This window comes from Streptomyces sp. NBC_00414 (assembly GCF_036038375.1).
GTDB lineage: Bacteria > Actinomycetota > Actinomycetes > Streptomycetales > Streptomycetaceae > Streptomyces.
The window spans coordinates 4,248,192-4,363,534 of record NZ_CP107935.1; the positions used below are offsets into that span (position 1 = coordinate 4,248,192).

Consider the following 115,343-nt stretch of genomic DNA (forward strand, 5'->3'; position numbering starts at 1 on the left):
CCTTCGCCTGTCCGGAGCCGTGCCCCGGTCCGCTTCGGCAGGTCAGCCGGCCGTCTTCGCCAGCTTGGCGAGCTGCGCCTCGACCAGCTCGGCCGGTACCTCGATCTTGTCCGCGTCCAGCATGTTCATCGAACTGAACGCCACCAGCGTCGTACCGTCCCGGACGACCGTGTACGCGGCGGGCACCTGCGCCCCCTCGATCGAGGCGACCAGCCTGAACGCGACGGATTCGTCGCCCAGATCGGGGTCGGCCGCCGCCTTGACGCCCTTGTAGTCGTAGTCGGCGTGCCGGTAGGCGGTGCAGTCCTTCGTCGCCGAACGCAGGCCCCTCATCACCTTGTCGGCCTCGCCGGACCCGTACGAGAGGAGGGCGAACGTGTTCACCGACGCGTCCGTCTCGTCCTTCGACACGACACCGCGGCTGACTCCCGCCCGCGAGCCCGGGTCGGTGGTGAACAGGAACATGTCGGCGATCGGCTGGCACTTCGACGGTGTCGCCGGGACGGTCTGGCCCAGGAGGTCAGCGCCTTCCGACGCCTTGACCTCGAAGCCCTTGACGTCACCCGTCGCGAGCGCGGCCTTCTTCAACTGCGCCTTGGTCAGGGCCCCGTCACCCTTCCCCGCCCCCGAGGTGCCCCCCGGATCCCGCGTGTTCTCCGGTTCCCGCGAGCCCTTCGGGTCCTGTGGGTCCTTCGTGCCCGCCTGGCTCTCCCCGGCCGGGGCCTTCGTCTTCTCCCCGCCGGCCGTCCGTTCGCCCGCCGCCTTCGACCGCGACGACTTCCCGGTCTCCTCGGTGCCGCCTCCGCCGCACGCCGCGACGCAGCCGAGCGCCGCGACGGCCGACACGGCCACCAGGGGCCGCGAGATCTTGGTCCTCATCCTTGTCATCATGTCCGCGACACCGTCCCACACGGCTCGTCACCGGAGTCGCCACCGATGTCCCGGCTGCGGTCGTACGGGTCGGTCGTGGGCCCGCTCGGGGGCGCGCCCGTCGGCTCGGCCGAGGACAGCCGCGGGTGCAGGAAGCCGTCGTAGACGTCGCAGGCGGAGTTGGAGATGTCGTTGTCGTAGTTGACGACCGCCAGCCTGCCGGGCGTGACGTCGTACTTCGCCGGATCGGGGACCTGCAGGTCGATGACGCGGCGGACGATGGTGCGGGCGACTTCGGTGGAGTCCGGGTCGGCCGGGGCCAGCGCGTAGACGAAGGTGTAGTCGGTGTGGATGTCCAGCGCCCCGTCCTCGCCCGCCTCGAACGTCGTACGGCCACGGGTCTTGACCACGTTACCGACGAGCCGCACCTCGTCCCGGTCGAAGCGGCTGAAGAAGCGCAGCGGATCGTCGTCCTCGCCGGGATCGCGCAGCCAGGACCTCAGATCGGCGACCAGGTCGGGCTGCTTGGGGTCGAGCACCGTGCCGAAGACGGTCTCGGGGGTGGCGCCGAGCAGCGTCCCGCGGTCGATGTTCGCCTCGACGAGCAGGGTTCTGCTCTGCTCCAGAGCCCGGCCGACCTGATCCTTGGAGAACGAACCGACCGCCTTCGCCCTCGGAAGCACGATCCCGGCGGCGCCGTCGGCGTACCGCGCGGCCGGGGAACCGGCGAAGGGCTCGTCCAGGGTGGGCGTTCCGGGCGCGGAACCCGGGGCCGCGGTCTCGGGCGCGGTCTCCGCGGGCAGCGGGGACGCGGCCTGCGGGCCCGGGTTCACGCCGGAGTCCGTACCGAAGGGGTCGCCCGGCAGCAGGGACGGCTTCATGGCCACGACCGCCACCGCGAGGGCGAGCGGGATACCGATGATCGTCCACACCTTGCGGCGCCGGGCTCCGCGCCCGTACGCCCCCTGCCCCGCGGAGTCCGTGCGCCATCCCTGGGGCAGTTCACCGCGGGCCTCCTGCCGGCGCAGCCGCTCGGTCACCATGCGGGCGCGCGCCGACGGCTCCTTGGGGGCCTCCGAGGTCCGGATGTCCCGCTCACTGTCCTGGACGAAGCGTTCCCACACGTCGTCCGGTATGGACTCCCCGGACCCTTCGTGCCCCTCGGGCTTCCCGGACGGCTTCTCACTCACGGCGCTCGCGCCTCTCCCCCATGGCTGACGTACTGACAGCCGACCGAGGGTCAGTTCTAAGGCGTGGGCACTGGAGTTCACAAGTCGGACCCGCGTGTGACCCAGCCCACATAAGAATTCTGTGAGTTTTAGGACAACCCTTCACAGGAGTCACAGGTCTCCCTCCTGGAATCAACGGCCATACCCGCGACCGCCACGCGGAGGCCTCCCGAATCTCGTGCCGCGACCTCGCGGCACACCGGACTTTCCGAGGTCTTCATGAAGCTTCGCCGTGTCATGGTCGCTGCGGCCACGACCGCAGTCATAGCCCCGCTCGCCCTGCTGTCGGCTCCGGCCGCCTTCGCGACCGACCCCGCGCCCACCGGGACCGAGACCGCGACCTCGACCGCGACGCCGGGCCCGAGCGAGACCACCGCGACGACGACGCCCGCCGCGACGCCCACGACGACGCCGCCGAGCGAGACGCCCCCGAGCACGCCGACCACGACCCCGCCGGTGACCACCCCGGCGCCGAGCACCACTCCGCCCGAATCGTCGGAGACCCCGGACCCCGAGCCGTCCGTGTGCGAGGACACCAAGGTCGACGTCAGCATCACCGGCCTGCCCGGCAAGATCGCCGTGGGCAGCGGCTGGCACAAGTTCTCGCTGAACGTCCTGAACTCCTCCGACTCGACGCTCCAGGACCTCGACTTCCTCGCGGGCGCCTCGTCCGACGTGGACGGCACGGACCTGTTCAAGAGCAAGCAGGTTCAGCTCCAGGCCTGGAACCCGGACGCCAAGGTCTGGGAGAACCTCGACGAGGAGGGTTACGCGGTCGGCTTCGTCGGTTACACCGACGAGCTCAAGCCCGACTACGAGGTCCACGTCCCGCTGCGCATCAACGTGAAGTCCACCGCTCCGGTCGGCGCGGGCTTCTCGCTCGGCGCGACCATCTACGGTGACGACGACGCGGAGTGCACCGGCTTCGGTGAGGTCGCGTACAAGTTCCAGATCGTCGCCGCGGGTACGGACACCAACGACACCAAGCCGCAGGAAGGCGGCAAGGCGCCGGTCAGTGACCAGAAGCCGGACAAGACCAACACGCCGCAGGTCACCGGCAACCTCGCCGAGACCGGGTCCAGTTCCGCGCTGCCGACCATCGGTCTCGTGGGCGGGGCCGCGCTGGTCGCCGGTGTGGGTGCGGTCGTCGTCGCTCGTCGCCGCAGGGCCGGCTCCGACGCGTAACCGCTCCGCTGGGGTTCGGATGTTGACTGCGGGCCCGGTGGGGGCTGGGCACGTAACCGCTCCGCTGGGGTTCGGAAGGTGACTGCGGCCCGGTGGGGGCTGGCTGCGCAGTTCCCCGCGCCCCTGAAGACAGAGGGCAGACGCGTGATGCGTGGCTGAACTTGCTGTACGCGCGGCAGACGTGAGGACCTGCGCTCGGAGGGGGGCGCAGGTCCTTCGTCTTTCCTGTGCCGTGAAGTGCGTGCGGCTACTTCTTCGGTGGCATCGTCGGCATGCCCAGGAACGGGAGTTTCAGGGCACCGAAGGCGTCCGCCGGGACCGCGGGCGAGAGCGGCTCGACCGGCTTCAGGCGCTCGTACGCGGCGCCGATCGCCGGACGCGGGTCCGCCTCGCCCTTGTTGGGCCAGTACGACATCGCGCGCTCGGCCTGTGCGGTGATGGTCAGCGACGGGTTCACGCCCAGGTTCGCCGAGACCGCGGCGCCGTCGACGACGGAGATGCCCGGGTGCCCGTACAGCCGGTGGTACGGGTCGATGACGCCCTCGTCCGCGGAGGCGCCGATCGGGCAGCCGCCCAGGAAGTGGGCGGTCAGCGGGGTGCCCATCAGTTCGCCGACGTTCGAGCCCGCGAAGCCGTTGATCTCGGCGGCTATCGCGGCGGCGCCCTCCGAAGCGGCCCTGATCTGCTTCGGGTTGGGGGCGCCGTGGCCCTGGCGTGCCGTCAGCAGGCCCTTGCCCGCGCCCTTCGGCTTCAGGTACGTCGTCAGGGAGTTGTCCAGGGACTGCATCACCAGGCCGATGATGGTCCGCTCCGACCAGCGGCGGTTGGAGATCGAGCGGGCCATGAGGGTGGGGTGCTTGACCGCGTTGACCAGCCAGCCGAGCGCCCTCGACGAGCCTTCCGTGTAGGGGACCTGGAGGATCGACAGGCTGCCCATCGAGTTCGAGCCCTTGCCGTAACGGACGGGCTCGATGTGCGTGTTGGCGTCCGGGTGGATCGAGGACGTGATGGCGACCCCGCGCGTGAAGTCGACCTTCGCCTCGCCGGTGGCCTTGCGGTAGCGGCGGTCGCTGGTCTGCGCACCCACCAGCGCCTCGGAGTTCGTACGGGTCAGCTCCCCCAGTCGCTTCGACAGGTGCGGGAGCTGGCCGCCCGCCTTCATCCGGTGCAGCAGGGTCTGCGTACCGTACGTGCCGGCCGCGAGGACGATCCGGCGGGCCTTGAAGACACGCCCCTCACGCTTGGCGCCCTTGCCCCTGCGGTCCGTGGGGAGCGTCGCGACGGCGTACCCGCCCTGCGAGTCGTCCGTGAGGGACACGACGGTCGTCAGGGGGTGGACGACCGCGCCCGCCTTCTCGGCGAGGTACAGGTAGTTCTCGTTGAGAGTGTTCTTCGCGCCGTGCCGGCAGCCCGTCATGCACTCGCCGCACTCGGCGCACGCGCTGCGGGCCGGGCCCGCGCCGCCGAAGTACGGGTCGTCGACCGTCTCGCCGGGCCGGGCCTTCACGGTCTTGTCGGCGTCCTCGCCGTCGCCGAAGAAGACCCCGACCGGCGCCATGTGGAAGGTGTCCCCCACGCCCATCCGCTGGGCCGCCGCCTTCAGATGGACGTCGGAGGGCGTCATGGTCGGGTTGAGCCGTACGCCGAGCATGCGCTGCGCCTGGTCGTAGTACGGCTTCAGCTCCTCCTGCCAGTCGGTGATGTCCTTCCACTGCGGATCCTCGAAGAACGGCTTCGGCGGTACGTAGAGGGTGTTGGCGTAGTTGAGGGAACCGCCGCCCACGCCCGCGCCGGCGAGCACCATCACGTTGCCGAGCAGGTGGATGCGCTGGAGGCCGTACATGCCGAGCTTCGGCGCCCACAGGTAGTTCTTCAGGTCCCAGGAGTTCTTCGGGAGCGTGGCCGGGGTGAAGCGGCGGCCCGCTTCCAGGACACCTACGCGGTAGCCCTTCTCCGTCAGGCGCAGGGCGGTGACGGATCCGCCGAAGCCGGAGCCCACGACGAGGACGTCGTAGTCATAAGCGTCCTGAGGCACGTGCTTCTCCCCTTTGAGCGTGCGGTGCGGGTGATTCGTGGTTGCTCGCGCAGTTCCCCGCGCCCCTGAGGGGCGGAGCCCCTCAAGAGACCACTAGCGGAAACGGAACGCCTTCATCAGCCGCAGGCTGCGGCTCATGAACTGGGCGTACTTCTCGTCGTCCATGCCCAGGGACGGGGCCATCGGCAGCAGTCGCTGCTGGGCGACCGTCTGGGCCTCCGTGTACTTGAGGATGCCCTCGGAGCCGTGGCGGCGGCCGAGGCCGGAGTCCTTCATGCCGCCCATCGGCGACTGGACGCTGCCGTACGCGGGCCCGTAGCCCTCGTTGATGTTGACCGTTCCGGTGCGCAGCCGGGCCGCGACCTCGGCGCCGCGGCGGCCGTCCTTCGTCCAGACCGAGGAGTTGAGGCCGTAGGCCGTGGCGTTGGCGGAGTCGATCACCGCGTCCTCGTCCTTGAACCGGTAGATGGAGACGACCGGGCCGAAGGTCTCCTCGCCGCAGACCGCCATGGGTGTCTCGACGCCGTCGAGGATGGTGGGCTCGAAGAAGTACGGGCCGATGTCCGGGCGCGCGACACCGCCCGCGACGACGGTCGCGCCCTTGGCGACGGCCTCCTCGACGTGCCGGGTCACGGTCTCCAGCTGGCGTTCGCCGACCAGCGAGCCCATCTCGGCGCCGTACGCGAGGGACGTACCGAGCCGCATCGCCCTGGTGCGGGCGGCGAACCGCTCCAGGAAGGTGTCCGCGATCGACTCGTGGACGTACAGCCGCTCGATGCTGATGCACAGCTGTCCGGCGGACGAGAAGCAGGCGCGGACCGCGCCGGCCGCCGCCCGGTCGATGTCGGCGTCCTCAAGGACCAGCATGGCGTTCTTGCCGCCGAGTTCGAGGGAGACGCCGACCAGGCGGGCCGCCGCGCCCTGCGCGACCTCGCGGCCCGTGCGGGTGGAGCCGGTGAAGGAGACGTAGTCGGCGTGCTTGACGACCTCCGGGCCGATGACCGGGCCCTCGCCGAGGACCACCTGGAAGACGTCGGCCGGCAGGCCCGCCTCGATCAGCAGGTCACGGGCCCACAGGGCGGTGAGGCAGGTCTCGGTGTCGGGCTTCATCACGACGGCGTTGCCCGCGACGAAGGCGGGGAGCGCGTCGCCGACGGAGAGTTCGAGGGGGTAGTTCCAGGGGGCGATCTGGCCGACGACGCCTCGCGGGTGGCGCAGCTCGGTGACCTTGGTGAGGGTCGGCATGGCGCCCGCGTGCCGCTTGGGGCGCAGGTAGAAGGGGGCCCGGCGGCCGTAGTGGCGGGCCGCGACGGCGACCGCCTGGACCTCCTCGTGGGCGTGCAGACGGGCCTTGCCGGTCTCCAGCTGGATCAGGTCCAGCACTTCGGCCTGGCGGGCGAGCACGAGGTCGTGGAAGCGGAGGAGGACGGCCGCGCGCTCCTTCACGGGGATCTGGACCCACAGGCGCTGGGCGGCGCGGGCCCGGTCGTAGGCCAGTTCCACGTCCTGCGGGGTGGACTCGGGCAGGTCGGCCAGCTTCTCGCCGGTGAACGGCGTGTGGTTGGCGGTGCGGCCCGAGCCGACCACGCCACGGGTGAGCTGGGCGATCAGCTCCGGCGTGACCACGTCAGCGGCCGTGCGGGCGCCTTCGGGTGCGGGCGCGAGAGGGTTCGTACCGGTCTTTTCCGGGGCCTGTGCCGGGGCCTGCGAGTCCGTCATGAGCCGCAGAGTATGCCCGCCCGCGCTCTTTGGGTACCCGTCGGTAACAGGGTTTCACCGAGTACACACACAGCGCCAGTGATCACTGGCAGCAAATGCCCTGATCAGGGTGTTGTCCGGGGACGATCAGAGATGACCGGAGTCCGGCCGTGCCCGGCGGAGAATCCGTACCCGGAACCTACGGCTCGATCTCAAGACGCTCCCGCGCCCCCTTGAACACCGCGGTGCCCCTCTTCTCGTCCGCCGTCCCCTTGGGCATGTCCACCCGCAGCTCGTACAGACGGCCGTCGTCGGTGAGGATCATCAGCTCCATGACCCGGGTCAGGTTGCCCTCGGTGTCGTAGGTGGTGTCGGCGAGCACGGCCTCGTCCCCGTGGAAGGACGTGGGCGTGTACTGCGTCCTCGACTCCCCGTATCCCGCCCAGGTGTCGCCCTGATGCCGTGCTCTGGCCATCGGTGAGCTCGGCGCCTCGTCCCACTGGGTGAGCCGGACCTGGACGACCTCGTCGTTGTCGAAGATCGCCATCCGCGGCTGGTCGTCGGCGCCGCCCTGCTCGTGGAAGCGCACGAACTGCCGGGGGAGGTGCAGGACCGCCTTCAGGTCCTTCTCCGGGCGGGCGGTCCACACCTCGCCGACCGTGGGGACGGGCGCGGTCTCGGGTGAGGTCGCGGACGAGTCCGCCGGGGTCCCGCCCACGCCGTCGGTGAGCGAGGTGCCGAGCCAGACGCCGCCCGCCACGAGCAGGACGCCGACGAGCGTGCCGCCCACGAGCCGGGAAGCCCGGCGCCTCCCCGGCTTCGGGAGCACGACATCGGCGTCGGTGGCGTGGGTGCTGTCCGATTCGGGGGCCGGGGCGGGAGCTGGGCCGGAGGCCGGGTCAGAGTCCTGCTTGAGGTCCGGATGCGAGTCCGGGCCCGGGGCCGGAGCGGGGACCGGGTCCCGGTTGTGGTCCGGATTGAAGTCCGGGCCCGCGCCCGGGGCCGGGTCGGAGTCTGGGGCCAAGTCCGGATCCGGGACCGAGCCCGAGACCGAGTCCGAGACCGGAGCCGAGTCCGAGTCCGAGACCGAGACCGGGACCGGAGCCGAGTCCGAGACCGGAACCGGAGCCGAGTCCGAGACCGGAACCGGAGCCGAGTCCGAGTCCGAGACCGAGACCGGGACCGGGACCGGGACCGGGACCGGGACCGGAGCCGAGACCGGGACCGGAGCCGAGTCCGAGTCCGAGACCGAGACCGAGACCGGGACCGGAGCCGAGACCTCCCCCGGTACCTCGGGATGCGAAGGTGCCCGTCCGAACCGCATCGTCCCGGAGTCGTCCGCGAACTCCCGTAAGAGAGCGGCGTCCTGCGGAGCCGTCAGGTCGCCCCTGGGTGCCGGCCATCCCTCCGCCACCGCCTCCAGCGAGGCGGCGACCTCGTCGGCGTCCGGCCGCTGGTCCGGGTCCTTCGCCAGGAGCCGTACGATCAGCGGCCCGAGCGGCCCCGCGTGCTTCGGTTCCGGCGGCTCGGCGGACAGGATCGCGGCGAGGGTGGACTCCAGCGTCGTACGCCGGAACGGGGACCAGCCCTCGACGGCCGCGTACAGGCAGACGCCCAGGGACCACATGTCCGCGGCCGGGCCCGCGCCCCGGCCGGACATCCGCTCCGGCGCGATGAATTCGAGGGAGCCCACGAACTCCCCGCTCATCGTGAGCGATTCCTCGCCCTGGATGTGCGCGATGCCGAAGTCGGTGAGCACGACGCGGCCGTGCTGTCCGAGCAGGACGTTCGCGGGCTTCACGTCGCGGTGCACGATGCCCTTGGCGTGCGCCGCCTTCAGTGCGCCCACGACGGACAGCCCGATCCGCGCCGACTCGGTGGGCGGGAGCGCGCCGCGCTGCAGCACCTCGTGCAGGGACTCGCCGCGGATCAACTCCATGACGATCCAAGGCAGTCCGTCCTCCACGACCACGTCATGGATGGCGACGGCGCCGGGATGGTCCACGCGCGCGGCGGCCCGCGCCTCGCGCTGCAGCCGGTGGTACGCGCGCTGGTGGGCCGCGTCCCGCGGATCACCGGGCAGGCGGGGCTCCTTGACGGCGACGTCCCGCCCCACGAGTTCGTCCGTGGCCCGCCACACGGTGCCCATGCCGCCCGAGCCGATGCGCTCCGTCAGCCGGTAACGGCCGCCGACCAGGCGCCCCCCGTCATCGCTCATGTCCCATCAGTACCGTGCGCGGGCGGAGCTTGTCGATGTTCGGGCGGTGCGCACCACGGGTCAGGCCGCAGGAGGTGTCCGGTTCGCGGGCAGGTGCTCTTCCCGGGGCAGCGCACGGTGTCCGGGCAGGGCAGTACGCCCGACCGCCGCCGCGAGTTTGCGCAGCCGGCGCCAGTCGATGGGCGGCTTGGCCTCCGGCACGCCCGGCCGGTTCCCTGGGACGCGCACGCGCAGGGCGCCGGGCTCGATCCGGCACCGTACCGGCGTGGGGAGCATGAGTGCCTCGCCGTCCACGCCGACCTCGATCTCGGGGCGGTCGGCGTCCACGACCACCTCGCGGGCCGTCAGCACCGTGAGCCCGGTGGAGTGCCTGCCCAGCAGCAGCCCGGCGGCCTCGGCGGCGTTCTCGACCCGGACACCGAGGACGCCCAGCACGCCGGACTCCAGCCGCTCGCGGTAGCCGAGCCCCGCCGGATCGTCCATGCGGTAGGGGTTGTTGCTCACGAGAAGGGCCTGGGGCGCGTCGATGACGGCCGCCCGGGTGGCGCCCCCCGCCTCCGGACGGGCGGCCCCGCCCGCCTCCTCCACCCTGGCGGTCAGCCGCGGCCCGCGCTGGTGCGTGAGCAGCTCGGGCAGCAGCTCCAGCGTCGTACGGACCTTGTCGTCCCGGTACTCGGGGCTCTGCACGACCACCGCGTACGCCCCGAACGAGGCGTTGTTGACGAAGGGGTGCGAGTCGGCGAAGCCGAGGTCGACGTGGAGTTCGACGCCTTCCTCGGTGAGCGCGTCGAGGCTCGCCGCCGGGTCGCCCCGGTCGAGTCCGAGGTCCATCGCGAAGTGGTTGCGGGTCCCGGCGCAGACGACGAGGAACGGAATGCCGTGCTCCGCGGCGACGGCGGCGACCAGCGCCTGCGTACCGTCCCCGCCCGCGACACCGAGCAGATCGGCGCCGTCCTCGACGGCCCGCCGGGCGAGGACGGTGACGTCCTCCTGCCGTTCGGGGTCGAGGAGATGGACCCGTGCCCCGAGCTTCTCGGCCTTCTCCTTCAGCCCGAACCGCTCGACCTTCCCGCCCCCGGAGCGCGGGTTCATGATGAGGAAGGGGCTGACGGGGGCGGGGGTCCGGTGCTCCCGCACGCTCACCGTGTGCGACCTGGTGCTGCTGAGCGCGAACTTCCCGGCCCAGACGGCCGCTCCCCACAGGACCAGGGACACGAAGACGACCCACAGCAGGTTCTCGGCGGCGAAGAACCAGATGACGGCGGCGGGCGTCGCGGCGGCCAGCGCCACGGCCGCCGCGCGGGCCGGTCCCCGCAGCGTCAGGACCCACCACAGGGCGGCCACGGTCACCGCCGTGCCGAACACTCCCACCGCGACGAGCAGCAGGCTCGCGACTCCCCCGAACAGGAGCGGCAGCAGCACCGCGATGCCGGCCGCGGCCAGGGCACCACGCGCCGCCCAGCGCTGCCGGGCATGCGCCCGCCCGTCAAGATCCAGGCCCACGCCTGCCGCCTCTCACCGTTCGCGCAGTTCCCCGCGCCCTCAACAGATTGCGCAGTTCCCCGCGCCCCTAGAGGCAGAAGATTGCGCCGTTCCCCAGGCCCCCGAACAGGCGGACCCGCGTTGCCTTCGTGCCTTCAGGGGCGCGGGGAACTGCGCGGGCAACCCCCACCGGACCGCACCCGAAGAACGACGGCCCGGGGCAGCAGTATGCCGCTACCGAGGTCCACTTGACGCCTCGGAAAAGCGCCGGAAAGGCGCCGCCGGGGGTTCACAACCTGTCGATGTCCAGGTTCGCGATGGCCGTCCTCGCTACCGCCCGCCCGCGCTCGGTGAAATCACCCTTGCCCGGGTAGCCGATCATGAGCTTGTACATGTCTCCCGACGTCGTCCTGTAGTACAGGACCTGGATCTCGCGCGGACGCGGATTCTCGGTGTCGGTGCTGGTGTAGACGACGGTGTTCTGCGCTGCCTTGCGGTCCTTGTACTTGACGTCCTTGGGGTCACTCGTGGGCGCGGGATCGGAGTCCATGCCGAGCCCGTAGGCACCGCTCTGCTTGTACGCGGTGTCGTCCTCGTACATCTCGGCCGACGCGGTCCCGGCGATCTCGCCCGAGGTGTCCTCGGCCTTCTTCTCCAGCGACAGGCTGAGCCAGAGGGTGCCGCTCTGATCGGTGAACTGGACCCAGTGCTCGTCCTTGGGCGCGTCGGGCTTGGGCACGGTCTTCCGGTAGCCCTCCGGTACGGCCACCGTGGCGCCCAGGGCCTTCAGTTCGGCCTTCTTCCAGCCGTCCGGCAGCGGGCCCGCGAACGGGTCCGCGACCACCAGGTACGCGGCCACCGCGGCAGCGACGACCACCGCCGCGAGGCCGATCCAGCCCTTGCGGCCGACGCGCGCCCGCAGGCCGCCGGGCCGGCTCCCGCCGGGCGCCGGCAACTGCACGATCCGGGTGGGCTCCGGCTGGGGCGGCCGTACGGTTCGCTCCAGGAGGGCCCGTACCCGCGCGGCGTCCGGGCGGCGGTTCGGGTCCTTGTCGAGGAGGCCGTTGATGGCCTCGGCGAGCGGTCCCGTGGCCGCGTTGGGCGGGGCCGGCGTGGCGTTGAGGACGGACTGGAGCGTCGCGGGCGTGTTGCTGCGGCGGAACGGCGACACGCCCTCCGTGGCCGCGTACAGGACCACGCCCAGCGACCAGAGGTCGGAGGCCGGACCCGGGCGCTGCCCCAGCACCCTCTCGGGCGCGATGAACTCGGGCGAGCCGACGAAGCCGCCCGTGTCGGTCAGGTTCGTCTCGCCCTCGATCTGGGCGATGCCGAAGTCGGTGAGGACGACCCGGTCGCCCGTGCCGAGCAGGACGTTGTCCGGTTTGACGTCGCGGTGCAGGATGCCCGCCGCGTGCGCGGCCTCCAGCGCGCCGAGCACCTCCAGGCCGATCCTCGCCGCCTCCAGCGCCCCGAGCGTGCCCTCCTGCAGCGCGGCGCCGAGCGACCGGCCCCGGACCAGTTCCATCACGATCCACGGCCGGCCGTCCACGACGGCGACGTCGTGGACGTTGACGACCGCCGGGTGGTCGAGCCGGGCCGCGGCGCGCGCCTCGCGGCGCATCCGCTCATGGACATTGGCTTGTTCACGTTCGGGAAGGTGGTCGGGGACGCGCGGTTCCTTGACCGCGACCTCGCGGTCCACCGTCTCGTCCTTGGCCCGCCATACAGTTCCCATGCCGCCGTGGCCGAGCTTGTCGAGCAGCCGGTACCGGTCCGCGATGAGCCGCCCGGAGCCGGGATCCTGCGGCGCCTGCCGCACCGGCGGCTGCGCCTGCTGCGCCACCGGTTGTGCCTGTTGCCCGGGCGCGATCCGGGCGGGTACGGCGTAGGGGTTCCCGGGGTGTGGCACGGCGACCGGTGGGCGCGGCGGTTGCAGACCGAAACTCGTCGGGTCGTCGGGTCCGTAAGGGGCTCCCCCGTTGCTGCTCATGGGGTCCATCCTTATCGCGGCAGGCGCCTCCGCTCCACCCTGGGCGCTTTCCAGTCACAGACCCGTGACGCGAGACACCCGTTATGTTCTGTTCGACGCTTATTCGCCTTGTGCGGCTTTACGGCGGAACGCGGCTCAGGAGCCCGTACGGGCGAAGGTGTCCACCGCCACGTCGAAGTACTCCCGCGCCTCCCGCGCCTGGCCGACCGGCGCCGACACCAGTACGTCGTACATCCGGCCGCCCTCCTCCCAGCACAGCTCGTAGATGTGCCGGGCGCCCTCCGCCTCGCTGAAGCCGTCCCAGGTGAACTCCCAGAGCGCGGCGGGGCGTCCGGAACGGGTGGTCTCGGTGACCCGGCCGTCGCGGTACCCGGGGTAGGTGTCGGGTCCATCAGCTGCCGCGCGCTCCATCACCGCGAGCGGTCCGCCCGGTTCCGGTTCGGACCCCTTGACTCCGATACGGAAGGTCTTCCCGGCCGACGTGTAGTGGACGCGCCCGCCCTGCGCCTCGCGCGTGAAGCCCACGGGGACGGCGAGCGAGAAGCCCGCCGGGTCGCGGGCGAGGCGGTATCCCGTGGGCACCGTACGGCCGGCCGAGGCCGTCGGCCGGGAGCCGGTGACGGTGGGGCTCGGCGTCGGGCCGGTGGCCGTACGGGACGAGGAGACCGAACCCGCGGGAGGCGAGGGCCCGTTGTCGCCGTCGCCCATCAGGAGGGCGGCTGCGGACACACCCGCGACGGCCATCGCCGCGACGAGGGCGGCCGCGATCAGCACATTGCGTATCGACGGGGAGACGGCGAAGGGGACCCGCAGCGGGTGCGGCACGGCAGACTCCGGCGCCGTCGGCCCCGGGGTGCCGGCGTCCCGCCCCGACGCGTCCAGCCGTCCCGGTGTGTATCCGGGCGGGACCTGCGGCATACGGCCCGTGTCCAGAAACGCCCGCAGCAGCCGCTCCGCCTCGATCGCGTCGAGCCGCCGTTCCGGATCACGTTCGAGGAGGCCCCGGACGAGAGGAAGCAGGGGCTCGGCGGCGGCGGGCGGATATATGTCGTCGACCACCACGGCGTGCAGCGTGCCGCCCAACGAGTCGCGGCGGAAGGGGGATTCACCGCTCAGGGCCGTACAGAGCAGCGCGCCGAGCGACCACAGGTCGGACTCGGGCCCGGTCCTGTCGCCCGCCATCCGCTCGGGTGCGGTGTACTCGGGCGAGCCCACGAACGCCTCGCCCTCGGTGAGCGTCGTCGCGCCCGCGACCTGCGCGACCCCGAAGTCGGTGAGGACGACGATGTCGTCCAGGGTGAGGAGCACGTTCGCGGGCTTCAGGTCGCGGTGCAGGACACCGGCGGCGTGCGCCTTGCTCAGCGCGCTGAGCAGGTCGATGCCGATCCGGGCCGCCTCGACGGCGTCGACGGGGCCGTACCGGGAGATCCGCTCGGCGAGTGAACCTCCTTCGAGCAGGTCCATGACGATGTAGGGGCGTTCGTCCTGCTCGACGACGTCGTGCACGACGATGATGTGCGGATGCCGCAACTGGGCGACCGCGCGGGCCTCGCGCAGGGTGCGTTCACGCTGCAGCCGGGACTCCGCCGCCGAGAGCGAGGTGTCGAGGTCGATCTCCTTGACCGCGACCTGCCGGGCGAGCAACTGGTCCGTGGCCCGCCACACGACACCCATACCGCCCCGGCCGATCCTGGCTTCCAGGCGGTAACGGCCCGCGATGACACGGGCGTTGTCCCGCGGTCTCTCCCCCTCGGTCCCCATGCGTCTCATCATGCCGCAACGGACGGAACCCTTCCGGGGTCGCACAACGGCGGTTGGCCGACAACCGACGTAAGCCCCCAGACCCGCAGGGCCCCACAAGGGTCCCGCAGGGGGCGCGGGGAACTGCGCGACCAGCCCCCACCGGCCCGCAGGCGACAACACGCCCCGCCGGGGCGGTCACTGCGAAGCAGGCGGCTGCCACCCCCGCAGAATCGTGTCGAACTGCTCCCGCGCGGTCTCCCAGTCCGCAGCGGGCGCAGACGTGTAGATCACGTACTCGACCCCGTCACGGCCGAGATACGCCTGTTCCATGGCCCGCCGCGGCCCAGGAAACTCCGTGTCCTTGGCCAGCGCCGTCCAGGTGAAGTCCCACAGCGCTCCCGGCCGGTCCCGGAAAGTGTTGGATTCCAGACCGACCCGCCGGTATTCGCTCAGCCGGCCAGAAATCTGCTGTTCCAGGTCACTGAGATGCCGGTACGGCGTGTCGAAGTCCGGCGAGTCGTCCACAGCGATGCGTACGAAGTGCTCGCCGCCGTCGGGCGTGTAGTCGACCTGCGTGCCCTCGACCTGCCGCTTCCATCCCTCGGGCAGTACGAGGCTGAAGCCCTGGGGGTCGTCGACCCGCTCCCAGCCCTCCGGCACGTCCCCGGTCTGGGCCGCCTCGGTCTGCTTCCCGTCGTCCTGCCCGCCCGAGGAGGACGGGTTCTTGGGAGACGACGAGGAGTGGTTCGGGGACTTCGACCCGTCGCCGTCCTGCCCCCGTCCGTCCGCGAGCAGCATCGCCGCGACCCCGCCGCCACCGACGAGCGCGGCGGCCAGCACGACCGCGGCGACGGTACGGAACCGGCGGCGCCCTGGCCTGCCGGCCACCGCGGGCTGGTTCGCGGTGGCGACGGCCGGGTCGGGAGCGGGCCGGCCGTGACTGCCGTACGTGTCGTGGCCGTCCGGGCCGCCGTAGGGACCCTGCGGATACTGGCCGCTCTGCGGGCCGTTGAAGCCGTGGGACCCATGGGCGACGGCATGCGTGGCGCCTTCGGACCCGGGAGCGACGGCCTGCGCCGGCCCGTACGTGCCCGGGGACCCCGGCAGTCCCTGGCCGTACGTTCCCTGGGGCGTCCCGGTGTTGTCCACATGCTGCGTGGGCACATAGGCCTGCGCCGAGTGCGGTGTCCTGCCCTCGGCGGCCTCGGCGAGCATCTGCTCCGCCTCGTCCGGCCCGGGCCGCTCGGCGGGGTCCTTGCGCAGCAGGGCGGTGATGACGGAGGTGAGCGGTCCCGCGTTCTCCGGGGCGTCGGGCTCCTCGCCGACCACGGCCTGCATGGTCGTCAGGGGTGTCGTCCGGCGGAACGGCGACCTGCCCTCGACAGCCGTGTAGAGCGTGGCACCCAGCGCCCACAGGTCGGCGGACGGGCCCGGGTCCTGGCCACGGATGCGTTCCGGCGCCAGATAGTCGACCGAGCCGACGATCTCACCGGTGCGGGTGATCGTCGTGTCTCCCTCGACCTGCGCGATCCCGAAGTCGGTGAGCAGCACGCGCCGGTCGTGCGAGAGCAGTACGTTGCCGGGCTTGACGTCACGGTGCAGCACACCGGCGGCGTGCGCGGCCCGCAGCGCGCGCAGGACCCACAGCCCGACCCGGGCCGCCTCCCTGGGCTCGATACGTCCCTGCTCCTTGACGGCGTCGGCGAGCGAGCCGCCCTCGACCAGCTCCATCACGATCCACGGCCGGCCGTCGTGTTCCAGTACGTCGTGCACGGTGACGACGGCCGAGTGGTTGATGCGCGCGGCGGCGCGGGCCTCGGCCCGGGTCCTGGCGAGGAGGACGGCCTGCTCGCTCTCGGACACGTAGAGCGCGGCCGTCAGCTCCTTGATCGCGACGGCGCGGTGCAGCACTTCGTCGCGCGCACGCCACACTCGGCCCATGCCGCCACTGCCGATGGAGTCGGCGAGCCGGTAGCGGCCTGCCAGGAGCAGGCCCTGCATCTGATTCACGTTTCCCCGCAATGCTCTTGACAGGGTCAGACTAAGGACCGACACCCAGCCAGGGAACCGGCGGGGTCCGACGGAGACAGCACTGTGACGGTTGCCTCGGACATGAACGAGCGGTTGCCGCCCGGTGATCGGGCGCTGAGCAGCGAACCGGCGCCATCACCACGGCGGATGCCGGCACGGCCGATGTCACGGCGGCACAACTCCCCCGGCTGCACAGTGTGATGACGCCACATCAACCGGTGATGCGATCGGGCGCCGACCGGTGACGCGACGCGGCATCACCCGGTGATGCCGTACGGCGTCAGCCGGTGATGCGTTACGGCGTCAGCCGGTGATCTGGTACGTCGACGACGCCTGCTCGTACAGCCGCGTCACCTCGTCCCGCTCGGCCTCCGGGCCGCGCACCTGCACCACGTGGTAGCGCCCACCGGCGATGATCACGAGGTTCCGCACGTAGACCTCGCTGCCCGTGGCGTCCTGCCAGGTGAACTGCCCCTCGGCCATGGCCCGTCCGCCCACGTCGATCCGCCGCATCCCGCTGGACGTGGCCCAGGTCGAGTCACGGAACGGCTGCAGCTCGCGCTCGTCCTCACGCTGGTAGGACATCGGATCGCCGCCGAACTCCTCGGTCGTGTCACGTCCGGGCACGACCAGCAGCTCGAACTTGCCCTGCGAGTAGACGACCTGGCCGCGTCCGTTCTTCCCGGTCCGCTCCCAGCCGTTGGCGACCGCCACCCGGAATCCCTCGGAGTCCTTGCGCAGGGTGAAGCCCTGCGGAAGCTCGGGGCCGGTGGTCTGGGTCGTCGAGCTGGACGAGCGCGTCGGGCTGCTCTCCTTGCTCGGTGTCTTCCCGCCCTGCGGATCGGAACTCGCCTTCCCGTCCGGCCCCGCGCCGGTGTCCCCGGAGTGCCCGGGAGTGGGCGTGACGACATCCCCCGCGGAACCGGTGCGCTCACCGCCGGAGCCGGTCCTGGGCATGAACGCCATGGCGTACGCGACAGCCGCGGCCATGACGAGCAGGATCAGCAGCAGCAGTGTCCGGCCGAGCCTGCGGGGCTTGACCTCCTTGCCCTGCTTGCCCCGCTTGTGACGGCCGTGGGGTGTGGTCGCGGGCAGCCCTGCCCGGCGCCTGCGGACGAGCTCGCCCCGACGGCGTACGACGGGCAGCCGGGTGGGGTCCACGGGCGGTGCCGCTATGACGTACGTACCCGCCTCGGGCTCGGGAGCCGACCGCACCAGTGAACGCAGCCAGCCCCGCAACTCCTCGAAGTCCAGTCGCTCGGTGGGGTCCTGGCGCAGCAGCGACTCCACGACCGGTCGGAGCGGACCGCACTCCTCCGCGAACGCGGGCGGCTCCGCGCACACCAGCTGCACCAACTCGGCGGTGCTCTCCTCGGGGTAGGGCGCGTGGCCCTGTACGGCGCGGAAGAGCAGCGCGCCCAGCGCCCACAGGTCGGTCGCGGGGCCGATCGGCGCCGCCAGCTGCCAGTTCTCGTGCACGGGGCCGGCCTGCTCGGGCGCCCAGCGCTCGGTGACGGGCCCCACGACGGCCATCCGGGCCTGCCGGGCCCGCTCCGCCGCCAACGCGGTGGCCGGGCCCCGCCGGGTGGCGGCGGAGGAGGAGGTGAGTTGACTCCACTGGGTGGGAGCCATGCCCGTACCCGCAGCCGTGCTCGCACCCGTGCCCGTCGCCATGCCCGCGCCCGTGCCGGGGTCCGCGGAGGCGTGGTCGGCGGGCGGCGCGTATCCGGCGCCGTACGCGGCGGCCTCCGTCGCCCGGCCGCCGGCCGTGTGGCCGATTCCGCCGTGCCCGCCGTTGCCGCCATTACCACCGTTACCGCTGTTGCGGCCGTCGGGCAGCGCGGGAGGGCGGCCCTGTCCGGAACCTCCCACCGCGGGGGCACCGCTGCGCGGCGCCGCACCGTGCCAGGCGCCCGGCAGCCCCACCCCGTACGGGTCGGCGATCTGTCCGGGCGGCGATGTGTGCTCCGTCCCCTGACCGGCTATCCGGCCCGAGATCGGCCCTGCGGCCCGACCGGCCTCGGTGTCGCCGTCGGCGGACCGGGGCCGCGGCGCGGGCAACGCCGCGTTCCCGCCGCCCCGCTGCTCCTCCTGCACCCGGGCCGCCGCGCGGGCACCCGCGCGGTAGGCCGCGATGGCCCCGGCCCGCGCGGCCCGTACGTCTCCGCCCGCGTCCAGCGCCCGCTGCGCCATGTCCGAGGCATGCGCCTGCGACTGGGCCTGTGAATGTGCCTGGGCTTGCGTGACGGGCAGCGTGCTTCCGCCGCCGCCGCGCACGGCCTCGACCGCGGCACGGCCGCCGTCCGGCCCACGCGCGCCGGGAACCGCCTGTCCCACGGCCCGGCCGGGGGCACCGGACCTGCCCAGCTGCCCGGCCGCGCCATCGGGCCGGCCCGCCTGCCCGGACGAACCCGCCTCGCCGGACGGACCTGTCTGACCTGCCCGACCCGCCTGGCCGCCTGCCGTTCCGCCTTCACCCTCGGCGGCCGGCACCGGGTCGTACCCGCACAGCGCCTCTTCCGCGGCTCCCGAGGCGAGCCCCGTGAGCATCACTCGGCCGTCGTCGCAGACGAGCACCGTGCGCGCGGTGATGTTCCGGTGCACCCATCCGTGCGCGTGCAGCACCCGCAGGGCGGTCAGCACGTCGGCGGCCACCTCGGCGGCCCGGTACGGGCTCAGCGGCCCCTCGGCGAGCAGCGCCGCGAGCTGCCGCGCGGGCACCAGCTCGCTCACGATCCACAGCGACCCGCCCTCGGCGAACACGTCGAAGACCTGGTCGAGCCGGGGATGGTCGGGTATCTGCGCCGCGGCCTGGGCGGCCTCGATCGCCCGTCGCACGGCCGGCTCGGTGGGCCGCCGGGTGGTGTGCGCGGACGGCCGCCGCACCCCGGCGTCCCGTGCCACGAACCCGTCGGGCAGCCCGTCCGCGTCGAGCACCTCCGCCTCGATGACCTCGGGCAACTGCACCTGCCGGACCAGGACTTCCTGTCCGCTGTAGGTGTCGAAGGCCCGGGTGGTGTCGGCGAGTTCGTACTCGTCCGTCGGCGGGAGCGGCAGGCGGTAACGGTCTGCGAGCACCCGTCCCGCATAGTCCTCCACAATGCCTCCCCCGGCCGCCCGGTTGGTCAATTCCGTTCGCCATACGTCCCGTTGTGGCTGCAGTTGTGCCTGCGTACGGTCCGCAACCACTCACGATACGTGCCGGAGGCAACCCGTCATGAGGAGATACGAGATCTCAATTGACCCGTGACCCTCAGGACTTCGGTTCGAACGACTTTGTCAGCGTGCGCCACGTGTCCTTGCGAAGCCCGGTGTCCCACTTCGAGTCCTTCGCGGTGTACATGAGCGCATATCCCTGGCTGCCATTGACGACGAAGCCGCGGTCTATGGACCGGTATTTGGTACCGCTCTCCACATAGGTGAATTCCCAGTCGGCCGTGTTCCAGCCGCGGTAGTCCACCTTCTCTATTCGGATCCGCTGATACTCCGCCCGCCGCATGCTCCTCTCCTGGTTCGTCCAGTCGGCCACCGGGTCGTCCTTGGGCGTCGTGGTCCAGCCGACCAGCAGCTTCTGCCCGTCGGGGCCGGCGAACCGGGAGCCGGCCGCACTCGTGGACTGGTATTTCCAACCCTTGGGCAGGCCGATCGAGAACCCTTGCCCGTCCTTGTGCGTCGACTCGACTCCGCTGCCCGAACCGCTGTTGGAGCCACCGCCCGACCCACCCGATCCGCTCGACTCGCCGGAAGCGCTCGCACTGGGAGAACTCTCCTTCGAGGCGCCGCCGCCGGAGGAGTCCGTCTTGTCGTCGTCCGAATCGGTGCCGCTGTTCTCGTCCTGCTTGGTATCGCTTCCCGCGTTCGCCCCACTGGACGTCGACTTGTCGTCGCCGCCCTTGTTCTCCTTGGCGCCCGAGCCGTCGTCGCCACCCAGCGTGACGGCGAGGATGGTACCGAGCACGGCCAGCGCCACGACGACGGCGATGATCACCAGCGCCCGCCGGGACACCACATCGGTGAGCGGCGCCCTGGAGGTGGTGCCCCGCGAGTACGCGGGCCGGGAATCGCCCGGACTTCCGCCCACCGCACTGGAGTTCAGCGCCGAAGCGGAAACGTCCCGGTTCTTCGCGGAAGCGGGCACACCGGCGCCCGCGGAACCGGACCCCGCACCACCGGCGGAGCCGGAACCAGAACCCGGAGGCGAACTCGAAGGCCACGGCGAAGGCGAAGGCGCCACGCCGGACGAAGCGGAAGCCGCGGGAGCCTCCGACGCCGAGGCCGAGGCAGGTGCCGACGCCGACGCCGAGGCGGCCTTCCCGCCCGACGTCTCCGCGGACCGGTCCGCGGCCACTCCGGTACCTGCCGCCGCGGCGGCAGCCCCCGCCGCTCCGGCCGCTCCGGCGCCCTTGCCCTTGCGCACGGAGCGCAGTGCCCCGCGCAGTCGGTCGCCCGGCTCCTCGCTCTTCCTGCCGGCGCCCGAAGTCCCCTTCTTGGAGGGGCTCTTCCTGTCAGGGCTCTCCGAGGGGAGGTCAGGCAACGGCACGACCTTGGTCGCGTCCACCGGCTCCGGCTCGTCCTTGGGCTCGGGCGTGTTGACGATCTCGGTGAGCATCGCCCGCGCCCCGGCGTCGTCGAGGCGCTGCTCGGGGTCCTTGACGAGGAGGCCGTAGATGACGTTCTCCAGCGGGCCCGCGTTCTTCGGCTGCTCCACCGGTTCCGTCATCACCGCGGTGAGCGTCGCGATGGCGGACCCCTTGTCGTACGGCGGCACGCCTTCCACCGCCGCGTACAGCAGGCCGCCGAGCGACCACAGGTCGGCCGCGGGGCCGGGCTTGTGCCCTCGCGCCCGCTCCGGCGAGATGTACGAGGGCGCGCCGACCAGCATGCCGGTCGAGGTGATGGACGGGTCGCCCTCGACCTGAGCGATGCCGAAGTCCGTGAGCACGACCCGGCCGTCCTTGCCGATGAGCACGTTCGACGGCTTCACGTCGCGGTGCAGGATGCCCTCGCGGTGCGCCGAGCGCAGCACGTCGAGAATGGCGAGGCCGACCTCGGCCGCGCGCCTCGAAGTGAGCAGCCCGTCCTCACGGATCACCTCGGCGAGGGACTTGCCCTCGACCAGTTCCATCACGATCCACGGCCGGTCGTCCTCGTCGACCACGTCGTAGACGGTCACCGCGCTGTTGTTCCGGATCCGTGCGATCGCCTTGGCCTCGCGGAAGGTCCGGGTGATCAGCCGACGCTTCTCGTCCTCGTCGATGCGCGGCGGCAACCGCAGTTCCTTCACGGCGACCGTGCGCCCCAGCGTCTCGTCCTCCGCCCGCCACACGGTGCCCATGCCGCCGCGGCCGAGGACTCCTCCCAGCCGGTACCGCCCGGCGAGGAGACGTCCACCATCGTCCTGACGGGATGCTCCCGCCTGCTCCGCCTCCGACATGCGTCCCCTCATGCAACCCGCCCTGACAGAGCCTCCATTGTCCCCCACCCGGCCACCGTCCGATGCCCCGGGTGCCTCTCCTGGAGGCGACGCTTCCCCGAACCGTCCCGCATCCGTCCCCCATCTGCCGCTCGGCCCCGGTCCTCCCCCGTCATGAGCTGCGACAAGGGGAGTTCTCGATGCCACCACCGAGGGTGTTACCGCCTCCGAAAGAGCGGGTACCCACTTCGCCCGCGCGGAAGCCACCACGAAATACGGGTCGCGCGCACGGCCGCCCCGGCGGCGGGCACCGAGCCCTGTCCGCCGCCGAGTTACGCCCCTTACCTGCTGGAACGACCGGGTTCCGAACAGAGATCCCGGTCCGGCACACTCGTTCGGGTGACGCTGATTCAGGTCGGGCCAGAGCGCCCTACAGCGGCACGATGTCCGGTGCTCCCAGCCGTGCCGCGTCGGCCGTCAGATCGTCCGGCTGGCGCTGCGACTCCCGCTCCGCCTCCACCCGCTTCTGGTAGTGCTCGACCTCGCGCTCGATCTGGTCCTTGTCCCAGCCGAGCACCGGCGCCATCAGCTCGGCGGCCTCCCGCGCGCTGCGCGTGCCCCGGTCGAAGGTCTCGATCGAGATGCGCGTGCGCCGCGTCAGCACGTCGTCCAGATGCCGTGCCCCCTCGTGCGAGGCGGCGTAGACGATCTCGGCGCGCAGGTAGTCGTCGGCCGCCGGCAGCGGATCGCCCAGCGTGGGGTCGGCGGTGATGAGGTCCAGTACTTCCTCGGCGAGTGACCCGTACCGGTTCAGCAGGTGCTCCACGCGCACCACGTGCAGGCCGGTCCGCGCCGCGATCCGTGCTCGCGCGTTCCACAGGGCCCGGTAGCCCTCGGCGCCGACCAGCGGGATGTCCTCGGTGACGCACTCGGCGACCCGCTGGTCGAGGCCGTGCACCGCCTCGTCCACCGCGTCCTTGGCCATCACCCGGTAGGTCGTGTACTTGCCGCCCGCCACGACCACGAGCCCCGGCGCCGGATGCGCCACGGTGTGCTCGCGCGACAGCTTGCTCGTGGCCTCCGACTCACCGGCGAGCAGGGGCCGCAGTCCCGCGTACACACCCTGTACGTCGTCGCGTGTCAGCGGCACCGCGAGCACCGAGTTCACATGCTCCAGCAGGTAGTCGATGTCGGCGCTGGACGCCGCGGGGTGCGCCTTGTCCAGGTCCCATTCGGTGTCCGTCGTCCCGATGATCCAGTGCCGGCCCCAGGGGATCACGAACAGCACGGACTTCTCGGTGCGCAGGATCAGTCCGCTCGTCGAGGTGATCCGGTCCTTCGGTACGACCAGATGGATGCCTTTGGAGGCCCGGACGTGGAACTGGCCCCGCTCCCCGACCATCGCCTGGGTGTCGTCCGTCCACACGCCGGTGGCGTTCACCACCTGCTTGGCGCGGATCTCGTACTCGCCGCCCCCTTCGACGTCCTGCACCGTGGCGCCGACGACGCGTTCACCCTCGCGCAGGAAGCCTGTCACGCGCGCCCGGTTGGCGACCTTCGCCCCGTACGCCGCGGAGGTGCGCACCAGGGTCGCCACATAGCGGGCGTCGTCCATCTGCGCGTCGTAGTACTGCAGCGCCCCGACGAGGGCGTCCTTCTTCAGGGCGGGGGCGACGCGCAGTGCGTGGCGCCGCGAGAGGTGGCGGTGCGTCGGCAGTCCGCGCCCGTGGCCGCGCGCCATCGACATCGCGTCGTACAGCGCGACGCCCGAACCGGCGTACAGCCGCTCCCAGCCCTTGTGCTGCAAGGGGTACAGGAACGCGACGGGTTTCACGAGGTGCGGTGCGAGCCGCTCCAGCAGGAGCCCGCGCTCCTTCAGCGCCTCCCGTACGAGCGCGAAGTCGAGCATCTCCAGATAGCGCAGGCCGCCGTGGATCAGCTTGCTCGACCGGCTCGACGTGCCCGACGCCCAGTCACGCGCCTCGACCAGTCCGGTGGACAGTCCGCGGGTCACGGCGTCCAACGCGGTGCCCGCGCCCACCACGCCCGCTCCTACGACGAGCACATCCAGCTCGCGCTCGGCCATCGCCGCGAGTGACTCGGCGCGCTCCGCCGGTCCCAGTGTCGCTGTCCGCACAGTTGCCTCCAGCTGTCTGTCGCGCCGGGCTCACCCGTACGGCGAAGCCCTGCTCACATCCCCCATGCCCAAATTCTGACCGTGATGCCCCGCATCGGCCACCACCGGCGGTCCGCCTGTGGATATCTCTCGGCGACTCCCGGAGAAACACAACCATGCAATCCCGCATATCGGTCATATTTACTCCTAGTCTGACATTGCGCTCGCCCGTTCTGTCCACAGGGCTTGCGCCCTCGTCCCAGTCCGGCTACAGGGAAGGACGGCCCACCGCCATGCCCGCAGATCTCGCCGTCATCGGCCTCGGCCAGCTCGGCCTGCCCCTGGCCCGGGCCGCCGCGACCACCGGCATCGCCACCCTCGGCTACGAGTGCGGCGACCCCGCACCCCTGGCCGCGGCCGACCTGCGCCGGATGCTCTCCACCGGATTCCGGCCGGCCACGGACCCGGCCGAGCTCGGCCGCGTACGCACCGCCGTCATCTGCGCTCCGACCCCGCGCGGCGCGGACGGGACGCTCGACCTGGGGCAGGTGGCCTCCGCCGCCCGTACCCTGGCCGCGCACCTGCGCCCGCACACCACGGTGATCCTTGAGTCCCCCGTGTACCCGGGCACGACGGAGGAATTCCTCCGTCCGCTCCTCGAAGAGGGCTCCGGGCTCCGGGCGGGCCGCGACTTCCACCTCGCGTACTCGCCCAGCCGGGTGGATCCGGGCAATCGCGACCACGGCCCCGCCAACACCCCGAAGGTCATCGGCGGGCTCACCCCCGCGTGCACCGAGTCGGCCGCCGCGTTCTACGGCCGGCTCACCGACAAGGTCGTACGCGCGCGTGGCACCCGCGAGGCGGAGACCGTGCAGCTCCTGGAGACCAACTACCGGCACGTCAACATCGCGCTGGTCAACGAGATGGCCGTCCTCTGCCACGACCTGGGCGTCGACCTGTGGGACGTCATCCGCTGCGCCGAGACCAAGCCGTTCGGCTTCCAGGCCTTCCGCCCCGGCCCCGGAGTGGGCGGCCACGCCGTCCCCCGCGACCTCGCGGGCCCGCGGACCCGCGCCCTGCGCATGGTCGAACTGGCCCAGCAGGTCAACGACCACATGCCCCGGTACGTCATCCAGCGCGCGGCCACGCTCCTCAACGAGCACGGCAAGTCGGCCCGCGGCGCGCGCGTGCTGCTCCTCGGCGTCACCTACAAGTCCGACCACGCCGACCAACAGGGCTCACCGGCCCAGGAGATCGCGACCCGGCTGATGGAACTGGGCGCCGCCGTCAGCTACCACGACCCGCATGTCCCGTCCTGGAGCATCCTGGACCGCCCGGTCCCCCGGGTGGACTCCCTCTACGAGGCGGCAGCCGACGCGGACCTGACGATCCTGCTCCAGCAGCACCGCACGTACGACCTGCAGGGCCTGTCGGTGAAGGCCCAGCTCCTCCTGGACACCCGGGGAGCCACCCCCACGGGGGCGGCGCACAGACTGTGAGGCACGCGAAGGGGCCCGGTCACCGAGTGACCGGGCCCCTTCGCGTTCGTCGGCTCAAGCCGAGCGCGGCGTCACCGCTTGTGCTGGGCGTCCGCCACCGTGACCTCGACCCGCTGGAACTCCTTGAGTTCGCTGTAGCCGGTCGTGGCCATCGCGCGGCGCAGGGCGCCGAAGAAGTTCATGGAGCCGTCGGGCGTGTGCGAGGGGCCGAGGAGGACCTCCTCGATCGTGCCGACGGTGCCGAGGTCGACCTTCTTGCCACGCGGCAGCTCGTCGTTGACGGCCTCCATGCCCCAGTGGTGGCCCCGGCCGGGCGCGTCCGTCGCGCGGGCGAGCGGGGAGCCCATCATCACCGAGTCGGCGCCGCAGGCGATCGCCTTGGGCAGGTCGCCGGACCAGCCGACACCGCCGTCCGCGATCACGTGCACGTACCGGCCGCCGGACTCGTCCATGTAGTCACGGCGGGCCGCGGCCACGTCGGCGACGGCGGTGGCCATCGGGACCTGGATGCCCAGGACGTTGCGCGTGGTGTGCGCGGCGCCGCCGCCGAAGCCCACCAGGACACCGGCCGCGCCGGTGCGCATCAGGTGCAGGGCCGCCGTGTACGTGGCGCAGCCGCCGACGATGACCGGGACGTCCAGCTCGTAGATGAACTGCTTCAGGTTCAGCGGCTCGGAGGCACCGGAGACGTGCTCCGCCGAGACCGTCGTACCGCGGATGACGAAGATGTCGACGCCCGCGTCCACGACGGCCTTGGAGAACTGGGCGGTGCGCTGCGGGGAGAGCGCCGCCGCGGTGACCACGCCCGAGTCGCGCACCTCCTTGATGCGCATCCCGATCAGCTCCTCCTTGATCGGAGCCGCGTAGATCTCCTGGAGCCGACGGGTGGCGGTCTCCGCGTCCAGCTCCACGATCTCGTCGAGGAGGGACTGCGGGTCCTCGTGCCGCGTCCACAGGCCTTCGAGGTTGAGGACGCCCAGACCGCCCAGCTCCCCGATGCGGATGGCGGTCGCCGGAGAGACCACCGAGTCCATGGGAGCCGCCAGGAACGGCAGCTCGAAGCGGTAGGCGTCGATCTGCCAGGCGATCGAGACCTCCTTCGGGTCGCGCGTACGGCGGCTCGGGACGACGGCGATGTCGTCGAAGGCATACGCCCGGCGGCCGCGCTTGCCGCGCCCGATCTCGATCTCAGTCACGTGTGTGGCCTTTCCCTCTTCGGTTCTGCGCGTTCCAGTATCCCCGACGCATACGACGAGGGCGGTCCCGGAGCCTCCGGGACCGCCCTCGGGTGAGTTCCACGCACGCGTGGACCCTCTTTACGACTGCTGGTACGACTACTGGCCGCGGCTGTAGTTCGGTGCCTCGACGGTCATCTGGATGTCGTGCGGGTGGCTCTCCTTGAGGCCCGCCGACGTGATCCGCACGAAACGGCCCTTGGTCTCCATCTCGTCGATGGAGGCGGCGCCGACATAGCCCATCGTCTGGCGCAGCCCGCCGACGAGCTGGTGCAGCACGTTGCCCAGCGGGCCGCGGTAGGGCACCTGGCCCTCGATGCCCTCGGGCACGAGCTTGTCGTCGGAGGCCACCTCGGCCTGGAAGTAGCGGTCCTTCGAGTACGACTTGCCCTGGCCGCGGGACTGCATGGCCCCGAGCGAGCCCATGCCGCGGTACGACTTGAACTGCTTGCCGTTGATGAAGAGCAGCTCGCCGGGCGACTCCTCGCAGCCGGCGAGGAGGCTGCCGAGCATCACCGTGTCGGCGCCGGCGGCCAGCGCCTTGCCGATGTCTCCGGAGTACTGCAGACCGCCGTCCCCGATCACCGGGACACCGGCGGCGCGGGCCGCGAGGGCCGCTTCGTAGATGGCGGTGACCTGCGGTACGCCGATACCGGCGACGACGCGGGTCGTACAGATCGAGCCGGGGCCCACGCCCACCTTGACGCCGTCGACACCGGCGTCGATCAGCGCCTGGGCGCCGTCGCGGGTGGCCACGTTGCCGCCGATGACGTCGACGCCGACGCTCGACTTGATCTTCGCCATCCAGTTGAGGGCGTTGCTGTTGTGCCCGTGCGAGGTGTCGACGATCAGGAAGTCCACCCCGGCCTCGGCGAGCGCCTGGGCCCGCTCAAGGGCTTCGGGGCTGGCGCCCACGGCGGCGCCGACGAGGAGGCGGCCCTCGGCGTCCTTCGCGGCGTTCGGGTACTTCTCGGCCTTGACGAAGTCCTTGACCGTGATGAGGCCCTTGAGGATGCCCGCGTCGTCGACCAGCGGAAGCTTCTCGATCTTGTGGCGGCGCAGCAGCTCCATGGCGTCGTTCCCGGAGATGCCGACCTTGCCGGTGACCAGCGGCATCGGGGTCATGACCTCGCGCACCTGACGGGAGCGGTCGGTCTCGAAGGCCATGTCGCGGTTGGTGACGATGCCGAGCAGCTTGCCGTTGCCGTCGGTGACGGGGACACCGCTGATGCGGAACTTGGCGCACAGCGCGTCGGCCTCGCCCAGCGTCGCGTCCGGGTGCACCGTGATCGGGTCGGTGACCATGCCGGACTCGGAGCGCTTCACGAGGTCGACCTGGTTGACCTGGTCCTCGATGGAGAGGTTCCGGTGCAGTACGCCGACGCCGCCCTGACGGGCCATGGCGATCGCCATCCGGGACTCGGTGACCTTGTCCATCGCCGCGGAGAGCAGCGGGATGTTCACGCGCACGTTGCGGGAGATGCGGGACGAGGTGTCGACCGCGTTGGGCAGCACTTCCGATGCGCCCGGCAGCAGCAGCACGTCGTCGTAGGTCAGCCCGAGCGTCGCGAATTTCTCGGGCACTCCGTCGACGTTTGCAGTCATGACACCTTCCCCAAATGGCCTTGATCGGTGCGGATGTCCATGCTAACGGGAAGCATGGCCGTCTCATTCCACGGTTGCGGATGCCCCTGGGCCTCGTGGATTCGTACGGGCCGGGCGGCTGCCCCGTTCATCGGGCGCCGCGCCCATCCAGGAGCCGGATCCAGGACGGGCGCCGTCCCGCACCGCGGCTCCGCGCCCCGCCCTGACGGCAGCAAGAATTTGCCGTACCGATGCGTACCGATGACGAAGGCGCGCACCGACGGCAGGGGAAAGGGATCTCCTACTGCTCGGCCAACGCCCTGAGGCGGCTGAGCGCCCGGTGCTGGGCGACCCGGACCGCGCCGGGTGACATTCCCAACATCTGTCCGGTCTCCTCGGCCGTGAGGCCCACCGCGATCCTCAGCAGGAGCAGTTCGCGCTGGTTCTCGGGGAGGTTGGCCATCAGCTTCTTCGCCCACTCGGCGTCGCTGCTGAGGAGCGCGCGCTCCTCGGGGCCGAGCGAGTCGTCCGGCCGCTCGGGCATCTCGTCCGACGGCACGGCCGTCGAACCGGGATGACGCATCGCGGCCCGCTGCAGGTCGGCCACCTTGTGACCGGCGATGGCGAAGACGAAGGCCTCGAAGGGGCGCCCGGTGTCCTTGTAGCGCGGCAACGCGAGCAGCACCGCTACGCAGACCTCCTGCGCCAGGTCCTCCACGAAGTGCCGCGCGTCACCCGGAAGCCGGGACAGACGCGTACGGCAGTAGCGGATGGCGAGCGGGTGGACATGGGCGAGGAGATCGTGTGTGGCCTGCTCGTCGCCCTCGACCGCGCGATGAACGAGCGCACCAATCACCCCATGGGCATTAGCCGCCTCGTCGTCACGCATCGGTCCATGGTGCCTTGGCGTCGTTCGATCCGTGGCACCGCGTCCGTAGTTGTGCACCGAAGCGTTATGAGCAGGTGCGCCGGAACTCATCTCCTGCGCCCTCCCCTCCCGCTCGACCGACCTGTTCCCGAGGAACTCCACACCTCAAGGATGCGGCATCCGCCGGGAAACGGGGATCGGGTACCCGAACGGCCCCGTTCGACCCCCTGTCGGGCCCGGCCCCGCCCGCCTTTCGGCAGGCGGGGACATCCGTACCCGCGCGGCGGCTCACCTAGCGGACCAGGCCCCATCGGAATCCGAGCGCCACCGCGTGCGCGCGGTCCGAGGCGCCGAGTTTCTTGAAGAGCCGACGCGCGTGCGTCTTGACCGTGTCCTCGGAGAGGAACAGCTCACGGCCGATCTCCGCGTTCGACCGGCCGTGGCTCATGCCCTCCAGGACCTGGATCTCACGCGCGGTGAGCGTCGGCGCCGCGCCCATCTCGGCCGACCGCAGTCTGCGCGGCGCGAGCCGCCAGGTCGGGTCGGCGAGGGCCTGGGTGACGGTCGCGCGCAGCTCCGCGCGGGAGGCGTCCTTGTGGAGATAGCCGCGGGCACCGGCGGCGACCGCGAGGGCGACACCGTCCAGGTCCTCGGCGACGGTGAGCATGATGATGCGCGCACCGGGGTCGGCGGACAGCAGCCGCCGGACCGTCTCCACGCCGCCCAGACCGGGCATGCGTACGTCCATCAGAATCAGGTCCGAACGGTCGGCACCCCAACGGCGGAGGACTTCCTCGCCGTTGGCCGCCGTGGTCACGCGCTCTACACCGGGCACGGTCGCCACCGCGCGGCGGAGCGCCTCTCGGGCAAGCGGGGAGTCGTCGCAGACGAGGACGGATGTCATGGCCGTCCTCCGCAGCTGATGCGCGTCACCTTGGGCCTCCAGGCTGGTACGAAATCGTCACCTGTGCGGTCGACCGTCTCGGACGCTTGCCCGAGCGTTTGTTCCTTCAACCGCCTCGCACACTCAACGACGGTCACTCGAAAGAGTTACGGGGCCGTGAACCACCTTCGGCACTCTACGTGAGGGCACGGACACGGTGCAGACACCCGCGACAGACCCTCAAGGTTTCATCACAAGCAATGCCCCATTTAGCCGCTTTTCTTCCCATTTCCTGGTGTCTGAGGCTAGATTCGCAATGAGTCATATTTTCATCTCCTTAGATCGTAGATGTACGGTGATGGCCACGTAACCGACCAAAACGGCTACAAGGGGACAAAGCAATGGCAGATTTCTCCCGCCTTCCCGGTCCCAACGCGGATCTGTGGGACTGGCAGCTCCTCGCGGCGTGCCGCGGGGTCGACAGCTCGCTCTTCTTCCACCCCGAGGGCGAGCGTGGTGCGGCACGGAGCGCTCGTGAGAACTCGGCCAAAGAGGTCTGCATGAGGTGCCCCGTGCGGGCGGAGTGCGCGGCGCACGCGCTGGCGGTGCGCGAGCCCTACGGCGTGTGGGGCGGCCTTACCGAGGACGAGCGCGAGGAACTCATGGGACGGGCGCGCAACCGCCTGGTCTCCGCGTCGAGCGGGGGCAACCCGTCACACCACTGAAGGAACGTTTCTCCGCGCGGACTCACGCGCAGGCACGCATGTCGACGCGCGGACCGACGCGCATACCGGCACGCACGCGCGTGCACCCGCTTTCCGTCCCCCACCGCATACCTCCCGCCCCGTAGGCACGGCCGACACCGTCCTCAGCGGGCCGCGGCCCTGGCCAGCTGGTCCAGCGTGGCCGCCACGGCGGGCACCTGGGCCAGATCCGGCAGCGTGAGCGCGACGATCTCCCGCCGCAACGCGGGCTCCACCGTCACCGTGCGTGCACCCTTGGGGCGTACGGACTCGATGGCCAGCTCCGGCAGGACCGCGACCCCGAGGCCGGCTCCGACCAGACCGACCACCGCCGGATAGTCGTCGGTCGCGAAGTCGATGCGCGGTGTGAAGCCCGCCCTCTCGCAGACCTCGATCAACTGCGCCCGGCAGCGGGGGCAGCCGGCGATCCACGGCTCGTCGGCCAGATCGCCGATGGCGACCGCACCCGCCCGGGCCAGCCGGTGTCCTTCGGGGACCAGACCGACGAGCCGGTCCGTGAGCAGCGGCCGGATCACCAGGTCGTCCCACTCGTCCGGGCCCGCCGCGCCCCCCACTTTGGCCGCCCCCTCGTAACGGAAGGCGAGGGTCACGTCGCAGTCGCCCTCGCGGAGCATCTCCACGGAACGCGGCGGCTCGGCCTCCTCAAGGGAGACCCGGGTGCCGGGGTGCGCGGCGCGCAGGGCGGCCAGCGCGGTGGGTACGAGCGTGGAGCTTCCGCTGGGGAACGAGACCAGCCGCACCCGGCCCGCGCGCAGGCCCGCGATGGCGGCGACCTCCTCCTCCGCGGCGGTCAGGCCGGCGATGATGCCCGCGGCGTGCCGGACGAGGGCCTCGCCGGCCTGGGTCAGACGCATCTCGCGGCCCGTGCGGATGAGGAGCGGCGTACCGACGGACGCTTCCAGGGCCTTCATCTGCTGACTGACGGCGGGCTGGGTGCAGCCCAGTTCGCGCCCCGCCGCCGAAAAGGAGCCGGTGGCGGAGACGGCGCGCAGAACGCGCAGATGGCGGGCCTCGATCACCCTTCGAGCATAAGCGAATCTTGGATACGGCGACGAATATCGCGTCGACGCTTTGGATCGCATCGCCTAGCGTGCCGTCATGAAGCTTCTTTCTCTGAATCTGGGCCGGCCCAAGGCCGTCGACTACACGGATCAGGCCGAGGGGGTGACCGGGATCGACAAGCGGCCGGTGGACGGGCCGGTGCGGGTGTCCGCGCCCGGCCCCAAGGGCGTCGGCGGGAGCGGTCTCGCCGGGGACGCCGTGTGCGAGCTGCGGCACCACGGCGGCGACGACCAGGCCGTGTACGCCTTCGCCCGTGAGGACCTCGACGACTGGGCGCGCGAGCTGGGCCGCCCCCTGGCCGACGGGACCTTCGGGGAGAACCTCACGACGGAGGGGATCGACGTGTCCGGGGCGCGGATCGGGGAGCGCTGGCGCGTCGGCTCCGAGGTCGTACTCGAAATCACGTCCGGGCGGATCCCCTGCCTCACCTTCCAGGGCCACCTGGGCGAGAAGGGCTGGGTCAGGCGGTTCACACAGAAGGGGGTCTCCGGCGCGTATCTGCGGGTGATCGAACCCGGTGAGATACGGGCGGGCGATCCGATCGAGATCGTGCACCGGCCGGACCACGAGGTGACGGTCGCCCTCCAGTTCCGCGCGGTCACGGTCGAACGGACGCTGCTGCCACAGGTGTTGGCGGCGGGCGACGCCCTGCACCCGGAGACACGGGACAAGGCGCGGGCGTACGTGGAGAAGTACGGCGGCGGCAAGGCGTGAACGGGGCCCCGGCGGAGCGGTTCGCGGTGGTGCGGGAAGCGCGGTGCGCGCGGGCTGTTTCGGGCCGCACGCGGCTCGGACAGCATGCGACGGGTCACTAACCTTGGGCCATGACAACGGCTCTGATTACGGGATCGACAGCGGGCATCGGCGCCGCCTTCGCACGGCGGCTGGCCGCCGACGGGCACAACCTCGTGCTGGTGGCGCGCGACACCGAACGGCTCGGCGAGCAGGCGACGGAACTGCACGACCGGCACGGCATCGAGGCGGAGGTGCTGACGGCGGATCTGGCGACGGACGAGGGCATCGAGTCGGTGGCCGCCCGCGTCTCGGACGGCAAGAACTCCGTCGATCTGCTCGTCAACAACGCGGGCTTCGGCAACAAGGGCCTCTATCTGGACGTCCCCATGGCGGACGAGCTGAAGATGCTCAAGGTGCACTGCGAGGCGGTCCTCCGGCTGACGTCCGCGGCGGCCGAGTCCATGCGGGAGCGCGGGCGCGGCGGTGTCGTCAACGTGGCGTCGACGGCCGCGTTCCTGCCGCGCGGCACGTACGGGGCGTCGAAGGCGTGGGTCGTGCAGTTCACGCAGGGCGTGGCGAAGGACCTGGCGGGCAGCGGGGTGCGGCTGATGGCGCTGTGCCCCGGGTTCGTACGGACCGAGTTCCACGAGCGGGCCGGGATGGGCACGGACAACATCCCCAACTGGATGTGGCTGGACGCCGACAAGGTGGTCGCGGCCGCGCTGGCCGACCTGGCGCGAGGCAGGTCGTTGTCCATTCCGGACCCGCGCTACAAGGCCCTGATGGGCGTGGCGAAGGTGACCCCGCGGAGCCTGCTCAGCGGAATCAGCTCGAAGACGGGCCGTAAGTACGGCCCCAAGTGACCCCGTTGCTGCCGTTAGGCACCGACAACGCGAAGGCCCGGTCCCCCGCCGAAACGGGAGACCGGGCCTTCGTCTGCGCCTGCCGTGCCCCTTCAGGGGCGCGGGGCTGCGTCCTTGTGCGGCTGCGCCGCGTGGGCGCGACCAGCCCTCACCGGACCCGCGGCCGAGAACCGACCGCGCTTCCAGTGAAGCGACTAGTGGGAGTGCCCGTGGCCGCCGTGGCCCGCGTCGGCCTCTTCCTCGGCCGGCTTCTCGACGACCAGGGTCTCGGTCGTGAGGAGCAGCGAGGCGATGGAGGCGGCGTTCTCCAGGGCGGAACGGGTGACCTTGACCGGGTCGATGACGCCGGCCTTGACCAGGTCGCCGTACTCGCCGGTCGCGGCGTTGAAGCCCTGGCCCTTGTCGAGCTCGGCGACCTTGGAGGTGATGACGTAACCCTCCAGGCCGGCGTTCTCGGCGATCCAGCGCAGCGGCTCGACGGCGGCCTTGCGGACGACGGCGACACCGGTCGCCTCGTCGCCGGTCTTGCCGAGGTTGCCGTCGAGGACCTTCACGGCGTGGACGAGCGCGGAGCCACCACCGGAGACGATGCCCTCCTCGACCGCGGCGCGGGTCGCGGAGATGGCGTCCTCCAGACGGTGCTTCTTCTCCTTCAGCTCCACCTCCGTGGCGGCGCCGACCTTGATCACGCACACGCCGCCGGCCAGCTTCGCGAGGCGCTCCTGGAGCTTCTCGCGGTCCCAGTCGGAGTCCGTGGACTCGATCTCGGCCTTGATCTGGTTGACACGGCCGGCCACGTCGGCGCTGTTGCCGCCGCCGTCGACGATGGTCGTGTCGTCCTTGGTGACGGTCACGCGGCGGGCGGTGCCCAGCACGTCCAGGCCGACCTGGTCGAGCTTGAGGCCGACCTCCTCGGCGATGACCGTGGCGCCGGTGAGCGTGGCGATGTCACCGAGCATGGCCTTGCGGCGGTCACCGAAGCCGGGCGCCTTGACGGCCACCGCGTTGAACGTGCCGCGGATCTTGTTCACGACCAGGGTCGACAGGGCTTCGCCCTCGACGTCCTCGGCGATGATCAGCAGCGGCTTCGACGCGTTGGTCTGGATGACCTTCTCAAGGAGGGGCAGCAGGTCCTGGATCGAGGAGACCTTGCCCTGGTGGATCAGGATGTAAGGCTCGTCGAGGACGGCCTCCATACGCTCCTGGTCGGACACCATGTAGGGCGAGAGGTAACCCTTGTCGAAGGCCATGCCCTCGGTGAAGTCCAGCTCCAGACCGAAGGTGTTGGACTCCTCGACGGTGATGACACCGTCCTTGCCGACCTTGTCCATCGCCTCGGCGATGAGCTCGCCGACCTGGCTGTCCTGCGCGGACAGACCGGCGACGGCCGCGATGTCGGACTTCTCGTCGATGGGGCGCGCGGTCGCGAGGAGCTCCTCGGAGACCGCGGCGACGGCCGCGTCGATGCCCTTCTTGAGGAGGGCGGGGGACGCGCCGGCGGCGACGTTCTTCAGGCCCTCGCGCACCAGAGCCTGGGCCAGCACGGTGGCGGTGGTCGTACCGTCACCCGCGATGTCGTTGGTCTTGGTCGCCACCTCCTTCACCAGCTGGGCGCCGAGGTTCTCGTACGGGTCGTCGAGCTCGACCTCGCGGGCGATCGTGACACCGTCGTTGGTGATGGTGGGGGCGCCGAACTTCTTGTCGATGACGACGTTGCGGCCCTTGGGGCCGATCGTCACCTTGACCGTGTCGGCAAGCTTGTTGACGCCGCGCTCAAGGGCACGACGGGCGTCCTCGTCGAACTTCAGGATCTTCGCCATGGAGCTGATTCAGTCCTCTCGAAAAAACGAACAACGCCCCCAGCACCCGGCTTTTCAGTACTCGTGTGCAGTACTCGCGGGGGCCAGGGGCGCAGTTCAAAGCAAACCTGGGTGAATTACTTCTCGATGATCGCGAGCACGTCGCGGGCCGAGAGGACGAGGTACTCCTCGTTGTTGTACTTCACTTCGGTGCCGCCGTACTTGCTGTAAAGCACGATGTCGCCGGTCTTCACGTCGAGCGGAAGACGCTCGCCGTTCTCGAAGCGGCCCGGACCGACGGCCAGGACGACGCCCTCCTGGGGCTTCTCCTTCGCGGTGTCCGGAATGACCAGGCCAGAGGCGGTGGTCTGCTCGGCTTCGAGCGGCTGGACCACAATGCGGTCCTCAAGCGGCTTGATGGCAACCTTGGAGCTGGTGGTCGTCACGATCCGACCTCCCCCTTCGGAGATCTCACGGGGTTAACTGTCTGAGGTGGCGACCAGGTGGATCCGTCGTCGCGGGTGCCGGACCTGCCCGTCGCTATTGGCACTCTCCTGTGGTGAGTGCCAGAGCCGAGACTATGACTGCGATTAGCACTCGGTCAAGCGGAGTGCCAGTTGCCTCCGGCGGTCGGGCGTATGTGGGCGGGTCAAACGGGGGTGAACGCGCCCCTGGGGCTGCGCCCCGGACCCCCCTGTCCTCAAGCGCCGGACGGGCTGGAGCGTTTTCGCGTGGGCGTTCGATGGGGCGGGCCCGAACGATTGCGCAGTTCCCCGCGCCCCCAGGTGCCTGGGGGCGCGGGGAACTGCGCAACGGGGGCGAGGGGGCGCAGCCCCCATGCGTGGACGGGAACGGGTAGGGGCGGGCGGGGGCGAGGAAACCCCTAGGGATCCCCTACAGGTAGTCCTCAAGCCGAGCCACAGTGAAGCCCTGCTTCTGGATCCGGTTCAGGATTTTGGTGGTCGCCGCCGTCAACGTGACGCCACTCACGCCCTCCGGGCAGTACAGGATGTCCCCCGCCCGCAACCGCTCCGCCTCCCGCGAAAGAACAACCGCGGCGATCCCACAGTCCGCCGCCGCCCGCAGCGTGTCGTCGTTGTAGTCGCCGTAGGGCGGCCGGAACAGCCGCGGCCGGATCCCGAAGCGCTCCTTGAGCTTCTCCTGCTGACCGCAGATCTCGGCCCGCTGCCCCGCGTACGGCAGACCGGGCAGGTACGGATGGTCGAGCGTGTGGTTCTGCACACTCGCGCCGACCGCGCGCAGCCGCCCGAAGTGGGCGTACCCCGGCCCGACGACGCTGTCCGTGAGGAACACGCTGACCGGCAGCCGAAGCTCCCGCACCATGTCGACGAACCGAGGGTCCTTCTCGGCACCGTCGTCGAAGGTCAGGAAGACGACCTTGTCGCGGGTCGGGACACGGTCCACGACGGGCGGCAGACCGGGCCCCGCGGCCCGTACGGCGGGCCGGGGGACGGACGGGGCAGGCGGGACCGGCGCCGCGGCGAGCGGGGCACGCAGCCCCCAGCGGCGGTACGCGTCCACAGGGGGCGCGTGTGTGCGTACCTTCTGCGCGGCCTTCTTGCCCAGTCTCTCGATCGGGTCGACGGACTGGGCGCAGCCTGCGAGACAGCCGGAGAGGCAGAGCGCGGCGGTCACCACCGCGGCGGTGGTCCCCCGCCGCCTCGCGGCCCCCCACCGCCTCACAGGTAGTCCTCCAGGCGTGCCACCGCGTACCCCTTGTCGGTGATCAGCTTCAGGAAGCGGCGGATCATGTCGGGCATCGTGCCCTCCCAGTCCTCCTTGCCGCGGAAATGGCTGAGAACGATGTCTCCGGGGCGCAGGTCGCGGTCCCACTCCCGGTAGTCCCAGCGGTCGACGAAGACCTCCTCGTTCCAGAGGGGGGCCGCCTTGATGCCGCAGGCCCCGGCCGCGCGCAGGGTGTCCTCGTTGTAGTTGCCGAAGGGCGGGCGGAAGAGCGTCGGACGCTTTCCGTACCGCTTCTCGATCACGTCCTGCATGCCGCAGATCTCGCGCTTCTGCGCGGCGTACGACAGGCCCGGCATGTAGCGGTGGTGGAGGGTGTGGTTGTTCAGCGACACCCCCGCGGCCTGCATCTTCTTGAAGTATCCGTAGTCCTCCTTGACCAGGTAGTCACTGAGGAACGCGGTGTAAGGGATCTTCAGCTCGCTCATCATCCGCAGGAACGCCGGGTCCTTCTCGGCGCCGTCGTCGATGGTGAGGAAGACGACCTTGTCCTTGGTGGGGATCGTCGTGAAGACGGGCGGGAGTCCTTCGTGGTCCTCCACCTCGAAGCCCTCGCGGGTGTCGATGTGCGGCTTCTTCGCGGGGGCGGGGGGTGCGGGCAGGGGGGTCTTGGCCAGGCCCCATCTCTTCACCGCGGCGGCGTGGGCGCGCTGCTCCTGGCGGAGTTCGGCTTTGGCCTGTTGGCCTGCGGCCGGCTTGATGACTTCGGGCGTGGGTTTCCCGTCCCCACAGCCCGCGGCCAGTGCGCCGGCCGTCAGCAGGACGAGCGCAGCGCGTGCCGGGCGGGACGGGCGGGCGACGACCTGCGGGCCGGTGGGGGCTGGTCGCGCAGTTCCCCGCGCCCCTGAAGGGGCACCCGTCCGATCCCTGTTCGCACCGCCACTGTCGGATTGTCGTACAAGTCGCATGGGGCCGGATACTCCCAGGTCACAACCCCTTTCCCGGCCCGACACCGCCGTCGCGCGCGTGCCGTCCACCGACTGGCCCACAATGGGGCGGTGAACGACCTCGATCCACTGGCCTCCTTCGCCGCTCTGCTCACGTCCGAGGGACGTGCCCTTCTCCACGAGGTGCGCGGTACCGAACCGGCCCAGGAGCTGGCCGTGGCGACGCGGCTGCGGCGCGATCACCCCGTCGGGCTCGTGTCCGCCGTGCTCGGCCAGGCGCGGCTGCGGCAGCGGGCCGTCGCGAAGTTCGGCGCGGCGGACGCGGCGCGGATGTTCTTCACGCCGAACGGGGTCGAGCAGTCGACCCGGGCGAGCGTCGCCGCGTACCGTGCCGCGCGCTTCCAGGCGCTCGGGGTGCGGTCCGTGGCCGACCTGTGCTGCGGCATCGGCGGTGACGCGATCGCGCTCGCCCGCGCCGGGATCCGGGTCCTCGCCGTCGACCGGGACCCGCTGACTGCGGCCGTGGCCCGGGCGAACGCCGAGGCGCTCGGACTGGAGGGGCTGATCGAGGTCCGCGAGGCGGATGTCACCGAGGTCGACACCGCCGGGTACGACGCCGTGTTCGTGGATCCGGGACGCCGGGGCGGGCGGGGGCGGATCTTCGACCCCGAGGGCTACTCACCACCCCTGTCGTGGGCCGTCCAGGCCGCCCGCAAGGCGCCTCTCGCCGCGCTGAAGATCGCCCCGGGCATCCCCCACGAGGCCGTCCCCGCCGAGGCCGGGGCCGAGTGGATCTCGGACTCCGGGGACGTGAAGGAGGCCGTGCTGTGGTTCGGCACCGGGGAGGCGAGCTCCGTCCGCGCGACCCTGCTGCCCGGAGCGCGCACCCTCCTGGGCCGCGGACTGCCCGACCCCCAGGTGCGGCCCGTGGGCCGTTTCCTGTACGAGCCCGACGGCGCCGTCATCCGCGCGCATCTGGTCGCCGAGGCCGCCGAGGAGCTGGACGGCGGAGGGCTGGTCGACGAGACGATCGCCTACATCACCGCGGACTCCGCCACGGCCACCCCGTACGCCACCGCCTACGAGATCACCGATCAGCTCCCCTTCGGCGTCAAGAAGCTGAAGACGCTGCTGCGGGAGCGCGAGGTGGGCATCCTGACCGTGAAGAAGCGCGGATCGGCGGTCGAGCCGGAGGAGTTGCGGCGCAAGGTGAAGCCGCGGGGGCCGCACTCCGCGACCGTGTTCCTGACGCGGGTGCAGGGCGCCCCCACCATGCTCCTGGGGCACCCCGTCACCGCATCCGGCGCCTGACACCCGGCAGCTAGCCGTCCAACTGCTCCAGGGTCGCGTTCGACGGGCCCCTGCGGGACTGCTCGTCGCGCGCCACGTCCTCCGCCGCGGCCAGCACCCGTACCGAGTTCTGCCAGGTCAGCTTGGCGAGGTCCGGCTTCGACCAGCCGCGGTCCAGGAGCTCCGCGATCAGGTTCGGGTAGCCGGAGACGTCGTTCAGACCCTCGGGGGTGAACGGCGTGCCGTCGTAGTCGCCGCCGATGCCGAGGTGGTCGACGCCCGCCACCTCACGCATGTGGTCGAGGTGGTCGGCGACCGTCGAGACGGTCGCGACGGGCCGGGGGTGGGTCTCCTCGAACGCGCGGTGGACCTTCATCCCGTCGGCCGTCGTGTCGAGGTGGTGGAAGCCGTGCTCCCGCATGTTCTCGTCCGCGGCGACCGTCCAGTCGACGGCGGCCTGGAGGACGAACTTCGGCACGAACGTCACCATCGCCACACCGCCGTTGGCCGGCAGGCGCTCCAGCACGTCGTCCGGGATGTTGCGCGGGTGGTCGCAGACCGCGCGCGCGGACGAGTGGGAGAAGATCACCGGCGCGGTGGACGTGTCCAGCGCGTCCCGCATGGTCGTGGCGGCCACGTGGGAGAGGTCCACCAGCATGCCCAGGCGGTTCATCTCACGTACGACCTCGTGGCCGAAGGGCGACAGCCCGTCGACCGCCGGCTCGTCCGTCGCCGAGTCCGCCCACGCGATGTTGTCGTTGTGGGTGAGGGTCATGTAGCGGACCCCCAGCTCGTACAGGCCGCGCAGGGTGGCGAGGGAGTTGTCGATCGAGTGGCCGCCCTCGGCGCCCATCAGCGAGGCGATACGGCCCTCGGCGCGCGCCGCCTCCATGTCCGCGGCGGTCAGGGCGCCGCGCAGGTCCGCCGGGTAGCGCTCGATCAGCTGCCGTACGCAGTCGATCTGTTCGAGGGTCGCCGTGACCGCGCCGGGCAGGTCCGAGCGCACGTACACCGACCAGTACTGCGCGCCGACACCGCCCGCGCGCAGCCGCGCCAGGTCGGTGTGCAGATGGGCGCTCTGGTCCCCGGCGATGTCGCGGGCCCCGATGTCGTAGCGGACCTGCTCGCGCAGCGCCCAGGGGAGGTCGTTGTGCCCGTCGACCACGGGGAACTCGGCGAGAAATGCGCGGGCGTCGGCGAGGAGTGCCTGGGCGTCGTCCGAAGAAGTCATGTCCGTCACTTCCCGAAGCCGAAGCCGTTGCCCGTGCCCGTGCTGCTCTCGACCTTGGAGCGCAGCCGCCTGCCCTTCTCGGTGGCCTGGTCGTTCAGCTCCTGCTGGAAGTCACGCATCCTGCCGAGGAGTTCCTCGTCGTGCGTGGCCAGGATGCGGGCGGCCAGCAGGCCCGCGTTGCGCGCGCCGCCCACCGAGACCGTGGCGACCGGGACACCGGCCGGCATCTGGACGATCGACAGCAGCGAGTCCATGCCGTCCAGGTACTTCAGCGGGACCGGCACACCGATCACGGGCAGCGGGCTGACCGAGGCGAGCATGCCGGGCAGATGGGCGGCGCCACCCGCACCCGCGATGATCGCTTTCAGGCCACGCCCGGCCGCCTCCTCGCCGTACGTGATCATCTCGCGCGGCATCCGGTGGGCGGAGACCACGTCCACCTCGTACGGGATGTCGAACTCGTCGAGGGCCTGCGCGGCCGCCTCCATGACGGGCCAGTCGGAGTCCGACCCCATGACAATGCCTACGACAGGGCTCATTCGGTGATCGTTCCTCTGAGGTAGCCGGCTGCGTGACGGGCGCGCTCCAGCACGTCGTCGAGGTCGTCGCCGTAGGTGTTGACGTGGCCCACCTTGCGGCCGGGCTTCACGTCCTTTCCGTACATGTGGATCTTGAGCTGGGGGTCGCGTGCCATGCAGTGCAGGTACGCGGAGTACATGTCGGGGTAGTCGCCCCCCAGGACGTTCACCATGACCGTCCACTTCGCGCGCGGGCGCGGGTCGCCCAGGGGCAGGTCCAGGACCGCGCGGACGTGGTTGGCGAACTGGGAGGTGATCGCGCCGTCCTGGGTCCAGTGGCCGGAGTTGTGCGGGCGCATGGCCAGCTCGTTCACGAGGATGCGGCCGTCACGGGTCTCGAAGAGCTCGACGGCGAGGTGGCCGACGACGCCGAGTTCCTTCGCGATGCGCAGGGCCAGTTCCTCCGCCCGGAGCGCGAGCTCGTCCGAGATGCCGGGCGCGGGCGCGATCACCGTGTCGCACACCCCGTCGACCTGCTGGGACTCGACGACCGGGTACGCCACGGCCTGGCCGTGCGGCGACCGTACGACGTTGGCGGCCAGCTCGCGTACGAAGTCGACCTTCTCCTCCGCGAGGACCGGGACGCCGGCCCGGAAGGGGTCCTCGGCGTCGGCCGCGGACCGTACGACCCACACGCCCTTGCCGTCGTAGCCGCCGCGGACGGTCTTGAGGACGACGGGGAAGCCGTCCCCCTCGGACCCGTCGGCGCCCTCGGGGAGCCCTTCCGCCGCGAAGGCCACCACGTCGGCCGGATCGCTCACGATCCGGTGCCGTGGGCACGGCACCCCGATCTCGACGAGCTTCGCGCGCATCACACCCTTGTCCTGGGCGTGCACGAGCGCGTCGGGGCCGGGGCGCACGGGGATGCCGTCCGCCTCCAGTGCCCGCAGATGCTCGGTGGGTACATGTTCGTGATCGAAAGTGATCACGTCGCAGCCCCGCGCGAAGGCCCGCAGCGTGCCGAGGTCGCGATAGTCGCCGACGACGACTTCGCTGACCACCTGCGCCGCAGAGTCCTGGGGGGTGTCACTGAGGAGCTTGAACCTGATGCCGAGCGGGATGCCCGCCTCGTGTGTCATACGAGCGAGCTGCCCCCCGCCGACCATGCCGACTACCGGGAACGTCACACCACCAGGGTATCGGCCATATCGGGCCACTCCTGTCGCGCGCCCGATCATCGGAAATTGTGCGGGTTCATCACATCCGGGCCACATCTTCGAGTCCGAGCCGGGCACCGGAGGGAACCGCTGGTTAGCATGGCGGAGTCGACGAAGGTTGACGAAAATGGCGTATCCGACGAGACGGGGGCTGGGCGACACCATGGGCACAGGTGGTAAACGTGGGGCTCATGCCAGGCCGGTCAGCGCCGTTCGTGTCCGGATCGAGCGCCTGACCAGGGAAGTCGCCAAGTTCGGCGCGGTCGGCGGAGCGGGTCTCCTCGTCAACCTGATCGTCTTCAACCTGGTGCGCAGTACCACCGATCTCCAGGTCGTCCGGGCCAGTGTGATCGCGACGGTTGTGGCGATCGTCTCGAACTACATCGGTTTCCGCTACTTCACCTATCGCGAGCGTGACAAGAGTGGCCGTACCAAGGAACTGACGCTTTTCGTGCTGTTCAGCGCGATCGGCCTCGTCATCGAGAACGGTTTCCTCTTCGCCGCCACGTACGGCCTGGGCTTCGACAGCCCGCTCGCGAGCAACGTCTTCAAGTTCGTCGGTATCGGCATCGCGACGCTCTTCCGCTTCTGGTCCTACCGCACATGGGTCTTCCGGGTCGCCCCGGAGGTCGTCCCCGACCCCGAGCCCGTGGCCGACGCCGAATCGTTCCTGGAGCCCCCGGCGCCCTACCTCGACGAGGACATCCCGACCCACGGCTTCCGCCAGGTCCAACGCGTCCGCTGAGCCCGAGGCTCACAGGGAGCGCCTCTTCGGGGGCGCGGGGAACGGCGCAGTCTTTCGTCTTTCGCCCTTCGGGGGCGCGGGGCCTTCGCCCTTCAGGGGCGCGGGGAACTGCGCGACCCGCCCCAGCGGCGCCGCGCACATCCAGGGCGCGAAGCCAACGGGCGGCGGAGCCCTACCGAACCGTGGGTTCCTCCCCCTCCCGCCGCTTCAAGGGCGTACGGGACAAGAACAGCCCGAACACAGGCGGCTGCGCCTGAAGCATCTCCAACCGCCCCCCGTCCGCCTCCGCGAGGTCACGGGCGACAGCGAGCCCGATCCCCGTCGAGTTCCGCCCGCTGATCGCCCGCTCGAAGATCCGCGCGCCCAGATCCGCCGGCACCCCCGCCCCCTCGTCGGTGACCTCGATCACGGCCTGATTGCCGGTCACCCGCGTGCGCAGCGCGACCGTGCCACCCCCGTGCATCAGCGAGTTCTCGATCAGCGCGGCAAGAACCTGGGCCACGGCCCCCGGCGTCCCCACGGCCTGCAGATGATGCTTGCCGGAGCTGACGATCGCGCGGCCCGCGTTGCGGTAGGCCGGGCGCCACTCGGCGAGCTGCTGCTTGATGACCTCGTCGAGGTCGAAGGTGACGGCGGAGCCGGTGCGCGGGTCGCGGGCGTTGGTCAGCAGCCGTTCCACCACGTCGGTGAGGCGCTCGACCTGCCCCAGCGCGATGGTCGCCTCCTCCTTGACCGTGCTCGGATCGTCGGTGAGCGTGATCTCCTCCAGCCGCATGGACAGCGCGGTCAGCGGTGTACGCAGCTGGTGCGAGGCGTCGGCGGCCAGGCGCCGTTCGGCCGTCAGCATGCGGGCGATGCGCTCGGCCGAGCTGTCCAGCACGTCGGCGACCCGGTCCAGCTCCGGAACCCCGTACCGCTTGTGCCGCGGGCGCGGGTCGCCCGATCCGAGGCGCTCCGCGGTCTCCGCGAGGTCGGTGAGCGGGGAGGTGAGCCGGTTGGCCTGGCGTACCGCGAGGAGGACGGCGGCGATCACCGCGAGCAGGGCCACCGCCGCGATGATCAGAAGCGTCCGGCCGACCTCACGGGTGACCGCCGAGCGCGCCTCCTCCACCGTGACGGTCTCGCCCTCCTCGCCCTCGCGGGTGGACGTGATGACGTCACCGGTGGGCGGAGTGCCGATGTGGATGGAGTCGCGGCCGGGGATCTCGATGCGCGCGTACCGGTCGCCCGTGACCTGGTCCTTGAGGACGCGGGCGTTGACCTGCTCGTCGCCGAGGATGCGGCTGTCGACGATGCTCACCAGCCGCACCGCCTCGGAGTCCACCCGCTCCTGGGCGCTGTTGCTGATCGTGCGGGTCTCGACGATGACGAGCGAGACCCCGAACACGGCGATCACGACCAGCACGACGGCCAGCGTGGAATTGATCAGACGGCGACGCACAGGTCCCTCCGGGCAGATGACTAGGCGAACCAGTGTGGCCCGGGGCGCCCGGTGGCGCCCCTTCGGGGGCGCGGGGAACCGCGCGCCAGGCCCCCACCGGCCCGCAACCGCCCGCCGCCGCCGGAGCGCCCCGGCGACAAGGCGCCCCGGTCAAACCCGGCGGAGCGAACCGCTCAGCTCTTCTCGAAGCGGAAACCCACTCCTCGTACCGTCGCGATGTACCGCGGATTCGCCGCGTCGTCGCCCAGCTTCTTGCGCAACCAGGAGATGTGCATGTCGAGCGTCTTGGTGGACGACCACCACGTGGTGTCCCAGACCTCGCGCATCAGCTGATCGCGCGTGACGACCCGGCCCGCGTCCCGGACGAGCACCCGGAGCAGGTCGAACTCCTTGGCGGTCAGCTGGAGCTCCTCGTCGCCCATCCACGCCCGGTGCGACTCGACGTCGATGCGCACCCCGTGGGTGGCGGGCGGCTGCTGGGGCTCGGCCGCGCCGCGCCGGAGCAGGGCCCGGACCCGGGCCAGCAGTTCGGCCAGGCGGAAGGGCTTGGTGACGTAGTCGTCGGCGCCCGCGTCCAGACCGACGACGGTGTCCACCTCGTCGGCGCGCGCGGTCAGGATGAGGATCGGCACGGTCATCCCCTCGGCGCGCAGCCGCCGGGCGACCTCCAGTCCGTCCATGCCTGGCAGCCCGAGGTCGAGCACGACCAGATCGATACCGCCCTGGATGCCGGCGTCGAGCGCCGTGGGTCCGTCCTCGCGTACCTCAACCTCGTACCCCTCTCGGCGCAGGGCGCGAGCCAGGGGCTCCGAGATGGACGCGTCGTCCTCGGCGAGCAGTACTCGGGTCATGAAGTGATGGTAGTCCGCTGTGGACCAGCACAGTGAGGGTGATCGACATCTGTGATTGTCCTGGGCCGTACGGGACATGCGGCGGACGCGCCGTGGACGCGCGACGAGCGCGTGATGGGTGCGTGACGGACATGCGACCCTTTGGTTGAGGCTGTAAATCTGTGAACGTCCTTCGATTCGCACGCATGGTTCCATCCACACCTGTGATCCATATCTCAAGTCATGCCATATGCGGCATTGATGCGACGTGGAGCCTTATGGTGACCGGACGCCTGTAGCACCACACAGGGACCTTTGGCGGTGGCTTCGCGCTGAAGGTCTCTTTTGTGTGCGGGCTGGCGCCTGCCAGCCTCGAAAGGAATGACCTGTGGCCGGGCCCCGAGCGCGAGAACGCGCGACGGGCGTGGATCCCGGTGGTCGTCGTCCACCGCTCCGAGCCCGGAGCGGACTCCCCGTGGGCGTGGGGCGGGACGGCCCTCCCGCCGGTGCCGGCCGCCACCCCCACCGGGCGCGCAATCCCACTCCGCTCCAGCGGCGCGTCCCGACCAGCAAGGAACGACCATGGCGTCCAGCCTGACGAAGGACTCGGTCTCTCCGGGCACCCCCGGTTCCGGTTCCGAGATGACCTTCTTCGGCCACCCCCGCGGACTGGCCACACTCTTCATGACCGAGATGTGGGAGAGGTTCTCCTACTACGGCATGAGGGCACTGCTCCCGCTCTACCTGGTCGCCCCCGGCGGCCTGCACATGAACGCGACCACCGCGACCGCGATCTACTCGGTGTACCTGTCGCTCGTGTACCTGCTCGCCCTCCCCGGCGGCTGGTTCGCGGACCGTGTGCTCGGCCCCCGCAAGACCGTCGCCGTCGCGGGGCTGGTCATCATGCTCGGCCACCTGACGCTGGCGCTGCCCTCGTCCGGCACCTTCTTCGCGGGGCTCGGTCTCGTCGCGATCGGCTCGGGTCTGCTGAAGGCCAACATCTCGACGATGGTCGGCCACCTCTACAAGGGCCCGGACGACCCGCGCCGCGACGGCGGTTTCACCGTCTTCTACATCGGCATCAACCTGGGCGCCTTCGCCGCTCCGCTGGTGATCGGCACCATCGGCGAGAAGGTCGACTGGCACCTGGGCTTCGCGCTCGCCGCGCTCGGCATGGCGCTGGGTCTCGCCCAGTTCCTGATGGGCCGCCGCCACCTCGACGCGCGCTCCGACGTCGTCCCGACGCCGCTGTCCGCCGAGGAGAGGGCCTCGACCCTGCGCAAGGGTCTGCTGTGGCTGGCCGTCGCCGCGGTCTTCTACGGCGTCGTCGGCTTCTCCGGCCACTACACGCTGAACTGGATCATGGCCCCGCTCGCGATCATCGGCCTGGTGGTCCCGGTCTGGGTCATCGCCCGGATCAAGCGGGACAAGTCGCTGGCCCGGGTCGAGCAGTCGAGGATGTCCGCGTACATCTGGTTCTTCGTCGCCGCGGCCGTCTTCTGGATGATCTACGACCAGGGCGGCTCGACGCTGTCGATCTTCGCCGAGCACTCGGCCGAGAACAGCGTCTTCGGCTGGGAGTTCCCGGTCTCCTGGTACCAGTCGGTCAACCCCGTCATGATCATGGCGTTGGCCCCGGTCTTCGCCTGGGCGTGGCTGGCGCTGAACCGGGCCGGCAAGGAGCCGAGCACGATCGTGAAGTTCGCGTCGGGTCTGGTCCTGGTCGGCGCCTCGTTCTTCCTCTTCCTGGCCCCGCTGTCGATCGCCGAGGGCGGTCACAAGGCCGCCGCGATGTGGCTGGTCGCCATCTACTTCGTACAGACCGTCGGCGAGCTGGCCGTGTCCCCGGTCGGCCTCTCCGTCACCACGAAGATGGCTCCCGCGAAGTACGCCTCGCAGATGATGGGTGTCTGGTTCCTCGCGGTCACCGCCGGCGACGCCACGACGGCGCTGCTCTCCATCGCGGGCGTCGACCTCAACGGCATGGGCATCGTCGCCCTGCAGGCCGCTCTCGCGGTGGTCGCGGGCGTGGCGATCTACATGTACCGCAACAAGGTCAAGTCCTTGATGGGCAACGTGAACTAGGCGCTCCGCTGTGGTGGGCGGTACATCGACTGCCGGTACGTCGTCTGCGTGCGCGCCATGGCCGGCCGCGCCGTTCCCCGCGCCCCTGGATACCCAGGGGCGCGGGGGCACCCACCCCTAGGGGCGCGGGGAACGGCGCAATCTTTTGTCTCTGGGCTTTCAGGGGCGCGGGGAACGGCGCAGTCCTTTCGCTTTCAGGGGCGCGGGGAACTGCGCGGCCAGCCGCAGCGGCCCCGCAGCCTCCCCCCACGCTCACCCCTACGGCGCCCTCCGAGAAGCGGCCCGCCGCCAAGCACCCGGCATAAAGGTGAACACGGCCCCGCCGAGCAGAACCGCGGTCCCGGCGACAAACCCGAGCGCCCGCAACCCCCCACCGTCATCGGCCCCGGTATCCGCAAGCCCGCCCCCGGCGGAGCCACTCCCGGCCGAGCCGCTCCCACCGGAGTCACCCCCACCGGCGGAGCCACTTCCACCCGCCGCACCCCCGGGCTGGGCAGCCGTGTCCAACGTCAGCGAAACCGCCGACTTCGTAGGCGTACACGTGGTCGTCGTCCCGAGCGCCTTCACCGTCAGCACGCCCGGCGACAACGTCGACTCCCCGTCCGCGCCCGGCTTGTACGTGCCCGTCATGTCGGAGATCACCATGGGATCCCCCGACTTGATCGCCTCGGAGTTCGTCGGCCCCTCGACCGCGACCGTGCCCTTGTCGGCGCCGCCCAGCACGACCTGCATCGACGGCTTGACCGAGTCCGCCGGGATGTCGGCGGGGCTGTCCATCACGGACCCCTTGAACTGGACGGTGAGGCCGTAACTCCCGCCGTTCTTCTTGGCGTTGATCTGCACCGGCGAGGTCGCGTTCTTGTCCCCGATGGGCGTCTTGCACGCGTAGGGGATGTCGACGGCCTTGCCGGTGAAGTCGGTCTGCTCCCCACCACCGGTGGAGCCGCCCGTGTCACCGCCCCCGCCGTCGCTCCCGGTCGTACCGCCGGTGGTGTCACCGGTCGTGCCCCCGGTGGGCGCCGGGCCGGTCGGGTCGGGTGACTCGGGAGGCGGATCCCCCTCCCCCGCCGTCACGTTGATGGTCGCGGCGGGCTTCACCGTCTCGGTCGGCGCGCACTTGGTGTCCGTGGACATGACGTTGATGGCGTACGCGTCCGGCGTCAGCGTCACCTCGCCGGCCTTGGTCAGTTTCAGCTTGCCCTTCATGTCGGACAGGACCATCGCCCCGCCCTTGGGTATCGCCGGGTTCTCGCGCGTCCCCTGCATCGCGACGGACGCGGCCTGCGCACCGGCCGCCTTGAGGGTGCCGGACGGCTGGACGGAGTTCGCGGGCAGGTCGATGAGGTCGGGATTCTTGGACGCGGCCTGCGCGAACTTCCACACCACCTCGACCTCGTCGCCGACCTTCGCCGTGGCGGGCGCGCTGATCTCCACCTTCGTGGTGCCCTTGACCGTCGGCAGCCCGGAGACGGGAGGCGGTACGCAGTCGGTCGCGTAGGACACCTCGGCGGCCTGGGCGGGCGCCGCCGCCACACCCAGCAGGACTCCCGCACCGCCGAGCATCATCGCGACTCCGGCCGCGCTCGCTCTCCGGCCGCCTCCGGGTCTCTTCCATCCGGGCCGGACTCTCCGTTGCGTGCTCACGTGTTTCCCTTCCTGGTGGGGGTCGTCGAAGTGTTCTCGTGCGGTGCGGAGAGCTGATCGGCCTCGGCGGCCCCGGGATCGGTGTCCGGGGTGAACCAGGGCAGTGCGGAATTCGTACGGGACCGTGTACGCGTACCTGAGCCGGCGTCGACGGAGTCCTCGCCACCGGACCTGTCGGACGGGTCGGGCTCGTGGCCGTCGGCTTCCTGCGCCGCCGAGGCCGACGAAAGACGCAACTTCGGCATCCGCAGGGTGACTTCGGGCAGGCGCAGCCCCCCGCGCCGCACCCCGTGCGCGCCACGGCCGGGCCGCGCATTCCGTCCTGACCGTCCCCCGCGTCCAGCGCCACCGGCGCCGTAACGCCCGGTGCGGGCGGAGGAACCGTGCGGCCGCACCCGGTCCACCACCGCCATCCCGGTCCGGAACAGCGCGGCCGGTACGACGACACAGACCAGGATCCAGAAGAGCGTCACGCCCCAGGGGCGGCCCACTCCCCACGGCTGCTCGGCGAGCACCTTGCCGTTGAACTTCAGGGAGACCGTGTAGTCGCCGTGCGCACCGGCCGTCAGCTCCACGGGCAGGGTGATCCGTGCCTTCTTGCCGGGGCCGATGGTGCCGCGCCACTGCAGTTCGTCCCACTGCGGGGCGAACACGCCGTGCGAGGTGCCGATCTGGAAGACCGGGTTCTTCACGGCGGCGGTGCCGACGTTGCCGACGGTGAAGACGAGCTTGCGGGACGGCGGCGCGCCGAACCAGGTGAGCAGGCCGCTCGACCCGTCGAGCCGGGTGTCGGTGAGCACCGAGAGCCGCCCGCCGGTGTCCTGCTTGGGCAGTGGCTCGACCTCGTGTCCCGCGACCAGGAACGGGGCGTCCGCCTCCGCCTTCGCCCCGGTGACCGTCGCGACATGCACCACGCACGGGCACGGTTCGGGCGGTTCGGCGACCGGCAGTTTCTTGCTGAACCGGCCCTTCGCGTCGGTGGTGACGGCCCGTCCGTCCGCGTTGGCGCAGGAGTTGGTGCCGCCGATCACGCCCCGGTCGGTCGAGGACTGTCCGCAGACGAGCATCATCAGCAGGGCCTTCGCCCGCCATCCACTGCCGCTCACGGTGATCGAACCACCGGTTCCCGCCTGGGACTTGGACAGCTTCACCGCAGGCTTCGGGGCCGCCTTCTGGGCCGCGGAAGCCGTCACCCCTCCCAGCGGGAACAGGACGAGCGCGAGCACCGCCACCACGGCGGGGATCCGCACCCTCACGGCCTCCCGGCAGCGACGTACTCCTCCGGCCGTGCCGCACACGCCACCGCTCACGTCGCCGCTCCCGTCGTCTCGGCCTCCGACGTCTCGACCTCCGTACGCGGCCGTTCGGTGACCCCTGTCGGCCAGGGCCGCCTCCGACGTCGTACGCGTCGTACGAACCAGTGGGCGCCGCCCGCGCACACCGCGAGCCCGGACAGCGCGCCCGCCACCACCGCCGTCCACGGCACGAACCACGCTCTCGAGTGCGCCCCGGCCCGGGCCCCGCCCTCCGCGGTGACCGTCAGCTCGACGTCGACCCCGTCCAGGGCGGGCGGGTCGGGCCAGGGTTCGTCGAGCTCGACACGGCGGCCGGGGAGCAGTTCGACGGGCAGGGTGCGCGGGGCCCGGTCGAGCACCTCGCCGAACAGGCCCTCGGCGCGTACGGCGAGCTCCGGGGTCAGCACGGTGGTGCCGCGGTTGACCAGCTCGTAGGAGATCCGGCCGTCGTGGATCTTCACGTGCTCGACCGTGAGCGCCGAGAGGGTCGGTCCGCCGACGCGCAGATGGACCCGTACCGCCGCGGTCCGGCCTCCGGCGCTCGCGAGGATCGCGCCGGGGTGGTCGCCGGGCGCGGTGCCCGCCGGGACGCTCACGGTGAAGGGCACGTCCGCGCGGGTTCGCGCGGGGATCCGTACCGTCCGCTCGGCGAAGGTGATCCAGGCCCCGGTGTCCTTCGCCCGCGCCCGTACGGAGAGCGCGCCGTCGCCGTCGTTGTCGGCGTCGGCGCCCCGGAGCCGTACCGTCAGCGGCTTCCCGCCGGGGTTGCGCACCGACACCGTGTCCTGGAGGACCGTGCCGGGCGCGCCCTCCGCGTAGAAGTACGGCCGGCCGTCCGGTCCGCCCGCCGAGGGCACGACGGACCAGTCGGCGTCGGCCGCGGAGACCGGGGCGACGCCGAGCACGGTCACGGAGGCGAGGCAGAGGGCACGGACGGCGAACGGCATCGGCGGCTCCGAAGCAGAAGGGGTGTGGCCTGGTGGTTCAGCCGCGGGCCTGATGCCTCCGGGTCAGCCACAGCACGCCCGCCGCGCCTGCCAGCAGGACGGTTCCGCCGAGCGTGCCGAGTGCGATCGCGCTGTCCTCGGGCCCGGTCTGCGGCAGTTCCTCGCCGCCCGCCGGGGCGTCCTGCGAGGAGCCGGTGGTGCCCGAGCCACCCGTGGTGCCGCCGCCGGCCGCCGTGACGTCCAGGCTCAGCGAGGGCTTCGGGTTGTTGCCGGGCGTGCAGGTGGTCGTCGTACCCAGGGCCTTGATGGTCAGCACACCCGCGGTGAAGGTGACCTTGCCGGTTCCCTTCGGGGTGTACGTCCCGGTCAGATCGGTGATCTTGATGGGGGTGTTGGCGGGGATCGCGTCCGGGTTGGCGGGACCCTTGACCGACACGGTGCCGCTGTCGGCGCCGCCGAGTTTGATGACCGCGCTCGGGTTCATCGCGCCCTTGCCCAGTTCGACGGGGCTGGACGAGACGCCCTTCTCGAAGGTCATCGTGAGTCGGTAGCCGCTGCCGCTCTTGACGCCCTTGATGTCGATGGGCGAGACGGCGGACTTGTCACCGATCGGGGTTTTGCACTGGTAGTTGACGTCCACCACATCGGCCCGGGCTGCGGGGGCGGCCATCAGCACCGCCGAGCCGGCCAGGGCCGCGGCGGACGCGAGCGCGGCGGTTCGTTTCTGGTACGTCCGGTATGACACGGTCCCCTCATTCCCGAAGGCGTTCCTGACACCGTTCCTGAATCAGTTCCTGACGGAACATCAGATCGGCCGTCAAGGTACGCCCGGGCCCTTGCCGAGGGAAGACAAAGTGCGCACCGGATCCGTGAGGATCCGATACGCACGAGGTAGGGGTCCCCTACGAAAAGAAGAGCCGCACCCCTTCAGGGGCGCGGGGAACGGCGCGGCCAGCCACAACGGGCCCGCAGCCGACCATGGGCCGGGCCCCCTTCGAGGGGCGCGGGGAACGGCGCGAGCAACCCTCACGGGGCCCGCACGGACGAGCTCGCCGCACGGCCACCCCCTCAGGGGCGCGGGGAACTGCGCGATCTTTCAGGGGCGCGAGGAGCTGCGCGGGCAACCCTCACCGGGTCCGCGGCCGAACACCCGCCAGGCGGACGCACCCTCACAGGGGGCGACGCCACACCACAGCGGAGCGCTACGCGGGGGCGCCCAGCTCCGCCCAGACCGTCTTCCCGGGCACATCCGCCGTACGGATCACACCCCAGTCCAGGCACAGCCGCTGCACGATGAACATCCCGTGCCCGCCGGGCCGCCCCGCCCGGTGCGGCGTCCGCGGAGCCGGCTGACCCGCGCCGCGGTCGGACACCTCGATCCGCAGCACCTTGTTCTCGCAGGAGATCCAGAGCTCGTCCGGACCCTCCGCGTGCAGACAGGCGTTGGTGACGAGTTCGGAGACGACCAGCAGGACGTCCTCCGCCGCGGCCCGCTGGTCGGCGGTGGCCGCGGGCAGCCATCCCCACTCGTACAGCGCCTGCCGGGCGAAGTCACGGGCGAGCGGGACGACGCCGCTCTCGCCGTCGAAGTTCAGCCGGAGGGCACGACGCCCGGGCGTACCGCCCGGAGACGTCCCGGAAGCGCCGCCGTCGCCCGGTTCAGGGCCGCGGTCGCCCGGCGAGTAAGGCCGGGTGGTGCTCATCAGCGCTTCACCTCACCGATTCACCAGTTCACGATCAAGACTTAGTTCTCAGCACATACAGCACACTCGGGAAGCTCGGGACACTCGGGCTCAGGGAGTGATCCGGGACTGCCGCGCACTTGCCGTTCGGTCTGTCGACCTGTTCAGGATGTCTCCTGCCCGACCGAACCGTCAGGACACCCACTTGTTCGGTACGGATGATGTGACTCCGATATCGCGTTGATCACATGGAGGCATCCTGGCCGCGACTGTGCCGCGGGACAGCACCTCGGGGTGACTAGTCACCCCGGCCGGCCCCGGCATCGCCCGCCTGGGAGTCGCCTGCCCCGCTCTTGTCGTCCAATGCCGCTTCCAGCGTGTCGTGCACGGTGAACACGGCTTCCGCCCCGGTGATCTCGAAGACCCGGGCCACCACGGGCAGCATTCCTGCCAGGTGGACCCCGCCACCGGCGGCTTCGGCCCTCAGCCGAGCACCGAGGAGGACGTTCAGTCCGGTGGAGTCACAGAACTCCAGCCGTGAACAGTCCACGACGAGACGCACGAACCCGCGGTCGAGGCAGTCCTCGACCGGTTCGCGCAAAAGGTCCGCCGTATGGTGATCCAGCTCACCCGCCGGGGTGACGACGGCACTAGTGCCCTCTTCTCGCACCTCGACCAGAAGCCGGCCCGACTGTGCGCTGCCGACCGTCCCGCGGTCCATGCCGTCTCTCTCTTCCGACCGATGTGGTTGTTCGTTGACGCACTCGAACCCTACGCCTTCCCTGCACACTCTGACACCCGAACAACCGCCAAGAATCGGACATTTCACCGCATAACTCACTTGCGAGAGGGTCACGAAAGCGGGTAGGGCTAGTAGAGACAGTTTTCGACACGGCCGGCTTTGGAGGCGCCGCACACCGCAGTGCACGTATTGGCATCGGCAGCCATATGCCGAAAACGATGGAGGACATCATGTCACCCCGGCTCGACGCATCGCAGGCCCAGAGGGCGACGTCGACACGCCCTCTGGAACAGCTGGAAGAAGAGTCCGCCGACGAGAACGCCGGCCTCGCCGGGCTTCCCGAGATCCCCCCCTTCGCCGAGGTGGGCCCGGTCGACGCGCGGGCGCTGTCCAAGACCCTCTTCGGGCGACTGGAGTCGCTGGAGGAAGGGACCCCCGAGTACTCGTACGTCCGCAACACCCTTGTCGAGCTCAACCTCGCCCTGGTCAAGTTCGCCGCTTCCCGGTTCCGCTCCCGCAGCGAGCCGATGGAAGACATCATCCAGGTCGGCACCATCGGCCTGATCAAGGCCATCGACCGCTTCGAGCTGAGCCGTGGCGTCGAGTTCCCGACTTTCGCGATGCCAACCATCGTCGGTGAGATCAAGCGTTTCTTCCGTGACACGTCATGGTCGGTGCGCGTGCCGCGAAGGCTTCAGGAACTCCGTCTCGACCTGGCCAAGGCGGGCGACGAACTCGCGCAGCAACTGGACCGCGCTCCGACGGTGGGAGAGCTGGCGGAGCGTCTGGGGCTGTCGAACGACGAGGTCGTCGAGGGCATGGCCGCGTCCAACGCCTACACGGCCAGCTCACTGGACGCCCAGCCCGAGGAGGACGACTCCGAGGGCGCGCTGGCGGACCGTATCGGCTACGAGGACCACGGACTCGAAGGCATCGAGTACGTCGAGTCGTTGAAGCCGCTGATCGCCGAACTTCCGCAGCGCGACCGGCAGATCCTGTCCCTGCGCTTCGTCGCCAATCTGACCCAGTCGGAGATCGGCGAAGAGCTGGGCATCTCGCAGATGCACGTGTCGCGACTGCTGTCGCGGACGCTGGTGCGGCTGCGCAGGGGCCTGACCGTCGAGGAGTGACCGTCCAGTAGCGGCACCTGCGCCGCAGGACGTGCGCGGGTGAACACGCGGGACATGCGCGGGTGAACACGAAGGACATGCGCGGGGCCGAGCCGGTGCGACCGGCTCGGCCCCGCGCGTTCCGTCCTCGGGCGGTTCCTCATCCCCGCGCCCGTCCCTCATTTGACGCATCCGAGTTACCCACGGCAACCCCTATCCCCTCTGGTCGACTTCCCTCACTATGGTCACCCGGCAAACTGGCTGGTACGTCAGCAGTCGAGCGAGCGAGCGACGGTACGGGCGCGGAGGAGGCAGCGGCATGGCTCGGGGCGAGAGCGAAGACGATCGGCCCGGCGGGGGCGTGCACACGGGAGCGTCCGACGCGCGGCTCACGGAACTGCTGCGTGCCGACGCCTCGACCGGACAGGCTGCGCTGGATGAACTGCGCGCCCGCCACCGGCCCACGGTTCTCGTGTACGCCCGGCTGTGCACCACCGGCGAGTACGCGGCCCGGGAGCTGACGGCCCACGCGTTCACGCTGGCCGCCCAGGAGACCGTACGCGGGGTCGACCCGCGCGGTCCGTGGCGGCACCAGCTCCTCCTCCTGGCCTGGCGGGTGGCCGTCGCGTGGGCCGGGGACCAGCGCTCCCGCCGGCTCGACCCCGGACTGCTCGCGCGGCTGCACGAGTCCGGACCCGGCGGCCCGACCCCGCCGATGCTCGACGCGTTCCGCTCGCTCCCCACCCGGGTCCAGGGCCTCATCTGGTACGGGCTGGTCGAGCCCGTACCCGAGGACGAGACGGCCGAACTGCTCGGCGTCACCCGCGAGGACGTGACGTACGGGACGGAGTCGGCGCTCCAGGCGTTGCGCGCGACTTTCCTGAAGTCCCACCTCGCCGCTTCCGGTGACCCGCGCTGCCAGGACTTCCGCCGGCTGATCGAGGAGTCGGTACGCCCCGACATCCCCCGTCACAGCCCGGATCTGCGCGCCCACATGGCCGAGTGCGGGCACTGCGCCACGGCGTACGAGGTGCTCTCCGCGCTGCGGGACGACCCGCGTACGGCGCTGGCCGAGGGCCTGCTTCCGTGGGGCGGCACGGCGTACGCGTCGGCCGTCGAGACCCGGCCGCGCGCCCACGAGCGGGCCGAGTCGGGGCCCTGGGTGGCGCTGGGGACCTGGCCGCCGTCCCGTCGATTCGTCCTGACCTCCGCGGCGCTGGGGATGGCGCTGGCCCCGCTGCTCCTCTTCCTCGTCCCCTCGGACGGCACGCGGTCCCAGGAGGCGGGCGGCACGGCTCCCGTACGTCCACCGGTGACGGTGACGGCCACGGTCCCCACGACACCGCTGCCCTCGGCGACGAGCACGACGAAGCCGCCGAAGCCGCCGAAGCCGACGCGCAGTCCGAGCCCCACGAAGTCGGCGGCCCCGAGTCCGTCGCGCACGAAGCAGACGCCGCCCCCGTCCCCTCCCGGCGGCAGCTACACCCAGGTGGTCAACCTCGCCTCGGGCCGCTGTCTGGACATCCGCGACGGCGACCTGGAGAAGGGCACGGACGTGATCACGGCGACCTGCTCCTCGTCCCGCACGCAGCGCTGGCGCGTCGACGCGGACCAGGGCGCTCTGCGGTCGTACGCCGACCCCGACTTCTGCCTGGACAGCCGCGGCGCGACCGACGACGGCGTGGGCATCTGGGAATGCGACTCGCTCGACGGCCGCAACGGCCCGAACCTGCGCTTCGCGGTGACCTCGACGGGCGCCCTCCGCCCGGCCATAGCCCCGGATCACGCGCTGACGCCATCCGGCGACAACGCCTTGGACCTGACCCCGGACACCGGCGGAACGGGCCAGCGATGGCGAGCGGGCGCGGCCTGAACCACCCGCGCTGTGCAGTCGTACGGCGCCTCAGGATCCCTCGGTGAACAACTCCCACGAGTCGCTGACCTGGTAGGAACGCTCCAGCCAGGCACCGAGTTCGTCCATGTCGGTGGAAGCGAGGACGCGCTCGCGAACGGCGTCCGGCACGTCGATCCGGCGCCAGCGAAGATTGCGCAGAACGCTCTCCGCCCTCTCCTGCGCCCGCCCCTCTTCGCGACCTTCCTCACGCACCTGCTCGGCAAGCGGGTGTCGCCAGAAGTACTGGATCGCCGTCATCAGGTCCTCTCTGTCCGATTTGATCAACGAGCTACACGGCGGCCAGGTCACACCAGACGTACTTGCCTCGGTTGCCGTATCTGAACAGTGGTTGCCAGCCCCAGGCGTCGGAGCACGCGCGGACCAGGGCGAGGCCTCTGCCGCCCTCGGCGTCCGTCAGGCTCGCCAACTCCCCTGGAGGCTCGGGCGGTTCGGGGTCCGCGTCCCACGCCCCGATCTGCAGGACCCCGACCGACCAGCAGACGCGGAGAGTCGCAGGCCCCTTCGTGTGGAGTACGGCGTTGGCGACCAGCTCGGCCGCGAGGAGTTCGGCGACATCGACGAGGCGGATCAGGCCGTGCATGGTGAGGATCAGGCGGAGGGTACGGCGACAGACGGTGACGCCGCGGGGGTCGTTGGGGATGGAGACGGAGTACTCCCAGGGAGCGGTCTCGGTTTCGGGCATGCGGCAGCTCCAGGCGTGGGTACGGGATGAGTCGCACGGGCGGTGGCAGAGCCGCAGCCGTCATGGCAGGACGGAGCGGTGCGCTTCCGCAGCGTGTGCAGTGCGTCACCGAAGGTAGGGCATTAATTAATGCCGCTGCAAGCGACTGCGTAACCTGCCACCCGTACGTGGCACAACCGCAGATCTGTCGAGAATCGGAGGGCGTATGCCGCCAAGGAGTCATCCCACGGCGCGTCAGGCTCGCCTGGGAACCGAACTGCGCAGGCTGCGCGAGGCTTCCGGCATGAAGGCACGTGACGTTGCCGCGTTCCTCAACTCCACCTCGACGCAGATGAGTCAGATGGAGGCGGGCATCGCGGGCGTCAGCGCGGAGCGCATCCGGCGCCTCGCGGCGCATTACGCCTGCACGGATGAAGCGCTGATCGACTCGCTCGCGGCCATGGCCGGCGATCGCACACGCGGGTGGTGGGACGAATACCGGGGAGTCCTGCCCCAGGTCAACCTTGATGTTGCCGAGGCGGAGCACCACGCGACGTTTCTGCGAGAGGTCGTCATCACCCACGTTCCCGGGTTGCTGCAGACACCTGACTACGCGCGGGCGATCTTTGGGTACATGCGTCCGGAGCTGCCGGAGAGTGAGCTGGGACCTCGGGTGGAGCACCGGATGAAACGGCATGCCGTCATCGAGGGCGACAACCCGCCTCCGTACGAGACGATCATTCACGAGTTCGCACTACGAATCCGTGTGGCCGACCGCCAGTCATCCGTCGCTCAACTCCGCCGCATCCTGGCCGAGATCGAGCAAGGGCATGCGACCGTACGTGTCATCCCGGCCGACCAGGATCACTTCGCCGGAGCCGGAGCCTCGATGTTGTACTTGGGCGGCCCGCTGGCCCAACTGGACACCGGGCTCAAGGACACCCCCGGCGGCACCATGTTCATCGACGCCGAAGCGCAGTTGGAACGGCTCCGAACACTCTTCCGTAAGGTGGGGAAGGCATCTATGGAACCCACGACGTCACGTGACTTCATTCACCGCCTGACGAAGGAACTGTGAGGCACCCCATGAGCCACACCCTGCACTGGCAGAAGTCCTCGTTCTCCGACGGCGGCGAAGGCAACACCTGCGTCGAGGTCGCCGCCTCCCCCGGAAACCTCCACCTCCGCGAGAGCGACACCCCCGGCATCGAACTCGCCACCGCACCAGGCCCGTTGGCCCACCTCATACGCGGGGTGAAAGCGGCCGCGGTCCCTGCCGCACCCTGATCACACCCGCGCGCCCCGTCGCCACACCTCGCTCACCAGCGGCACCCCCGGCCGGTAGGCCAAGTGCACGTGGCTCGGGGCGTCCAGAAACGCCAGGTCGGCGTACGCGCCCGGGGCCACGCGGCCGATGTCCGTGCGGCGGAGGGCCGCGGCCCCGCCCGCCGTGGCCGACCAGAGCGCCTCGTCCGGCGTCATCCCCATGTCCCGTACCGCCAGCGCGATGCAGAACGGCACGGACGACGTGAAGGACGAGCCCGGGTTGCAGTCGGTGGAAAGGGCTACCGTGGCGCCCGCGTCGAGGAGCCGGCGCGCGTCCGGCCACGCGGCACGGGTGGAGAACTCCGCGCCGGGCAACAGCGTCGCCACCGTGTCACCGCTCGCGAGGGCGTCCACGTCCGCGTCGGTCAGGTGCGTGCAGTGGTCGGCGCTCGCCGCGTCCAGTTCGACGGCCAGTTGCACCCCGGGGCCGTACGAGAGCTGGTTGGCATGGATGCGGGGGTGCAGCCCCTTCGCCTTGCCCGCCGTGAGGATCGCGCGGGCCTGATCGCCGTCGAAGGCCCCCTTCTCGCAGAAGACGTCGATCCAACGGGCGTACGGGGCACAGGCGTCGAGCATCTCGCCGGTGACGAGCGCGACGTACGCGGCGGGGTCGTCCGCGTAGTCCGGCGGGACGATGTGCGCGCCGAGGTAGGTGACCTCGTCGGTGTGCGCGGCGGCGATCCGCAGGGCCCGCGCCTCGTCCTCGACCGTCAACCCGTAGCCGGACTTCGTCTCGAACGTGGTCGTGCCCTGGCGCAGGGCCTCGGCGAGGTAGCGGGTGAGGTTGCGCTCAAGCTCCGAGTCGCTCGCCGCGCGGGTCGCGGCGACGGTCGTCCGGATGCCGCCGGCGCTGTAGGCCCGGCCGGACATACGGGCGTTGAACTCCTGCGTGCGGTCGCCCGCGAAGACGAGGTGCGAGTGGGAGTCGACGAAGCCGGGGACGACCGCGCGGCCACCGGCGTCGACCCGATTGTCAGTGGCGGGTGCTTCTCTTGAGTCACCGGTCCAAGCGATGCGGTCGCCGTCGATGACGACGGCCGCGTTCTGGATCAGACCGAGCGGAGACCCTCCCCCATTCTCGAATTTACTCGAACGGGGGGACCCCCACCCGAGAGAGGAGTCGTTGGTGACCAGACTGGCGATGTTGGTGATGAGGGTCGTGCTGCCGGTATTGCTACCGCTGGTGGCGCCGGTCGTGCTGCTCATGACGTCCTCGGGGGCTGTCGGGGCGAAGGGGGCCTGGTCAGGGTCGGCGCTCAGGCGCGCAGCGCTTCGATCGCGTCCGCGAGGGCCTGCGGCACGTCCGGAACAAGGGCATGCGCCCCGTCGCGTACGACATGACGGCCGCCGACAACCGTGTGCCGCACATCCGCCGCTGTCGCGGCGAATACGGCCGTCTCGGCGCCGAGCCGTGGCAGCGTCCCCGCTGTTCTGACCGAGTCGAGCGCGACCGTCGTGAAGTCGGCGAGCGCGCCCGCTTCGAGGACGCCCGCGTCGGTCCAGCCCAGGGCCGCGTGACCGTCCGCGGAGGCGGCGCGCAGAAGCGCCGCCGCCGTCCAGTGGCCCCGGGTGCGGCTGCGCAGGCGTTCGTTCAGCTCCATCGCGCGCGCCTCTTCGAGCAGGTCGATGACGGCGTGGCTGTCGGAGCCGAGGGACAGCGGGGAGCCCGCCTGCTGGAGCGCGACGGCCGGTCCGATGCCGTCGGCGAGGTCGCGCTCGGTGGTCGGGCACATGCAGGTGCCGGTGCCCGAGCGGCCGAGCAGCGCGATGTCCGCGTCGGTGAGGTGGGTGTTGTGCACGCCGGTGGTGCGCGGCCCGAGCACCCCGTGGTCGGCGAGCAACTGTGTAGGGGTACACCCGTGGGCCGCCTGGCAGGCGTCGTTCTCGGCCGTCTGCTCGGACAGGTGCACATGGAGCGGGGCCCGCCGCTCCTCGACCCACCGCGCCACCGTCGCCAACTGCCCGGCGGGCACGGCCCGTACGGAGTGGATGGCGGCCCCGATCCGCGCGTGATCCCGGTCCTTGAGAACTGAACAGCGTGCTGCCCAGGCCTCCGCGGTGCCGTCGGAGAAGCGCAGCTGGTGCCGGTTCGGGGGCTGCCCCCTGCGGGCGTCGACCAGACCCCCGGCGAGGTAGACGGTGTCGAGGAGGGTGATGCGGATGCCCGCCTCGGCGGCGGCCTCGACGAGCGCCTCACCCATGGCGTTCGGGTCGGCGTAGGGCGTGCCGCCCGGCGCGTGGTGCACGTAGTGGAACTCGCCGACCGCCGTGACACCGGCAAGGGCCATCTCGGCGTACACCGCGCGGGCGAGCGCGTGGTACGTGTCCGGGGTCAGCCGGTCCGCGATGGAGTACATGATCTCGCGCCAGGTCCAGAAGGTCCCGGAGCCGACCTGGACGGTGCCGCGCAGGGCCCGGTGGAAGGCGTGGCTGTGGGTGTTGGCGAGGCCGGGGAGGGTCAGGCCGCGCAGGATCTCCGCTCCGGGCGGTGGGCTGTCGACGCCCGTACGGACGGCGGCGATCCGTCCGTCCGCGCCCACGTCGAGGGCCACGCCCGGCTCCACGTAGGAGTCGAGCCAGGCGTGCTCCAGCCAGTACGTCGTGCCTCGCACGCTCGCTTTCAGCTCGCTCACTTGCAGGCCAGCCCTTCCAGTACGTCGGCCAGTGCGGTCACCCCGGCAACGCAGTCGTCCTCGGCGGCGTACTCGGCCGGCGAGTGCGAGACGCCCGTGGGGTTGCGTACGAACAGCATGGCGGTGGGGATCGAGCCGGAGAGGATCCCGGCGTCGTGTCCCGCACCTGTTCCGAGGACGGGAACATTCAGGTGCGCCCCCGTGCCCCCGTCCCCGCCGCCCAGGACGCGGGCGATCTCGTCCCGCAGTGCGTGCTCGAACTCGACGACCGGGGTGAACGACTCCCGGACCACGTCGAGGTGGATCCCGTGCGCGTCGGCGTACTCGCGGGCCGCCTTCTCGATGCCGTGGACGACCGTGTCGAGGGTCGCCTGGTCCGCGGCGCGGGAGTCGAGCCAGCCGCGTACGAGGGAGGGGATGGCGTTGACGCCGTTCGGCTCGACCGAGATCTTGCCGAAAGTGGCCACGGCGCCCGCGAGCTCGGCCTCCCGGCGGGCCGCGAGCACGGTCTCCGCGTACGACAGCATGGGGTCGCGGCGGTCCACGAGGCGAGTGGTGCCCGCGTGGTTGGCCTCGCCCCGGAAGTCGAACCGCCACCGCCCGTGCGGCCAGATGGCGCTGGCGACGCCGACCCGGTCGCCGGTCAGGTCCAGGGCGCGCCCCTGCTCGACGTGCAGCTCGACGAACGCGCCGATACGGGCCAGGCGTTCGGGGTCAGCCCCGATGGCGTCCGGGTCGTGGCCCGCGGCCTCCATGGCCTGCGGGAGGGTGATCCCGTCGGCGTCGGTGAGCCGGTGTGCCTGCTCGACGGTGAGTTCCCCGGCGGTGAGCCGCGAGCCCACACAGGCCAGCCCGAAGCGGGCACCTTCCTCGTCGCCGAAGTTCACGATGGCGAGGGGCTTGGTGAACCGCGCGTTCCGGCCGCGCAGTTCGTCGAGCGCGGCGAAGGAGGACACGACGCCGAGGGGCCCGTCGAAGGCGCCCCCGTCGGGCACCGAGTCGAGGTGGGACCCGGTGACGACGGCGTCCCCGGCCGAGGGGTCGCCGAGCCACGCCCACTGGTTGCCGTTCCGGTCCAGTTCGAGGGTGAGCCCACGCGCCTCGGCCTGTGCCCTGAACCAGTCACGGCAGTCGGTATCGGCCCCGGTCCAGGCGAACCGCCGATACCCACCGGACCCGGCATGCCGCCCGATGCCCGCCAACTCCCCCCACATCTCAAGAAAGGAGGAACCCCCCGCCCCAGCCGGCCCGTCCGGCGTTTGAGGACGAGGCCGCTCAGGCACCACCAGCCCGTCCGGCGTTTGAGGACGAGGCCGTTCAGGCCGATCGGGGGCCTGGGGGCGGAGCCCCCAGCGGGGCCCGGGGGCGGAGCCCCCGCCGGACGACGACCCGCTCACTCGCCCTCCCGCATGGGAACCCGCACACCACGCTCGTCAGCGACGGCCTCGGCGATGTCGTACCCGGCATCGACATGCCGAATGACACCCATCCCGGGGTCGTTCGTCAGCACGCGGCGAATCTTCTCGCCCGCGAGCTTCGTGCCGTCGGCCACCGTCACCTGCCCCGCGTGGATGGAGCGCCCCATGCCCACACCGCCGCCGTGGTGGATGGACACCCAGGACGCGCCGGAGGCCACGTTCACCATCGCGTTCAGCAGCGGCCAGTCGGCGATCGCGTCGGAGCCGTCGAGCATGGCCTCGGTCTCGCGGTACGGGGAGGCGACGGAACCGCAGTCGAGGTGGTCGCGGCCGATGGCCAGGGGGGCCGTTAGTTCGCCGGAGGCGACCATGTCGTTGAAGCGCTCGCCCGCCTTGTCGCGCTCGCCGTAGCCGAGCCAGCAGATCCGCGCGGGCAGTCCCTGGAAGTGGACGCGCTCGCCGGCCAGCTTGATCCAGCGGTGGAGGGACTCGTTCTCCGGGAAGAGGTCGAGGATCGCCTTGTCGGTCTTGTGGATGTCGGAGGCCTCGCCGGACAGGGCGGCCCAGCGGAAGGGGCCCTTGCCCTCGGAGAACAGCGGCCGGATGTAGGCGGGCACGAAGCCGGGGAAGGCGAACGCCCGCTCGTATCCGGCCAGTTGCGCCTCGCCCCGGATGGAGTTGCCGTAGTCGAAGACCTCGGCGCCGGCGTCCATGAAGCCGACCATCGCCTCCACGTGCCGGGCCATGGACTCACGGGCCCGGGTGGTGAAGCCGGCCGGGTCCTTGGCGGCGTACGTGGCCATGTCGTCGAGGTCGACGCCGGTGGGCAGGTAGGCCAGCGGGTCGTGGGCCGAGGTCTGGTCGGTCACGATGTCGATCGGGGCGCCCTCGGCGAGCATGCGCGGCAGCAGGTCGGCGGCGTTGCCGAGCAGGCCGATGGAGAGCGGGCGGCGGGCGTCCCGGGCCTCGACAGCGAGCTGGAGGGCGTGCTCCAGGGAGTCGGCGCGTACGTCCAGGTACCGGTGCTCGATGCGGCGCTCGATGGCGCGCGGGTCGACGTCGATACAGATCGCGACGCCGTCGTTCATCGTCACGGCGAGCGGCTGGGCACCGCCCATGCCGCCGAGACCGGCGGTCAGGGTGATGGTCCCGGCGAGCGTCCCGCCGAACTTCTTCGCGGCGACGGCGGAGAAGGTCTCGTAGGTGCCCTGGAGGATGCCCTGCGTGCCGATGTAGATCCACGATCCGGCGGTCATCTGCCCGTACATGGTGAGGCCGAGGGCTTCGAGGCGCCGGAACTCCTCCCAGTTCGCCCAGTCGCCCACCAGGTTGGAGTTGGCGATGAGGACGCGCGGGGCCCACTCGTGGGTCTGCATGACGCCGACGGGGCGGCCGGACTGGACGAGCATCGTCTCGTCCTGCTTCAGCGTCCGCAGCGTACGGACCATGGCGTCGTAGGAGCGCCAGTCGCGGGCGGCCTTGCCGGTGCCGCCGTAGACGACGAGCTTGTCGGGGTGCTCGGCGACCTCGGGGTCGAGGTTGTTCTGCAGCATCCGCAGAGCGGCTTCCTGCTGCCATCCCAGGGCGCTCAGTTCCGTGCCGCGTGATGCTCGGACGGGGCGGGGTCCTGACATGGTCTGCCTCCTGGCGACTGGTGAGTACTCCGGGTGCTGCCGTTCGTACAGCGGTCCAGCGGTAAGCGGTACAGCGATACAGCGATACAGCGATACAGCGGATATTCACATCCTGGGCTTCTGAATAGAACTAGTCAATACCCCCGTGGGCCAGCGGGGGCGCCGTACGGGTGTTTGGCTGGATGTATGGCTGCATACGGCACGGACACAGGGGACACGGACACGACGGGCGATCGGCCCGACGGGAGCGCGGGCGGGGGCAGGGGTGGGGGAACGGACGGCGGAACGGCCGAGACGGTGAAACTGGAGGCGACTCAGGGCGCGGCCGGGGCCGTGCGGCGCGACGAGGCCGTTCGCGCGGCCGTGGAGCAGGGACTCGTGAGCCCCTCCACTCCCCTCGTCGCACTCCTCGACACCACCGGCATCCGGGCTTCCGTGGCGGCCCTGCGGGCAGCCTTCGACGCGGTGAGCGCACCGGGTACGCCCGTGCTGCACGCGTTCGCGGTGAAGGCGACCCCGCTGGTGCCGGTGCTGCGGCTGCTGCACCGGGAGGGCGTCGGCATGGAGGTCGCGAGTCCGGGGGAGCTGGCCCTCGCCCGCGCGGCCGGGGTGCCGCCGTCCCGTACGGTCCTCGACTCGCCCGCGAAGACCCCCTCCGAGCTGCGGGAGGCGCTCGCGCTGGGCATCGCGGTCAACGCGGACAACCCCCAGGAGCTGGCGCGGATCGACGCCCTGGTCCGGTCGGCGTCGACCCGCTCGCCCGTGGGGCTGCGGGTGAACCCGCAGGTCGGCGGGGGTTCGATCGGGGCGCTGTCGACGGCGACGGCGACCTCGAAGTTCGGGGTGGCGCTGCGGGACGAGGGTGCGCGCGAGTGGGTCGTGCGGGCGTATCTGGACCGGCCGTGGCTGACCCGGCTGCACACGCACTCCGGTTCGCAGGGGATGCCGCTGGAGCTGATGGCGCGCGGGGTGGCCGCGGCGTACGGGCTCGCGGAGGAGGTCAACGAGCGGGCCGGGCGGCGGCAGATCGACACGCTCGACATCGGCGGCGGGCTGCCGGTGAACTTCGGCTCGGACGCCCACGCGCCGACCTACGAGGAGTACGCGCGGCTCCTCGCGTCGACCGTGCCGGGGCTCTTCGACGGGCGGTACGGGCTGGTGACGGAGTTCGGGCGGTCGCTGCTCGCCAAGCACGGCATCGTGCTGGCCCGCGTCGAGTACGCGAAGTCGGCGGGCGGCCGGGCGATCGCGGTGACGCACGCGGGAGTTCAGGTGGCGGCCCGCACGGTGTACGCGCCGGAGTCCTGGCCGCTGCGGGTGGCCGCGTACGACGACAAGGGGCGGCCGAAGGCGGGGCCCGACGTGGTGCAGGACGTGGCGGGACCCGCCTGCTTCGCGGGTGACCTGCTGGCGGAGGGCCGGTCGATGCCGCTGCTCGAACAGGGCGACTACGCGGCGGCGCTCGACACGGGGGCGTACTACTTCGCGCACCACTACGGGTACAACTCGCTGGCGCGGCCCGCCGTCCACGGTTTCGGTCCGGACGGGGCGGGCGGGGTGCGGTTCGCGGTGGTCCGCACGGCGCAGACGCTCGACGAGATCGTGGCGGAGTCGGGAGGGGCACACACCGAGGCGTTGACCGGCACGATCTGAGGCACCCGCGCCGGGCCGAGCCTGTCCGGGCCGACCCTGCTCGGCCCGGACAGGAGCACAAAGCAGCGCGGATCGTGCCTGAATCCGCGGACCAGGAAAATCCCGAAGGTCTGATTATCGGCAGGGCAATCGACCCACACTAGTCAGCAACCGGCATGTTCCAAGGGAAATTGCCATATCTCTCACTCGTCGCGCACACGTTGCGTAGCTTCTGCGTCACTCAGCTGAACCGACGGGCGGGAGGGGGAGCACCGTGCCCGGAATCGACGAGTGCCTGCTGGAGGCCATGAGGCTGCCCGGAGCCCGGGGAGCCTCGGTGGTCGACTGGACCAGCGGACTGGCTCTGGGCACGGTCGGCGACTCACCCAACGGGGACCACGAGGCCACCGCGGCCGAGTCGGCGGAACTCGCCCGGCTCGCCGCGGAACACAAGGCCTTCGCCCCGGAGGAGGGAGCCGACTGGTCCGGCGGGCAGCCGCCGGTGGAAGACCTCATCATCAGCAACCGGGACAGCTATCACGTCCTGCGCTTCGTCCGGACGACCTTCGACAGCAGTGTGTTCCTGCATCTGTGGCTGGGGCGCTCGGACGGCAATCTCGCACTGGCCCGAATACGCCTGGGCGAGATGGCGGAACGGCTGGTGGTGGGGTGACCACGATGGAAGCACGCCCCCTGCCGGAACTGGGGAGATACGACCGCGGTCCGTCGGAGCGCACGGACTCGCAGACCGGGGCGGCGCCCATGCTCAGCCCCATGCTCAGCCGCCTCGCGGAGGAGCGCGCCACCGGCGTCCTGACCCGGGACCGCGGGGTGCTGTATCTGGTCGAGGGCCAGGTGGTGCACGCCGAGAGCCCCGCGACCCCCGGGCTCGACGTACTGCTCACCAGCCGCGGGGCACTGGGTTCCGACGGCTGGTGGGAGGCCGTCTCAAAGGCGGGGGCCGAACGGCGCGTCGGACGGTTCCTGGTGGACAGCGGGCGGCTGGCCGCGGGCGCCCTGGAGCTGTGCCACCTGGGGGCGCTGTACGACGCCGCGTTCTTCACGCTCGGCGCGAGCAGCGGGCCGGCGCGTTTCAGGTACGGGGTCGCGCACTGGATCGGCCCCGTACGGCCGGTGACCGTGGACGCGGTGGAGCGCGAGACGCTGCGGCGCCGCGCGCTGCTGCACCGCATCTGGCCCGACCCGGACACGGACACCGCGGAACTCGTCCGGACCGGCCGGGCCGTCGACGCGGTCCTCCCCCCGCGTCAGCGCACGGTGCTCGACCAGGTCGACGGGCAGCGCACGGTCTCGGACATCTCACGGGTCCTCGGCCGGCCGGGATTCCACACCCTGGTCGACGTCCGCCGACTGGCGGCCGCCGGGATCGTGACGACCCGTACGCGCACGGTCGAGTCCCGGGCCCCGGAGTCCGACGTACCCGTGTCCCCCCTCTCCAGTGCGACCGCCCGGGCGGCGCAGGCCGCGCAGGCGTCGGCGGATCCCGACGTGGCCCTGCTGCGCAGGCTCAGAGACGCATTGGAGGCCTTGTGATCCGCGCGCTCCGACAGCGTGCCGAGAGGAGACAACTGATGGCGGCGGAGGCCGAAGTCCTCGACGAACTGCACCGGTTACGGGCCCGGGTGCCCCAGCTCACGGGCGCGCTCGCGGCCAGCGTCGACGGCCTGGTACTGGCCCAGGACACTCCGGGCGTGGAGCCGGAGGGGCTGGCCGCCCTCACCGCCGCCGCACTGGGGGTCGCCCTCCGTGTGACGGACGCGACCGGACGGGGCGACTTCCGCGAGCTGCTGGTGCGCGGCGAGCACGGCTATGTGGCGACCTACGCGGCGGGACCCACCGCCGTACTGACGCTGCTGGCCGGCGACCGGGCGAACGTCGGCCGGCTGCATCTCGAAGGGCGCCGCTCCGGCACCCGGATCGGCGAACTCGTCGAGGCCGCCGCCGAGGCCCAGCCGACCCCGGCGGCACGGCCCGCCCCGAAGGCCCTCACACCCCGCACCAGAACCGCGCGCACCGCGCGGACGGTCCCCGGGCCGACCGGCGAAAGCCCTTGAATCCGGTGGCACCGAACCGAACCTGACCACCCTGAAACACCCTGAACAACCACGAACCAACATGAACTGAACCGAACCGAAAGGACCGGCACAACCATGACCAACACCGAAACCGCCTTGAAAGAGACTCTGGCCTCCATCGAGGGCGCGACCGGAGCCGCTCTCGTCGACTACACGACCGGTATGGCGCTGGGCACGATCGGCGGCAGCAAGAGCTTCGACCTCACGGTCGCCGCGGCCGGCAACACCGACGTCGTCCGCGCCAAGATCCGCACCATGGAACACCTGGGCCTGAAGGGCGAGATCGAGGACATCCTGATCACGCTCTCCGACCAGTACCACCTGATCCGGCTGATCAAGGGCCGGGGCGGCAACGGCCTCTTCCTCTACCTGGTGCTCGACGCCAAACGCGCCAACCTGGCCATGGCCCGCCACCAGTTGAAGAAGATCGAGGGCGACCTGGAGGTCTGACCGACCCAGCGGTGAACCGGCGGGGGCGAGGTCCGGGGGATCAGACCAGCACCCCGCCCCGACGCCGCGCCCCACCGGGCGCGGCGTCGCCCGCGGCGATTCCGGTGGCTCGGTAGCCCTTGACGCGCTTGCCCGCCGGAACGCCCGCGCCACGGCCCAGCCAGTCGACCCGGACCCACAGGAGCGACTCGGCCGACCGTTCGAGCCGGCCGATCCAGGCCGCCTTGAGGCGAAGGCCCACTCCGGCGCCGGCGAGCAGCAGCCCGCCGGCGGCCGGCACGGCGAACGCGGACCCCAGCGCTGCGGCGAAGGCGAGCAGCAGCCACCAGCGGTGCCCCCGGCGCCAGTTCCGTACGGACACCGCCCGGTCCTGCAGCACATCGTGCTTGCTCGCGCGGTCGGCGCCGCGGGCGAGTGCCACGTACCGCTTCCTTCGCATCAGCAGGACGACGACCGCTGTGATCAGGAAGAGCGCGGCTCCCGCCGGCACCCCGATCCGCCGTCCCGTGATCCCGGGCACCAGTGCGCCCACTCCCGCCGCGACGACCCCGAGCCATCCCAGCGGTGCCGCTCCGGCCCGGACGACGACGGCCACCCGAGCAAGTCCCTGCCCTCCGCGCGCCACGCTCCGCCTCCTCACCAGACGCCTGTGTGTGGCGGGCAGATTAGCGGCCGAAGGTGAGACAAATATGAGAGAGCCCGCAAAAGGACAGGCGGACTCCGCTACTCCACGAACAGGTTGCGCGCGGCGGCTCCCGCGTCGAACTCCTCAAGGCGCGCCTGGGCGTCCGGCAGCCCGTCGCACATCGCTTCGAGCAGCACCCGCCCCAGCAGCATCGGCGCGCAGGCCGTGTCGAAGGCGAGCCCCGTCCCGACGGCGGCGGGCAGCAGCAGGTCGGACACCTTGGCGACCGGCGCGAACGCGGAGTCCGCGACGGTGACGACGGTGAGGCCGGCCTCCTTCGCGTACGCGAGGGTGTCGACGACCTCGCGCGGGTGGCGGGGCAGCGCGAAGCACAGCAGGGTGCTGGCCCCGGCCCGTACCGCCGCGTCGATCCGGTCGTGGACCATCGTGCCGCCCTCGTGCAGCAGCCGGACGTCCGGATGGACCTTGGCCGCGAAGTACGCGAAGCCGTACGCCTGGGACGCGGCGGCCCGCAGCCCGAGCACCGGCAGGGGGCGCGAGGCGGCGAGGAGCCGGCCGGCCCGTTCGACGGGACGCGGGTCCGCGAGCACGGAGGCGAGGTGGCGGAGGTTCTCGATCTCGGCCTCGACGGCCTGCTGGTACTCGTTGTACGAGCCGGTGTCGGCGGCGGGTTCGGCGGGGGCGACCTCGCGCAGGTGTCTGCGCAGCGCCGGGTAGCCGTCGAAGCCGAGGGCGACGGCGAAGCGGGTGACGGAGGGCTGACTGACGCCGGCGAGTTCGGCGAGCTCCACGCTCGACAGGAACGGCACGTCGGCGGCCCGGCGCACCATGCTGTGCGCGATGCGCCGCTGGGTGGGGGTCAGCCGGTGCCCCTCGAAGAGCGCCTGCAGCCGTCCGGCGGGAGCGTCCGTCACGCCCGAGCCGCCGCCGGTGCTCCCGTCGTGCCCGCCCGTGTTCGGGTGGTCCGTGCTCGCGTTGCCGTCCGGGCCCATGTCCATGTCCCTGTCCATGCCCATATTCACGCTCGTGTTCCCGTCCACGCTCATGCCGCCGTGCTCCCACTCCAGATGTCCGTGAACCGGTCGAGCAGCGCGGCCGCCGCCGTCACGTCGTCCGTGAGCGGCCGGTCGGTCGCATCCGCGTCGAGCACCGATTCGGCGATCTCCAGCGCCCTGCCCACCGGCAGCTCCGGGTCGGGACGCAGGCCGCGCTGGCGCAACGCCCGTACGGCGGCCACGAGTTCGCAACCGACGACGAGACGGTACGCGCTGCACGCGCGCAGGGTCTGGCGAGCCGCGAGCGAGGCGAAACTCGCCTGCTCCTCGACGCCCCGGGAGAGTACAGCGTGGCCGAGCGAGGCGGGCGCGGAGAAGGCCCGCAGGTCACCGAGGGCGGCCCCGGCGGCGTACTCCAGGATCATCACGCCGGAGGAGGCCGCCTCGTGGTCGGCGAGGAAGGGGCGCAGCCGGGTGTAGGAGGGCTCGTTGAGGGTCGACAGGCGTGAGGTCGACAGCCGGGCGACCTGGGTGAGGGAGAGCCTGAAGTGGTCCAGGGCGAGGGCGAGTTGGGCCTGGTAGAAGCCGCCGTGGTGGTAGGCGGCCATGTCCTCGGCGCAGATCAGCGGGTTCTCGGCGGCCGCGTTGATCTCGACGGCCAGGACCTCCTCCAGCGCGTCGGCCGCGTCGTGCGCGGGGCCGTGGATCTGGGGCACGCACCGGAAGCCGTACGGGTCCTGGATCCGGCCGAGCGGCGGTGTCGGGCGGTCGGGCGCGCCGATCATCTCCCGCATCCGCCGGGCCACTTCGGTCGATCCGCGATGCGGCCGGGCGGCGTGCACGGGCGCCGCGTACGCCTCGTACGAGCCGTCCACCGCAACCAGCGACAGTGCGGCGACGACCTGTGTGGCACCGATGAGCCCGCGCAGTTCGTGGAGGGCGAGCGCCGACTGGCCGAGGGTGAGGGCGTTGCTGCTGATGAGCGCGAGGGCGTCGTTGTTGTCGAGCGGCTGCGGTTCGGGCGCGACCACCGTCGCCGTCGCCGTAACTGTCGCTGTGGCTGTGGCTGTGGCAGTCGCCGGCAAGCCCGAGGCGCCTCCCGGTGTCGCGTCCGCGCCGCGCCAGGGATGCTCCCCCGCCAGTGCCAGCCCCAGCTGCGCCAGGGCCGCGATGTCGCCGGTCCCCACCGAGCCGAACTCGTTCACGACGGGGTACGCGCCGGTCTCCAGCGCCTCGCACAGCGCGGTGACGACGGTGGGGCGCAGGCCCGCGCCGCCCGCTAGGAGCTGGTTCGCCCGTACTGCGAGCATCGCGCGGACCTCCCGGGCGGGCAGCTCCGCCCCGATGGCCCCCGCATGGCTGCGCAGCAGGCGCAGACCGTGCTCGGCGGCCGCCTCGGTGGGCACGTCCTCGTTCCGGTTCGCGCCGACGCCGGTGGACCGGCCGTACACGCGGCCGGTCGCGGCGATGCGCCGGGCCGCGTCCCAGGATTCCTCGACGCGCTTCATCGCGTCGGTGCCGGGGACGGGTCGCGCGGACCCGTCGGCGAGGCGTACGACGTCGGCGACGCCCGTGCTGTAACCGTCCAGCACCACGAGGCCGGTCGTCACCCCACTCGGCGTGTCCACATCCCGAGACGACATAGAGCGCAAACTCCCCTCAATCCGGGCATTCGGTCTTACCTGTCGATCACAGGAAACCGGCGATCGACACCACACCGTTGACAAGCTATTCAAGTACAGAGAACTCTGCATGACTATATGCAGCCGGGCAAGGGACACCTCATGATCCAGTTCGACGCGGTCCACAAGCGTTTCCCGAATGGCACCACCGCGGTCCACGACCTCTCCCTGGAGATGCCTGAAGGGGGCGTGACCGTCCTCGTGGGATCTTCCGGTTGCGGCAAGACGACGACCCTTCGGATGATCAACCGGATGGTCGACCCCACCTCGGGCACCATCCGGGTCGGCGGCCGTGACGTGCTGGAACAGGACGCCGCCGACCTCCGCCGCTCCATCGGTTACGTCATCCAGCAGTCGGGGCTCTTCCCGCACCGCACGGTTCTCGACAACATCGCGACCGTGCCGCTGCTCCTCGGCTGGGGGCGCCGCAAGGCACGGTCCCGGGCCGCGGAACTCCTGGAGACGGTCAGCCTGACCGCCGAGGCCGGGAAGCGCTACCCTCACCAGCTCTCCGGCGGCCAGCAGCAGCGCGTCGGCGTGGCCCGCGCGCTCGCGGCCGACCCGCCGGTGCTCCTGATGGACGAGCCGTTCGGCGCCGTCGACCCGGTCGTCCGCACCCAGCTCCAGGACGAACTGCTCCGGCTCCAGAAGGAGCTGAACAAGACGATCGTCTTCGTCACGCACGACATCGACGAGGCGGTACGGCTCGGCGACCGGATCGCCGTGTTCCGCACCGGCGGTCACCTCGTCCAGTGCGCCACCCCGGCCGAGCTGCTGGCCCGCCCGGCGGACGACTTCGTCGCGGACTTCCTGGGCGCCGAACGCGGCCTGAAGCTGCTGTCCCTGACCTCGCTCAAGGGCATCCCACAGGCCCCGGCCCCCGAGAGCGGTACCTGGGAACTGGTCCTGGACAGCGCCCGCAAACCCCTGCACTGGCGCCCCAAGAACACCGGGGACACCGCAGGAACCGGAGAAACCACAGCAACCGCAGCAACCGAACTCCCCGTACGCCCCCTGCGCGACACGGACTCCCTGCTCGCCGCCCTCAACGAGTCCATCGCCTCTCCGGCCGGACTCGTGGCCCGGGTCGGCGCCGACGGCGCCCTCACCGGAGTGACCTCGCGCGACGAGATCCACCGGCACGCGGGACAGGCCCACGCGGAAGCCCGGGTGGCCTGATGACCATCGACTGGTCGTGGATCGGCGACCACACCGACGACCTCACCACCCTCACCCTCTCCCACCTGCAGGCAGCGCTGTCCGCGGTCTTCTTCGGGCTGCTGATCTCGCTGCCGCTGGCCGTGGTCGCCCACCGGATCCGCCCCCTGCGCGGCGTCCTCCTGGGCCTGTCGAACGTCCTCTTCACGATCCCGTCGATCGCGGTCTTCGTGCTGCTCCTCCCGGTCTCCGGACTGACCCGCACCACCACGGTCGTCGGCCTGACGATCTACACCCTCGTCGTCCTCCTGCGGAACACGGTCGAGGGCCTCGACTCGGTCCCCGCGAAGACGAAGGAGGCCGCGAAGGCCATGGGCACGCGCCCCCTGCGCGCCCTCCTCACCGTCGAACTCCCCCTCGCGCTCCCGGTGATCATGGCGGGCGTCCGGATCGCGACGGTCATGTCGATCTCGCTGGTCTCCGTGGCCACGTACATCGGCGACGGCGGCCTCGGCCAGCTCTTCACGGACGGCTTCCAGCGCAACTTCCCGACCCCGGTCATCGTCGGCGTCGTCCTGACGCTTCTGCTGGCCCTGGTCGCGGACGCCCTGCTGGTCGCCGTCCAGTACGTACTCACCCCGTGGAAGAGGCGGCGAGCCTGACATGTACGAACTCTTCAAGAACCTCGGCGGCTGGCTCGTCGACAGCGAGCAGTGGACCGGCCCCGACAGCATCGGCCACCGCCTCGCCGAACACCTCCAGTACTCGCTGCTCGCCACCCTCGTGGCGACCGTGATCGCCCTCCCGCTGGGCCTGCTGATCGGCCACACCGGCCGCGGCGCGTTCCTCGCCATCAACCTCGCGTCCTTCGGCCGTGCCCTGCCGACCGTCGGCCTGGTCGTGCTGGTCTTCCTGGCCAGCGGCCTGTCGATGTGGCCGGTGTACGTGGCGCTGGTCGCCCTCGCGGTCCCCTCGATCGTGACCAACACGTACGCGGGGATGACGGCCGTCGATCCGGACGTGAAGGACGCGGCGCGCGGGCAGGGCATGCGCTGGCACCAGGTCCTCCTCCAGGTGGAACTCCCTCTCGCGCTGCCGCTGATCATGACGGGGCTGCGGCTGGCGCTGATCCAGGTGGTGGCCACGGCGACCATCGCCGCGTACGTGTCCTTCGGCGGGCTCGGCCGGTACGTGTTCGACGGGCTCGCCCAGCGGGATCTTGTGCAGGTGCTCGGCGGGGCGGTGCTGGTCGCTCTGGTCGCCGTCGTGCTCGACCTCGCGCTGAGCGGGGTGCAGCGGGTGCTGTTCCGGCATCGGCCGGCGTAGGCGTTGCCCTGTGCCGCCGCCGGCCGGACTTCATCTGCGGGTCCGCCGTGGCTGGTCGCGCAGTTCCCCGCGCCCCTGAAAGCACCGACCGCGGCCCTCTCGAAGAACCGGGCGCGGCCCCCTCGATCCTCGTCACTCCCCCTCAGGAGCATCCCCATGAACCGACGTACCCTTCTCGGCGGGATCTTCGCCGCCGCCTCCGTTCCCGTCCTTGCCTCGTGCAGCAGTGGGATCACCTCGCTCGACGGAGACGGGGGTGGTGGCGGTGGTGGCGGGTCGAGCAAGGACGGCATCACCATCGGGACCGCCAACTTCACCGAGAACCAGGTCCTCGGCTTCCTCTACGCGGCCGTGCTGGAGGCCGCCGGTGTGAAGACGAAGGTCCGCCCGAACCTCGGCACCCGCGAGATCCTCATCCCCGCGCTCAAGGGCGGCGACATCGACCTGCTCCCCGAGTACCAGGGCGCCCTCCTTCACTACCTCTCCCCCAAGTCGAGGGAGACCGAGGAGGGCGAGATGCAGAACGCCCTCGCGATGGCGCTGCCCGCCGGACTCCAGGTGCTCCCCTACGGCAAGGCCGAGGACTCGGACGCGTTCGTCGTCACGCGGGAGACCGCGGAGAGGTACGGCCTGTCCTCGCTCGCCGACCTGAAGAAGCAGAACGGCAAGCTCGTCATCGGCGCCGCGCCCGAGGTGAAGAAGCGCGAGGTCGGCGTGGTGGGCCTGAAGGACCGCTACGGGGTCGAGTTCAAGGAGTTCAAGTCCCTCGACTCCTCGGGGCCGCTGGTGAAGGGCGCCCTGAAGAAGGGCGACGTGGACGTGGCGAACCTCTTCACCACGGACACCGACATCGTGGCCAACAAGTGGGTCGTCCTCACCGACCCGGAGAACCTGATCCCGGGCCAGCACATCGTCCCCCTCGTCGCGGACCGCAGGGCCGACTCGACGGTCCGCAAGGCCCTCGCCGAACTCGGCAACGTCCTCACCACGGCGGACCTGACCGAGCTGAACCGCAAGGTCGACAAGGACAAGAAGGACCCGGAGGACGTGGCGGACGACTACGCGAAGGAGAAGGGCCTGACCGCCTGACAGCCCGACCGGGCGGGGCGAACGGTGCCTGCCGGCCGGGGCCGGGACCGGTGGGGAGGAGCCCAAGCGGACAGGGGGGCTAACCCCCGTGCCAAGCCGGCGCCGGCTCCCTACCGTGGACCTCATGACCGGAATGGAAGCCCGCGACGCCGAACTCAAGAAGGAACTCGACGCCACCTTGCACGCACGCAAGGAACTGGGCGCCGAATACGAGTCCGCGCTGGTCGACTCGTTCCTGGAAAAGGTCGAACAGCGCCTGGACGGCGCGGTCGACCGCCGGGTGCGCCGCCAGCTCGCGGAACAGCAGATGGTGGTGGCCCGGGACGCGCGCTCCCCACAGGGGTCCTCGGACTCCTGGGGCGAGCGCTTCGGATTCGGGATCGTCTCCCTCGTCCTCGCGATCCCCCTGTCCGCCATCGGCGGCGGGGTCGCCCAGCTGCCCGGCCTGCTGGTCGCCTGGGCGGGCATCGTGGGGGTCAACGTGGTCCAGGCCGCGCGCCTGTCACCGAGCTTCTTCGGACGGCGCAGGAACAAGCCCGACTCGGACTGGGACGGGTGACGCGGCGGACCGCTGTTCCGTCTCGCGGGCTGTCTACCTGATCGCCGGGTCCCGGCTCTCCCGGAGCGTCCAGCCGATCGCGCCCGGTACTTCCCGGGCGCGGCCCGTGACACTCCGGCCGGAGGCGGCCACGGCGACCGCCGCGCCGAGGCAGAGCAACAGGCCGGGAAGGCCCGCCACCGCGCCGAGCAGTACTGGTGCGATCAGTACGACCGCGCCGAGCAGCCGGCCGAGCTGGTGTCCGTGCAGATCCGGGCGGAACTTCGCGCGTCCGCCGAGGGTGCGGCTCGGGCGGTCGGGCGAGGTGGCACGCAGGTTGACGGAAGCGCCGTTGCCGGGGTCGGCGAGGTACGGCCGGGCGACGTCTCGGGAGAGTTCCCCCCACACCACGTGACCGGTGTCGGCGACGAGCGCCACGGGGAGTCCTTTCTCGATCAGTTTCCAGCGCGTCGGCAGGCACATCCATGCTTCATGGCCGCCGAGTCGAAGCCCGGCCTGCAGCAGATCCGTGGTGGCGCGCGTCAGACCGGTGCCGCCGCCCGCCGGGTCCATCGGGTGGATCCGAACCGGGGCTCCGCCTTCGGCCGCTGACACTTCGAGCCAGTGCGTGTGCTCGGTCCGGATCGTGCCGGGCTTGTCGCCGCGCTTCTCGTACCGCTTCCAGACGGGCGCCCCGATCCGTACGCGCACGGCGTGCACCTGCCCCGCGGCGGCGTCCGCGTGCAGAACGCGCTGGCGGGAGCCCAGCCGGTGCCCCAGCAGGTCGCCCGCGACGTAGCCGAGCGGCACGAGGGCGAGGCCTGTGACGAGGGTGCCGACGAACGCCGTCAGCGGCCCCTCGTACCGGACGGATCCGAGGCGCAGCAAGGCGAGCGGAGTGACGATCGTCAGTAGCGCGCCCGCTGCCAGGCCCCAGTCGTGGGGCGGTTTGCGCAGCGAGCGCGGGACGGACGTCTGCGGCGGTACCGGCGGGTCGGCCCGCACTCCGGGAGCCACCCGGCACGCGAGCATCCATGCGCCGGTGGCCGTCGCGGCGATCCCGAGAGCGCCGATGATGTCCCACCTGGGGGTGGGCGCGCCGGGCCGCACGAGAGCGAGACCGACCGCGACGGCGACCGCGACGAGCGCGGTACCACCGAACAAGCGAGTGAGGACCGTGGCACGTCGCAAGGCGCACCTTTCTCCATGGCTCCGGTGACTGGACGGTCAGGGGAGTGGGGGGAGGGGTGCGCTGTTCCGTCTGGTGCAGGTGGGGGCGGACATTGTCCGCCGGACGGCGCCGAGAAGTAAAGGGTCGGCCGGGCCGAGGGCCCGGAACCGGCCCGAACACGACCGCCGCCACGGCGGCGGCACAGCGGGAGAACACCGAAGGGCCCGGTACCTGCCGGGTACCGGGCCCTTCGTGAGCTTGCGCGGGGACCGCCGCACCCCCGTTGCCGGGGGGCGGGACGACGGCGGTCCCCGCGAGGGACGCGAGCCGGGTCAGGGCCGAGCTGCGCGTCCGTTGGCGTCCATGGAGGTCCGGGAGCCGCTCCGGAGGTCCTTGGCGCCGTTCTGGTGCCGGCGGGGCGGGAAGCTTTCCCCGTGCTGAACGCCTGGGAGGTGACCCCTGTTCGCCCTTGCCGACATCCACCAATGTGCCGTAGCCGTGTTAAGCGTGTGCTGCGTGGACGTGACGCGCTCGTACCACTTCCACGAAGTTCCGCCGTGACCGCTCACACCGCAAGTCCCCCTCCGGCGCGCGCGGTTCACCGGAGGTCCTACTGCCGTCCACCCTTGGCCAGGAAGGACAGCAGGTCCTGCCGGCTGACGACTCCGGTCGGCTTGCCCTCGACGAGGACGATCGCGGCGTCGGCGGCGCCGAGCACGGTCATCAGGTCGCCCACCGGCTCACCGGAGCCGACCTGGGGCAGCGGCGCCGACATGTGCTTCTCCAGCGGGTCGGTCAGGGAGGCCCGCTGGGTGAACAGCGCGTCGAGCAGTTCCCGTTCGACGACGGAGCCCACGACCTCGGCGGCCATCACGTCCGGGTGTCCGGCGCCCGGCTTCACGATGGGCATCTGCGAGACGCCGTACTCGCGCAGCACCTCGATCGCCTCGCCGACCGTCTCGTCGGGGTGCATGTGGACGAGCTGCGGCATGGCGCCGTGCACCTTGTCGCTGAGGACGTCGGCGACGCGGGCGCTGGGGCCCTCGTCCTCCAGGAAGCCGTAGTCGGCCATCCACTCGTCGTTGAAGATCTTGCTGAGGTACCCGCGACCGCTGTCCGGCAGCAGGACGACCACGACGTCGTCGGGGCCGAGCCTTTCGGCCACCCGCAGCGCGGCCACGACGGCCATGCCGCAGGAGCCGCCGACGAGCAGGCCCTCCTCCTTGGCGAGGCGCCGGGTCATCTGGAAGGAGTCCTTGTCGGACACGGCGACGATCTCGTCGGCGACGGTCCGGTCGTACGCGGTCGGCCAGAAGTCCTCACCGACGCCCTCGACGAGATACGGGCGCCCGGAGCCGCCGGAGTAGACGGACCCCTCGGGGTCGGCGCCGACGACCTGGACCTTGCCGTCGCTGGCGTCCTTCAGGTACCGGCCGGTCCCGGAGATGGTGCCGCCGGTCCCCACGCCCGTGACGAAGTGCGTGATCCGCCCCTCCGTCTGCGTCCACAGCTCAGGGCCGGTGGAGTGATAGTGCGAGGCGGGATTGTCGGGGTTGGAGTACTGGTCGGGCTTCCAGGCCCCGGGCGTCTCACGGACCAGCCGGTCGGAGACGTTGTAGTACGAGTCGGGGTGCTCGGGGTCCACCGCCGTCGGGCAGACGACGACCTCGGCCCCGTACGCGCGCAGCACGTTGATCTTGTCGGTGCTCACCTTGTCGGGGCACACGAAGATGCACTTGTAGCCCTTCGTCTGGGCCACGATGGCAAGGCCCACACCCGTGTTGCCGCTGGTCGGCTCGACGATCGTGCCGCCCGGCTGGAGCTCGCCGCTCTTCTCCGCGGCCTCGATCATGCGCAGGGCGATGCGGTCCTTCACGGACCCGCCGGGGTTGAAGTACTCGACCTTCGCGAGGACGGTCGCCTGGATGCCGGCGGTCACGCTGTTGAGTCTCACCAGCGGGGTGTTGCCGACGAGACTGATCATCGAGTCGTGGAATTGCACCGTTGTCTCCGGAGCTGAAAAGAAATGGTCGGGATGGTTCCGTCAGCCTAAGCCCCTCCTGGGCGTTCACACCGCGTTGAGATTGACCGACGGTCTGTACGGGGCAAGGAGTGGGTGTACGGCTAAGAGGAGGTGGCGGCTTCGCATGTCGAGCTTGTCGAGGGCGAGGGTGGCACGGCGGATCGCGGCGGGCGCGGCGTACGGCGGCGGCGGGATCGGGCTGCTGGGCGCGGCGACGGTCGGAGTGGTGCTGGCCGAGGTGCATCTGGCGAAGCGGCAGGTGGGCCACGGACGAAGTCCCCATCCACCGAGCGCGGACGGACTGTACGGGTATGCGTACGCCGGTTCTGAGGAACCGTTGCGCCTGACGATGCTCGGTGACTCGACGGCGGCGGGGCAGGGGGTGCACCGGGCCCGGCAGACACCGGGTGCGCTGCTGGCGTCCGGGCTCGCGGCGGTGGCGGAGCGGCCGGTGCGACTCCGGAACGTGGCGTTGCCCGGCGCCCAGTCGGACGACCTGGACCGCCAGGTCAGGCTGGTCCTCGGGGATCCGGACGGGTTGCCCGAGGTGTGCGTGATCATGGTCGGCGCGAACGACGTGACGCACCGGATGCCGGCGACGCGGTCGGTCCGTCATCTCTCGGCCGCGGTACGCCGACTGCGTACCGCCGGTGCCGAGGTGATCGTCGGCACCTGTCCGGATCTGGGCACGATCGAGCCGGTCCACCGGCCGCTGCGGTGGTTCGCGCGGCGGGCCTCGCGTCAGCTGGCGGCGGCGCAGACGATCGGCACGGTCGAGCAGGGCGGGCGGACGGTGTCGCTGGGCGACCTGCTGGGGCCCGAGTTCGCGGAGAACCCGCGGGAGCTGTTCGGGCCCGACAACTACCACCCGTCGGCGGAGGGGTACGCGACGGCGGCGATGGCCGTGCTGCCGACGGTGTGCGCCGCGCTGGGGCTGTGGCCGGCGGAGGAGGAGCGGCCGGACGTCTCCCGCCGGGAGGGGTTCCTTCCGGTGGCCCGAGCGGCCGTGGAGGCGGCTTCGGAGCCGGGTACGGAGGTGGCGGCGGCGATGCCCACGGGTCCGCGCGGCCCCTGGGCGCTCCTGAAGCGCCGCCGCCGCCGGAGGGTTCCCGCTTCGGACCCGGCCCCGACAACCGCCTGAGGGGCGCTTCTCGCCCCCGCCACCCCCTACTTGTTCCCGTCCACGCATGGGGGCTGCGCCCCCTCGCCCCCCTTGTCCTCAAACGCCGGACGGGCTGAGATGTCAGCCCGTTGGGCGTTTGAGGACGAGCGCGAAGCGCGACAGGGGGTCTGGGGGCGCAGCCCCCAGGGCAGGGACGGGCAGCGAGGAAAAAGCAAGCGCTTGGAAAGTGCGGTCGGAGTCACACCGTCGCACCCGTGACCTCACCCATACGGACGGGTAGCTTCCCAACCAGGTCCGCCCACATCCCCCGCGACGTCAATGGAGCCGTAGATGCCCGAAGCCGTGATCGTCTCGACCGCCCGCTCCCCCATCGGCCGCGCATTCAAGGGCTCCCTCAAGGACCTGCGCCCCGACGACCTGACCGCCACCATCATCCAGGCGGCCCTCGCCAAGGTCCCGGAGCTCGATCCGAAGGACATCGAGGACCTGATGCTCGGCTGCGGCCTCCCCGGCGGCGAGCAGGGCAACAACCTCGGCCGCATCGTGGCCGTGCAGATGGGCATGGACCACCTCCCCGGCTGCACGATCACCCGTTACTGTTCCTCCTCGCTCCAGACGACCCGCATGGCCCTGCACGCCATCAAGGCCGGCGAGGGCGACGTCTTCATCTCGGCGGGCGTCGAGCTGGTGTCCCGCTTCACGAAGGGCAACTCCGACAGCCTCCCGGACACCCACAACCCGCTCTTCGCGGACGCGGAGGCCCGCACCGCCGAGGTCGCCGCGAGCGAGGGCGCGTCCTGGCACGACCCGCGCGAGGACGGCCTCGTCCCGGACGCGTACATCGCGATGGGCCAGACCGCGGAGAACCTCGCCCGGATCAAGGGCGTCACCCGCCAGGACATGGACGAGTTCGGTGTCCGCTCGCAGAACCTCGCCGAGGAAGCCATCAAGAACGGCTTCTGGGAGCGCGAGATCACCCCGGTGACCACCCCGGACGGCACGGTCGTCAGCAAGGACGACGGCCCCCGCGCCGGCGTCACGCTGGACGGCGTCCAGGGCCTCAAGCCCGTCTTCCGCCCCGACGGCATGGTCACGGCGGCCAACTGCTGCCCGCTCAACGACGGCGCCGCCGCCCTCGTGATCATGTCGGACACGAAGGCCCGCGAGCTGGGCCTGACCCCGCTGGCCCGGATCGTCTCGACCGGTGTCACCGGCCTCTCCCCCGAGATCATGGGCCTGGGCCCGGTGGAGGCGTCGAAGCAGGCCCTCTCGCGCGCGGGTCTGACCGTCGGCGACATCGACCTGTTCGAGATCAACGAGGCGTTCGCCGCCCAGGTGATCCCGTCCTACCGCGACCTGGAGATCCCGCTGGAGAAGCTGAACGTGAACGGCGGCGCGATCGCCGTCGGCCACCCCTTCGGCATGACCGGCGCCCGCATCACCGGCACGCTCATCAATTCCCTCCAGTTCCACGACAAGCAGTTCGGCCTGGAGACGATGTGCGTGGGCGGCGGCCAGGGCATGGCGATGGTCATCGAGCGCCTGGGCTGATCCCGAAGCACAGTTCCTGTAACCGGAGTTGAACGCAGTGTGAACGAAACGGCCCGGAGCCCCGCACCCACCGGGACTCTGGGTCGTTTTGTGATCGAATCTCCCCCAGGATGTGACCTAACTCCCTTCGGCGAGGGATTTATGCAGGTCAGAGCCACTACGCAACTAAACGTCAGGGCTAAAGTCCTGTCCCTTTCGTGACGTTACGCACTGACAGCTGGTTAGTCCGCCCTTCAAGCTGATGTAGGAAGTCGGGGGTCGACTTTGAACCGGGAGTACGTCAGTGAGCACCACGTTTCTCGCTCTGCTGCTCGCCACAGCCACCACCACGGCCGTGGGCGTCGCCGTTCTGCGCACCCTGCTGGCCCTGCGCCGGCAGGTGGCCGCCCTGCACACCGAGCTCGCCAGAAGCCGCTCCACGGCCCTCAACGGCCTCGTACCGGCCGCCCGTGGATCCGCGGACGCCGACGAGATACGCGCCGCCGTGGCCGAGGCCCTCGCCGAGGAGCGCGAGCGTGAGCTCGCCGAGGCGCGCGCGTTCTGGGCCGCCCAGGAGGCACGTGACGCCGGCGACGCGCCCACCCTGCTCGGTCTGCCCGACAGCGAGCTGTTCCTGCCGCGCCAGTCGGACTTCATCGGCCTCGAACACCTGGAGCCGGTGACCGAACCGGCCGCCGACACCGACGAGTTCTCCGGGGACTCCCCCGAGCTGGCCGCGGCCCGCCGACGCCACCCCTCGCACCCGGACTTCGTCCCGGTCCAGTCACCGATGGTGAACGACCACGAACGTACGGTGTCCTGCCTTGAGGAACTGGCCGACTCCCGCACCGAGTTGGCGGACGTGCGCCCCGGACCGCTGGGCACTCTCGACGTGTACGTCTTCGCCGACGGCACCACCCTCTGCATGACCCCGGGCCACCGCGAGACCGCCGAACGCCTCGCCGAGTCCCTGCGCACCGGCCACCCGCCGGTCCTGCTGGGCGGCTCGGGAGTCTCGGGCGCCTACGCCCTCACCTTCGAGTGCGGCCAGGACAACGTCTACGTCCTCGCGGACCGGGTCATAGCCTCGCTGTAGGCACCGGAGCGCGACCGTACGCGCCCGGCTCAGACGCCCGCCCTCTTCTGCGCCTCCTCCACGAGCACCAGTGCCTCCGCGAGTTCCGCCTCGGTCCTCAGTACGAGTGCCAGGTCGTGCACGGCCACCGTGATCTGGTCCGCCGACGCGAACATGCCCGCGTCCGGCATCTCCCGAGGGGCCTGCCCGGGGTCCTCCAGCCGCTGGGCGCGCAGGGACAACTCCCTGGCCAGGCCCAGTGCCTCGGCGGCGGCCCCCCGTTGCAGCCGGCTCTGCGGCGCGGCCCGCAACCGGTCGGCGAAATGATCCACGGCACGGGTCAGCGGCGTCGTATCAAGCACGTCGCGAGACTACGCGTCGCAACCGGACTGTTGCCAACGACCGAACCCTCAGGCACGGTGGCGTGAAGGACCGGCTTACATCCCCTTTGCGTCCGGAGGCGCCGATGTCCCAAGTCTTCTCCGCGGAGACCCATCGCAACCTGCTCGCCCGCATCCCCCACTGCACCGGTCGTGAGATCTCCGACTGGCTGCGCACCGTCGACGAAGGCCCCGCTCTCTTCCGCTTCGAGGAGAAGGTCAGCTGGCTCCGTGCCGAGCACGACCTCGCGTACGGCCACGCCAAGGCGATCATCCACGAGTACGACCTGAGGAGGGCAGCGCGCAACCTGCGCTGAGCGCACCCTCGCTGCTCCGGCACCGAAGAAGAATGGAGGGCCCCGCGAACCGAAGTTCGCGGGGCCCTTCATCTTCAAGCGGTGGCCGGGCCCCGTAAGGGGCGCGGGGAACTGCGCGGCCGGCCACAGCCGACCCTCAGGTCGGTCACCGTGCCCAGCCCCCCGCTTACCGCGAAGAGCTAATCGTTGCCGCTGAAGATGGCCACCAGACGCAGCATCTCCAGGTAGATCCAGACGAGGCTCATGGTCAGACCGAACGCGGCCAGCCACGCTTCGTCACGCGGCGCGCCATAGGCGATGCCGTCCTCGATCTGCTTGAAGTCGAGCGTCAGGAAGAACGCGCCCAGGACGATCGCCAGGATGCCGACGATCGCGCCCAGCGGGCCCATGCTGCGCAGCCCGCCGTCGTCGGCGACACCGAAGACGACCAGCAGCAGGTTGACCGCCATGACGAGCACGAAGGCGATGGCGATGGCCATACCGATGCGCGCGTACCGGGCGGTGACGCGGATCCAGCCCGCCTTGTAGATCAGCAGGGTGGCGCCGGAGACCGCCATGGTGCCGAGCACTGCCTGGAAGGGCGCGCCGGACCACCTGCTGTTGTACATCTCGCTGATCACGCCGAGGAAAACGCCCTCGAAGGCGGCGTACGCCAGGATCAGCGCGGGTGAGGCCTTGCGCTTGAAGGCCTGGATCAGCGCGAAGACCATCGCGATGAGCGCCGAGCCGATGGCCAGGCCGAAGCTGGTCGACGTGACCGGCAGCAGGACCCAGGCGAGAACGGCACCGACGGTGACGGTACCGAGGGTCATGGCCGTCCGCGCGACGACGTCGTCCATCGTCATGCGGCCGGCGGCGGGCGGGGCCTGCGGCGGTGCGCCGTGCTGAAGGCCCTGCTGAGCGTAAGGATTCTGCGCGTACGGGTTGCCGCTCTGCGGGGCACCGGGGGCACCCTGTGCGTACGGGTTCCCCTGCGTTCCGACAGCGGGGCCCCCGGCCTGCGGCGCCGCGTTGAAGCCCGCGTAGCCGTTGTCGCGGCTGAACCCCCGTCGCGAGAAGACCGGGTTGCTGCTCCTCATTTCACTCCTCCATGGCCACCTTGCGCGGCCTTGGCTCAAGAGTAATGGGTAGGCAAAAGAATGCATCTAGTGCCTGGGGAGGATCTTTCCCCTCTTGTGACCGGGAACACCGGGTCTCACCCCGGCATTCCCCCGCACCTGTAGAACGCCGGTACGTACCGGTCCGGTTCCCCCGCCAGGGGTGTTTCACTCCAGGCATCACTCCAGGGGGAAGCCTGTGTACCCCTCGGCGAGGTCCTGCTCGGCGGCGCGCGCGGAGGCGAGCCGCTCCAGCCCGGCCAGCTGGATCCGGTCCTCGAAGGGCGTCGCGCCGGGCGAGCGGTGCAGCAGCGTCGTCATCTCGTACGAGAACCGCTCCGCCTGCCACACCCGCCGCAGGCAGGTCTCGGAGTAGGCGTCGAGCAGCTCGCCGGACCCGGTCTCCTCGTGGTGCGCCAGCGCCCGCGCGAAGGTCACGACGTCACCCACCGCGAGGTTCAGGCCCTTGGCGCCGGTCGGCGGCACGATGTGGGCGGCGTCCCCGGCCAGGAAGAGCCGCCCGTGACGCATCGGCTCGTGCACGTGGCTGCGCATGGGCGTGACGGACTTGGAGGTGATGGGCCCTCTCGCCAGCCGCCAGTCGTCGTCCGTCTCGAAGCGGCGCTCCAGCTCGTCCCAGATCTCCTCGTCGCTCCACGACTCGGCGTCCGTCCCCTCGGGCACCTGGAGGTAGAGCCGCGAGACGACGGGCGAGCGCATGGACAGCAGGGCGAAACCGCGGTCGTGACGGGCGTAGACGAGCTCGTCGTGCGACGGGGGCACGTCGGCGAGGATCCCCAGCCACCCGAAGGGGTACGTCCGCTCGAAGACCTGTGTGAGCTCCTCGGGGATCGCCTTGCGGGCCACGCCCCAGAAGCCGTCGCACCCGACGACGTACGCGCACTCCAGGACGTCCTCGCGGCCCTCGTGCCGGAAGCGCACCCGGGGGCTGCCGGTGTCGGCCCCCTCCACGGCCAGCGCCTCCGCCTCGAAGAGCAGCGGTCCGCCCTCCTTGAGCTGCAGCGCGATGAGGTCCTTGCACACCTCGGTCTGGGCGTAGACCATCACGGACCGCCCGCCGGTGAGGCCGGGGAAGTCCACGCGGTGGCGTCTGCGCGCGAACCGCAGCTCGATGCCGTCGTGGCGCAGCCCCTCGCGGTCCATACGGGCACCGGCGCCCGCGGCGCGCAGCACGTCCACGGTCCCCTGCTCCAGGATTCCGGCACGCTGGCGCTGTTCCACGTACGCCCGGTCCCGGCTCTCCAGTACGACGGAGTCGATCCCCGCGTTGTGCAGCAGCCTCGCCAGCAACAGGCCGGCGGGTCCGGCCCCGATGATCCCGACGGTGGTACGCATCGACACGCCCCTTCGCGTTCCGACGACTCCCGTGAGTGCCGCCGGCGCGGTTCGCCGGGGCTCGCCACTGTTCGCCCTTTGTTCGCTGAGTGAAGTTTTATTCACCGCTTTCCCGACGTGAGTCTCCGACGAGCGGGACCCGCTGTCAACGGTCGAGTGGTGAAGTCTTCAATGAAGGATGCACCCTTCATCGCGATACGCCGGGAAGGGCTGAAGTGTCGGAGGTGCCCGGAACCGGACTTGAACCGGTACGCCCGTTAAGGGCAGCGAGGTTTAAGCTCGCCGTGTCTGCATTCCACCATCCGGGCAGGCCATGTACTCCGCTTCGAGTCCCCCGAGCCTATCGGGACAGATCCCCCGAACAGCGGTGGGGCGACCCGATGTTGTCTTATTTTATTGGCGTCTGAGGGTGCATCAGCCCACGGTATGCGCCATCCGCACATGCCACGTGCGTTTCGACGGGCGCGGGACGGCCCCCGGGGAATGACGTGATTTCACCGCCCGAACGAGCGGAACCTGACGAACCGTCGCCATTTCCCCTCTCTCGGGGGTGCGGGTCATCCCCAGGTATGACACGGAGCCGCGCGGTCCGACCCGAGTCCCCCCTCGGAACCGGAACAGGGGGTGACTACACGGCGTGGATCAGCGCCGACGATGGAACGGTCGTCCACTCGTCGTCGTACCGACAAGGAGCACCCTTCCGTGACCACCACTCCCCTCGCCGAACGGACCACCACGGTGGCCGCCCGCGCCACGGAACTGTCGAAGGTCTACGGACAGGGGGAGACCCAGGTGGTCGCTCTGGACCGGGTCTCCGTCGACTTCCGGCAGGCCGAGTTCACCGCGATCATGGGCCCCTCCGGCTCCGGCAAGTCCACGCTGATGCACTGCGTCGCGGGGCTGGACAGCTTCTCCTCCGGCTCGGTCCGCATCGGTGAGACCGAGCTCGGCTCCCTCAAGGACAAGCAGCTGACGAAGTTGCGCCGGGACAAGATCGGCTTCATCTTCCAGGCGTTCAACCTGCTGCCGACGCTCACCGGCCTGGAGAACATCACGCTCCCCATGGACATCGCCGGCCGCAAGCCGGACAAGGAATGGCTGAACCGCGTCATCGAGATGGTGGGACTGTCCGACCGGCTCTCCCACCGGCCCTCCGAACTCTCCGGCGGCCAGCAGCAGCGGGTGGCCGTGGCGCGTGCGCTGGCGTCCCGCCCGGACATCATCTTCGGCGACGAGCCGACCGGGAACCTGGACTCGCGGTCGGGTGCGGAGGTTCTCGGCTTCCTCCGCAACTCCGTACGGGAGATGGGGCAGACCGTGGTCATGGTCACCCATGACCCGGTGGCCGCGGCGTACGCGGACCGGGTGATCTTCCTGGCCGACGGGCGTGTGGTGGACGAGGTGCACGCGCCGACGGCGGACTCGGTGCTGGACCGCATGAAGCGTTTCGACGCGAAGGGCCGCACCAGTTAGGGGCGCGCTCTTCTTCACCGCCCCGGCCTGACCCCGAACATCGCCTGCGGGCGGTGAAAGCTGGGCGCGCCGTTCCCCGCGCCCCTGAAGGGCCACGACCCACCGCTTCAGGGGCGCGGGGAACGGCGCGGCCAGCCCCCACCGACCCGCACCGAACCATCCGCCCGTCGCCTTTTTGGGGGCGCGGGGAACGGCGCGCTCAACCTCCACCGACCCGCACTCGACACGCCGACCCGCCCCCACTCGTCAGGGGCGCGGGGAACTGCGCGACAAGCCCTCATCGGCGGGCAGCCGACCTCGCCCCGCCCACCAACCTCACCTGGACTGAGAAGACATGCTCCGTACCGCCCTGCGCAACGTGCTGGCGCACAAGGCCAGGCTATTGATGACCGTGCTCGCCGTGATGCTGGGCGTGGCCTTCGTCTCCGGCACCCTCGTCTTCACCAACACCATCTCGGACGCGTACCAGAAGAGCTCCTCGAAGGGCTTCGACCAGGTCGACGTGGCCGTCGAGCCGAAGTCCGCGGAGGACGAGGGCGACAAGCTCGGCAAGGACCCCGAGCTGACCCAGGCACTGCTGGACAAGGCCGCCAAGGCCCCCGGCGCCGAGTCCGCCATAGGCGTCGTCGGCGGCTTCACCGCCATCGCCGACAAGGACGGCAAACTCATCGGCGGCGGCTTCCAGTCGCAGGGCGGCAACCACTGGGGCGACAAGGACCCCCGCTACCCGCTGAAGAGCGGCAAGGCCCCGGCCGGCAAGAACGAGGTCGCCATCGACGCCAAGACGGCCGAGCGCGCCGGCTACAAGGTCGGCGACACCGTTCGGCTCTCGATCGACGGCCCGGTCCTCACGCCCACCGTCACCGCGATCTTCACCACGGACGACGGCAACGTCGCCGCCGGCGGCAGCCTGGCCCTGTTCGACACGGCCACCGCGCAGCAGCTCTTCCACCGGACCGGCGCGTACGACGAGATCGACGTGAAGGCGGCCCCGGGCACCAGCCAGACCGCACTCCTGGCGAACCTCGAAAAGATCCTCCCGCAGGACATCACCTCCACCACGACCGGCCAGGAACTCGCCGACGACCAGGCCGAGATGATCGAGGCCGAGATGAGCGGCCTCAAGACCGGCCTGCTGGTCTTCGCCGGCATCGCCCTGTTCGTCGGCACGTTCATCATCGCCAACACCTTCACCATGCTGGTCGCCCAGCGCACCAAGGAGCTGGCGCTGCTGCGCGCGGTGGGCGCCTCCCGCAAGCAGGTCACCCGCTCGGTGCTCCTCGAAGCCTTCCTGGTCGGCGCGGTCGCCGCCGTCTCGGGCCTGCTCGCCGGCATCGGCATCGGCGCGGGCCTGCGCGCCCTCATGGGCCTGCTGGACGCCACGGTGCCGGCCGGACCGCTCGTCATCACGCCGGGCACTGTCGGCACGTCGTTCGCCGTCGGCATCCTGATCACGATGCTGGCCGCCTGGCTGCCGGGCCGCCGCGCCGCGAAGATCCCGCCGGTCGCGGCGATGAGCAGCGTGCACGCCACCGCGACCACCAAGTCGCTGGTGCTGCGCAACACCTTCGGTGCCCTGGTAGCGGCGGCCGGCGTCACCGTCGTCCTCTACGCCACGACGCTGAAGGCGTCGGACGGCCAGGCCCCGATGGGCTTCGGCGCGTGCCTGCTGATCATCGGCGTCTTCATCCTCACCCCCCTGCTGTCCCGCCCGCTGATCGCGAGCGCCGCCCCGGTCCTGCGGATCTTCGGAGTCTCGGGCAAGCTGGCCCGCCAGAACTCGGTACGCAATCCGCGCCGCACCGCGGCCACCGCCTCCGCCCTGATGATCGGGCTGACCCTGATCACCGGTATGACGGTGATGGCGGGCAGCCTGCAGAAGGGGATCGACAAGATGGCCACGTCCGCGCTGAAGGCGGACTACGTGGTCTCGATGGCGAACTTCAACTCCCTCTCGCCTGACGTCGCGAAGAAGCTCGCCGCGACCGACGGCGTCACCGCCATCAGCCCCATGCGTGACGCACCCGCGCGGATCGACGGCGAGACCGAGTACGTGACCGGTGTGAAGGGTTCGACGATCGGCGCCCTGACCGATCTGAAGATCGAAAACGGCTCCTTCAAGGTCAGCCGCACCCAGGTGGTGGTGGACAAGGACACCGCCGAGGACCACGGCTGGAAGGCCGGTTCGACGTTCTCGGCCTCGTACGAGGACGACAAGAAGCAGCGGCTGACGGTCGCCGGTGTCTACGAGGGCAACGAGATGATCCGGGGCATCATGGTCGACATCGCGACCCTCGCCCCGAACCAGACGGACCCGGGCGACTCGCAGGTCATGCTGAAGACCTCCGGCGGCCCGTCCGACGCGACCAAGGACCGCCTGGAGAAGGCGCTCGGCGACAACCCGGCCGTCAAGGTCCAGGACAAGCAGGACGTCTCCAACGAGATCGCGCAGATGATCACGTTGATGCTGAACATGCTGTACGGCCTGCTGGCGATGGCCGTCATCGTGGCCGTCCTCGGTGTCATCAACACCCTGGCCATGTCCGTCTTCGAGCGTTCACAGGAGATCGGCATGCTCCGCGCGATCGGCCTCGACCGCAAGGGCATCAAGCGGATGGTCCGTCTGGAGTCCCTGGTCATCTCCCTCTTCGGCGGGGTGCTCGGCGTGGGCCTGGGCGTGTTCTTCGGCTGGGCCGCCGGTGAACTGGCGGGCTCCAGCATGCCGACGTACGAGATGGTGCTGCCCTGGGGCCGGATGGGTGTCTTCCTGCTCCTGGCGGCGGTGGTCGGTGTCCTGGCCGCCCTCTGGCCCGCCCGGCGCGCGGCCCGCCTGAACATGCTGTCGGCGATCAAGTCCGAATAGGCATCCCGCGCAACCGGCATGCGGAGGGGGCCCGTTCCGGACGGAACGGGCCCCCTCCGCATGCGTCCGCTCAGTTCCAGGTACGGGCCCGCAGCGGCATGCCCGACGCGCCGGAGCCGGGTGTACGCACCGCGAGTACCTGATTGACACCGATGCGGTTGCGCTCGAAGGCGAGCGCCGAGGCGGCCATGTAGAGGCGCCAGACGCGGGCCCGGCCGGGGCTGGTGAGCCGGACGGCCCGCGGCCAGTCCGCCTCCAGGCGGGCCACCCAGCGGCGCAGGGTGAGCGCGTAGTGCTCCCTGATCGACTCGACGTCCCGGACCTCGAACCCGGCGCTCTCCAACTGGGTCACGGTCTCGCCGATCGGCGCGAGCTCCCCGTCCGGGAAGACGTACGCGTCGATGAACCCGTTGATCTCGTACGCCGATTCGTCGCGCCACGGCCGGCGCCCGATCTGGTGGTTCAGGAGCCGTCCGCCCGGCTTGAGGAGGGCGAACAGGTCCCGCGCGTACTCCAGATAGCGGTCGCTGCCGACATGTTCGGCCATCCCGATGGAGGAGATGGCGTCGTACGGCCCGTCGCTGACGTCCCGGTAGTCCTGGACGCGGATCTCGACCCGGTCGGTGAGCCCTTCCTCCGCGACGCGCTTACGGGCGTACGCGGCCTGTTCCTGGGACAGTGTCACGCCGACGACGCTCACGCCGTGCTCGCGGGCCGCGTGGATGGCCATCGAGCCCCAGCCGCAGCCCACGTCGAGCAGCCGCATGCCCGGCTTCAGCTCCAGCTTGCGGGCGATGAGCCCGAGCTTGTCGCGCTGGGCGTCCTCAAGCGTGCCGTCCGGGGACTCCCAGTAGGCGCACGAGTAGACCATGGACGGTCCGAGGACGATCTCGTAGAAGTCGTTGCCGACGTCGTAGTGGTGGCTGATGGCCCGCCGGTCGCTGCGCTTGGTGTGCAGATGGGAGAGCTGGGAACGTCTGCGCACCTCCTCGCGGGGCGGGGCGGGTGGCAGGGGCGAGCCCGCCATCTTCACGAGCCCGCGCACTCCGGACCGTACGTCGGGGTCCCGCAGGGCCTGCGCCAGGGTCCTGGCGTCCTCGCCGCGCTCCCAGACCATCTCGGCCACCGCGTCCAGAACCGCGTACAGATCGCCGTCCACCGTGAGGTCCCCGGCGACCCAGGCCCTGGCCAGGCCCAATTCCCCCGGCTTCCACAGGAGTCGGCGCAGGGCCCGCCGGTTCCGTACGACGAGCACGGGTGTGCCCGGCGGTCCCGCTTCCGAACCGTCCCAGGCACGAATCCGCACCGGGAGCGGAGCTCCCAGCAACTGTTCCACCAGCGCCTTGAGCCGAAGCGCCGCGTCCTGCATGACGCACACCTCCGTGACGAGGAATTCACAAACTCCAACACCACGTAAACACCAACGGGCCCGGAGCGCAGTCCCGCGAAAGCGTCATGTTCGAGCAAAATACATGCAGACACCACGTACTAACCGGGTGGTGTCTGTCCCCCGGGGGCTGCGCCCCCAGACCCCCATCGCGCTGACGCGCTCGTCCTCAAACGCCGGACGGGCTGAAGCCCCCACGACCGCACCGACACCTTCCAGCCCGCCCGGCGGATCTTCCAGCCCCCGCCCGGCAAGGTCTTCGGGCCACCTGGCGATCTTTCAGCCCGTCCGGCAAGGTCTTCAAGCCGCCCGGCGGATCTTTCAGCCCGTCCGGCGTTTGAGGACGAGCGCGCAGCGCGATACGGGGGCGAGGGGGCGCAGCCCCCATGCGGTGACGGGAAGGGTAAGGGCGGCGGGGGCGAGGAAGAAACGCCGAAGGGGCCTCCCGCACCACGGATGGCGGGAGGCCCCTTCGGGCAGAGCGGGTGGGACGGTGACCGGAGGTCAGGAGGCCTTGGCCTTCTCCTCGGTCTTGGCGACGGCAGGAACCGGCGCCGGCTTCGCCGCCTCGTAGAACTCCTCACGAGGAGTCTCCATCGCACCGAGCGAGACGACCTCACGCTTCAGGAACACAGCCAGCGTCCAGTCAGCGAAGACCCGGATCTTCCGGTTCCAGGTAGGCATGGCCAGCCCGTGGTAACCACGGTGCATGTACCAGGCCAGCCGCCCCTTGAGCTTGATCTTCATCTTGCCCACGACGATGAACGCGACGCCCTTGTGCAGCCCGAGCCCGGCCACCGCACCCTTGTTGGCGTGGCTGTACTCCTTCTGCGGGAAGCCCCGCATACCGGAGATCACGTTGTCACCGAGGACCCGCGCCTGACGCAGCGCGTGCTGGGCGTTCGGCGGGCACCAGGCGTTCTCGTTGCCGGCCTTGCGGCCGACGAGGTCCGGCACCTGGGCGTTGTCGCCGGCGGACCAGATGTAGTCCGTGCCCTGCACCTGGAGGGTCGTCCCGGTGTCCACGTGACCACGGGGACCGAGCGGCAGGCCGAAGCGGGAGAGCACCGGGTTGGGCTTGACGCCGGCGGTCCACACGATCGTGCTGGAGTCGACCTCGAGGCCGTTCTTCAGGACCACGTGGCCGTCGACGCAGGAGTCCATGGAGGTGGAGAGATAGACCTCGACCCCGCGTCCTTCGAGGTGCTCCTTGCCGTACTGGCCGAGCTTGGGGCCGACCTCGGGAAGGATCTTGTCCGCGGCGTCGACGAGGATGAAGCGCATGTCGTCGCGGGACACGTTGTTGTAGTACTTCGCGGCGTCCCGGGCCATGTCCTCGACCTCACCGATGGTCTCCGCGCCTGCGAAGCCACCGCCGACGAAGACGAAGGTGAGCGCCTTGCGGCGGACATCCTCATCGGTCGTGGAGTCGGCCTTGTCGAGCTGCTCCAACACGTGGTTGCGCAGGCCGATGGCCTCCTCGATGCCCTTCATGCCGATGCCCTGCTCGGCGAGGCCGGGGATCGGGAAGGTGCGGGAGACCGCGCCCATCGCGATGACGAGGTAGTCGAAAGGCAGCTCGTACGCCTCGCCCACGAGGGGGGCGATCGTGGCGACCTTGCGGTCCTGGTCGATGGTCGTGACCCGGCCGGTGAGGACTTCCGCCTTGGGCAGCACGCGTCGCAGCGGGACGACGACGTGCCGAGGCGAAATGCTGCCTGCGGCTGCTTCGGGGAGGAAGGGCTGGTAGGTCATGTACGACCGGGGGTCGACGACCGTGACGGTCGCCTCGCCGTAGCGCATCTTCTTGAGGATGCGCCGAGCTGCGTACAGGCCTACGTACCCACCGCCTACTACGAGGATCCTGGGACGCTCCGTGGTGCTCATGCCATCGAGTATCCACCCGCCCCAGGGGGGTCGCTCGTGCGCCCCTTCACAAGCTCCTTCACACCCTCTGTTACACTGCGCGGCCCACGTGACCCAGGTCATGGTCCGGCAGGGGAACCAGCGTGCGTCGCGGGCCGTTGTCAATGCCGCCTGAGCTGCCACTCCGGCCTTTCGGGCCCCTTGGACCAGTACCCCTCTTCATACGATCGCAGCATCCCCGAAACAGCCCGTTGATCATGGACCGGACTCCTCCGGGAGCCCTTGAGGACCCGGAAGGAGGAAAACCTCCCCCAGCAGGGCCGATTCTCTTGTGAAGAACTTCACGAAGTTTTCCGCCGGGGTGTCGGAGAGGTCGTTTCCGAGCCCTCTCCAGGCCCCTCAAGTGCGCTCATACGTCATTGGAACTGCTCAGCCGAGGCTACCAACGGGTAGCGAAGAGGGGTCCGAACCGGGCGCCGGACGTGGGTCGGACCGGGGCCGGATCAGGCCACGGACCACGCGATGCCGTCGAGGATGTCGTGCTCGCTCACGACGACCTCCCGAGCGCCGGTCCGCTCCATGATCGCGAGGAGTACGAGGGCGCCTGCGCCGATGACGTCGACGCGCCCCGGGTGCATCGAGGGGATCGCCGCGCGCTCGGCGTGCGTGGCCGCGAGCAGCCGCTCGGTGATTGCGCGGACCTGCTCCAGGGAGACCCGGGAGTGGTGGATGGCCTCGGAGTCGTACTCCGGCAGCTCCAGGGCGATCGCCGAGACGGTGGTGACGGATCCGGCGAGCCCGACGAGCGTGCGGGCCTCCCGCAGGGGCACGGACTCCTCGGCGAGGTCGAGGGCCGCCTCGATGTCGGCGCGGATCGCCCGGACCTGCTCCTCGGTGGGCGGGTCGGTGACCACGCCGTCCCGCACGAGGTGCCGTTCCGTCATCCGTACGCAGCCGATGTCCACCGAGCGGGCGCCCCGCACGTGGTCGTCGCCCACGACGAACTCGGTGGAGCCGCCGCCGATGTCCACCACGAGGTAGGGCTTGGCGAGGTCGTCACGGCCCGTCAGCTCCTTCGTGGCGCCCGTGAACGAGAACTCGGCCTCCTGGTCGCCGGAGATGACCTCGGGCTCCACGCCCAGGATGTCGAGGACTCCGCGGACGAAGTCGTCGCGGTTCTCGGCGTCGCGGGAGGCGGAGGTGGCCACGAAGCGCAGGCGCTCGGCGCCGAGTTCCTTGATGACCGCGGCGTACTCGCGGCAGGCCGCGAAGGTCCGTTCCAGGGCCTCGGGGGCGAGCCGGCCCGTGCGGTCGACTCCCTGGCCGAGCCGCACGATCGTCATGCGGCGGTCCAGGTCGACGAGTTCGCCGGTCCGCGGGTCCGCGTCCGCGACGAGCAGCCGGATCGAGTTGGTACCGCAGTCGACGGCGGCGACACGAGTCATGACAGTGGTCTCCTGTTGCGATCGTTCGGCGGCCGGTCCCCGCAGGGTTCTTCGCCCCCGCCGCCCCTACCCTCCCCCAGTCTCGGCTTCGCTCGACCGGGGGACCCCCATCGTCACCGCATGGGGGCTGCGCCCCCTCGCCCCCTTTTGCGCAGTTCCCCGCGCCCCCAGGTACCTGGGGGCGCGGGGAACTGCGCAATCTTTTGGGCCCGCCCCCACCGGGCCCGCAGCCGACAACGCGCCCCGAGCCACCCGGTTCACCCAGCCGTCGGCACGACACACGCCCCCTTGCGCCACCACTCCGGCAGCATCGCGATCGCCTCGTCGCCGAGCGGGTTCACGCCCGGGCCCGCGGCCAGGGAGTGCCCGACCAGCACGTGCAGGCACTTCACCCGGTCCGGCATCCCGCCCGCGCTCGGAAATCCTTCGAGCACCTCGATGGAGTCACGGCGGGCGATGTAGTCCTCGTGCGCGGCCCGGTAGGCCTTGGCCAGCTCGGGGTCCGTGGCGAGACGCTCCGTCATCTCCTTCATGACGCCGTTCGCCTCCAGCGTGCCGATGGCGGAGGCCGCGCGCGGGCACGTCAGGTAGTACGTCGTCGGGAACGGCGTCCCGTCGGGCAGACGGGGAGCCGTCTCGACGACGTCAGGCTGCCCGCACGGACAGCGGTGCGCGATCGCGCGCAGCCCGCGCGGCGGCCGCCCGAGCTGCTGCTTGAAGGCCTCGACGTCCGCGTCGGTGGGCTCGGTGCGCGGAGTGGACGGCGGGGGCGTTTCCATGCCTTGGGTCTGTGTCTTTCTGGTCGGTCGACGGAGGTCGGTTCACTGGTCGGAGGCGTCGGCCTTGTCGACGCCGTCCCAGACGTTGGCGTACCAGGACCGGTCGGCCGCCGTCTGATCCGTACGCGTCTTCTTCGCCACGTCGGGGTCGATCACGATGTAGCCGGTCTCGCCCGGCATCACGTAGTGCAGCCGCTCCCGGATGCGCTGCTCGGCGTACGCGTCGTCCTGCCACCGCGTCTTCAGGTCGCGCAGTTCCTCGACCCGCTCGCGGGCCTGCTCGCGCTCGCGCTGCAGATCGGCGACCTCGGCACGCTGGGAGACGTACTGCCTTATGGGATAGGCGAGGGCCACGACGAGCGAGCACAGGACGAGGGCGAGGAGCGCCGCCCGGCCGGTCAGCCGCGAGCGGCGCGCCTGGCGTTTGGTCTGGGAGCGGTAGACACGGGCGGCGGTCTGCTCGCCGAGCGCCCGCAGCCTGGTCGCGGTGGAGAACCGGTCACGGTCCTTCACAGCCATCTGTCCCGCCTCCCCGATACGTGCGTACGTCCCCGCACACGGTACGGGACCGGGTACGGGGACGTACGTACGACGCTTCCTACAAGGGTGTCAGCCCCTGCGGGGTCAGCCCTTGAAGCGCGGGAACGCCGAGCGGCCCGCGTACACCGCGGCGTCGTCGAGGATCTCCTCGATGCGCAGCAGCTGGTTGTACTTGGCGACGCGGTCCGAGCGGGCCGGGGCGCCGGTCTTGATCTGGCCGCAGTTCACCGCGACCGCGAGGTCGGCGATGGTGACGTCCTCGGTCTCGCCGGAGCGGTGGGACATCATGCACTTGAAGCCGTTGCGCTGGGCCATCTCGACGGCGTCCAGGGTCTCGGTCAGCGAGCCGATCTGGTTGACCTTGACGAGCAGGGCGTTGGCGGAGCCCTCCTCGATGCCGCGGGCGAGGCGCTCGGGGTTGGTGACGAAGAGGTCGTCGCCGACGATCTGGACCTTGTCGCCCAGCTTCTCGGTGATGACGTTCCAGCCGGCCCAGTCGTCCTCGTACAGCGGGTCCTCGATGGAGACCAGCGGGTACGCGGCGACGAGCTCCTCGTAGTACTCGGTCATCTCGGCGGCCGAGCGGGACTTGCCCTCGAACTCGTACTTGCCGTCCTTGTAGAACTCGGACGCGGCGACGTCCAGCGCGAGGGCGACCTGCGCGCCGGGGGTGTAGCCGGCTTCCTTGATGGCTTCGACGATCAGGTCGAGGGCCTCGCGGTTGGAGCCGAGGTTCGGGGCGAAGCCGCCCTCGTCGCCGAGGCCGGTGGACAGGCCGCGGCTCTTCAGGACCTTCTTGAGGGTGTGGTAGACCTCGGCGCCCCAGCGCACGGCCTCGGAGAAGGACTCCGCGCCGATCGGGGCGATCATGAACTCCTGGATGTCGACGTTGGAGTCGGCGTGCGACCCACCGTTGAGGATGTTCATCATCGGGACGGGCAGCAGGTGCGCGTTCGGTCCGCCCAGGTAGCGGAAGAGCGGCAGGTCGCTGGCCTCGGAGGCGGCGTGGGCGACGGCGAGGGAGACGCCGAGGATGGCGTTGGCGCCGAGCGAGCCCTTGTTGTCGGTGGCGTCCAGGTCGATCATCGCCTGGTCGATGAGGCGCTGCTCGGTGGCGTCGTAGCCGACGAGCTCCGGGCCGATCTGCTCGATGACGGCGAGGACGGCCTTCTCGACACCCTTGCCGAGGTAGCGGTTGGGGTCTCCGTCACGCAGTTCGACTGCTTCGAAGGCACCGGTGGAGGCACCGGACGGAACGGCGGCACGACCCGTGCTGCCGTCGTCGAGGCCGACCTCGACCTCGACCGTGGGGTTGCCTCGGGAGTCCAGGATTTCCCGGGCTACGACGACGTCGATGGACGGCACGAGCATCTCCTTCTGGGATGTGACACAAGCTGTGCCGGGCCGGAGGCCCGGTTGCGCGCAGGCCGTGGTGGCCCCGCGGGATGAGCCTAACCGGCTGCCGGGGATCGGCCAGCCCTCGACCGCCCCCTGGACGGAACCGAGAGGAAATTGTTTCCGAACGGAACAAAGCGAGGCGGTAAAGCGGCAAGAAAAAACCCCGCCCCGGTGCGTACGGGGGAACACGCACCGGAGCGGGGGCCCGTGGGGGACGGGGGTGGCCCTCACGGGACCTCCACTATGGAGGACACGGATGTGAGAGCGCTGTGGTTCAGTCGCGATCCGGTCGCGGACCGGAACTCCGGCCGAGGCTGAGCGGCCAGGGCCTCGGCCGGAAGGTGCCGTCCGCACTACCGAAGTGGGGGGGTGCGACCGCCGGGGGTCAGCCGCGGCGCGGCTGCTCGGGGGTCAGCTGAGGTGCAGCTGCTGGCCCGGGAAGATGAAGTCGGCGTCGTCGACGATGTCGTCGTTCAGCTTGTAGAGCTTCGCCCAGCCGCCCTTGACCTTCTCCTTCGCGGCGATCTCGCTGAGGGTGTCGCCCTTGACGACCTTGTACTCGCCGTCACCCTTCTCGACCTTCTTGCCGGTCGGGGTCTCGACGGTCTTCTTCGCGGCCGGACGGTCCTGGGAACGCGAGGCGCGCTCCTCGGAGGACTGCGAGTTCTGCGGCTGCGGCTGCGTGGTGCTCTGGCCGGAACCGTTCGAGTTCGAGTCCGCGGGAGCCGAACCGCCACCGGTCGAGGCACCGGACAGGCCTACGCCACAGCTCGGCCAGGCACCCTTGCCCTGGCTCGCGAGAACCTTCTCGGCGACGGCTATCTGCTGGGACTTGGAGGCCTGGTCGGCGGTGGAGGCGTACGAGCTGCCCCCGTACGCGGCCCAGGTGGAGGACGAGAACTGCAGGCCGCCGTAGTAGCCGTTGCCGGTGTTGATCGACCAGTTGCCGCCGGACTCGCACTGGGCGACGGTGTCCCACTCGGAGGCGGTGGCGGCGGAGGCTCCCGTGGCGCCCATCAGCGGGACGGCGACGGCGGCGGTGGTGACACCGGCCAGCGTGGCGATACGGGTGGCCTTGGACGGGCGACGGTGCTTGCCCTTGTTCGAAAGCAGCATGAAGTGATCCCCTCACCGACGCCTGCGAGGTGAGCTGTCGGGTTCGGGCCGAGTGAGTTGCCCGGCCGCGTGACACTGCTGTCACGCGGCTTAACCCCAAGCCGTTCCCGGTCTCGACGACCGGTTCCGGCACTTACCTTGGGTCCCCCGCTCCTGCCTACGGCGCTTTACGCGTCGACTGTTCCCGTACGGCCGTTGGCAGGATTCGGCGTGCGACCGTCGGGGCTCACCAATGGCGAGCGGTCACGACCGTAGACACGGGCCGTGCCGAATTTCAAAGACGATCAGGGGTCTTGAGATCCATGTCTCAATTCGCCAAATCGGACATTCAACGCGAACTACCGCTGGTTTTCGCCCGATTCGGCGGCTTGATCACTACTTGCTCGCGAGCGCTCAGCCGTCGACGGCGATGCGCTGACCGGGGATGATGAAGTCCGGGTCGGCGCCGATGCTGTCCTTGTTCGCGGCGTAGAGCTCGCTCCACCCGCCGTCGATGCCAAGGGAGTCGGCGATGCTCGACAGACTGTCCCCGGAGCGGACCGCGTACGAGCCTTCGTCGGCGAGGACGCGCGAGGTGCTGTCGCTGCGCGAGGCGTGCCGGCCGGCGTAGTCGTCCGCGCGGGGCGCGGTGTCGACCTCTTCGGCGCTGACGCCGCGGTGACGGCCGGAGCTGTCGGCCTCGGCGTCGGTCGAAGCCTCGTCGTTCTGGGAGGACTTGTCCGGGTCGTCCGCCTTCGCCGTGGCGTCGGTGGACGGGCTGTCCGATCCCTGTGCGTCCGAGCCGGAGTCGTCCGCGGCGTCGGAGTCACCGTCGGTGGACGAGTCGGACTTGGAGTCGTTGCTCCCCTTTGTCGCATCCGAGTCGGCCGACGAGCCGGCGTCCTCGGCGAGGCCCGTGTCGACGTCCGCGGAGTCGGAGTCCTGCGTCAGGCCGGCGACGAGACCGCAGGTCGTCCAGGCACCCGTCCCCTGGTCCGCGAGTATCTTCTCGGCGACGGCTATCTGCTGCGAGCGGCTGGCCTGGTCGGCGCTCGGCGCGTAGTCGAGGCCGCCGTGCTCCTCCCAGGTCTCCTGGGTCATCTGGAGTCCGCCGTAGAGCCCGTTGCCGGTGTCGGCGCTCCATGAGCCACCGCTCTCGCACTCGGCGACCGCGTCCCAGGTCGTTCCGCTGGCGGCACTCGCGCCGCTCGCACCGAGCAGGGGGATCGCGATGGCCGATCCGGCCACGCCGGCGGCGACGAGGAGCGCCGGGGCCTGGCGGGGGCGACGATGACGGCCGTTCCCGGAGAGCATGCGATTGCCTTTCACGTGACAGCAAGGAATACGCACGGGACACAGCGGAAAACTGCGCTCGTGGCTGCTGCGACGGGCGGGCCTGCCGCATTGAAGGGTGAACGTAGCGGCACTCGAACTCTTGTCACAAGTCGATGCAGCGTAGATAACGTGAAGATCACAGAGTTGACGGAGGCTCACCTTCCGGTGGCTTCGGTGCTACAGCCGCCAGACTTCCGTCAAGACTTCGCGACCGGGGTGAACTCCACCGGAAGCGTGCGCAATCCACGCATGATGAGCCCTCCTCGCCACCTCAAATCGGCGGAATCTCCCGCGAGTTGCAGGTCGGGCAGGCGGGTCAGCAGCGTGGTCAGCGCGGTCCGGCCCTCCAGCCGGGCGAGGGGCGCGCCGAGGCAGTAGTGGATGCCGTGGCCGTAACCGAGGTGTTGGTTGTCACGGCGGGAGAGGTCGAGGGTGTCCGGGTTCTCGAACCGGTCGGGGTCCCGGTCGGCCGCCGCGAGCACGACGAGCACGGGGTCACCGGCCGCGATGTCCTGCCCGCCGATGCGGAGCGGTTCGGTGGCGAACCGCCAGGTGGCCAGTTCCACCGGCCCGTCGTAGCGGAGCAGTTCCTCCACGCCGGTTTCGAGGAGGTCCGTGTGACCTGCCGCGAGGGAGTCCTGCAGCCGCTGCCGCTGCCCGGGGTGGGTGAGCAGGGCGTAGGTGCCGTTCCCGATGAGGTTCACGGTGGTCTCGAAACCGGCGAACAGGAGGATGAAGGCCATCGCGGCGGCCTCGTTCTCGGTGAGGTGCTCGCCGTGGTCGGAGGCGCGGATGAGACCGGAGATGAGGTCCTCGCCGGGGGCGGGCTCGTCGGTGAGCTCCTGGCGCTTGCGGTGGATCAGCTCGGCGAGGTAGCCGCGCATCTTCTTGACCGACCGGGCGACACCGCCCCTCGGCCCTCCCCCGTGCCGGATCATCATCCCGGCCCAGTCGCGGAAGTCGTCCTGGTCCTCGCGCGGGACGCCGAGGAGATCGCAGATGGCATGGATGGGGAGCGGAAAGGCGAACTCGTGGATGAGGTCCGCCTCCCCCTTCTCGATGAACCCGTCGATCAGCTGGTCCGTCAGCTCCTGGACCCGGGACGCGAATTCGGCCACCCGCCGAGGGGTGAACGCCTTGCTGACGAGCCGCCGCAGCCGGGTGTGGTCCGGCGGGTCGATATTGAGCAGGTGGGTCATCAGCTCGGCCTTCCGCTCGCCCGGAATGCCGGTCCTGCCCTTCGCGTGCGCGGTCCCGTCGTGATGGGCGGGGTTCTTGCTGAGCCGGCCGTCGGCCAGGGCCTGCTTGGCGTCCGCGTAACGGGTGACCAGCCACGCCTCCACCCCGCTGGGCAGCTTCGTCCGATGCACGGGAGCGTGCTCACGGAGCCAGGCGTACGCCGGGTAGGGATCGGTCGCGAACTCCCAGCTGAAGAGTTCGGGGGCGGACTGCCCCGCGGGCGGCTGTGCAGGCGTTTCGGTCACTCCTCGACGGTATCGGGAGGCGCGGCGCGGGCCCGCCCGGCGTCCTGCCACGGCAGGAAGGGCGTCGGCCGCCCCTCTCAGCGGGACACCGATTTACGACGTCTTACGCTCTTCATCTGGGGCTGTCCCGAAATGTTTCCCCTCTTGACCGGACGGCGCTCGGCATACCTACATTCGCGAGCGTGGACCCCGAAATACTCCGGACCAGTTTCGCGGTCGTCGAAAGGCGGGCCGAGTTCGCGCTCAAGTACTTCTACTCGCATCTGTTCTGGCACCACCCCGATGTCCGCGCCCTGTTCCCCCTGGACTCCCCGGAGGACAAGGAACGCCAGCGGGACCGCCTCTTCACCGCTCTGTCGCTCGTCGTCGCACGCCTGGAGGGTCCGGGGCTGCACGAGTACCTCCGGGACCTGGGGCGGGACCACAGGAAGTACCTGGCACGCCCGGAGCACTACACGGCCGTGGGGGACAGCCTGATCGCCGCGTTCGCCGCCGTGTCCGGGTCGGCGTGGAACCCGGAGGTGGAGAAGGCCTGGGACGAGGCGTACGAGCTGATCTCGGACGTCATGCTGGACGGCGCGGGAGAGGCCGAGAGCCAGGGGGAACCGTCCTGGTGGGACGCCGAGGTCGTCGGCCGCACCGGGCACGGCGACGATCTCGCCGTGCTGACGCTCCGTCCGGACCGTCCCCTCCCCCACCTTCCGGGCCAGTACGTGAGTGTCGGCAGCCCCCGGGCTCCGGGCGTCTGGCGTCCGTACTCCGTCGGCAACGCGACCCGCCGCGACGGCACCCTCGATCTGCACGTCAGCCTCGTCGAGGACGGTGCCCTGTCCCCCGTACTGGTCCGGCGCACCCGGGAGGGCGATGTCCTGCGGCTCAGCGCGCCGGGCGGGCGGCTGACCCTGCGTACGCCGGTGGAGCGGCCCCTCACCTTCATCGCGGCCGGTACCGGCTGGGCCCCGGTGAAGGCCCTGCTGGAACAGCTGGCACGGGAGCCCGGCCCGTACGACGAGGCCCGGCTCTTCGTCGTCGCCCGCGACATCGCGTACCTCTACGACCGGGTCGCGCTCGAAGGGCTGCGCACGGGGCTGCCGTGGCTGGACGTCACCGTGATCACGCCCGCGCCGGGGCGGCCCAAGGGGCAGGCCACCGAGCGGCTGCTGACGGCGTTGGGCAACCGGGCCAACTGGGCTCGCCATGACGTCTATCTGGCGGGGCCGCCGGGGCTCGTCGAGGAGATCTCCTCGGTGCTTCCCCGGCTGGGCGCGGAACCGTCGCGGGTCTTCTGTGACGAGCTTCCGTCCACGGGGCGGGACGGCGACGGCGGTGACGGTCGGCCGCTGGGGCCCGGGGCGTGGCTTCTTCAGCGGCCCCGGCCCCACTGGCACCTGCCGGTGGGTTGTGACGGTGACTGAACGCTCCGCTGAACCGGGGACAGTATGTTGGCCGCGGGTGCGTCGTGGCGGGCCGCGCCCCTTCCGGGCGCGGTCAGGACTCCGTTGCTCGTATCGCGTCGCGGTAGGCGCGGGCTGCGGCGCGCAGGGATGCTTCCGGGTCCACCCCGGCCGCCTCCGCCCGTACCGCCAGGGCCAGTAGTTCGTAGCCGATGCCCTCTCCCCGGGGCAGGGGCACGTCCAGGTCCGCCGTGCGCGCGCGGGAGGCCAGCTTCGCGGCGAGCGCGAGGCCCGGCTGGCCGAGCGGGACGCCCTCCGTGACGGACGTGCGCTGCTTCTCCTCGGCCTTGGTGCGCAGCCAGTGCTCCTTGACCTCCTCGGGCGTGGAGGCGCTCTCGTCGCCGAACACGTGCGGGTGGCGGTGGATCAGCTTGGTGACGATGCCCGCCGCCACGTCGTCGATGGAGAAGGGCTCCGACCCGTCCTCCGGGCTGCCCTCCTCGGCGATCCGGGAGTGGAAGACCACTTGGAGCAGTACGTCGCCGAGCTCCTCGCGCAGCTCGTGCCGGTCGCCCTCCTCGATCGCCTCGACGAGTTCGTACGCCTCCTCGATGCCGTACTTGGCGAGGCCCTTGTGGGTCTGCTGGGACGACCAGGGGCATTCGAGGCGGATGCGGTCCATGACCTGGACCAGGTCGAGGAGGCGGGCGCCCGGGAGGTCGTACGAGGCGGGGAGCAGTTCGAGGTCGGGCATCTGGACACGGCCCGTGCCGGCCAGCCGGGACAGGCCGTCGGTCAGGCGCGGTTCGCCCTCGCCGGTGGCGACGACGGTGACCGTGCGCCCGCCGGCGCAGGCGTCGACCAGCTCCTGGGCGCCGGGCTCGGCCTCGTCGACCTGGATGCCGGCCTCGCGCAGGTACGGCAGCTGGGGGTGGGCGCCGTCCGCGCACAGGACGCGGTCGGCGCCGTGCAGCGCCTGCCAGGCGGGCCAGGACAGGAGTCCGGGGGCGACGCGGTGGCTGGTGGTGAGCAGGACGATGCGCCCCGGGCTAGATGCGTTCACACCCCGAACGTAACCCACCCCACCGACATCAAGGTCACGTGCTGTGGACAGCGGGGGCGTTCATGGGCCGCCCCATGGGCTTTCAGCGGTCACGCAGTCTGCTGGCCGGCCGCCGTGACGTCGCGCACCCAGGGCAGCTTGGCGTCGGTGCGGCTGCTCTTCTCGACGTCCCAGGTGCCGTAGCGGGGGTTCAGGTCGACGTCCAGTTTCCTGGAGGCCCCGGACAGCGCCTTCCAGAAGGCCGGCTGGCTGGTGTCCGTGCCGAGTTCGGCGGCGAGCTTCTGCGCCTCGATCTGGACGCGGAGGTTGTCGTCGAGCCGCTCGGGCGGGACTCCGTACTGCTGGAGCCAGCTCACTTCCAGGGCCTTCGCGCCGCCCGCCTGCTGTTCCAGGCCGGCGCGGGCCTGCTGGATCTCCTTGCGGGTGACGCTCACCCCCGCGTCCTGGGCGGCCTGCCGCAGTACCCGGTCGAGGACCATGCCGTGCAGGGTGTCGCGGGTGAGGCCGCCGGACTTGGAGATGGCCTGCTCGTACTGCGCCTCGTCCTTGGTGGCGGCCCGCTGTGCGGTCCGTACCTCGTTGACCCGGTTCTCCAGCTGGGAGACCGTGATCCGGTCGTCGCCGACGACGGCCGCGGCACCGGGATGCGCGTCGCTGCCACAGGCGGTCAGGAGAGGGGCCGCGGTGACGAGCGCGGCGGTGAGGAGGAACGCGGTGCGACGGCGGCGGTGCAAGGAAAACCTCCTGTAGGAGATTGTGCGACGGTGCACAAAGTCTTGCGGTGATCGATGTTAGGCAGGGGACCGGCTATCGGCCACCCATTCGACCCAACGATTCGCCTGGACTTCGGGCACCGTCCCGCAGTCCACTCCATCCGCACGCCGCACAGCGGTCCCTTCGGCGCGGCCGGTCAGCCTCGGACCTGCCCCAGCCACTGGAGGGTCCGGCCGATGTCCCCGACCAGCGGATGGCCGGGGCCCCGCAGCCGTTCGACGTCGTACTGGAGGCGGGCCAGCGTGTCGTGGGCGGCGGCCCGGTCGCCGAGGGCGAGGAGCAGATGGCCGATGCGGCGGCGTACCTCGAAGGAGAGTTCGGCGTCCTGGGCGACGTACTGGTTCTCGTAGTACGGCAGCAGCGCGCGGTACTCGGCGAGTGCCGCGGCCGGTTCGCCGAGCTGTTCGAGGCACTGGGCGGCCTCGTAGCGGAAGCGCAGGGACTGCGGGTCGGCCTGGCCCGCCTCGGTGGCCCGTTCGTCGGCGAGGCGGCGCAGTTCGGGCAGGGCGCGGCGGTACTGGCCGTCGTCCATCAGCGTGGCCGCGTACTGCTTGCGCAGGGTGCGCACGACCGGTGAGTGCTCGCCGTGCTCGGCGGCGGCGGCCGGGAGGATCTGGCCGAGGATGTCGACGGCCTGCGTGATGCGGCCCTCGCCTAGGAGGCGCTTGACCTCGTCGACCGCTCCCGCGACGTCGGGCTTCTCGACGGCGGGCGAGGCCTGCGGCTGCGCCGCGGGGGTGCGGGCGCGGTCCGGCCAGGGGGCGTGCGGGCGCAGGAAGGGGCGTGTGGGGTCGAGCGGCCCGCCGGACGGGATCCCGCGCGCGGGAAGCAGCGGCAGCAGCTGCTCGTACGTCTCCTGGGCGGAGTCGGGGCGGTGCTGCGGGTCCTTGGAGAGCAGCCGCAGCACGAGGGCTTCGAGTGCCTCGGGTACCTCGGGGCGCAGCCGGCGGACCGGCAGCGGCGGCTCGTAGAGGTGGCGGTGCAGCACACCGAGGGCGGTGGAGCCGGAGAACGGCACGTCACCGCTGAGCAGTTCGTGCAGGAGCACCCCGAGCGCGTACAGGTCGGTGTACGGGCCGACCGCGCCGCCCATCGCCTGCTCGGGGGCCATGTAGGCGGGCGAACCGATGGGTGAGCCGGTGTGCGTGAGGCGGGTGGTGTCCGTGTCCATCACCGACGCGACGCCGAGGTCGAGGACGGTGACCGTGCCGTCCTGCTTGATCATCACGTTCCGCGGCTTGAGGTCGCGGTGGACGATCGGCACGGCGTGCACCGCGGACAGCACGGCACACAGCTGCGCGGCGACCGAGACGGCCCACTGCCAGGGGTACGGGTCGTGCTCGGCCAGGTGGTCGGAGAGGTCGGCCCCGTCGACGTACTGCATGACGAGGAACAGCTCCTCGCCCTCGCTGCCCGCGTCGTGGACCGTGACCAGGCCGGGGTGGTCGACCTGCGCGGTCACCCGGCACTCGCGCACGAAGCGGCGGCGCAGCTCCTCGGCCTCCTGGCCCGCGACCTTGTCGGGCCGCAGCAGCTTGACGGCGACCCGCCGGTCCAGGCGCTGGTCGTACGCCGTCCACACCTGGCCCATGCCGCCCTGCCCGATGAGCGTGGACAGTTCGTAGCGGCCGGTGATCACACGTCCCGGCGCCACGGTCACCTGCCGTCCTCGTGCTTGCGGAGATAGTCACTCAGCTCGTCCAGCTCGGCGCGCACCTGGTCGATACGGGCGGGCGCGGGGCGCTGCGGCGGCGGGGTCGGCGCGGAGGGCTGCGACTGGGGCTGCTGGGGTATCGGGGCCATCGGCGGCACCGGCGTGTGCGGGCCGGCCGCGGCGTACGGGGGCTGCGGGTAGCCGTACGCGTGCGCCGGGGCCTGCTGATGCACCGCGTACGTCTGATGGGCGTAACCCAGTGCGTGGAAGTGGCGGATGTCCGCCGCGAGGTAGTACGAGATCGCGGGCACGAGGGAGCCGAAGAGCAGGGCCAGCCCCGTCCAGCCGCCAGGGGTGTGGATCTCATCGCCGGGCTCGGTGCCGAGCAGGACGAGACCGAGTGCCTCGGCCGCGAAAGTCGCCACGACCAGGCCCCAGTCGAGCGATTTGCGGGTCACCAGCGCCAGGCGCAGCATCATCGCCCAGCCGAGCAGGCCGAAGCTGCACACGGAGATCACCACGAAGAACACGCGCAGGAAGACCAGCAGCCCGGTCGAGGGTGGCGGCTTCACCGGCTGCGCCTGGCCGTGGCCTTGCATGGTTGCTCCTGGAGGCCTGATGGGGACGGACGGAGGTACGGACGTACAAGTGCGGAGTCCGAGCGTATAGGCCGACAAGGACAACTGGTCCAGGGTTGTACCGAACCGTTGTCGTGCTGGTCACCGCGTCCGCCCCAAGGGCCTCAGCCGGGCTCGACCGTGCCGTCCGTCAGACCGTCGTACATGCCCCGGACCAGCTGCTCGCCGAGGCGTCCCGCGAGCCGCAGCGTCTCCTCGAACTCGGCCAGCGCGCGGAACCGTTCGCCGTACGTGCGCTGCTGTTCCAGTGGCAGCCGGGGCAGTTGGAGACGGCGCACGTCGAGCCGGGTCGCGGTGGACGCGTAGCTGCTGGCCTGGCGGTTGTTGGCGGTGCCCCGCAGGAAACCGGCGAGGAACCACGGGTCGAGCGCGGCCGGGTCGGGCCGCAGCAGCACGAGGTTGCGGCCGAGGGCGGCGCCCGCGGTCGCGTCGTCGACCACGCGCGCGATGGAGCCGCCGCCGAGGACGGGCACGACGACGTCCCCCGTCTCGGTCAGCACGGGTTCCTCGTCGCTCTCGGGCAGCGTCCCGGACGGCGCCGTACCGCTGAGGACGTCGTGGTCGGTGAGCACGGGCACGCGCGCGTGGCCGCCGTTTCCTCCCGTACGGAGCTGGAGGGCGCCTGCGCGCGCGAGTTCGCCGATCGTGGTGAGCGGCCAGCGGGCGGGCGGGCGCGGATCGGCGGGGGGCGGGGTGAGGCGGCCGGTCAGCCGGAGGGTCTCGCCCAGCCGGTCGCGCACCCGCGCGAGCTGTTCGCCGCCGGCGGCGGCCGGGGGCGGCAGATGGCGGGCCGGGGCCAGGTCGACGTCGTCGTCGAGGAGTTCGATGACCGGCACGCAGCGGCTGAGTCCCGGCTGCTCCGGCACGGTGCCGGTCCGGTCGAAGGGCCGCCAGGCGTCGAGGACGGCGGCGCGCACGGCCTGCCAGTCGAGGCCGCCGCGGCTGTCCGCGGTGAACACACCGGTGTCGGCGAGCAGCACCTCGGGCTGCGCGGGCTGAGCGGTGACGGCCGGCTTGCGCAACACCCACAGATGCAGCGGGAGGTTGTACGGGGGCGCCGCGCCCGGCGGCAGGGCGATCACCGCGCGCAGGGCGCCGCGGCGCAGCAGGTCGGCGCGGATGCGGCGGCCCGAGCGGCGGGAGGCGGCGGCCGGCGGCATCAGGAGGACGGCGATGCCGCCTTCCTTGAGACGGGCCAACGCGTGCTGCACCCAGGCCAGTTCGGACTCGGTGCGGGCCGGGAAGCCGTACTCCCAGCGCGGGTCGTAGGCGAGCTCGTCGTGACCCCAGTTGCGCTCGTTGAACGGCGGGTGGCAGACGACGGCGTCGGCCCTGAGGCTGCCGTACGCGTCCTCGCGCAGGGTGTCGGCCGCGGTGGTGCGCACGACGGCGCGGGTGTTGAGGGCCAAGCGCAGTGCCGTCAGGGCCGCCAGCTCGGGGGCGCTGTCCTGGCCGTGGAGGTGCTGCTCCTCGCCTGCCGACGCGCCCTGCGCGGCGGCCGTCGCGCGCAACAGGGCGCCGGTGCCGCACGCCGGGTCGAGGACGGTCGCGGCCGGTCCGACGAGGTCGGCCATCAGGGCGGCGAGACCGGTCGGCGTGAGGGTGTACTGGCGCGGGTTCGCGTCGAGGTGCCTGCCGAGCAGGAACTCGTACGCCTTGCGGGCGTCCAGTTCGGCGGCGAGTTCGGCCGCGGCGCGCAACAGGGATGCCGACGCCTGCAGTTGGGCGGCGGTCGGCGTGTCGACGGCCCGCTTGCGGATCACGCCGAAGCGCGGGGTGAGGACCTGGTCGAGGGGCGTGGGCAGCAGTTCGGCGAGGCGGGCGTCGGAGCCGGCGCTCAACTCCAGCCAGACCGTGGGGCGGTCGTGGACGAGCAGGAGAGCGCAGCCGACGTGGATCAGGGCGGTGACAGGGCCCTGCGGGTGTCCGGCGACCTGCTGCCAGACGCGCTCGCGCAGGGGGACCTCGGCCAGCTTGCCCTGGGTGCGCAGCCAGTCCTCGACCTCGGCGAGCGCGAAGGAGGGGCTGGTCTCGGTGCCGCCGACGGGCTTGGGGAAGTCGGCGTGGCGGCGGCGCCAGTTGCTGACGGCCGCCCGGCCGACTCCGGCGAGCCGGGCGATCCCGGCCGCGGTGACCTCTGTCCCGTTCTCCTGCACCCGCCCGGCTCCCCTCGTCTGGTGTGACGTCTCGTCTGGTGTGTGACGTCCGGCTGGTCGTCCGGCGGACCGCTTCCGTCCGGCGTGTGGCGTCGAGCATAGCGATGCGGGCAAGGTCTACCCATTCACGGCCGTGTACACAACCATCTCCGCGAACCGTGTTGACTCGGTTCACATGCTCTGCTGTGATTGACCCATCGGATGAACGGCCGCCGGGTTCGAGGCGGTCGTCAACCTCTGGGGAGGGGACTGTCATGGGTGCCAAGGGCAAGATCGCGTTGGGCGTTGTCGTGAGCGTCGTCGTCATCGGCGCGGTGTCGGCGAACTCGGGCGACGGGGACAGCGGTTCCGGGAAGGGCAAGGACTCCGCGGCCTCCGCCGAGCGCGGGTCCGGCAAGAACTCCGACGCCGGATCGGACACGACCACGAAGAGCGACACCAAGGCCGACAAGCCGAAGAAGGCCGAGAAGAAGGCGGCGTTCCAGGGTGACGGCGACTTCCAGGTCGGCTCCGACGTGCGGCCCGGCACCTACCGGACCACCGGCAACACCGACGCGCTCTGCTACTGGGAGCGCTCGAAGGACGCCTCGGGCGAGATGGACTCGATCCTCGCCAACGACAACGTCAGCGGCACCAGCTACGTGACGATCCTGAAGAGCGACAAGCTCTTCAAGTCCAGCGGCTGCAAGGACTGGGAGGCCGTGGACGCGAAGGCCTCCGGCACCCCGGCCACCCGGATCAAGGGTGACGGCGGGATGCACAGGGTGGGCGCCGACATCGCCCCGGGCACCTACCGGTCCACCGGCAACACGGACGACCTCTGTTACTGGGAGCGGACCAAGGACTCCTCCCACTCGATGGACTCGATCATCGCCAACAACAACGTGTCCGGCTCGGCCGTCGTGACCATCGCCGCCGGGGACGCGTACTTCAAGACCTCGGGCTGCAAGGACTGGAAGAAGACCGGCTGACACCCGGCGCCCGACACCGGTCCGACTGACACCCGGCGCCGTCCGGCAGACACCCCGCACCGACCCGGCCGACGCGCCCCGCGTCCGCCCCGCGCCCTGGTCCGCCCTCCCACTCCCCCACCCCGCGCCACCTCTCCGCTCCACCTCGACCTTGAAGGAAACTGTCATGCGCCGTACCGCACTTGCCGCTCTCTGCCTCGCCGCCGCGGCGACCGCCTCGCTCACCGGCTGCCTGCCCGGCGGCGAGGACAAGGCGGACAGCAAGCCGAAGGGCCCGTTCGCCGGGCTGACCGGCGGCGAGATCGCCGACCGGGCCGTGGAGGCCACCTCGAACGCCTCGTCGCTGCGCATGAAGGGCGACATCCAGGACGACGACGGCAGCCGCATCGACCTGGACATGGCCCTCGACAAGAAGGGCAGATGCGCCGGCACGATGAGCGCGAACGGCCAGGGCGAGGCCGAGCTCATGATGACCGGGGACACCCTCTACATGAAGTACGACGAGAAGTTCCTGCGCGCCCAGGACGAGGACGCGCCGAAGGAGGAGACCGACGGAGTGGTGGCGATGCTGGCCGGCAAGTGGACCAAGATGTCCGCCAAGGGCTCGGACGCCAAGGACATGGCGAGCTTCTGCGACCTCGACACCGTCCTCGCGGACTTCCAGGACGTCAGCTCCGACGCCACCCGCGGCAAGACGGCCACGGTCGACGGCACCCCGGCGATCGTCCTGCACGAGAAGGACGGCAAGGACACGTACACCCTGTATGTGGCCACTGAGGGCAAGCCCTACCTGCTGAAGGTCATCAGCAAGTCCGCCAAGGACCCGGGCACGGTCACCTTCAGCGACTTCGACACGCCGGTCCCGGCCGAGACCCCCAAGGGCAAGATCCTCGACCTGGACGCGCTGGGCGGCTGACGGCCAACCGGCCTTCTCAAAAAGGCGTGTCTCAAAGGGCGTGCCGCACCCACACGTTGGGCTCGACGTACACCGCGTACCCGAGTGACGGCTCGCTGTGCACCGGCACCAGCGCGCCGGGCACCTCGACCTGGCCCTCCTTGTCGAACGGCAGCCCCGTCCACGCGCGCCACTCGTCGAGCGACGCGGCGACGGTCATCGACGCCGGGGCCACCGCCTCGATACGCGCGCCCGCCCGGACGTGGACCCGCAGCCACGGGTCGTGCGGCAGCCCGTCGTCACGCATCCGGAACGCGTACTCCTCCATCGCCGTACGCGGTTCCAGATGCTTCGCGCTCGGCCGCACCGGTGCGACGACCGCGCCGAAGCCCTTGGCCCGGGCGTTGTCACGCATCGCCGAGAGCATCCGTGCCGACAGGCCGGTGCCCTGGGCGTGCGGGGCGACGACGATCGAGATGGCGCTCACGGTGTCGGGCGTGACGCCGCTGCGCAGATCCCCGAACGCCCACACCAGCACCTCGTCCCAGCCCCGCGCCGGCAGCGCGCCCGCGCCCTCGTCCCCGAGGGCGAACGGCACGCTGTAGGCGTGCGCGACCACTTCGCCGCTCTCGTCCTCGGCGAACAGCACGTACTCCGGGAGTTCCCTGGCGATCCGGCCGTAGTGCGCGTTGCCGACGAGGTCGTTGCGCACGAACTCGGGCCAGGTGTCGGCCATCCCGGTCACCGCGTCGTACATCTCCGGACGCTCGGCGAGGCTCGCGATTCTCAGCACCATGCGGGACACGGTAGGCACCGGACCGGCTTCGGTGTAACCGCTTTTCCCGGCAGCGGCCGCCCCTCGCTGAGCCCCGCGGGGGTGCTCATACCCGCAGGAGCACGCCGGTCGGGGGCAGCCCCGCGACCTGTGCGCAGTGATCAGGCCGCCCTGCGCGCGTTCAGGCCGCCCTGCGCGTGTTCAGTCCGCCCCGCGCGTGTTCAGTCCGCGTGGAACCGGCTGGGCGCCTGCGTCGAGGTTCCGCCCGTGGGGAGCTTCTGCCCGGGGCAGGCGGACAGCACCTTCTTCATCGCGGACTTCTCCGCGCCGGTGACCCACAGCTCGTACTTCTTCTTCACGGCGACCTGCCGGGCCACGTACGTGCAGCGGTACGCCTTGTGGGGCGGAAGCCAGGTCGCGGTGTCCCCGTCACCCTTGCTGCGGTTGCGTCCGGCGTCGACGGCGAGGAGGTTCAACGGATCGTTGGCCAGCGCTATCCGCTTGCTCGCGTCCCACTTCTGCGCGCCCTTCTGCCAGGCGTCCGACAGCGCGACGAGATGGTCTATGTCGACCTCGCTGCGGCCGCCGCGGACGAAGGTGACGTCCTTGTCGGTGTACGGGTCGGGATCGAGCGTCCCCGACTTCACGCTGCACTCACCGTCGCTGAACTTCACTTCCTTCAGGTCCCGCTTGAGGATGTCGTCGCGGGTGTCGCAGCTGTTCGAGTCGGTGTCGGCCCAGGGGGTGCCGAACTTGTCCCGGTCGTATCCCGTCTTGGGCGCCCTCCCCTTGACGGTCAGTGAGTCGACGGCGGTGAGGGCGGCTCCCCCCGCACCCCCCGCCTCCTGCGGCCCGGCGGCACCGGTCGTCTCCGGCGTACAACCGGTCGCGGCGAGCAGCAGGGCCGCGACACCGGCGGCCCTGGTCCAGAACGTCACGGGCGCTCCCTCTTCTTCACCTGCCCATGTCCGCCCTGAGCGGGCGGTCTTCCTGCACCTCACCGTACTGGCCCGGAGGTTGGGCAAGAACGGCGTGAAACGGACTTACCGGGACTTCGGTCCGCACGTGGCGCACCACCGGCGTGATCGAGGTGGCGAGAAGCCCTCGGCCGTCGGAGTCGGTCGCCCGGACGCGGTCGCCGGGAGACCGCCTCTCGAAAGCCGTCCCTCGGACACCCGCCCCGCACACCGGCCCCTGGCGAAAGGCTGTCCCGCATCGCGCCGCTCACACCTTGCCGATTCCGAGTGTCGTCTCCGAGGGCAGCAGCCCCGATCCGAGCACCGCGACCCAGAACTCGCCGAGCAGTGCGGCGAGGTGTCCGTCGCCGCGGTGCTCGCGCAGGATCGTCGCGGCGTGCCACAGCTGCAGGTGCGGGGCCTCCGGCCACGGCAACCCGGCGTTGGCGGCGGCCAGAGGACGGCCGCCCGGGTCGACTGCCTCGGCCGCGCGCCGGGCCAGGGCGGCGGCCTCGGCGAGTTCGGCACTGTCGACGCGGTCGCCGAATATCGCCCGGTACGCACGGTCGATGCCCCTCCCCCGCGCCTCGACCACGGCCCCGGGGCTCGCTATGTCCCACGCCGGGTCCATGTGTTCGGCGACCATGCGCGGGCTGAAGCTGTAGAAGGCTGAGGCGACCTGCCCGCTCCCCACGGACCCCAACGGGGCGGCACGCAGCGGAAAGTAGCTCGGCCAGCGCTCCTCGACAGCGAAGCCGAGCGCCGCCGCCTCCTCGAAGACCTCCGGCGCGTAATAAAGCACGGCGTGCAGCGGCTCGATCAGATGCCACATCTGCCGCACCCGGCCGAGCGAGACCCCGGCGCCGTCACCATCACCCGACATCGCCCCAGCGACCTCAGCAGACATGACACATCCCCCTGACCCGTTCCCGCGCAACCCGGAGGAGGTGTTCCACACACTCACGGGCCTGCTGTTCCGGTCCGGGTGACCGGCCTGCTGTTCCGGTCCGCGTGACCACCGGTGGACCGTCGGCCCACAGATGATCCACGTGAACACCGGCAGGCCGACGGCCCACCGGGACCTCACGCCCCCGAGCCGGACGCCCCCGAACCGGAGCCACACGCCCCCAGCCCGAGCCCCACGCCCCCGGAACCGAAGCTACGACCCCAGAATCGAAGCCAGGAACTCCCCCGTCCACCCCAGCAACTCCCGTCCGACCAGCGGCTTGCCGCCGACCTTCGCCGTCTTCGGGCGCGGGACCAGTACCTGGTGGGCGGAGGGCTTGATCACGGTGCCCGGGTACAGGCGCTGGAGCCGCAGCTCCTGCGACTCCCGCAGCTCCACCGGCGCGAAGCGGATGTTGTTGCCCTGGAGGACGACCTCGCCGACGCCGCACGCCCGCGCGAGCATCCGCAGTCCGGCCACCAGGAGCAGGTTCTCCACCGGCTCGGGCAACTTCCCGTAACGGTCGACGAGTTCCTCGCGTACGGCCTTGATGTCGTCCTCGGAGTTGACCGAGGCGATCGAGCGGTAGGCCTGCAGCCGCAGCCGCTCGCCCGGCGCGTAGTCGTGCGGGACGTGCGCGTCGACCGGCAGCTCGATCTTGACCTCCAGCGGCGCCTCCTCCACGACACCGCCCTCCATGGAGGCGCGGTAGTCCGCGACCGCCTCGCCCACCATGCGTACGTACAGGTCGAAGCCGACTCCGGCGATGTGGCCCGACTGCTCGCCGCCCAGCAGGTTTCCGGCGCCGCGGATCTCCAGGTCCTTCATCGCCACGTACATGCCCGCGCCCATCTCCGTGTGCTGGGCGATGGTCGCGAGACGCTCGTGGGCGGTCTCCGTGAGCGGCTTCTCCGGGGGGTACAGGAAGTACGCGTAACCGCGGTCGCGGCCACGACCCACCCGGCCGCGCAGCTGGTGCAGCTGGGAGAGGCCGAAGTTGTCGCCGCGCTCCACGATCAGCGTGTTCGCGTTCGAGATGTCGATGCCCGATTCCACGATGGTCGTGGAGACGAGGACGTCGAACTTCTTCTCCCAGAAGTCGACGACGACCTGTTCCAGGGCCTGTTCGGACATCTGGCCGTGGGCGGTCGCGATCCGCGCCTCCGGCACGATCTCGCGCAGCCGGGCCGCGGCCCGGTCGATCGACTCGACCCGGTTGTGGATGTAGAAGACCTGGCCCTCCCGCAGCAGCTCCCTGCGCACCGCGGCACCGATCTGCTTCTCCTCGTAGGGGCCGACGAAGGTCAGGACCGGATGCCGCTCCTCCGGCGGGGTGGTGATCGTGGACATCTCGCGGATGCCCGTCACCGCCATCTCCAGGGTGCGCGGGATCGGGGTCGCGGACATGGTCAGTACGTCCACGTTGGCGCGCAGCTTCTTCAGCTGCTCCTTGTGC

95 protein-coding genes, 1 tRNA gene and 1 riboswitch (1 of these 97 only partly in view) are annotated in these 115,343 nt (G+C 70.9%); of the genes, 31 read left to right on the forward strand and 65 right to left on the reverse strand.

Annotated elements, in window-relative coordinates; genetic code table 11:
• Positions 1-42: 42 nt before the first annotated feature.
• A complete protein-coding gene (locus tag OHS59_RS18220) occupies positions 43-879 on the reverse strand; it encodes a hypothetical protein (RefSeq protein ID WP_328494463.1) in 837 nt (278 codons plus the stop codon).
• Positions 880-887: 8 nt separating this feature from the next.
• Entirely contained in the window at positions 888-2,060 is a 1,173-nt protein-coding gene (locus OHS59_RS18225; protein ID WP_328494464.1) for a hypothetical protein, read from the reverse strand.
• A 258-nt stretch (positions 2,061-2,318) separates the two neighbouring features.
• Here OHS59_RS18225 and OHS59_RS18230 point away from each other — a divergent pair, with 258 nt between their 5' ends.
• Positions 2,319-3,284, forward strand: coding sequence for an LAETG motif-containing sortase-dependent surface protein (locus OHS59_RS18230; RefSeq protein WP_328494465.1), 966 nt, complete (start codon positions 2,319-2,321; stop codon positions 3,282-3,284).
• Between the two features lie 247 nt (positions 3,285-3,531).
• On the opposite strand, the gene OHS59_RS18235 is transcribed toward OHS59_RS18230, so the two are convergent.
• The 10 genes from OHS59_RS18235 to OHS59_RS18280 all read right to left on the reverse strand — a co-directional run bounded on the left by OHS59_RS18235 (position 3,532) and on the right by OHS59_RS18280 (position 24,031).
• Positions 3,532-5,319 carry a GMC family oxidoreductase gene (locus OHS59_RS18235; RefSeq protein ID WP_328494466.1) on the reverse strand — a complete coding sequence of 596 codons (1,788 nt, stop codon included), beginning with the start codon at positions 5,317-5,319 and terminating at the stop codon, positions 3,532-3,534.
• 93 nt (positions 5,320-5,412) lie between these two features.
• Positions 5,413-7,038, reverse strand: a complete 1,626-nt coding sequence (locus tag OHS59_RS18240; RefSeq protein WP_328494467.1) for a succinic semialdehyde dehydrogenase — start codon at positions 7,036-7,038, stop codon at positions 5,413-5,415.
• Between the two features lie 178 nt (positions 7,039-7,216).
• Positions 7,217-9,235, reverse strand: coding sequence for a serine/threonine-protein kinase (locus OHS59_RS18245; protein ID WP_328494468.1), 2,019 nt, complete (start codon positions 9,233-9,235; stop codon positions 7,217-7,219).
• A gap of 60 nt (positions 9,236-9,295) precedes the next feature.
• Positions 9,296-10,738 carry a diacylglycerol/lipid kinase family protein gene (locus tag OHS59_RS18250; RefSeq protein ID WP_328494469.1) on the reverse strand — a complete coding sequence of 481 codons (1,443 nt, stop codon included), beginning with the start codon at positions 10,736-10,738 and terminating at the stop codon, positions 9,296-9,298.
• A gap of 268 nt (positions 10,739-11,006) precedes the next feature.
• Positions 11,007-12,707, reverse strand: a complete 1,701-nt coding sequence (locus tag OHS59_RS18255; RefSeq protein WP_328494470.1) for a serine/threonine-protein kinase — start codon at positions 12,705-12,707, stop codon at positions 11,007-11,009.
• Positions 12,708-12,842: 135 nt separating this feature from the next.
• Entirely contained in the window at positions 12,843-14,468 is a 1,626-nt protein-coding gene (locus tag OHS59_RS18260; protein ID WP_328494471.1) for a serine/threonine-protein kinase, read from the reverse strand.
• A gap of 177 nt (positions 14,469-14,645) precedes the next feature.
• Positions 14,646-16,451, reverse strand: coding sequence for a serine/threonine-protein kinase (locus tag OHS59_RS18265; protein ID WP_328499258.1), 1,806 nt, complete (start codon positions 16,449-16,451; stop codon positions 14,646-14,648).
• A 333-nt stretch (positions 16,452-16,784) separates the two neighbouring features.
• Positions 16,785-19,580, reverse strand: coding sequence for a protein kinase domain-containing protein (locus OHS59_RS18270; RefSeq protein ID WP_328494472.1), 2,796 nt, complete (start codon positions 19,578-19,580; stop codon positions 16,785-16,787).
• 154 nt (positions 19,581-19,734) lie between these two features.
• Positions 19,735-21,915, reverse strand: a complete 2,181-nt coding sequence (locus OHS59_RS18275) for a serine/threonine-protein kinase (protein ID WP_328494473.1) — start codon at positions 21,913-21,915, stop codon at positions 19,735-19,737.
• Between the two features lie 409 nt (positions 21,916-22,324).
• Positions 22,325-24,031: a glycerol-3-phosphate dehydrogenase/oxidase gene (locus OHS59_RS18280; protein WP_328494474.1), complete on the reverse strand. Its 1,707-nt coding sequence runs from the start codon at positions 24,029-24,031 to the stop codon at positions 22,325-22,327.
• A 272-nt stretch (positions 24,032-24,303) separates the two neighbouring features.
• Between OHS59_RS18280 and OHS59_RS18285 the strand changes: the two genes are divergently transcribed.
• Positions 24,304-25,509: a nucleotide sugar dehydrogenase gene (locus OHS59_RS18285; protein ID WP_328494475.1), complete on the forward strand. Its 1,206-nt coding sequence runs from the start codon at positions 24,304-24,306 to the stop codon at positions 25,507-25,509.
• A 71-nt stretch (positions 25,510-25,580) separates the two neighbouring features.
• On the opposite strand, the gene OHS59_RS18290 is transcribed toward OHS59_RS18285, so the two are convergent.
• The 4 genes from OHS59_RS18290 to OHS59_RS18305 all read right to left on the reverse strand — a co-directional run bounded on the left by OHS59_RS18290 (position 25,581) and on the right by OHS59_RS18305 (position 30,100).
• Positions 25,581-26,705, reverse strand: a complete 1,125-nt coding sequence (locus tag OHS59_RS18290; RefSeq protein WP_328494476.1) for a GuaB3 family IMP dehydrogenase-related protein — start codon at positions 26,703-26,705, stop codon at positions 25,581-25,583.
• 138 nt (positions 26,706-26,843) lie between these two features.
• Positions 26,844-28,349, reverse strand: a complete 1,506-nt coding sequence (gene guaB / locus OHS59_RS18295; protein ID WP_328494477.1) for an IMP dehydrogenase — start codon at positions 28,347-28,349, stop codon at positions 26,844-26,846.
• 280 nt (positions 28,350-28,629) lie between these two features.
• Positions 28,630-29,217: a sigma-70 family RNA polymerase sigma factor gene (locus OHS59_RS18300; RefSeq protein WP_328494478.1), complete on the reverse strand. Its 588-nt coding sequence runs from the start codon at positions 29,215-29,217 to the stop codon at positions 28,630-28,632.
• 271 nt (positions 29,218-29,488) lie between these two features.
• Positions 29,489-30,100 (reverse strand): response regulator transcription factor, encoded by a 612-nt coding sequence (locus OHS59_RS18305; RefSeq protein WP_003948568.1) that lies wholly within the window; start codon positions 30,098-30,100, stop codon positions 29,489-29,491.
• 380 nt (positions 30,101-30,480) lie between these two features.
• Here OHS59_RS18305 and OHS59_RS18310 point away from each other — a divergent pair, with 380 nt between their 5' ends.
• Positions 30,481-30,804, forward strand: coding sequence for a WhiB family transcriptional regulator (locus OHS59_RS18310; RefSeq protein WP_328494479.1), 324 nt, complete (start codon positions 30,481-30,483; stop codon positions 30,802-30,804).
• 143 nt (positions 30,805-30,947) lie between these two features.
• Here the strand turns inward: OHS59_RS18310 and OHS59_RS18315 are convergent, their stop codons facing one another.
• Positions 30,948-31,862 carry a LysR family transcriptional regulator gene (locus OHS59_RS18315; RefSeq protein ID WP_328494480.1) on the reverse strand — a complete coding sequence of 305 codons (915 nt, stop codon included), beginning with the start codon at positions 31,860-31,862 and terminating at the stop codon, positions 30,948-30,950.
• A 79-nt stretch (positions 31,863-31,941) separates the two neighbouring features.
• Here OHS59_RS18315 and OHS59_RS18320 point away from each other — a divergent pair, with 79 nt between their 5' ends.
• Complete coding sequence (locus OHS59_RS18320; RefSeq protein ID WP_328494481.1) at positions 31,942-32,619, forward strand: MOSC domain-containing protein; 678 nt, start codon at positions 31,942-31,944, stop codon at positions 32,617-32,619.
• 110 nt (positions 32,620-32,729) lie between these two features.
• A complete protein-coding gene (locus OHS59_RS18325) occupies positions 32,730-33,503 on the forward strand; it encodes an SDR family NAD(P)-dependent oxidoreductase (RefSeq protein ID WP_328494482.1) in 774 nt (257 codons plus the stop codon).
• A 194-nt stretch (positions 33,504-33,697) separates the two neighbouring features.
• On the opposite strand, the gene groL is transcribed toward OHS59_RS18325, so the two are convergent.
• From groL to OHS59_RS18345, 4 genes are all read right to left on the reverse strand, one after another.
• A complete protein-coding gene (groL, locus tag OHS59_RS18330) occupies positions 33,698-35,323 on the reverse strand; it encodes a chaperonin GroEL (protein WP_328494483.1) in 1,626 nt (541 codons plus the stop codon).
• Between the two features lie 116 nt (positions 35,324-35,439).
• A complete protein-coding gene (gene groES, locus OHS59_RS18335) occupies positions 35,440-35,748 on the reverse strand; it encodes a co-chaperone GroES (RefSeq protein WP_328494484.1) in 309 nt (102 codons plus the stop codon).
• A gap of 448 nt (positions 35,749-36,196) precedes the next feature.
• Complete coding sequence (locus tag OHS59_RS18340; RefSeq protein ID WP_328494485.1) at positions 36,197-36,958, reverse strand: polysaccharide deacetylase family protein; 762 nt, start codon at positions 36,956-36,958, stop codon at positions 36,197-36,199.
• Between the two features lie 44 nt (positions 36,959-37,002).
• Positions 37,003-37,974, reverse strand: coding sequence for a polysaccharide deacetylase family protein (locus OHS59_RS18345; RefSeq protein WP_443061461.1), 972 nt, complete (start codon positions 37,972-37,974; stop codon positions 37,003-37,005).
• Positions 37,975-38,064: 90 nt separating this feature from the next.
• Here OHS59_RS18345 and OHS59_RS18350 point away from each other — a divergent pair, with 90 nt between their 5' ends.
• Entirely contained in the window at positions 38,065-39,264 is a 1,200-nt protein-coding gene (locus OHS59_RS18350; protein WP_328494486.1) for a class I SAM-dependent methyltransferase, read from the forward strand.
• A gap of 10 nt (positions 39,265-39,274) precedes the next feature.
• Here the strand turns inward: OHS59_RS18350 and OHS59_RS18355 are convergent, their stop codons facing one another.
• Genes OHS59_RS18355 through OHS59_RS18365 form a run of 3 tightly spaced genes read right to left on the reverse strand, consistent with a single transcriptional unit; the run spans position 39,275 to position 42,230 of the window.
• Positions 39,275-40,474: a dipeptidase gene (locus OHS59_RS18355; RefSeq protein ID WP_328494487.1), complete on the reverse strand. Its 1,200-nt coding sequence runs from the start codon at positions 40,472-40,474 to the stop codon at positions 39,275-39,277.
• 5 nt (positions 40,475-40,479) lie between these two features.
• The gene (gene purE / locus OHS59_RS18360; RefSeq protein WP_328494488.1) at positions 40,480-41,013 is read right to left on the reverse strand and encodes a 5-(carboxyamino)imidazole ribonucleotide mutase; all 534 of its coding nucleotides are present in this window, start codon (positions 41,011-41,013) and stop codon (positions 40,480-40,482) included.
• Complete coding sequence (locus OHS59_RS18365) at positions 41,010-42,230, reverse strand: 5-(carboxyamino)imidazole ribonucleotide synthase (RefSeq protein ID WP_443061462.1); 1,221 nt, start codon at positions 42,228-42,230, stop codon at positions 41,010-41,012. Before OHS59_RS18365 ends, purE begins: the two co-directional genes overlap by 4 nt.
• Before the next feature lie 142 nt (positions 42,231-42,372).
• Here OHS59_RS18365 and OHS59_RS18370 point away from each other — a divergent pair, with 142 nt between their 5' ends.
• Positions 42,373-42,954 carry a GtrA family protein gene (locus OHS59_RS18370; protein ID WP_328499260.1) on the forward strand — a complete coding sequence of 194 codons (582 nt, stop codon included), beginning with the start codon at positions 42,373-42,375 and terminating at the stop codon, positions 42,952-42,954.
• A gap of 172 nt (positions 42,955-43,126) precedes the next feature.
• Here the strand turns inward: OHS59_RS18370 and OHS59_RS18375 are convergent, their stop codons facing one another.
• A complete protein-coding gene (locus tag OHS59_RS18375) occupies positions 43,127-44,395 on the reverse strand; it encodes an ATP-binding protein (protein WP_328494490.1) in 1,269 nt (422 codons plus the stop codon).
• Between the two features lie 173 nt (positions 44,396-44,568).
• Complete coding sequence (locus OHS59_RS18380; protein WP_149514234.1) at positions 44,569-45,246, reverse strand: response regulator transcription factor; 678 nt, start codon at positions 45,244-45,246, stop codon at positions 44,569-44,571.
• A 561-nt stretch (positions 45,247-45,807) separates the two neighbouring features.
• Here OHS59_RS18380 and OHS59_RS18385 point away from each other — a divergent pair.
• On the forward strand, positions 45,808-47,310 hold the full coding sequence (locus OHS59_RS18385; protein ID WP_328494491.1) for an oligopeptide:H+ symporter: 1,503 nt from the start codon (positions 45,808-45,810) through the stop codon (positions 47,308-47,310).
• Positions 47,311-47,568: 258 nt separating this feature from the next.
• Here the strand turns inward: OHS59_RS18385 and OHS59_RS18390 are convergent, their stop codons facing one another.
• The 6 genes from OHS59_RS18390 to OHS59_RS18415 all read right to left on the reverse strand — a co-directional run bounded on the left by OHS59_RS18390 (position 47,569) and on the right by OHS59_RS18415 (position 53,599).
• Positions 47,569-48,873, reverse strand: coding sequence for a hypothetical protein (locus tag OHS59_RS18390; protein WP_328499261.1), 1,305 nt, complete (start codon positions 48,871-48,873; stop codon positions 47,569-47,571).
• Between the two features lie 77 nt (positions 48,874-48,950).
• Complete coding sequence (locus OHS59_RS18395) at positions 48,951-50,210, reverse strand: hypothetical protein (protein WP_328494492.1); 1,260 nt, start codon at positions 50,208-50,210, stop codon at positions 48,951-48,953.
• A gap of 50 nt (positions 50,211-50,260) precedes the next feature.
• Positions 50,261-51,196 (reverse strand): COG1470 family protein, encoded by a 936-nt coding sequence (locus tag OHS59_RS18400; protein WP_328494493.1) that lies wholly within the window; start codon positions 51,194-51,196, stop codon positions 50,261-50,263.
• A 37-nt stretch (positions 51,197-51,233) separates the two neighbouring features.
• Complete coding sequence (locus OHS59_RS18405) at positions 51,234-51,941, reverse strand: LPXTG cell wall anchor domain-containing protein (protein ID WP_328494494.1); 708 nt, start codon at positions 51,939-51,941, stop codon at positions 51,234-51,236.
• A 457-nt stretch (positions 51,942-52,398) separates the two neighbouring features.
• The gene (locus OHS59_RS18410; RefSeq protein ID WP_328494495.1) at positions 52,399-52,899 is read right to left on the reverse strand and encodes an ATP-binding protein; all 501 of its coding nucleotides are present in this window, start codon (positions 52,897-52,899) and stop codon (positions 52,399-52,401) included.
• A gap of 277 nt (positions 52,900-53,176) precedes the next feature.
• Positions 53,177-53,599, reverse strand: coding sequence for an STAS domain-containing protein (locus OHS59_RS18415; protein ID WP_328494496.1), 423 nt, complete (start codon positions 53,597-53,599; stop codon positions 53,177-53,179).
• A gap of 239 nt (positions 53,600-53,838) precedes the next feature.
• Between OHS59_RS18415 and OHS59_RS18420 the strand changes: the two genes are divergently transcribed.
• Positions 53,839-54,750, forward strand: a complete 912-nt coding sequence (locus OHS59_RS18420) for an RNA polymerase sigma factor SigF (protein ID WP_328494497.1) — start codon at positions 53,839-53,841, stop codon at positions 54,748-54,750.
• Between the two features lie 298 nt (positions 54,751-55,048).
• Entirely contained in the window at positions 55,049-56,602 is a 1,554-nt protein-coding gene (locus tag OHS59_RS18425; RefSeq protein WP_328494498.1) for a ricin-type beta-trefoil lectin domain protein, read from the forward strand.
• A gap of 30 nt (positions 56,603-56,632) precedes the next feature.
• On the opposite strand, the gene OHS59_RS18430 is transcribed toward OHS59_RS18425, so the two are convergent.
• Both OHS59_RS18430 and OHS59_RS18435 read right to left on the reverse strand, forming a co-directional pair.
• On the reverse strand, positions 56,633-56,881 hold the full coding sequence (locus tag OHS59_RS18430) for a hypothetical protein (RefSeq protein WP_328494499.1): 249 nt from the start codon (positions 56,879-56,881) through the stop codon (positions 56,633-56,635).
• A 31-nt stretch (positions 56,882-56,912) separates the two neighbouring features.
• Entirely contained in the window at positions 56,913-57,326 is a 414-nt protein-coding gene (locus OHS59_RS18435; protein WP_328494500.1) for an ATP-binding protein, read from the reverse strand.
• A 205-nt stretch (positions 57,327-57,531) separates the two neighbouring features.
• Between OHS59_RS18435 and OHS59_RS18440 the strand changes: the two genes are divergently transcribed.
• Together OHS59_RS18440 and OHS59_RS18445 are read left to right on the forward strand one after the other, a co-directional pair.
• Complete coding sequence (locus OHS59_RS18440) at positions 57,532-58,383, forward strand: helix-turn-helix domain-containing protein (RefSeq protein ID WP_328494501.1); 852 nt, start codon at positions 57,532-57,534, stop codon at positions 58,381-58,383.
• A gap of 8 nt (positions 58,384-58,391) precedes the next feature.
• Complete coding sequence (locus OHS59_RS18445; RefSeq protein ID WP_328494502.1) at positions 58,392-58,592, forward strand: DUF397 domain-containing protein; 201 nt, start codon at positions 58,392-58,394, stop codon at positions 58,590-58,592.
• On the opposite strand, the gene hutI is transcribed toward OHS59_RS18445, so the two are convergent.
• The 4 genes from hutI to hutU form a co-directional block, all read right to left on the reverse strand.
• Positions 58,593-59,837 (reverse strand): imidazolonepropionase, encoded by a 1,245-nt coding sequence (gene hutI / locus OHS59_RS18450; RefSeq protein ID WP_328494503.1) that lies wholly within the window; start codon positions 59,835-59,837, stop codon positions 58,593-58,595.
• Positions 59,838-59,887: 50 nt separating this feature from the next.
• Positions 59,888-61,243: a formimidoylglutamate deiminase gene (locus OHS59_RS18455; RefSeq protein WP_328499262.1), complete on the reverse strand. Its 1,356-nt coding sequence runs from the start codon at positions 61,241-61,243 to the stop codon at positions 59,888-59,890.
• Positions 61,244-61,260: 17 nt separating this feature from the next.
• The gene (locus OHS59_RS18460; protein ID WP_328494504.1) at positions 61,261-62,478 is read right to left on the reverse strand and encodes an allantoate amidohydrolase; all 1,218 of its coding nucleotides are present in this window, start codon (positions 62,476-62,478) and stop codon (positions 61,261-61,263) included.
• Between the two features lie 179 nt (positions 62,479-62,657).
• Positions 62,658-64,316: a urocanate hydratase gene (gene hutU, locus OHS59_RS18465; RefSeq protein ID WP_328494505.1), complete on the reverse strand. Its 1,659-nt coding sequence runs from the start codon at positions 64,314-64,316 to the stop codon at positions 62,658-62,660.
• Positions 64,317-64,502: 186 nt separating this feature from the next.
• On the opposite strand from hutU, the gene OHS59_RS18470 reads away from it, so the two are divergent.
• From OHS59_RS18470 to OHS59_RS18490, 5 genes are all read left to right on the forward strand, one after another.
• Positions 64,503-65,969: a diaminopimelate decarboxylase gene (locus OHS59_RS18470; protein ID WP_328494506.1), complete on the forward strand. Its 1,467-nt coding sequence runs from the start codon at positions 64,503-64,505 to the stop codon at positions 65,967-65,969.
• A gap of 253 nt (positions 65,970-66,222) precedes the next feature.
• Positions 66,223-66,621 carry a hypothetical protein gene (locus tag OHS59_RS18475; protein WP_328494507.1) on the forward strand — a complete coding sequence of 133 codons (399 nt, stop codon included), beginning with the start codon at positions 66,223-66,225 and terminating at the stop codon, positions 66,619-66,621.
• A gap of 101 nt (positions 66,622-66,722) precedes the next feature.
• Complete coding sequence (locus tag OHS59_RS18480) at positions 66,723-67,502, forward strand: transcriptional regulator (RefSeq protein WP_443061638.1); 780 nt, start codon at positions 66,723-66,725, stop codon at positions 67,500-67,502.
• A 38-nt stretch (positions 67,503-67,540) separates the two neighbouring features.
• Complete coding sequence (locus OHS59_RS18485; RefSeq protein WP_328494508.1) at positions 67,541-68,023, forward strand: roadblock/LC7 domain-containing protein; 483 nt, start codon at positions 67,541-67,543, stop codon at positions 68,021-68,023.
• A 96-nt stretch (positions 68,024-68,119) separates the two neighbouring features.
• Positions 68,120-68,494 (forward strand): hypothetical protein, encoded by a 375-nt coding sequence (locus OHS59_RS18490; RefSeq protein ID WP_189769750.1) that lies wholly within the window; start codon positions 68,120-68,122, stop codon positions 68,492-68,494.
• Between the two features lie 40 nt (positions 68,495-68,534).
• Here the strand turns inward: OHS59_RS18490 and OHS59_RS18495 are convergent, their stop codons facing one another.
• From OHS59_RS18495 to OHS59_RS18505, 3 genes are all read right to left on the reverse strand, one after another.
• Positions 68,535-69,119 carry a hypothetical protein gene (locus OHS59_RS18495; RefSeq protein ID WP_328494509.1) on the reverse strand — a complete coding sequence of 195 codons (585 nt, stop codon included), beginning with the start codon at positions 69,117-69,119 and terminating at the stop codon, positions 68,535-68,537.
• Positions 69,120-69,217: 98 nt separating this feature from the next.
• Complete coding sequence (locus OHS59_RS18500; RefSeq protein WP_443061639.1) at positions 69,218-70,132, reverse strand: MurR/RpiR family transcriptional regulator; 915 nt, start codon at positions 70,130-70,132, stop codon at positions 69,218-69,220.
• A 50-nt stretch (positions 70,133-70,182) separates the two neighbouring features.
• On the reverse strand, positions 70,183-71,778 hold the full coding sequence (locus OHS59_RS18505) for an aromatic amino acid ammonia-lyase (protein WP_328494511.1): 1,596 nt from the start codon (positions 71,776-71,778) through the stop codon (positions 70,183-70,185).
• 141 nt (positions 71,779-71,919) lie between these two features.
• Between OHS59_RS18505 and OHS59_RS18510 the strand changes: the two genes are divergently transcribed.
• The 5 genes from OHS59_RS18510 (at position 71,920) to OHS59_RS18530 (ending at position 75,949) form a co-directional block, all read left to right on the forward strand.
• Entirely contained in the window at positions 71,920-72,996 is a 1,077-nt protein-coding gene (locus OHS59_RS18510; protein WP_328494512.1) for an ABC transporter ATP-binding protein, read from the forward strand.
• Positions 72,996-73,637 (forward strand): ABC transporter permease, encoded by a 642-nt coding sequence (locus OHS59_RS18515; protein ID WP_328494513.1) that lies wholly within the window; start codon positions 72,996-72,998, stop codon positions 73,635-73,637. The genes OHS59_RS18510 and OHS59_RS18515 overlap by 1 nt, the downstream gene beginning before the upstream one ends.
• Before the next feature lies 1 nt (position 73,638).
• Positions 73,639-74,301, forward strand: coding sequence for an ABC transporter permease (locus tag OHS59_RS18520; protein ID WP_328494514.1), 663 nt, complete (start codon positions 73,639-73,641; stop codon positions 74,299-74,301).
• A 156-nt stretch (positions 74,302-74,457) separates the two neighbouring features.
• Positions 74,458-75,390: an ABC transporter substrate-binding protein gene (locus OHS59_RS18525; RefSeq protein ID WP_328494515.1), complete on the forward strand. Its 933-nt coding sequence runs from the start codon at positions 74,458-74,460 to the stop codon at positions 75,388-75,390.
• A gap of 124 nt (positions 75,391-75,514) precedes the next feature.
• On the forward strand, positions 75,515-75,949 hold the full coding sequence (locus tag OHS59_RS18530; protein WP_328494516.1) for a hypothetical protein: 435 nt from the start codon (positions 75,515-75,517) through the stop codon (positions 75,947-75,949).
• Between the two features lie 33 nt (positions 75,950-75,982).
• Here the strand turns inward: OHS59_RS18530 and OHS59_RS18535 are convergent, their stop codons facing one another.
• Positions 75,983-77,092 carry a hypothetical protein gene (locus OHS59_RS18535; RefSeq protein ID WP_328494517.1) on the reverse strand — a complete coding sequence of 370 codons (1,110 nt, stop codon included), beginning with the start codon at positions 77,090-77,092 and terminating at the stop codon, positions 75,983-75,985.
• A 617-nt stretch (positions 77,093-77,709) separates the two neighbouring features.
• Entirely contained in the window at positions 77,710-79,101 is a 1,392-nt protein-coding gene (locus tag OHS59_RS18540) for a cystathionine beta-synthase (protein ID WP_328494518.1), read from the reverse strand.
• A gap of 145 nt (positions 79,102-79,246) precedes the next feature.
• On the opposite strand from OHS59_RS18540, the gene OHS59_RS18545 reads away from it, so the two are divergent.
• The 3 genes from OHS59_RS18545 (at position 79,247) to OHS59_RS18555 (ending at position 82,871) form a co-directional block, all read left to right on the forward strand.
• Entirely contained in the window at positions 79,247-80,263 is a 1,017-nt protein-coding gene (locus tag OHS59_RS18545; protein ID WP_328494519.1) for an SGNH/GDSL hydrolase family protein, read from the forward strand.
• A 312-nt stretch (positions 80,264-80,575) separates the two neighbouring features.
• Positions 80,576-81,796: an acetyl-CoA C-acetyltransferase gene (locus tag OHS59_RS18550; RefSeq protein WP_328494520.1), complete on the forward strand. Its 1,221-nt coding sequence runs from the start codon at positions 80,576-80,578 to the stop codon at positions 81,794-81,796.
• Between the two features lie 283 nt (positions 81,797-82,079).
• Positions 82,080-82,871: a hypothetical protein gene (locus tag OHS59_RS18555; protein WP_328494521.1), complete on the forward strand. Its 792-nt coding sequence runs from the start codon at positions 82,080-82,082 to the stop codon at positions 82,869-82,871.
• 29 nt (positions 82,872-82,900) lie between these two features.
• On the opposite strand, the gene OHS59_RS18560 is transcribed toward OHS59_RS18555, so the two are convergent.
• Entirely contained in the window at positions 82,901-83,212 is a 312-nt protein-coding gene (locus OHS59_RS18560; RefSeq protein WP_328494522.1) for a hypothetical protein, read from the reverse strand.
• 104 nt (positions 83,213-83,316) lie between these two features.
• Between OHS59_RS18560 and OHS59_RS18565 the strand changes: the two genes are divergently transcribed.
• A complete protein-coding gene (locus OHS59_RS18565) occupies positions 83,317-83,547 on the forward strand; it encodes a DUF4287 domain-containing protein (RefSeq protein ID WP_328494523.1) in 231 nt (76 codons plus the stop codon).
• Between the two features lie 179 nt (positions 83,548-83,726).
• Here OHS59_RS18565 and OHS59_RS18570 read toward each other — a convergent pair whose 3' ends face one another.
• From OHS59_RS18570 to OHS59_RS18580, 3 genes are all read right to left on the reverse strand, one after another.
• Entirely contained in the window at positions 83,727-84,626 is a 900-nt protein-coding gene (locus OHS59_RS18570) for a Bax inhibitor-1/YccA family protein (RefSeq protein ID WP_328494524.1), read from the reverse strand.
• A 198-nt stretch (positions 84,627-84,824) separates the two neighbouring features.
• Positions 84,825-86,000, reverse strand: a complete 1,176-nt coding sequence (locus OHS59_RS18575) for a 4-hydroxybenzoate 3-monooxygenase (RefSeq protein WP_328494525.1) — start codon at positions 85,998-86,000, stop codon at positions 84,825-84,827.
• A gap of 225 nt (positions 86,001-86,225) precedes the next feature.
• A tRNA-Leu gene (locus tag OHS59_RS18580) sits at positions 86,226-86,308 on the reverse strand.
• A gap of 394 nt (positions 86,309-86,702) precedes the next feature.
• Here OHS59_RS18580 and OHS59_RS18585 point away from each other — a divergent pair.
• Both OHS59_RS18585 and OHS59_RS18590 read left to right on the forward strand, forming a co-directional pair.
• A complete protein-coding gene (locus OHS59_RS18585; RefSeq protein WP_328494526.1) occupies positions 86,703-87,473 on the forward strand; it encodes an ABC transporter ATP-binding protein in 771 nt (256 codons plus the stop codon).
• 334 nt (positions 87,474-87,807) lie between these two features.
• Positions 87,808-90,336 carry an ABC transporter permease gene (locus tag OHS59_RS18590; RefSeq protein ID WP_328494527.1) on the forward strand — a complete coding sequence of 843 codons (2,529 nt, stop codon included), beginning with the start codon at positions 87,808-87,810 and terminating at the stop codon, positions 90,334-90,336.
• Between the two features lie 70 nt (positions 90,337-90,406).
• Here OHS59_RS18590 and OHS59_RS18595 read toward each other — a convergent pair whose 3' ends face one another.
• The 9 genes from OHS59_RS18595 to OHS59_RS18635 all read right to left on the reverse strand — a co-directional run bounded on the left by OHS59_RS18595 (position 90,407) and on the right by OHS59_RS18635 (position 101,665).
• Positions 90,407-91,705 carry a cyclopropane-fatty-acyl-phospholipid synthase family protein gene (locus OHS59_RS18595; protein ID WP_328494528.1) on the reverse strand — a complete coding sequence of 433 codons (1,299 nt, stop codon included), beginning with the start codon at positions 91,703-91,705 and terminating at the stop codon, positions 90,407-90,409.
• A 522-nt stretch (positions 91,706-92,227) separates the two neighbouring features.
• On the reverse strand, positions 92,228-93,610 hold the full coding sequence (locus OHS59_RS18600) for an NAD(P)/FAD-dependent oxidoreductase (protein WP_328494529.1): 1,383 nt from the start codon (positions 93,608-93,610) through the stop codon (positions 92,228-92,230).
• 482 nt (positions 93,611-94,092) lie between these two features.
• Entirely contained in the window at positions 94,093-95,034 is a 942-nt protein-coding gene (locus OHS59_RS18605; RefSeq protein WP_328494530.1) for a Ppx/GppA phosphatase family protein, read from the reverse strand.
• A gap of 257 nt (positions 95,035-95,291) precedes the next feature.
• Positions 95,292-95,813: a DUF501 domain-containing protein gene (locus OHS59_RS18610; RefSeq protein WP_328494531.1), complete on the reverse strand. Its 522-nt coding sequence runs from the start codon at positions 95,811-95,813 to the stop codon at positions 95,292-95,294.
• Between the two features lie 42 nt (positions 95,814-95,855).
• On the reverse strand, positions 95,856-96,332 hold the full coding sequence (locus OHS59_RS18615; RefSeq protein ID WP_328494532.1) for an FtsB family cell division protein: 477 nt from the start codon (positions 96,330-96,332) through the stop codon (positions 95,856-95,858).
• Positions 96,333-96,437: 105 nt separating this feature from the next.
• On the reverse strand, positions 96,438-97,718 hold the full coding sequence (eno, locus tag OHS59_RS18620; protein WP_443061463.1) for a phosphopyruvate hydratase: 1,281 nt from the start codon (positions 97,716-97,718) through the stop codon (positions 96,438-96,440).
• A gap of 444 nt (positions 97,719-98,162) precedes the next feature.
• Positions 98,163-98,867 carry a transglycosylase family protein gene (locus OHS59_RS18625; protein WP_328494534.1) on the reverse strand — a complete coding sequence of 235 codons (705 nt, stop codon included), beginning with the start codon at positions 98,865-98,867 and terminating at the stop codon, positions 98,163-98,165.
• Positions 98,868-98,871: 4 nt separating this feature from the next.
• A riboswitch (cyclic di-AMP (ydaO/yuaA leader) is annotated at positions 98,872-99,042 on the reverse strand.
• A gap of 218 nt (positions 99,043-99,260) precedes the next feature.
• A complete protein-coding gene (locus OHS59_RS18630; RefSeq protein WP_328494535.1) occupies positions 99,261-100,160 on the reverse strand; it encodes a transglycosylase family protein in 900 nt (299 codons plus the stop codon).
• A gap of 218 nt (positions 100,161-100,378) precedes the next feature.
• Entirely contained in the window at positions 100,379-101,665 is a 1,287-nt protein-coding gene (locus tag OHS59_RS18635) for a cytochrome P450 family protein (RefSeq protein ID WP_328494536.1), read from the reverse strand.
• Positions 101,666-101,847: 182 nt separating this feature from the next.
• Here OHS59_RS18635 and OHS59_RS18640 point away from each other — a divergent pair, with 182 nt between their 5' ends.
• A complete protein-coding gene (locus OHS59_RS18640) occupies positions 101,848-103,080 on the forward strand; it encodes a globin domain-containing protein (protein ID WP_328494537.1) in 1,233 nt (410 codons plus the stop codon).
• A gap of 73 nt (positions 103,081-103,153) precedes the next feature.
• Here the strand turns inward: OHS59_RS18640 and OHS59_RS18645 are convergent, their stop codons facing one another.
• From OHS59_RS18645 to OHS59_RS18665, 5 genes are all read right to left on the reverse strand, one after another.
• Positions 103,154-104,140 (reverse strand): nucleoside triphosphate pyrophosphohydrolase, encoded by a 987-nt coding sequence (locus OHS59_RS18645; protein ID WP_443061464.1) that lies wholly within the window; start codon positions 104,138-104,140, stop codon positions 103,154-103,156.
• Positions 104,141-104,211: 71 nt separating this feature from the next.
• Complete coding sequence (locus tag OHS59_RS18650) at positions 104,212-104,856, reverse strand: SurA N-terminal domain-containing protein (RefSeq protein ID WP_328494539.1); 645 nt, start codon at positions 104,854-104,856, stop codon at positions 104,212-104,214.
• Positions 104,857-105,032: 176 nt separating this feature from the next.
• On the reverse strand, positions 105,033-106,514 hold the full coding sequence (locus tag OHS59_RS18655) for a serine/threonine-protein kinase (RefSeq protein ID WP_328499264.1): 1,482 nt from the start codon (positions 106,512-106,514) through the stop codon (positions 105,033-105,035).
• A 38-nt stretch (positions 106,515-106,552) separates the two neighbouring features.
• Entirely contained in the window at positions 106,553-107,149 is a 597-nt protein-coding gene (locus tag OHS59_RS18660) for a hypothetical protein (protein ID WP_328494540.1), read from the reverse strand.
• 143 nt (positions 107,150-107,292) lie between these two features.
• A complete protein-coding gene (locus OHS59_RS18665) occupies positions 107,293-109,344 on the reverse strand; it encodes an N-6 DNA methylase (protein WP_328494541.1) in 2,052 nt (683 codons plus the stop codon).
• A gap of 254 nt (positions 109,345-109,598) precedes the next feature.
• On the opposite strand from OHS59_RS18665, the gene OHS59_RS18670 reads away from it, so the two are divergent.
• Positions 109,599-110,315, forward strand: a complete 717-nt coding sequence (locus tag OHS59_RS18670) for a hypothetical protein (protein WP_328494543.1) — start codon at positions 109,599-109,601, stop codon at positions 110,313-110,315.
• 166 nt (positions 110,316-110,481) lie between these two features.
• Positions 110,482-111,231, forward strand: a complete 750-nt coding sequence (locus OHS59_RS18675) for a hypothetical protein (RefSeq protein ID WP_328494544.1) — start codon at positions 110,482-110,484, stop codon at positions 111,229-111,231.
• 31 nt (positions 111,232-111,262) lie between these two features.
• Here the strand turns inward: OHS59_RS18675 and OHS59_RS18680 are convergent, their stop codons facing one another.
• From OHS59_RS18680 to mfd, 4 genes are all read right to left on the reverse strand, one after another.
• Positions 111,263-112,006, reverse strand: a complete 744-nt coding sequence (locus OHS59_RS18680; RefSeq protein WP_328494545.1) for an N-acetyltransferase — start codon at positions 112,004-112,006, stop codon at positions 111,263-111,265.
• 200 nt (positions 112,007-112,206) lie between these two features.
• Positions 112,207-112,923, reverse strand: coding sequence for an HNH endonuclease family protein (locus OHS59_RS18685; RefSeq protein WP_328494546.1), 717 nt, complete (start codon positions 112,921-112,923; stop codon positions 112,207-112,209).
• A gap of 286 nt (positions 112,924-113,209) precedes the next feature.
• Positions 113,210-113,848 (reverse strand): SCO6745 family protein, encoded by a 639-nt coding sequence (locus OHS59_RS18690; RefSeq protein WP_443061465.1) that lies wholly within the window; start codon positions 113,846-113,848, stop codon positions 113,210-113,212.
• Between the two features lie 252 nt (positions 113,849-114,100).
• Positions 114,101-115,343, reverse strand: the end of a protein-coding gene (gene mfd / locus OHS59_RS18695) for a transcription-repair coupling factor (protein ID WP_328494547.1). It continues 2,288 nt past the right edge of the window; the window shows 1,243 of its 3,531 coding nt (coding positions 2,289-3,531); its start codon lies beyond the right edge, outside the window; the stop codon is at positions 114,101-114,103.

Bases quoted from the DNA above. Each gene is read 5' to 3' on its own strand.
- OHS59_RS18310 (WP_328494479.1), top strand. From the start codon at position 30,481: ATGGCAGATTTCTCCCGCCTTCCCGGTCCCAACGCGGATCTGTGGGAC.
- OHS59_RS18325 (WP_328494482.1), top strand. From the start codon at position 32,730: ATGACAACGGCTCTGATTACGGGATCGACAGCGGGCATCGGCGCCGCC.
- OHS59_RS18390 (WP_328499261.1), bottom strand. From the start codon at position 48,873: ATGCTCGGCGGTGCGGGAGTCCTGCTGGGTGTGGCGGCGGCGCCCGCC.
- OHS59_RS18435 (WP_328494500.1), bottom strand. From the start codon at position 57,326: ATGCCCGAAACCGAGACCGCTCCCTGGGAGTACTCCGTCTCCATCCCC.
- OHS59_RS18485 (WP_328494508.1), top strand. From the start codon at position 67,541: ATGGCGGCGGAGGCCGAAGTCCTCGACGAACTGCACCGGTTACGGGCC.
- OHS59_RS18460 (WP_328494504.1), bottom strand. From the start codon at position 62,478: ATGTGGGGGGAGTTGGCGGGCATCGGGCGGCATGCCGGGTCCGGTGGG.
- OHS59_RS18285 (WP_328494475.1), top strand. From the start codon at position 24,304: ATGCCCGCAGATCTCGCCGTCATCGGCCTCGGCCAGCTCGGCCTGCCC.
- hutI (WP_328494503.1), bottom strand. From the start codon at position 59,837: ATGAGCAGCACGACCGGCGCCACCAGCGGTAGCAATACCGGCAGCACG.
- OHS59_RS18305 (WP_003948568.1), bottom strand. From the start codon at position 30,100: ATGACATCCGTCCTCGTCTGCGACGACTCCCCGCTTGCCCGAGAGGCG.
- OHS59_RS18365 (WP_443061462.1), bottom strand. From the start codon at position 42,230: ATGATCGGGCGCGCGACAGGAGTGGCCCGATATGGCCGATACCCTGGT.
- OHS59_RS18515 (WP_328494513.1), top strand. From the start codon at position 72,996: ATGACCATCGACTGGTCGTGGATCGGCGACCACACCGACGACCTCACC.
- OHS59_RS18440 (WP_328494501.1), top strand. From the start codon at position 57,532: ATGCCGCCAAGGAGTCATCCCACGGCGCGTCAGGCTCGCCTGGGAACC.
- OHS59_RS18355 (WP_328494487.1), bottom strand. From the start codon at position 40,474: ATGACTTCTTCGGACGACGCCCAGGCACTCCTCGCCGACGCCCGCGCA.
- OHS59_RS18385 (WP_328494491.1), top strand. From the start codon at position 45,808: ATGGCGTCCAGCCTGACGAAGGACTCGGTCTCTCCGGGCACCCCCGGT.
- purE (WP_328494488.1), bottom strand. From the start codon at position 41,013: ATGAGCCCTGTCGTAGGCATTGTCATGGGGTCGGACTCCGACTGGCCC.
- OHS59_RS18625 (WP_328494534.1), bottom strand. From the start codon at position 98,867: ATGCTGCTTTCGAACAAGGGCAAGCACCGTCGCCCGTCCAAGGCCACC.
- OHS59_RS18600 (WP_328494529.1), bottom strand. From the start codon at position 93,610: ATGAGCACCACGGAGCGTCCCAGGATCCTCGTAGTAGGCGGTGGGTAC.
- OHS59_RS18470 (WP_328494506.1), top strand. From the start codon at position 64,503: ATGGCTGCATACGGCACGGACACAGGGGACACGGACACGACGGGCGAT.
- OHS59_RS18520 (WP_328494514.1), top strand. From the start codon at position 73,639: ATGTACGAACTCTTCAAGAACCTCGGCGGCTGGCTCGTCGACAGCGAG.
- OHS59_RS18420 (WP_328494497.1), top strand. From the start codon at position 53,839: ATGGAGGACATCATGTCACCCCGGCTCGACGCATCGCAGGCCCAGAGG.
- OHS59_RS18265 (WP_328499258.1), bottom strand. From the start codon at position 16,451: ATGCAGGGCCTGCTCCTGGCAGGCCGCTACCGGCTCGCCGACTCCATC.
- OHS59_RS18430 (WP_328494499.1), bottom strand. From the start codon at position 56,881: ATGACGGCGATCCAGTACTTCTGGCGACACCCGCTTGCCGAGCAGGTG.
- OHS59_RS18400 (WP_328494493.1), bottom strand. From the start codon at position 51,196: ATGCCGTTCGCCGTCCGTGCCCTCTGCCTCGCCTCCGTGACCGTGCTC.
- OHS59_RS18230 (WP_328494465.1), top strand. From the start codon at position 2,319: ATGAAGCTTCGCCGTGTCATGGTCGCTGCGGCCACGACCGCAGTCATA.
- OHS59_RS18480 (WP_443061638.1), top strand. From the start codon at position 66,723: ATGCTCAGCCGCCTCGCGGAGGAGCGCGCCACCGGCGTCCTGACCCGG.
- OHS59_RS18595 (WP_328494528.1), bottom strand. From the start codon at position 91,705: ATGCAGGACGCGGCGCTTCGGCTCAAGGCGCTGGTGGAACAGTTGCTG.
- OHS59_RS18260 (WP_328494471.1), bottom strand. From the start codon at position 14,468: ATGGGGACCGAGGGGGAGAGACCGCGGGACAACGCCCGTGTCATCGCG.
- OHS59_RS18590 (WP_328494527.1), top strand. From the start codon at position 87,808: ATGCTCCGTACCGCCCTGCGCAACGTGCTGGCGCACAAGGCCAGGCTA.
- OHS59_RS18660 (WP_328494540.1), bottom strand. From the start codon at position 107,149: ATGCAAGGCCACGGCCAGGCGCAGCCGGTGAAGCCGCCACCCTCGACC.
- OHS59_RS18370 (WP_328499260.1), top strand. From the start codon at position 42,373: ATGGGCACAGGTGGTAAACGTGGGGCTCATGCCAGGCCGGTCAGCGCC.
- OHS59_RS18220 (WP_328494463.1), bottom strand. From the start codon at position 879: ATGAGGACCAAGATCTCGCGGCCCCTGGTGGCCGTGTCGGCCGTCGCG.
- OHS59_RS18505 (WP_328494511.1), bottom strand. From the start codon at position 71,778: ATGTCGTCTCGGGATGTGGACACGCCGAGTGGGGTGACGACCGGCCTC.
- OHS59_RS18300 (WP_328494478.1), bottom strand. From the start codon at position 29,217: ATGCGTGACGACGAGGCGGCTAATGCCCATGGGGTGATTGGTGCGCTC.
- OHS59_RS18275 (WP_328494473.1), bottom strand. From the start codon at position 21,915: ATGTCGGAGGCGGAGCAGGCGGGAGCATCCCGTCAGGACGATGGTGGA.
- OHS59_RS18615 (WP_328494532.1), bottom strand. From the start codon at position 96,332: ATGGCTGTGAAGGACCGTGACCGGTTCTCCACCGCGACCAGGCTGCGG.
- OHS59_RS18525 (WP_328494515.1), top strand. From the start codon at position 74,458: ATGAACCGACGTACCCTTCTCGGCGGGATCTTCGCCGCCGCCTCCGTT.
- groL (WP_328494483.1), bottom strand. From the start codon at position 35,323: ATGGCGAAGATCCTGAAGTTCGACGAGGACGCCCGTCGTGCCCTTGAG.
- OHS59_RS18240 (WP_328494467.1), bottom strand. From the start codon at position 7,038: ATGACGGACTCGCAGGCCCCGGCACAGGCCCCGGAAAAGACCGGTACG.
- OHS59_RS18490 (WP_189769750.1), top strand. From the start codon at position 68,120: ATGACCAACACCGAAACCGCCTTGAAAGAGACTCTGGCCTCCATCGAG.
- OHS59_RS18680 (WP_328494545.1), bottom strand. From the start codon at position 112,006: ATGGTGCTGAGAATCGCGAGCCTCGCCGAGCGTCCGGAGATGTACGAC.
- OHS59_RS18245 (WP_328494468.1), bottom strand. From the start codon at position 9,235: ATGAGCGATGACGGGGGGCGCCTGGTCGGCGGCCGTTACCGGCTGACG.
- hutU (WP_328494505.1), bottom strand. From the start codon at position 64,316: ATGTCAGGACCCCGCCCCGTCCGAGCATCACGCGGCACGGAACTGAGC.
- guaB (WP_328494477.1), bottom strand. From the start codon at position 28,349: ATGACTGCAAACGTCGACGGAGTGCCCGAGAAATTCGCGACGCTCGGG.
- OHS59_RS18410 (WP_328494495.1), bottom strand. From the start codon at position 52,899: ATGAGCACCACCCGGCCTTACTCGCCGGGCGACCGCGGCCCTGAACCG.
- OHS59_RS18570 (WP_328494524.1), bottom strand. From the start codon at position 84,626: ATGAGGAGCAGCAACCCGGTCTTCTCGCGACGGGGGTTCAGCCGCGAC.
- OHS59_RS18425 (WP_328494498.1), top strand. From the start codon at position 55,049: ATGGCTCGGGGCGAGAGCGAAGACGATCGGCCCGGCGGGGGCGTGCAC.
- OHS59_RS18255 (WP_328494470.1), bottom strand. From the start codon at position 12,707: ATGAGCAGCAACGGGGGAGCCCCTTACGGACCCGACGACCCGACGAGT.
- OHS59_RS18605 (WP_328494530.1), bottom strand. From the start codon at position 95,034: ATGACTCGTGTCGCCGCCGTCGACTGCGGTACCAACTCGATCCGGCTG.
- OHS59_RS18575 (WP_328494525.1), bottom strand. From the start codon at position 86,000: ATGCGTACCACCGTCGGGATCATCGGGGCCGGACCCGCCGGCCTGTTG.
- OHS59_RS18550 (WP_328494520.1), top strand. From the start codon at position 80,576: ATGCCCGAAGCCGTGATCGTCTCGACCGCCCGCTCCCCCATCGGCCGC.
- OHS59_RS18320 (WP_328494481.1), top strand. From the start codon at position 31,942: ATGAAGCTTCTTTCTCTGAATCTGGGCCGGCCCAAGGCCGTCGACTAC.
- OHS59_RS18380 (WP_149514234.1), bottom strand. From the start codon at position 45,246: ATGACCCGAGTACTGCTCGCCGAGGACGACGCGTCCATCTCGGAGCCC.
- OHS59_RS18675 (WP_328494544.1), top strand. From the start codon at position 110,482: ATGCGCCGTACCGCACTTGCCGCTCTCTGCCTCGCCGCCGCGGCGACC.
- OHS59_RS18630 (WP_328494535.1), bottom strand. From the start codon at position 100,160: ATGCTCTCCGGGAACGGCCGTCATCGTCGCCCCCGCCAGGCCCCGGCG.
- OHS59_RS18345 (WP_443061461.1), bottom strand. From the start codon at position 37,974: ATGCGACTTGTACGACAATCCGACAGTGGCGGTGCGAACAGGGATCGG.
- OHS59_RS18445 (WP_328494502.1), top strand. From the start codon at position 58,392: ATGAGCCACACCCTGCACTGGCAGAAGTCCTCGTTCTCCGACGGCGGC.
- OHS59_RS18565 (WP_328494523.1), top strand. From the start codon at position 83,317: ATGTCCCAAGTCTTCTCCGCGGAGACCCATCGCAACCTGCTCGCCCGC.
- OHS59_RS18545 (WP_328494519.1), top strand. From the start codon at position 79,247: ATGTCGAGCTTGTCGAGGGCGAGGGTGGCACGGCGGATCGCGGCGGGC.
- OHS59_RS18610 (WP_328494531.1), bottom strand. From the start codon at position 95,813: ATGGAAACGCCCCCGCCGTCCACTCCGCGCACCGAGCCCACCGACGCG.
- OHS59_RS18510 (WP_328494512.1), top strand. From the start codon at position 71,920: ATGATCCAGTTCGACGCGGTCCACAAGCGTTTCCCGAATGGCACCACC.
- OHS59_RS18690 (WP_443061465.1), bottom strand. From the start codon at position 113,848: ATGTCTGCTGAGGTCGCTGGGGCGATGTCGGGTGATGGTGACGGCGCC.
- OHS59_RS18415 (WP_328494496.1), bottom strand. From the start codon at position 53,599: ATGGACCGCGGGACGGTCGGCAGCGCACAGTCGGGCCGGCTTCTGGTC.
- OHS59_RS18530 (WP_328494516.1), top strand. From the start codon at position 75,515: ATGACCGGAATGGAAGCCCGCGACGCCGAACTCAAGAAGGAACTCGAC.
- OHS59_RS18500 (WP_443061639.1), bottom strand. From the start codon at position 70,132: ATGGGCCCGGACGGCAACGCGAGCACGGACCACCCGAACACGGGCGGG.
- OHS59_RS18670 (WP_328494543.1), top strand. From the start codon at position 109,599: ATGGGTGCCAAGGGCAAGATCGCGTTGGGCGTTGTCGTGAGCGTCGTC.